Raw genomic sequence first — 85,168 nt, forward strand, 5'->3', positions numbered from 1 at the left:
CGCGACGATCCCTCGACAGTCTACCTGGGCGGCAAGGACGCCGCTCTGGTTTCAGAGATAGCCGGGCGTCTGCAGGAGGCCGGCTTCCAGACAAAAAGGGACAACCATCCCTTTCCCGGTATCCAGGATTCGAACATCGTCAACCGCGGACTGACGGGGAAGGGAGCGCAGCTGGAAGTGCCCTTCTCGCTGCGCCGCCGACTGGGAACCGAGCCGGAGCTTCTGGAAAAATTCTGCACGGCGGTTCGCAACGCCATCGAGACATTCGACGCCATAAACGGCGCCCGGTCTCCAATCATGTTTTGAATGCTGCGAGGATGCCCGTGACAGGTGCTCCCCACGCGCTTTTCCGCTAAGTTCGTGTAAACGCCTGGCGTTCGGGGGCTTCGATGACTGGTTACGCGCGATCGGTGACGTCCTACGCGATGCCGTTGGCCGCGCTGGCGATGGCTGTCGCGGTCAGGGCCAGCGGCCTTTCGGTCGACGAAGGGTCGCTGAATACCAGGATCCTCGTCGGAGCGCTGTCGAGCGCCATCATGTTCACCACCATTTTCGTCGTGCTCGACCACGCCGAGGCAGTCGCCTTGCGCGTCGGCGAGCCTTACGGAACATTGGTGCTGACTTTCGCGGTGACGGCAATCGAAGTGTCGATCATCGTCTCCATGATGCTGCATGGAGAAAACAATCCGACGCTGGCGCGCGAGTCCGTTTTCTCGACAGTGATGATCACGTCTACCGGCGTCGTCGGCATCTGTCTCACGCTTGGCGGCTGGCGCTACCGCAAGCAGGCGATCCTCCGGCAAGGCACCAACGCATACCTGTCGGTTCTGATCGCGCTGACCGTGATGACGCTTATTCTTCCGACCTACACCCAAACCACGGATCCCGGCACGTTTTCGGCGGCTCAGCTTGGTTTTGTCAGCGTCCTTTCGGTGCTGCTTTATGCGAGCTTCGTGTTCGCCCAGACCGTCCGGCACCGGGAGGACTTCGTCCAGGGACAGGCACACGACGCTCCGACGCGAACTGCCTCCCACGGAAGCATCTCCGTCAGCGCGCTCCTGCTGCTGAGCGGGCTCATCGGAATTGTCCTGCTCGCCGAGCAGGTCGCCGCGAGCGTGGAGGATGCGCTCGCCGCCTATCAGGTGACCCGGGCCGACAGCATCGTAGGGGCAATGATCGCCGCACTGGTTTTGATGCCGGAGGCCATCTCGGCGATCCGCGCCTCCTTCAGAAATGAGCTGCAGCGCAGCCTGAACGTCGCGATGGGCTCGGCCTGCGCCACGATCGGCTTGACGATACCGGCGGTCGCCGCCGCCAGCCTGCTGACGGGCAGGGGACTGACCTTGGGGCTTCCGGCGTCCGACGCCGTGCTTCTGGTGCTGGCGCTTTTCATATGCAGCGTCAGCTTCAGCACCGAACGAACGACGTTCCTGACCGGCATGGTGCACGTCGTGGTGTTTTTCACCTATGTGTTTCTGATCTTCGTGCCGTGAAGTGCCGACCAGCGGGCGCAGGGATGGAGAGCATCGAAGCGCGCTTCACAGCCCCAGCACCGCCCGGTCCAGCCCGCGTATGATCCGCGCCAGCTCCACGCATTCGTCCTGGCGCACCTTGTTCTTCCGCCAGGCCATGCAGATCATGCGCTGCGGCATCGGCTCCTGGAACGGCACGATCTTTAGATCCGGCATGACGCCGGCAGCACTTGCCGCCATTTCCGGCACCAGCGTGACTCCCAGCCCATGCGCCACCATCTGCAAGAGCGTCGTCAGGCTGGTCGCGCCGTAGCTTGCCATCGCCACCGGTCGCACATTGCCGCAGACGGCCAGCGCCTGCTCGCGCAGGCAGTGGCCTTCCTCCAGAAGCATCAGCCGCTCCAGCGCCGGGCTCTCGGGCGGCACCGGCGGCGAGGCGAAGGCTGGATCGCCGGCGGGCACGGCGAGGAAGAAGCGGTCGGGGAAAAGCCCTTCGGTGACGATCGCCGGCTGATCGAGCGGCAAGGCCGCGATGAAGGCGTCGAGCCGGCCGGTGGCCGCGTCCTCGACCAGCGACGCGGTCACCGCCTCGCGCAGTTCGAGCTGCAGGGAAGGATAGTGCTTTTTCAGCTCCGGCAGCACATGCGGCAGCAGATAGGGCGCGACCGTCGGGATCATGCCCAGCCTGAAGCGTCCTTCCATGGCCGGACGGCCGCGCCGGGCAGTCGTCTCGACGTCACGTATGTCGGCCAGAATGCGCTCGATACGCGGCTGCAGGGCAAGCGCCTCGTCGGTCATGCGCACCGTCTTGCCGCCGCGCTCGAACAACAGGCAGTTCAGTCGCTCTTCCATCTCTGCGATCTGCGCGGAAAGGGCTGGCTGGCTAACGCCGGCGAGTTTCGCGGCGCGGCCGAAATGCAGCGTCTGCGCCAGCGCGTCGAAATAATGCATTTGCCGGACAGTGAGGCCAATCATAAGAAAATCCTATCAAACGAAACAGGAAAGGCAATTTGTCTTTATCGGCAGGCCGGCCTAGTCTGGAATCATTCCAGGTTGGCGCGGCCAGTGGCTGCCCCCGAAAATTTCGGGAAAAATCAACCTCGGCAAAATTCAACCACGGCAAAACCTCGGCAGAATCGGGAGACTAAGATGGACGCGAAAACCGACGACAACAGCGCTGGCAAATGCCCGGTGGCACATGGATCCGCACGGACCAACCGCGACTGGTGGCCGAACCAGCTCGACCTTGCCGTTCTCCACCAGCAGTCGAACCTCTCGGACCCGATGGACGAAGATTTCGACTACGCCAAGGAGTTCGCGAGCCTCGACCTCGATGCGGTGATCGCAGACCTGCACAAGGTCATGACGGATTCGCAGGACTGGTGGCCGGCCGACTTCGGCCATTACGGGCCGCTCTTCATCCGCATGGCCTGGCACAGCGCCGGTACCTATCGCATCGGCGACGGCCGCGGCGGCGCGGGCGCCGGTCAGCAGCGTTTCGCGCCGCTGAACAGCTGGCCGGACAACGCCAATCTCGACAAGGCTCGCCGGCTGCTGTGGCCGGTCAAGCAGAAATACGGCCGCAAGATCTCCTGGGCCGACCTTCTGATCCTCACCGGCAACGTCGCGCTGGAATCGATGGGCTTCAAGACCTTCGGCTTCGCCGGCGGCCGCGCCGATGTGTGGGAGCCGGAGCAGGACGTGGACTGGGGCTCCGAAACCAAGTGGCTTGGCGACGAGCGCTATTCGGGCGACCGTGAGCTTCGCGGCCATCTCGGCGCCGTGCAGATGGGCCTCATCTACGTCAACCCGGAAGGCCCGAACGGCAAGCCGGATCCGGTCGCGGCCGCGCGCGACATCCGCGAGACCTTCGGCCGCATGGCGATGAACGACGAGGAGACGGTGGCGCTGATCGCCGGCGGCCACAGCTTCGGCAAGACGCATGGCGCCGGCGACGCCTCGCTGGTGGGCGCCGAGCCGGAAGGCGCCGGCATCGAGGCGCAGGGCCTCGGCTGGTCGAGCAAATATGCCTCCGGCATTGCCGGCGATGCCATCACCTCGGGCCTCGAGGTCACCTGGACGACAACGCCGACCAAATGGAGCAACAATTTCTTCGACAATCTGTTCAATTACGAATGGGAGTTGACGAAGAGCCCGGCCGGCGCCCATCAGTGGACGCCGAAAGGCGGCGCCGGTGCCGGCACTGTTCCGGACGCGCACAACGCTTCGAAGCGCCACGCGCCGGCCATGCTCACCACCGACCTCGCGCTGCGTTTCGACCCGGCCTATGAGAAGATCTCGCGCCGCTTCCACCAGCATCCGGGCCAGTTTGCCGACGCCTTCGCCCGCGCCTGGTTCAAGCTCACCCACCGCGACATGGGCCCGGTGGTGCGCTATCTCGGCCCGCTCGTGCCCAAGGAAGAGCTGATCTGGCAAGATCCGATCCCGGCCATCGACCACGAGCTGGTGAGCGAGGCCGACATCGCTGCGCTCAAGGCCAAGATCCTGGCGTCCGGCCTGTCGGTGTCCGAGCTGGTCTCGACCGCCTGGGCTTCGGCCTCGACCTTCCGCGGCTCTGACAAGCGCGGTGGCGCCAATGGCGGCCGCATCCGTCTGGCGCCGCAGAAGGACTGGGAGGTCAACCAGCCGGCCCAGCTCGCCAAGGTGCTGGCCAAGTTGGAAGCCATCCAGAAGGAATTCAACGCAGACCAGACCGGCGGCAAGAAGATCTCGCTCGCCGACCTCATCGTGCTAGGCGGCGTCGCCGCGGTCGAGAAGGCGGCGAAGGACGGCGGCACCGAGGTGAAAGTACCCTTCACGCCGGGCCGCATGGACGCTTCGCAGGAGCAGACGGACGTCGCCTCCTTCGCCGCGCTGGAGCCGAGGGTAGACGGCTTCCGCAACTACGCCCGCGGCAGGTTGCCGATGTCGGTCGAAGCGATGCTGGTCGACCGCGCCCAGTTGCTGACGCTGACGGCGCCGGAAATGACGGTGCTGGTCGGCGGCCTGCGCGTGCTCGGCGCCAATGCCGGCGGTTCCAAGCATGGCGTCTTCACCGACAGGCCTGGCCAGCTCACCAACGACTTCTTCGTCAACCTGCTCTCGATGGCGACCGTCTGGGATCCGGCGGCCGGCTCCGAGCCCGGTTCGGACGAGGTCTACGAAGCGCGCGACCGCAAGACCAAGGAGGTCAAGTGGACCGGCACCCGCGCCGACCTGATCTTCGGCTCGCACGCGCAGCTGCGCGCGCTCTCGGAAATCTACGCCTCGGCCGACGCCAGGGCCAAGTTCGTCAAGGATTTCGTCAAGGCATGGACGAAGGTGATGAACGCCGACCGCTTCGACATCGCGAGATAAGGTCATACCTCCCAAGCAAAAAGGCGCGGGTCATGCCCGCGCCTTTTACTTTTATCGAACTGTGGTCAGTCTTTTTCGAAGATGCCGGCCTTGGCGACGACACCGGCAATCGCTCCGCCGATCAGCGGCGCGACGATGAACAGCCAGAGCTGGCCGAGCGCGGCACCCCCCGAAAACAGCGCCGGGCCGATCGAGCGCGCCGGATTGACCGAGGTGCCGGTCACCGGGATCATGGCGAAGTGGATCCCCGCCAGCGTCAGGCCGATGACCAGGCCGGCAAAGGCGGTCGTGTGCTTGGCGTTGGTGACGCCGAGGATCACCGTGACGAAGGTGAAGGTGCCGATCAGCTCCCACAGGAAGGCCGAGCTCATGCCCCATTTCGTTTCGTCCCAGCCATTGGCGCCGAAGCCGCCGGTGTGGCCGCCGACCTGGCCGGAAACGATAATCCACAGCGCCAGCGAGGCGATGATGGCGCCAATGATCTGCGCGATCCAGTAGGGAACGACGTCCTTGGCCGGCATCCGCCCTGCCAGGAACACGCCGAGCGTCACCGCCGGATTGAGATGCGCGCCCGAGATCGGGCCGATCGCATAGGCCGCGGCGATCAGGCCGATGCCGAACGCCAGGCCGATGCCTTCCTGTCCGAGCGGCAGCGCGCCGCCGAAGCCACCCGTAACCACGGAGGCGGTGCCGATGAACACCAACAAAAACGTGCCGAGAACTTCTGCCAGATAAGTCTTCATTGCCCTCTCCTCATAGGATCCGCCAAACCGCGTTTTCCCGCGTCGCGAATCACCGCCGGAAGAGTATTCCTGCGGACAACACTTGCAAAGCTGGGTGGTTAAGCCGGTGGGCTTTCTTGCAGGCGTCAATCAAAACATTAGAAGTCTTTCATATTCTGATCGATTGTTCTTGTCTCCGGCCGCGCTGCTCAACATGGAAAAACCGCGCGGCCAAATTGCCGGTCTTGAAACGCCATTTCATCGGCAAGCCGAAATGGAACTGTTTCAATCCTGGCCTGAAAGGCTTTAAGAGCGGGCTGGAACCGAATTGTAACAGCTACGGAAAACAGGATGCGACTGGGCGGAAGGCTGGCGGCGGCCATAGAGGTTCTTGAAGACATCGGCCGGCGCCACCGGCCGGTGGCCGACGCGCTGCGCGACTGGGGCCTGTCGCATCGCTTCGCCGGCGGCGGCGACCGCGCGGCGATCGGCAACATCGTTTATGATGCACTGCGCCGCAAACGCTCAGCCGGTTGGCTGTTCGGCGAGGACACGCCGCGCGCCATCGGATTCGGCGCGCTTCTGTTGGAATGGGGCCAGACGGCGCAGTCGCTCAACGACGCGCTCGACGGCGACAAATTCGCGCCGCCGCTGCTCAGCGCGTCCGAGTTGAAAGCGGCTGCCGAGACCAGGCTTGGCGAGGCCCCCGATGCTGTGCGAGCCGATGTCCCGGACTGGTGCGCGCCGTTGCTCGAGCAAGCCTATGGCGACGCCTGGGTCAAGGAAGGCGCCGCCCTGGCGCAGCGCCCGCCGCTGGACCTGAGGGTCAACACGCTCCAGGCCGATCGCGCCAAGGTGCTGGCCGAGCTCCAGGGCACGGGTGCCGCGCCTACGGCGATCGCGCCGCATGGCATCCGCATCCCGCCGATCGACGGCGACGGCCGGCATCCGAACGTGCAGGCCGAGCCTGCCTTCCAAAAAGGCTGGTTCGAAGTGCAGGACGAGGGCTCGCAGCTTGCCGCCGCGCTTGCCGGTGCCGCGCCCGGTATGCAGGTGCTCGATTATTGCGCCGGCGCCGGCGGCAAGACGCTGGCGCTGTCCGCCGAGATGGACAATCGCGGCCAGCTCTTTGCCCATGACGCGGAGAAGGTGCGGCTGGCGCCGATCTTCGAGCGCATCCGCCGCTCGCACAACCGCAACGTCCAGGTCGTCAGCAAGCCCGCGGAGCTTGCGCCGCTCGCCAACCATATGGACATCGTGCTGATCGACGCGCCCTGCACTGGCAGCGGCACCTGGCGGCGGCGGCCCGACGCCAAATGGCGATTGACGGAAAGGCAGCTCGATGCCCGCAAGGGAGAGCAGCAGGCGATCCTCGACACCGCGCAAGCCTTCGTCAAGCCGGGCGGCCTGCTGGTCTACATCACCTGTTCGGTGTTCGATGCCGAGAACGGCGAGCAGGTGGCGGCATTCCGCGAGCGCCATGAAGGCTTCGCGCCGGTCGATCACCGCCAGCTGTGGGACAGCCGCTTCCCGGGCCATGAAGAGGCCGCGCGTATTGCCGATGCCGGCGGTATCTCGCTGTCGCCGGCGCTCAGCGGCACCGACGGGTTCTATCTCCACGCTTTGCGCAGGACTGCCTCTTGAAGACAGCCGGCTTTTGCTGCGCTGCAGCATAAAAGATTGCCTGTCTTGCCTGGCTCTGCAATAAACTTCGCCAGCAATGTGAGGCAAAAGCGCCATGGCGGCAGCCAAGATCGTACCCGCTCCGGATTTCGAGGAACGCGTCAGGGCGTCCTTTGCCCGCCAGGAGGCGATGGCGACGATCGGCGCCGAGCTGACGCTGGTGACGCCCGGCATCATCGAGATCGAGATGCCGTATTCCGCCTCGCTGACCCAGCAGCACGGGTTCCTGCATGCCGGCGTCATCTCCACCGCGTTGGACTCCGCCTGCGGTTACGCGGCCTTTTCGCTGATGCCGGAGAATTCCGGCGTGCTGACCATCGAGTTCAAGGTGAACCTGCTCGCGCCGGGCAGGGGCGAGCGGTTCCTGTTCCGCGGCTCCGTGACCAAACCCGGCCGCACCATCATCGTCGCCGACGGCCAGGCCTACGCCTTCGCCGCCGACGGCGAGGCCAAGCTGATCGCCACCATGACCGGCACGATGATGACGGTGGTCGGCCGCGACGGGATAGAGGGGTGAGGAGCGGTCCGCGCAGCGGACGAAAAGCCCCCAAATGGGCTTTTCGAGCGACGAACGCCCGGAGCCATAGCGAAGGGCCGGCATGCGGTCCGCGCAGCGGACGAAAAGCCCCCGAATGGGCTTTTCGAGCGACGAACGCCCGGAGCCATAGCGAAGGGCCGGCAGGCGGCGAGGGCACGTTGTCCCTTTCTCGTCGTCGTAGCAAATAGGGGTAAAGCTTCATGACTATCGAAGTGTCACGCCTGTCGCAAAAATCCGTTCTCTTTGTCATGGCGGTCGAGGCCGAATACGGCCCGCATCTGAAAAACCTGTTCACGCCGCTGATGACCGGGGTCGGTCCCGTCGAAGCCGGGGTCAGGCTGGGCGCCGAGCTCGCGGCGTTGAAGGCTGAAGGAGCGCTTCCGGACCTGGTCGTCTCGCTGGGCTCGGCCGGCAGCCGCAGGCTGGAACAGACCGAGATCTACCAGGCCGTGTCGGTGAGCTATCGCGACATGGATGCTTCGCCGCTCGGCTTCGAGAGGGGCGCGACGCCTTTCCTCGAACTGCCGGTGTCGGTGCCGCTGCCCCTCGTCATTCCAGGCATCAAGACCGCCACGCTCTCGACCGGCGGCGCGATCGTCTCCGGCGTTGCCTATGACGCCATCGATGCCGACATGGTCGACATGGAGACCTTTGCCTGCCTGCGTGCCTGCCAGCTGTTCGGTTTGCCGCTGATTGGGCTCCGCGGCATTTCGGACGGCGCGGCCGATCTCAGGCACGTCAACGACTGGACGGAATATCTGCACGTCATCGACGAGAAGCTCGCCGCCGCCGTCGCCTTGCTGGAACAGGCGATCGGCGGCGGCCTGCTTGGTGGCTGACTGCCGATTGGATCAGGCCACAAGGCGTTGCGGATCACCGAAATCGATGCGTGAAATACGTCCACGAGAGGCGCCTGTCGCATCGATATAGTCGATTGCCCCCGGTGTATGATCGAGTTTCCACGCGCCGGCGGGGCCGTTTTTCCATTCGACCTTGTAGCCGTCGTCAAGCAGCGTCCAGGTCCCGTGAAAGCGCGTGCCATCCGGCAGGAGCATGTGCGCCCGATCGTCGATTTCATAGTGGATGAAGGCGTTCTTGCCGCCCATGTCGATGACATGCGTGGTTCCGACCATGATAATGGCCAGCGTGTCCCTGTTCAGTATCGTCATTGTTCCTGTCCGCGGGTTTGCGTTTCTCGAATGGCCTCGACGCCAAGAATATCGTCAAGTATCTTGACCATACGGAGTTCGGATTAAATGGTCAAGGAGCTTGACGAAAAAACCGACGGGCTGCCCGATCACGTCGGTTGGCGGCTGTGGCAGGCGAGCCGTGCCTGGCAGGCGGAATTTGCCGCTGCCATGCGGGCCGCCGGCCACGCCTGGTTCAGCGAAGCGCGCGCCGGGCTGCTTGGACACATCCCGCGCAACGGCACGCGCCAGTCGGCATTGATCGAGCGCGCGGCGACCTCCAAGCAAGCGGTTCAGCAATTGCTCGACGGGCTGGAGGCGGAAGGCGTGCTGGAGCGATTGCCCGATCCGCGGGATGGGCGCGGCAAGCTCGTGCGCTATACGCGCAAAGGCCTGGATGCCTTGCGCGACGGCGATCGCATCAAGCTTCAGATCGAACGCGGCTATATCGATCGCATCGGCGAGCAGCGGTTCGCGGTGCTGATGGACGCCTTGCGCTCACTTGACGCCGGGCAGGGCGACGCATCTGAAGAAGCATCAGGATCGAAGTGAACGGTGCGACCGCGCGCAACCCATTGCGCCGACTCGTTTCTTTCTCTAAAGGCTCGCCATGACGACAGCCAATCATCCCGACACCGTTCTGATTGTCGATTTCGGCAGCCAGTTCACGCAGCTCATCGCCCGCCGCATCCGCGAGGCCGGCGTCTTTTCCGAGATCGTGCCGTTCCAGTCGGCCGAAGCGGCCTTCAAGCGCATCAAGCCCAAAGCGGTGATCCTGTCCGGAGGCCCGGCCTCGACAACCGACATCGGCAGCCCGCGCGCGCCGCAGGTCGTCTTCGACGCCGGCGTGCCGGTGCTCGGCATCTGCTACGGCCAGATGGCGCTCTGCGTGCAGATGGGCGGCGTCGCCGAAAGCTCCAATCATCGCGAGTTCGGCCGCGCCTTCGTCGAGATCGAGAAGGAGAGCCCGCTGTTCGAAGGCCTGTGGGCCCCCGGCCAGCGCCACCAGGTGTGGATGAGCCATGGCGACCGCGTCATCGAGTTGCCACCGGGCTTCAAGGTGCTCGGCAAGTCGGAAAGCTCGCCCTTCGCCATTTTCGGCGATATCGAGCGCAAGATGTACGGCATCATGTTCCACCCCGAAGTGGTGCACACGCCGGACGGCGCAAGACTACTCAGGAACTTCGTCCACAACATCGCCGGCATCGAGGGCGACTGGACGATGCGCGCCTATCGCGAGCACGCTGTGGAATTGATCCGCAAGCAGGTCGGCAAGGGCAAGGTCATCTGCGCGCTCTCGGGCGGCGTCGACTCCTCGGTCGCCGCGCTTTTGATCCACGAAGCGATCGGCGACCAGTTGACCTGCATCCTCGTCGACCACGGTCTGATGCGCAAGCACGAGGCCAAGGGCGTCGTGGAGATGTTCCGCCAGCACTACAACCTGCCGCTCATCCTGGTCGACGCCTCCGACCGTTTCATCTCGGCGCTGGAAGGCGAGGCCGATCCTGAAAAGAAGCGCAAGACCATCGGCCGCTTGTTCATCGAGGTGTTCGAGGAAGAGGCGAAGAAACTCGGCGGCGCCGATTTCCTGGCCCAGGGCACGCTTTATCCCGATGTCATCGAAAGCGTCTCCTTCTCCGGCGGTCCGTCGGTGACGATCAAATCGCACCACAATGTCGGCGGCCTGCCCGAGCGCATGAACATGAAGCTGGTCGAGCCGCTGCGCGAACTGTTCAAGGACGAGGTGAGGGCGCTCGGCAAGGAGCTCGGCCTGCCCGAAAGCTTCATCGGCCGACATCCTTTCCCCGGCCCCGGCCTTGCCATCCGTTGCCCGGGCGGCATCACGCGCGAAAAACTGGAGATCCTGCGCGAGGCCGACGCCATCTATCTCGACGAGATCCGCAAGGCCGGCCTCTACGACGCCATCTGGCAGGCCTTCGCCGTGCTGCTGCCGGTGCAGACGGTGGGCGTCATGGGCGACGGCCGGACCTATGAATTCGTCTGCGCGCTGCGCGCCGTGACCTCCGTCGACGGCATGACGGCCGATTTCTACCACTACGACATGAACTTCCTCGCCGCCGCCGCCACCCGCATCATCAACGAGGTCAAGGGCATCAACCGAGTGGTGTATGACGTAACGTCGAAACCGCCCGGGACAATTGAGTGGGAATGACCCGGCGTCCTTCGCGGTGTTTCGCGGTCTATCGAAAAGACGTCCTATCTCGTTGAAAATGAAATAAAAAATCTCTGCTATCTACCGCTCCCCATCGCCCCAAAGCGCGACCATTTGACGGTACGGCTGACGGTATTTGGATTTTTGTCAACGAGTCGCTTTTCAAATATCGTCAGCACCACAAGGCCAAGCAGTGCAACGATTCGATGCGTAAAATACTGATATAAAAGGAATACAGGAAAAGATTGACGGTATTTCGCGTGACGGTAAAAATAGGGCCTTGACGAGGTGATTGGACGTCGAAAAGGCCTTTCCGATGCTGACCGATCTTGCGCTTAAGAGGCTGAAACCAAAAGAGAAATTGTACAAGCTGTCGGATCGTGACGGTATGTACGTCGTCGTTGCGCCCTCGGGGCTGATTACCTTCGGCTACGACTACCGTCTCAACGATCGCCGCGAGACGCTGACCATCGGGCGCTACGGTCCGGACGGCATCGGTCTGTCCGAAGCCAGAGACCGATGTACGGCCGCAAGGAAACGTTCGGTCTATGTCGTATCGAGCCGTGATCGTCCCCGACAATTCCGCGACCTGCGCGCGCAGGAAATATTCGGTTCCGAAAATTCCCTTTCGGCCAAAGCGGCGCAGGTCTTGCAGCCGCCCCTTCAAGCCGAAGTCGGTCACGCGCCACGCTGGAAAGCGAATCGAGCATGCCGATGGTGATCCTCTGATTGCCGGTGCGATCAAGCGTCGCCTGCATCCGTTCGGCATCGGTCTTCGCCTGATGGCGAATCGCCTTTAGGCCCGCCATACGCTCCTTCGTCACCGAATCGCCCTTGTCGACCATGCCGGATGGCGTCAAACATGCTTCTCTGCTCAGGTTTCGATCAACCTCAACGTGATAGCGCCTCCACACGATCGAGGGCGGTGCTGAAGCCTTGCAGCGAGATTGAGAACGGCGCCGCCGCGCCGCCATCAGCCGTCGCCTTGACCTTAAGTGCCGTGCCGGCGCGCAGCCCCACCAGCGTCGGCGCATCGAAGGTGACGGGGACGAGGCACCCGGCGGGCACGCAGGTATGGAAGCGCAGCGGCGGCATCGCCGGTTTGTCGTCGACCTGGAAGGTGACGCCGGAATCGAGCGCGAGCCCGAACGGCAGGATCAGCGTGCCAGAAACGGTGTTGCCGGTTGGCGCTGCCAATTCGATAGCAAGGACACGCTGGCCGTTCTGCTGCTTCTGCTGCTGTGACATGACGCAACGCTTGGCGCTGTTTGCGACCTGACAGGCCACGACCCAGTCCTTGTAGGTCTCGTTCAGCGACGACGCCCCGCCTGGAAGGCCTGATGCGGCAGCCCCGCCGGTCGACTGGCCGCCGGCCTGCGCCTGTGCGATCTGAAAGCGTTGTGGCGCGGGATCGTCGTGACTATCGGCGATCGCTGCGGCATGGCTCGGTGTCGAGATGGCGACCCCGGGCGCCATGTAGACCGCCAGGCTAGCGGCAACTGCTAGAACTGTGCCTGCGGAAATGCCGTAAACGCGAATCTTCCTGCTCATCATGCGAGCGCCTTTCGTTCGTTTGCGCGCTGCGCGTTGAGGTCGAGAAGTCCCTTGAAGCTCTGAAGCGAGGCGAGGTGCAGGGTCACGAGATCGAGCCAGCCCCTCGCATTCCAGTCCGTGACGGTCTCGGCCGGCAGCGCGCGAAACGCCTTCTCGTCCACGGCCAGGAACCCGTTCACCTGATGCCGCGAGCCGTCGGGCAGCCGGAAGTCCACATGGTATGGCGTCAGTGCCTTCGCGGCGACGAGCGCCTGCCCGAAGGCGACAGTGTTCGTGGAATCGTCATAGTATGCCTGGCAGAATGTCATCGCCGATTGCGCGGTCGCGGTCGGTCCACCCGCCTCGTCAAACAGCCGCTCGGCGTCGTGCTGGTCCGCGCTCGACGCGACGAAACGACCCGATGCGCGATCGATGCTGAGCAGTTGCCCCGCCTTGTCCGGCGTCTCGGTCCCGATGAAGGGATAGCGGCGGACATAAGCCGGAATGTAGCTGCCCGCGCGCCATGAGCCGTCGCGCTCGATGAACAGATTATGGTCTCGCTTGATAGCGACGAGCGCGATTGGCGAGGCATTGTCGTCGTTGGCGAAGACGATCGGATAGTGCCGCAACGCGATGGCGAATTCGCCGACGCAGAGCGGAATGGCCACGGCCTCACGCGCGAACCCGAAGCCCGCCAGCGGCGCCAGCCCGGCATCGCGATGGTCCTTGAAACGAAGAATCACGGGGTTCTTGTAGAAAAGCGGGAGGTGCGGTGTTACCGCATTTGCTTGTGTGTTTTCGGTCATGGTCAACTCAGGTTCCAGACTGGCGCAATGCGCCGTGAGTGCTCAGCCCGTGGGATGAGGAAAGGCTTCAATCGTTCACACCGCTTCCCCTCAGAACCTGACGTTGAGGTTTGCGCGGGCCGATTGGTCAGACATTCGCGAACCGAACTGGCCGTCATAGGAGATGCCGAACGTGGCATACGGGGTGATGGCGTAGGAGATGCCGGCCTCGATCACGGCGGCATCTCGCGTGATCGGAACCCCGCCGATGCTGAACGCATCGCCGCCGCTGGCGAAGCGCATGGTGGAGAGCGGTGTCACGTCACCGAATGCATGACGCCAGCCGAGCATTCCGTTCGCTGTCAGCGTGGTTCCCCCGAGATCGAACGTGGTCGAGGCGCGCAGGCCGAGCGTCGTGAAGGTCGCGTCGGTGTTGGCTGCCGCGCTGGTCAGTGCCGCAGCGCCGCCGCGCTCGGTGAAGCCATCGGTGTGCAGATCTACATAGGCGAGATTGGCGAAGGGCTCGAAGGATGCGCCGCCCGCGTTGAAGCCATAGGCGAGTTCGCCGAAGACCTGCGCCGTGGCAGCATTGTACTTGCCCTTCAGGCTGTCTCCAAAGCCAGGGAAGATGACGCTGCGATTGGTCGAGATGTCATGCCAAGTGTAAGCAGCGCCGGTGCGGAAGGCGAGATCGCCCCAGGCCGTGCCGCCATAGAGGCCGAGATGATAGGTGTCGCTCGTGCCCGAGGAATGACCATCCTTCACGTTGAAATCGGTGCGGCTGTAACCGGCGACCGCGCCGAAGCGCCAGGTGTCGAACACCGGCGCATCGGCGCCGACGAAGAAACCGCCGGTCTTGCGGTTGAGCGTCGCGGCGTTGCCGTCGCCGTTGGTATGGCCCCAGGAGCCAAAACCCTGGCCCCAGACCGCGAAACGATCGGTGTTGGCCTTCACCGTCACCGGTTTGCCGTCGACATGGGTCGTGACAGTGCCCGAGGCGCCGACTGCGTCGAAGGCGGCGCGGATGCGGTCGTTGACGGCGCTGCGGACGAAGCGGCTGTCCTCGATCAGCGCGGTCTTGGCCGACGCGTGGATCTCGCCCGAGAGCTGGTCGAAGGCATATTGCGCCTGCAGAGCCGAGAGGTTCAACACCGCATTGTAGAGCGGATTGCCGAAGCCGAGGCTTTCGACGCCGCCGCCGGTGGCGATCTGGTCCGCCGTGATGCCGATGGCGGCGAAGTCGATATTGTTGCGGGTCATCGTCAGAGTGACGTCGCTGGCGCCGTAGCCGAGCGTCTGCGAAAGAAAGGCCAGATTGGAGCTGACGCTGTCGAACATCCCCGTCCTGCCGCCATTGGTCGTCGTGCTGAGGATCGTGTAGGTGGTGCTGGGCGCGTAATTGCCCGAGCCCGCCAGCACATTGACCGAGCCGCCATTGATCGCGATCGATCCCGTGGCGTTGATGCGACTAGCCTGACCGGCGGTGTTGACGGTGACCTGATAGATCGAGCCTGCATCGAAGGTGACGTTGCCGGCCACGCTCATCGTGCCGATGCCGCCTGCCACGCCCGGGGCGACGGTCGCGCCGCTGGCGATCGTCAGGCCGCCAACCGAACCACTACCCGTGAACAGGCCGCCCGAGACCGCGACGGCGCCGGTAATGGTGCCGTTGTTGGCCGTGGTTCCCGCGGTCTGAGTCAGGCTGCCGTTGATCGTCCCGTCATTGTTGACGACGCCCGCCGTGTTGAAGTTCCCGTTCCATATTCCGCCGGCCGTATTGCTGATCGTGCCGGTATTGGAAGCGACATTGGCGTTGTAGATGCCGTTATTGGTGACGAGCCCGGCATTGTCGAGAGCGTCCGCCACGGTGCCGTTGTTCGTGATAACGCCGCCGGCCTTGTTGAGGATGCCGGCGGGCGCCGTCAGCGAGCCGCCGGCGGCGATCGTGACGCCGCCGCTGTTGGTCAGCAGCCCCGCCAGCGTGTAGTCGCCGGTTGCAGCCACCGCAAGGGTCGCGCCGTTGGCATTGGAGAACGTGCTGTCGCCGGTCAGCGTGCCGCCGATAGTGAAGATGCCGCCGGCGTTGTTGGCGATCGCTCCATTGAGCGCGCCATTGGCGTTCACCGTGCCGGAGTTGATCACGCCATTCGAGACGTGGCCCGCCGTCTGGGTGAAGGTCGCGCCGGCATTGTTGGTCACGCCGCCCGTGACCGTGCCGGCGTTCCGGAACGTGGCGTTGTTGGTGACGTCCGAGGTGATGCCGCCGGCCGCCGTGATCGCCAGCGTGCCGCCATTGATCGTCGTCGAGCCGGTATAGGCGTTCATTGCCGAGAGCGTCAGCGTGCCGTCGCCGTTCTTGGTCAGGCTCGTGCCGTCCCAGCCGCTGGCGAAGGGACCGGCTTGGTTCGTCAGCGCCATATCGACATTGAAGGCGTCCGTGCCGTTCGCCAGCGTGAACGCGCCGTTGCCCCGCGCCGCGCCGGCGGTCCAGGTAAGGCCGAGGCCCACATTGTAGGCGAGATTGTCGGCGCTCTTGCGGCCCATCGCCGTCAGATAATCGACCGGGTTCGACGCGCCGCCGATGATGACGTTTGCGAAGTCGCCGGAAATGCCGTTCGTCGTCGCGATGACCGTGAACTGCGTGCCTGCCAGTGCGCTGGCCGTCGATGTGCTCGCCGCGAGGCCGGCGATGTTCAGGGTTCCGCCCAGCGACGCGGAGTCCGCCGTGATGATCGGCTGGTTCGCACCAAGGGTGACGTTCAGGGTCGAGCCGGCATCCTGCGTGAAGGCTCCGGTCACGGCGAGTTGCGCGGCTCCGCCGATGGCGGTGACCGCGCCGCCCTGCGTCGTGTAGGTCGTGGCGCTGAACGTGCCGGTCTGACTGAGCGCCAGCGTGCCATTGCTGACCGTGACCGCGCCCACCGAGTTGTTCGCGCCGGAGAGGGTCAGCGTGCCCGTGCCGATCTTGACCAGCGCGCCGCCGGCGCCCGCGATGACGCCGCTCACCTCGGTCGAAAACCCGTTCGAGCCGACGGTCAGCTCATTGCTGCCGAGAATATAGTCACCGGCCCCCGCGATCGACCCCGCGCTCAGCTTGTAGTCGCCGTTCGGGCCGGTGGTGCCTGAGAAATCGACCGTGCCGCCCTGATCGTTGGTGATGGCGGCGTTGCCCGCCGTGCCGCTGTCGTTGAAAGCCAGGTAGCCATTGTTGGTGATGACGGCGTTGCCCGCCGTGCTGGCGTCCCGGAAATACAGAGCGCTGTTGTTGGTGATGGTGGCGCTGCCCGCCGTGCTGGTGCCGTAGAAATACAGGCCGCCGTTGTTGGTGATCGCGGCGCTGCCCGCCGTGCTGCTGCCGTTGAAAGCTAGAGATCCATTACTGGTGTTGGTGATGGCGGCGCTGCCTGCCGTGCTGGTGCCGTAGAAATACAGGCCGCCGTTGTTGGTGATGGCGGCGCTGCCCGCCGTGCCGGTGTCGTAGAATGCCAGGTAACCATTGCTGGCGTTGGTGATGCCGGCATTGCCCGCCGTGCTGGTGTCGTAGAAAGTCAGGTAGCCGTAGTTGGTGATGTCGGCGCTGCCCGCTGTGCTGCTGTCGTAGAGGGCCATGGCGCCGTTGTTGGTGATGGCGGCGCTGCCAGCCGTGCTGTTGCCCTGGAAATACAGAGCGCCGCTGTTGGCGATGGTGGCGTTGCCCGCCGTGCTGGTGTCGAAGAATGCCAGGTGGCCATTGCTGGCATTGGTGATGCCGGCATTGCCTCCCGTGCTGGTGTTGTAAAAATACAGGCTGCCGTAGTTGGTGACGGTGGCATTGCCCGCCGTGCTGTCGTCGTTGAAAGTCAGGAGGCCGCTGTTGACGATGGCGGCGCTGCCGGCGCTGGTGCCGTTGCGGAAATTCGTCGTGCCGGCATTCGTGATGCCGGTGATGCCGCCGGTGTCGGCGTTGACCACATCGAACGTGCCGCTTGAGCCCACGGTGACGGCGCCCAGAATCGAGCCGGCTGTGGTCGAATCGCCGAGTTGCAGCGTGCCGTCCGCGATCGTGGTGCCGCCGGTGTAGGTGTTGGCCGCGGTCAGGACCAGCGTGCCGAGACCGGCCTTGGTCAGCGCGGCGCCGTTCCAGCCGGTGACGGGGTTGGCGGTCTGATCGGCGAGCACCGCCCCGACCGTGAAGCTGTCGGACGGGTTGGTCAGCGTGAACGTGCCGTGAGCCAGACTGTTGTTCGCCGTCCAGCTCAGGCCGTAGCTGGCGAGATATTGCAGATTGTTGGCCGACTTGCGGGTGGAGACCGTGAGATAATCCACCGTGCCGCTGAAGCCGCCGACGGTGACGGTATCGAAGTCGCCGCTGATGCCGGACGTCGTGTTAATCAGCACCTTGTCGAGCTGGCTCGCGTCGTCGATGCCGCTGATGTTCAACGCGACGTCGTTGCCGATCGTGACACTGTTGGCCGACAGCGCCGGACCGTTCGCGCCGGCGACGATCGACAGCGCGGTGTTGTCGCCGAAGATCACAGCCTGCGCGACGCTTACGGTCGCCGGCGTCTGGATCGCCAGCGTGCCGCCGGCCACGATGAGGTTGCCGCCGAGCGTGTTGCCGCTGCCGCCGAACTGCAACCGGCCATCGGTGACCAGGGTGTCGCCGGAATAGCTGTTGGTGCCCGTCAGGACCGTGGTGCCCAAGCCGATCTGCCGCACCGCGCCGCTGCCCGAGATGTCGCCGGCAAGCGTCAGCGTCCCGGTACGGTTGAAGGTGAGCACGCCGTCGTTGACGACGTTGCCGAGGATCGAGCCGGTGCCGCCGCCGTTGCCGATCTGGAGCGTGCCGCCCGCGATCGTGGTGCCGCCGGTATAGGTGTTGTCGCCGGTGAGGATCGTCGTGCCCCCACCGATCTGCCGGACAGCGCCACTGCCCGAGATGACGCCGGAGAAGATTGCCACATCGGAGCGGTTGAAGGCGAGCACGCCGTTGTTGACGACATCGCCGAGGATCGAGCCAGTGCCGCCGCCATTGCCGAGTTGCAGGATGCCGCCGTTGATCGTGGTGCCGCCATTATAGGTGTTGGCTCCCGACAGGGTCAGCGTGCCCGTTCCGGTCTTGACCAGCGAACCGCCGGTGCCCGAAATGACGCCGTTTACCTCGGTCGAGCGATCGTTCGAGCCGACCGTCAGCTCGTTGGCGCCGAGGATATAGCTGCCGGGCCCCGCGATCGACCCCGCGCTCAGCTTGCCGTCGCCGTTCGGGCCGGTGCTGGTCGAGAAATCGACCTCGCCGCTCGAATTGCCGTTGGTGATGGCGGCGTTTCCCGCCGTGCTGGCGTCCAAGAAATACAGGCCGTAGTTGTTGGCGATGGTGGCATTGCCGGCCGTGCTGCTGTTGTAGAAATACACGCCGGCGTTGTTGGTGATGGCGGCGTCGCCCGCCGTGCCGTTGTCGAAGAAAGACAGGACGGCGTTGGTGGTAATGACGGCGCCGCCCGCCGTGCTGCTGCCGCCGAAAGACAGGCCGTCGTTGTTGATGATGGTGGCGTTGCCGGCTGTGCTGCTGTCGACAAAAATCATGGAGCTGCTGTTGGTGATGGTCGCATTGCCCGCCGTGCTGCTTCCGTGGAAAGACAGGTTGCCGTTGTTGGTGATGGCGGCGCTGCCGCCCGTGCTGGTGTCCGAGAAATACAGGTTGCCGTTGTTGGCGATGGTGACGCTGCCGGCCGTGCTGTCGTCGCTGAAAGACAGGTCGCCGTTGTTGGTGATGGCGGCGCTGCCGGCCGTGCTGGTGTCCCAGAAATACTGGTCGTAGTCGTTGATGATGGTGGCGCTGCCCGCGCTGGTGCCGCCCCGAAAATTCGTCGTGCCGCTGTTGGTGATGCTGGTAATGCCGCTGGTGTCGGCGTTGACGACATCGAACGTGCCGCTGTAGCCCGCCACGTTCACGGCGCCCAGGATCGCGCCAGCCGCGTTCGAATCGCCGAGTTGCAACGTGCCGGCGTTGACCGTGGTGCCGCCGGTGTAGCTGTGTGCGCCCGTGAGAACCGTCGTGCCGGGACCGCCCTTGGCCAAGGACGCCGTGCCGGCCAGCGTCGTGCCGATCGTGCCGGGCCCCCAGAGATAGATGCCGCTCGAGGACTTGATCGTGCCCGCACCGGTGGCGGTGCCGCCATAGAAGTCGAAATACTGCACATCGAGCGTGCGGCCCGCGCCGACGGTCAGTGTCGCCCCGGCGGAATTGGTGAAATCGTTCACCCACGACATGTCACCGCCGATGAGCGAGACGCTGCCGCCGCTCTGATTGTTGAAATAGCTCAACCCCAGCCGGACGTCGCCGCCGATGACATTGATCTGGCCGCTGTTGTAGACGCTGCCTGCGGGCGACAGTTGCGCCGTGCCGCCGGGGCCGTTGAAGTTGATGACGCCGCCGGCGTTGTTGTTGATGTCGCCATTGCTCATGACGATGCCGTCGGTGCCGACATTGATGGTGGCGTCGTTGTTCAGCACACTGCCAGTGTCGTAGAGGGTGGCGCGCGCGCCCAGATTGATTTGGCCCGCGCCGGTGTTGGAAATCGACCCGGCGAGCATGTTGTCATCGCCGATATTGACGATGCCGCCCGCGTTGGTCAGGCTGGCGATGCCGCTGGTGTCGGCGTTGACGACATCGAACCTGCCGCCGGATCCCAGCGTGACTGCGCCGATGATCGCGCCGGTCGCGCCGCCGTTGCCGAGTTGCAGAATGCCGCCGGAAATCGTGGTGCCGCCGCTATAGCTGTTGGTTCCCGACAGGGTCAGCGTGCCCGTGCCGATCTTGACCAGCGATCCACCCGCGCCTGAAATGACGCCGCTCACCTCGGTCGAGAGCCCGTTCGAACCGACCGTCAGTTGGTTGGCGCCGAGGACATAGCTGCCGGGCCCCGCGATCGACCCCGCGCTTAGCTTGTGGTCGCCGTTCGGGCCGGTGCTGTACGAAAAATCGACCGTGCCGCCCGAATTGTTGGTGACGGCGGCGTTGCCCGCCGTACTGGTGTTGTAGAAATACAGATAGCCATTGCTGGCGTTGGTGATGGCGGCGTTGCCCGCCGTGCTGGCGTCCCAGAAAGTCAGGTCGTAGTTGTTGATGATGGCGGCATTGCCGGCCGTGCTGGTGTCGTAGAAATACAGACGGCTATAGCTGGCGTTGGTGATGGCGGCGTTGCCCGCCGTGCTGGCGTTGTTGAAAGACAGGTAATTGTCGTTGGTGACGGCGGCGTTGCCCGCCGTACTGGTGCCGTAGAAGAACAGGTTGCCGTTGTTGGCGATGGCGGCGCTGCCCGCCGCGCTGTTGTCGTAGAAATACAGGTTGCTGTTGTTGGTGATAACGGCGTTGCCCGCCGTGCTGGCGTTGTTGAAATCCAGAATGGAGGTGTTGGTGATGGTGGCGCCGCCGGCCGTGCTGTTGTCGTAGAAAGCTAGGTAGCCGCTGTTAGTGATGGCGGCGCTGCCGGCGCTGCTGTTGCCGTAGAAATACAGGCTGCCGTTGTTGGTGATGGCGACGCGGCCACCGTTGGCAACGATGCCGGCGCCGTTGAAGGCGAGGGCGCTGCCGTTGCTGAAATCATAATCCGGGCCGCCCGCATTGAACGTCCAGCCGCCCATGGTGGTATTTGCGGAAAACGACAGGCTGGTGACGGACGAAGCGCCGAACGTGGCCGTGCCGTCCGGCGCGGTGCCGGAACTCCAGTTGGCGTCGTTATTGTAATTGCCGTCGGCCGGGCTGGCGAGCCAGGTCGCGTCCTGCGCCTGCGCCGGAGCCAAATAGGCGGCGACCGTCAGCGCCGTCGAAGCCAGCAATGCGGCGCGTAACAGGTCGCGTAATGACGCTGTGCGGTGCCAAGTGACGTTGCGCGATGAAGCAACGGCGCGCGCGGAAGTCGAAACTGTTCTTGAATCCATGGTTCCCCGGCCCAGAAAGAGACGCGCGGCCGCCGGATTTCGATTCATCCCCGCCTACGTCATTCCCGTCCCTTTCTGGCACCGCACGTCGGAAACGTCCTGAATCGACCGCTGCTAGGTTCTGAATCTTTCCGTTATTTTCTGAATATGGCGCCTTCCGCCGCGCTTTATAGTACCTAGACATAGTTTTGCGGCGGTTTGCCGTTTCGGAGGGGGTAAAGTGCCGCGTGTTGCGATTTTTAGATTTTGAACTGGACCGGCAACTGGCCGAACTGCGAGGGCCAGACGGCGACGTCATCAAAATTCGGCCGAGAAGCCTCGAAATGTTGACGTTTTTCGCCTCCAATGCGGGGAGGGTCCTCAGCAAGCGGGAGTTGATGGAGGCGGTCTGGCCAGGCGTCCATATCGGCGAGGACAGCCTATTCCAGTCAATCCGCGAGATTCGCACCGCGCTGGGCGATGATCAGCGACAGAGGATCAAGCTGATATCTGGCCGCGGCTACCTGTTCGCTGCCGAGGTGACGGACACGACGGATACGGACGCGCCGGAACAAGCCAGCCCGGCGATCGAGCCCGAAATACAAAGCGAGCCGAGCCCGAATCGGCACGGTTTCAGCATGCGGCGCCGCGCCGCCCTTGTGGCTATGGCGGGGCTCGGCGCGTCGGCTCTGGCGGCAGCGACATGGCTCCCCCGATTCCTCGCGGGCTCGCCCGTGACCGTCGCCGTGATGCCCATGGCGGCGGGCGACGACCCGCAGACCGCCCGGATGGCGGCGGACGTTACCCGCGATCTGACCGACGGACTCGCGAAAATCGACGCGATCCGCGTGGTGGTTCCTTCCGACGCCGCGAAGGGCGTCGATTACGTCGTCAGCAGCGAGCTGGAGAAGGCAGCAACCGCGTGGAATTTGCGCGCGCGCATGACCGAACCGGCAACCGGCGCGGTCAAATGGACAACATCGCTCTCCGTTGATCTGGCCGACGCCGATGCGCAACGTCAGCAGACCCGCTTGACCGCCGGCATGGGCCACGCGCTGGCGGCACGCATCAATGCGCTTCAGAATACTGATGAACGCCGGACCGAAGGCGTGCCGTCCGGCGCCGCCAAGGTCGCCATCGAGCAGGCGACGGCCTCGATCAACCAGACGACGCCGGAACGCTTTCGAGCCGCGCAGGCGATGCTAGAAAAAGCCCTTGCCGACGACGCCGACAATATCGACTTGCAGGTCGCCCTGGCGGCGTTTCAGCTCCGCGGCATTCAGATGGCCTGGTTTCCCGCCGACGAGCGAGAGACGGTCGAGACCAGCATCGGGGCGATCATGGCGCGCGCGTTGCGCGCGCAGCCCGACTACATCCCGGTGCTGGAAGCGCATTGCCGGTATCTGTCGACGACAAACCGATTCGTCGAAAGTCTGGTCGCATGCGGCAAGGTGCTCGCTCGCGATCCATGGGATGGGATTGCGCTGTACCTCATCGGGCTGTCCCAGGTTTTCCTCGGCCGCTTCGACGACGCGCTCGCCACGTTCAAGCAGGCGGACAGCTTCGATACGCCCTCGGTCGCGCGCTGGACCTGGGCGATCGGGGCAGGTTTCACCTATCTGCTCATGGGTCGCGCCGAAGACGCCTTGCCCTGGCTGCAACGGTCGATCGCGATCACGTCGGCCAGCGGGCGCACGCATCTGCTGTTGGCCGCCGCCTATCAGCAATTGGGCCGCGTCGCCGAAGCCCGGGCGACGATAACCAAGGCCCTTGAGCTGAGGCCCGGCTCGACCGCGCTCAATGTGCCGGCGCCGACCAAAAACACCAGCCCGGTGTATCTCAAGGCTTCCGAACGGATCATGAGCCTGATGGTGGCGGCCGGGTTGCCGGAGAAATAGCGCTACGCAGAAGTCGTAAGGACAACAAGTGTGGGCGAGCTGAAGTCGTCGGACATATCCTAGACTAGCGTTGTCGGCCCTCGCACCTCAAACTACGCAGCCTTCGTCACCTGGATAGTATGAAGCATCTCCGGCTTTAGATGCGTGTATCGTCGTAGCATCTTCCAATCTTTGTGGCCTGTGACCAGCGAGACCTGTTGAATTGTGAACCCAGCTTCAAACAGGCGGATCGTTCCTTCATGCCGCAAGTTATGAAAATGAAGGTCCTGGATGCCAAGGTCAGCGCATCCTCGGCGAAAGGCGGTGCTGACTGACCGATGATTGACCGGGAAAATTCGATCATCGTCATTTGGGTTCTTCGCGCAGCCAAAACGCTGTTTGTGTAGCACGAAGATTACTTTTCTCTGGCATAGGACCCTTCCTTTGCCGCTCCACTTATCACCCAATGCCTGCAAATCATGACCGGGCTCCGATGACACAAGTCCTCGAGTTCTCCGGCGCACAATCTAAGGAGTCAGTCCCAGCGTAGTTGATCCAGAACAGTCGCTGCTCAGCGACTGAGATCCAGTTCCGTTCCGGTTCGCAGACATTCCATATAGGCTCGATATGCGAAGCTGCGGTCGCGCTTCTTCCCTGTCGTTTCCACGAGGATATCAATCCCGGCTAGCACTTCGATTGCGCGGGTCGCGGTCGGTTTGCTTGTCTCGAGGAGTTTCATCGCTGATGCGACGGTCACGATCGGATGACGCGGAAGTCGCTCGAATAATCGGAGAGCGGAAACGGATGCTGATTCCACACCGAGCAGCCGCGTGCGATCCGTACTGACGAGGTTGAACAATTCGCGGGCCGAGACGACGGCTTCATCGGCGATCGTTGCCACGCCATCGAGAAAGAAGTCGATCCAGCCCTCCCAGTCGCCTTCCAGCCGCACGACATTGAGGCGCCGGTAGTACTCTTCGCGGTGACGCTTGAAGAAGAGGCTGATATAGAGGAGCGGCGCCTTCAATAATCCCCAGTGCTCCAGTAGGAGGGCGATCATCAGCCGTCCGATTCGTCCATTGCCATCGAGATAGGGGTGAATGGTTTCGAACTGCGCATGCAGGAGGCCCGCGCGCACGAGTTTTGGCAGCCGGTCGTCGGCATGGATGTACTTCTCGAAGGAACTGAGAAGTTGCGAGAGTTTCTCGGAGGGCGGGGGAATATAGACCGCGTTCCCGGGCCGGCTTCCGCCAATCCAGTTCTGGCTGCGGCGTATTTCTCCAGGTTGCTTGCTACCGCCGCGCACGCCACGCATCAATCGCTTATGGGCTTCATTCAAAAGCCGTAGCGAGAGCGGCAGACCACGTTTCGACGCGAGCTGACCACGCGCGTAGGCAAGCGCATCGAGGTAGTTTGTAACCTCCTCGACATCGGCGTTGGGTTGGGGCTGATCCTCGGCTTCAAAGGCGAGAAGGTCGACGAGCGATGCTTGCGTGCCCTCGATCTGCGACGAGATCACCGCCTCCTTGCGTACGAAGGCGTATATGAACCAGTCGAGCGAAGGCACCATCTCGCCCGCCAGATCGAGCCGGACAAGCGCCTGCTCGGCCCGCCCAAGGCGATGTTCAAGCTTTGCGTCGATGGCGAGCGCCGGCCGCGCAGGCAGCAGATCGAAGGGAACGAAGGCATCGATCTTTTCGCCGCCTGCGGTCACGTTTGCGTATCGGCCTGTTGTGCGCTTCGGCATGTCTTGGGAGCTCGCCCCAGGGATGACGTCGTTTCAACGTCCGCATGCAAGGAACGCTCACGTTCCCTACCAGCCCACTAGGAACTCACTCTTTACTAGCGGAAGCCGTTAGTCAAGAGATCGTTCTTAGAGTTTGCGTGGATAGCACGAAAAGAGATTGGGCGATCCCAGAGGCCACTCGATAGAGTTCCATCGCTGCGCTCGGTCGCTCTCCAGCAACGGGAACCGGTGACTCCTAGCGACCGGCGCATTCCCGCCTGCACTCCGGGTCCGAAGTCGCAGTCGAGGAACATTCTTCTTCCCGCGCTATTCGGGAGAAGTTTCCCGGGACAACGACATGTCGATACTGGGCTGGATTCTCGGCCGCCGCCTGGCAAATCAGGAACAGTCGCAACGCAAGATCGGCGTGTTCGAGGGCGTGCCGGCAATGGGCCTCGATGGGCTGGGTTCGTCGGCTTATGGGCCGGAAGCGGCGCTCACGATCCTGATCCCGCTCGGCGCGGCGGGTCTCGGCTATATCGGTCCGATCATGGGCGCCATAGTCGGTTTGCTCGCGGTCCTTTATCTTTCTTACCGCCAGACCATTGCCGCTTACCCCGGCAATGGGGGCGCGTATATCGTCTCGCGCGAAAATCTTGGCCGCAACGCCAGCCTGCTCGCCGCCGCCGCGCTGATGGTCGACTACGTGCTCAATGTCGCCGTAGGCATCTCTGCCGGCGTCGGCGCGCTGGTGTCGGCGCTGCCTTCGCTGCATGCCTACACGCTTTGGATCTGCCTCGGGATTCTGCTTTTGGTGACCGTCGTCAACCTGCGCGGCACGCTCGATGCCGGCCGGTTGTTTGCCTTGCCAACCTATCTGTTCGTTGCGAGTTTCCTGGCGATCCTGGCGATCGGCGTCTCGAAGACGCTTGCCTCCGGCGGTCAGCCGGTGCCGGCAATTCCACCGCCGCCCCTGCAGCAGCCATCCGAAACGGCAAGCCTGCTCCTCTTGATGCACGCCTTTGCCAGCGGCTGCACGGCGATGACCGGCGTAGAGGCGGTCAGCAACGGCATGACCGCATTCAAGGATCCGCCCGTCAGGCACGGCCGGCGCACGCTGGCGGCGATCTGTCTGATCCTTGGACTGCTGCTCGGCGGCATCGCTTTCCTGTCGGCACGCTACCGTATCGGTGCGATGGATCAGGAGAAGGACGGCTATCAGAGCGTGCTGTCGCAACTTGCGCATGCCGTGGTTGGCGACGGGGTTTTCTACTATGTCGCCATCGGTAGCCTGCTTTGCGTGCTGGCGCTTTCGGCCAATACAAGCTTCGTCGATTTCCCCCGCCTTTGCCGCATGGTGGCGGAAGACGGGTATCTTCCCAAGCCCTTCGCCATGGTTGGCCGCCGGCTCGTTTTCTCGATCGGCATTCTTTACCTCGCCTCGTCGGCGGGACTGCTGCTGGCCGTGTTCGGCGGCATCACCGACCATCTGATCCCGCTTTTCGCCATCGGCGCCTTTCTGACGTTCACGCTGTCGCAGACCGGGATGGTGATGCACTGGGTAAGGGCGCTTCGCACAACCAAGGACACGAACCGGACAGGCAACCGGATGCATCTGGCGATCAACGCGTTCGGCGGCATAGTCACCGCGCTGGCGCTCATCGTGATTGTCGTCGCCAAATTCGGGGAGGGCGCCTGGATCACGGTGATCGTCATCCCGGTTGTGATCCTCCTGCTGCGGTTGGTGAGGCGCTATTACGACCAGCTCGAGGCAAGTCTGCGCGAGCCCGGGAAAGTCGATTTGAGCAGCACCGAGCCCCCTGTCGTTCTTGTCGTGACCCAGCAATGGAACAGGATGGCGGACAAGGCGCTCAGCTTTGCCTTTCACCTGTCCGGAGATGTCATCGCCGTCCATGTGGCGCGGCTGTCGGGTGAAGAGAGCGACGAAGAGCGCGCAATTCGAGGGAGGTGGTCGCAGGATGTGGAAGCGCCGGCGAGGGCGGCTGGCCTGCGCCCGCCACGCCTGCTTCTCCTCAATGCCGACTACCGGCTGATGTACGAGCCGTTATTGAAGGAGATCAAGGCGCTGCGCGGCGAGTTCGATGGCCGCGCCATTGCAGTGCTGCTCCCAGAGGTCGTGCCGCCCAATTGGTGGCAATATATGCTGCATACGCAGCGCGCTCGCCGACTGCACGCCAAACTGCTCGAGTTCGGCGGATCGGACATCGTGATCATTTCCATGCCTTGGTATATCGAGGAACCGAAGATCGAGGCGGCCCGTTGAATGTTGCCGCTCCGTTCGATCACGCCACCTCGCCAAAAGTTTGGCCGAGCGATGGAAAACAGGAACGTTCCTATTTCTCAAACATTCTCCCTAGTCTGCACCGCGTAATTTCTACTTGCTGGGGCCGGAACATTGTCATCCAGAGAGCATAATTTGCCGAACCCCAGCGCCGAGGAGATCTCCATCGTCGATCTCATTCCTGCGTTGCGGGCTTTTGCGCGAACCTTCTGTCGCGTGCCTGACGATGCCGACGATCTTGTGCAGGAAACATTGTCCAAGGGGCTCGCCAACCTGGACAAATTCGAGCCCGGCACGCGCCTGAAGTCCTGGCTCTTCACCATCATGCGAAACACGCACTACACGCGTGTCAAAGCGGCGGCCAGGGAGGCGCCCGGACTGCTTGACTGCGCCTCCAGCCGGCCGATTTCGGAACCGTCCCAGGATTGGTCCGTGCAAAGCAGGGAAGTGCATCAAGCCATCCAGAAGCTGCCGTCCCATCAGCGTGAGGTCTTGATGCTGATCGGCGTACTGGGCGTAAGCTACGAAGAAACCGCGCAAATATGCGGTTGCGCTGTCGGCACCGTCAAAAGCCGCCTCAACCGCGCCCGCGCCGGCGTTCTGGAATTCCTCGGAGAAAGCTCGCCGCAAGCACTGATCGAGCCACGCCGTCAACTTTCGGACAATCATTGGGATACGGAGGGCGCAAGGCGCTAAGCCCGGCCAAATCCTACCGGCGCTGGGCTGCTGTCATGACTTTGGCCTCTCTCATCAACGAAGCCCAATTCAGGCCGAGCAGAGAAACAAGTTCGAGCGCTTGCGCTTCGGTGATGCCCGTCTGTGCGACCAGCCGCCGAATGAGTTCGTCCACTTCCGGAGTTCTGCCAGCCATCGGGATGATCCCCAATCGGCTACAACGATTAACTTATGTTAAGGTTCCACCGATCACGCGACAGCGGGCGATATCGATGACTTCCCGTCTCCAAGGAATGCCGCATCCTTGCTGGTGACATCTTCAGCCGCGCTCACCGGTCATGTCGCCTTTGCGCTTTTCGATCAAAGCGCTCTGCAGTTCGAGTGCTAGCCTTGTCAGCCGGTCAGGGACCTCCTCCTGCTCGATAGCGTTCAGCAGCGATGCGATCTCCTGGTCCAAGCTCTGGATTACCTGGGCGCAAAGGTCGCGCTGACTCCTGTGAGACATGGCATTCTCTTAACAAATAGAGGCCCCTTCAAATCTCACAGAGGCATAGCCGACCGGCCTATGCAAGGCGCTTGCCGCAGGCTGTAGGGTTTCCGGTCCGTTGTCCCCGGATTTTGCGGCAAGAGGTGACTGGAAACATCAGCTCAATCCTTGGGAAGGCGGTTCGCAGCGTGATCCTGATACTGATCGGATTTGATCCGGTTGCCGTCCAGACCGCGTTGCTCGGTGTGCTGCTTCTTGTCCCGGTTGGACAGCACCTCGTTCTCGCCGACCACGTCCTTTGCAAGCGTCGTCTTGGCTCCGGTTCCGGAACCCTTGCCCTGGCTGCCGCGGCCCATCTGCTTCTTACCGCCGGATGCCATCTGCTTCTCCCTGTTCTGCTGGCGTGGAACTGTTCGGTGACCGAACTGCCGCCGGTGCGTTATGTTCCGCCGTCACGACGGACAAGGAAGGCCATGCCGTCCCAACTGCCGAACGGCATTTCGCCGTCGACCACGAGGTCCATGCCGCATGCATGAGAAAGACGGCTGATGTCGCCGGAATCGATGCCCGGCGATGTGCGATAGGAATAGTTGAGGATAGCTGCCATTCCTCCCCGCCGCAGCACGCGCGCGGTCTCGATGAAATGCCGCTCGGCAACCCCGGCGAGCACCAGGTAAGGAAAACTGTCCAGGGCCAGCACGCCGTCAAAGCTTGCATCGGCGAAGTCACCGAGATCAAGGCCTGAGGTCAGGCGAAATTCCACATTGGCAAGGCCGGCGCATCGCCGGCGCGCGATTTCGATCATCCGCGACGAGATATCGATGCCGACGACATATCCTGCGTGGGTGCCGAGCGCATGTCCGAGACGCCCGATGCCGCAGCCGATGTCGAGTATGTGCTTATGGGCACCAAGGAAATCCTGCTGTTCCAGCCATGAGACAATCTCGGCGGTCGTGGTCGACAGCCTGTGCTCGTCGCCAAGCGAGGACAACTGGACGCTGGCCGCGGGAGATATGGCGGCCGCCCGATCGAAGCTGCCGGCCAGCCGTTTGACGGTCATGGCGGTCGGTTCGCTATCCGGCCGGTCATGCGACACGCAGGCAGCCGCTCTGCGGACCTTGTCGAAGGCGTCCGCCTTGCCACGAAGCATCGTGGCGATCTCTTCCAGCCAGCATCGCCGGGGAGCATGGCTTGGACGCATGTCCAGCGCGATATCCGCCAATTGCGCCGCGCTGGTCGTCTTGTCGGTATAAACGGCCAATCTGGCCAGCGCGTTGTCGACGGAAAGGCCGTCCGTCATGCAATCCTCGAGCAGGCGCCTGGCAATCGCGCCGGGTTGGCTCGCGACGTTCACGGCGACGCGCTCCTGGTCCACACCTTCTGCGCCGTCCAGCGGTCCTTCGCGCCCCAGCCATATTTGTAGCCTTCCCTGCCGCGCAGGAAATCGAACTCCAGCGCGCCCTCGCTGGCGGCTCCGGTGATGGCATGCCCGATCAGAATCGCGCCGGGGCTTTCGTCGGCATAGGCCGGATCGAAACCGCCAAGATAGGCATAGGCCCGGTCGCGGTGATGAAAACCGTAATAGGCGCCGACGACGGCACCGTCGATCTGGATCGTCAAGCATCGCGCCATGCCGTTATAGGCAAGCCGCGGCAGGGCCCGGCGATGAAATTCCACAGCCGTGTCGGACAGGACGCCACCGCCATGGCCGGTCCAGCGCGCGCCATGCAGTCGGATGAGCCTGTCGAGAAATGTCTGCGGATCGGAATCGCCGCGGCTGACAATGACGGCTCCTCTTCGCCGGGCAGCTCTCTCGGCGCGGCGCAACTGACGCCTTCGTCTCGCCGGAACCGAGCGGGCCAGAGTCCGATCGCCGTCGAGCAACAGCACGGGACAGGCCGCGTGCGCCATCGATCGGCGCTCTTCGGCATTCGGCAGCTCAAGGCTCAGCGATATGGCATCGGCCGAGAGATCGGGCAGGATCCACTGCGACCATTCCAGCGACAGTGCCGCTTCGGCTATGGCGGCCTCAGTCTCCGCCTCCAGTTCCGGCGCGCACAGAATGTCGAGATAGTCGCTAAGCGAAATCCCGATGGGGAGCAGGCGCTGACCGCAATCATGCCTTTCGATATAGAGCGGCGCCAGTCCGGCGAGTTCGTCTCCGCTCCACACGGCAATTGCCGTGAGATCGCCCGGCGCGAATGTACGCCACCAGGGGATGAGCCAGGCAGGAGACTGGAACGGCGTGGCCGAGATGCTCCGCCCCCAGAGCTGCCACCAGCACGGCTCGAGGTCCTCGAACGTCCCCGGATCGCGAATGATCTCGGTGCGCAGGCCGCGCATCAGGCGGTTCCCAGCAAGGCGCGGCGGGTGCCAAGCTTCGCTAGCGCTTCGTAAGCATCCATGTAGGATGTGACCATGCGCTCAAGCGAGAAGCGGCGGCGCGCCTCGGCCCGGCAGGTCTCATGGTCCAGCGCCCCAGAATGGACGATGGCCTTGACCATCTCCTCGACGTCATTGACCAGAAATCCGGTTCTGCCATGCTGGACGACGTCGGGAAGGGTGCCATTCGGGAAAGCGACGACCGGCGTGCCGCAGGCAAGCGCCTCCATCGCGACAAGCGAGCTGGTTTCGGCGGCAAGGCTGGGAATGACCAGGCAGCGGGCGGCGTTGAGCAGCCGCCGTTTGGCGCGAAACCCCAGCGGCCCGAGAAAACGCCGCTGCCGATCGAGGCGAGGACGGACCTCGTCGGCGAAATAGCGCAAATGGGTCTCGTAGGGATAGACTTGGCCGGCGATCGCCAGGGGAACGCCGGCGCGCCTGGCTGCCTGGATTGCGAGATGGATGCCCTTTTCGGGACAGATGCGGCTGAGCACCAAAGCGAAATTGCGTCGCAACCGGGGCTCGTTCAGCGCATCGATATCGACGCCGTTCGGAATAGGCGTCGCAAGTCTCGACCCTGCCGCCGCCGTCCTGTGCTGCGCCTCTGAGACCGCGTGCAGCCACAGGTCCTCGCGCGACGGCGCAAGCACTTCGGAGGGATACCAGCCCAGCGGCAGGTGCAACGTCACCAGGGTTGGGCCGTCGGTGGGCAGATAGGCGTCGAAGTCGATGCCGTGGAGGTGAACGACGTCGATAGGCCAGCGCGCCCGGGCGGCCGCGATCGCGTCGCGATGCGCCTGCTGGGCCCGGTCCTTCGCCGCCTTGTCGAGCACGCCTGCTTCGGCCGGTGTTTCCACTAGGACGCCGGCCGTCTTTGACCCATGGCAGGCAACGACAACCGACCGGTAGCCTTTCTCAACCAGCGCCCGGTCCAGCGCCGACAGCACCTGCTCGGCGCCGCCGACCGCATCCGGTCCGACAGGCGCGAGGGGGTAGGCGACGTTGAGGACAGTCAGTGTCATCGCCGATCGAGCCGGAATTCACCATGCCGCCGACACGCGCCGCGTTCGTGTCATGTCGTCGCTGATCGCAGGAGCGTAGCGGCGGATCATCGCCGCGCAGAATTCGGCGAATTCCTCGGGCACCTGCGGCGGACTTGTGTGGTGGGGCTGGAGACCGCGATGCTCAGGCGTGAAGCAGAAGGTCACCGTGACGTTGAAGTCGGCGAGCGCTTCCATCTGGCGATCGAACCAGTCCAGCGCATTCGGCCGGAAGCTGTCCGCCCAGGACAGGCCAGTGCGCAGGTGCGTCACGCCCAGTCGGTGCATCCAGGCAACGGCATCATCCAGCCGATGGTCTTCGTAATGGAACCACTGTACTAGGCCCATTTGCGGGGTGTGACGCACGAACTCCTCAAGCGCCGGCTTGGGCGTGCCGTCCTCGCGCAGCAGGCCCATGTAGAAGTGCCTGTAATAGGACGAGCCTTCCGCCTCGCGATGGCGCGTCGTCGCCTCCCATGAACGCGGCAGGTCATAGAGGCTGTACCACTGCACCCGCGGCGCGATGCCGAGCAGCAGCTCGGCCGTGCGGCGCAGGCCCCAGAGCTGGATCTCCTCGGCGCCGAAGGTCGAGACGCCGACTTCGCTGACCCAGATCGGCAGATCGGTGATGGCGGCGATCTCGCCGAGCTTCTGCGGCCATTCGTTGATTTGCCAGAGGTTCCAGTCGAGCGGGAAGCCATGCACCGCGACGGCGTCGACATGGTCGAGCACGCCGAAATCCTTCATGCGCGTCATGAAGCCGGCATCGATCGGCGAAATACCGCCCAGCACCTTCGTGACGGCCGGGTTCTCCCGGTCGATCGCATCGGCCGCCAGGATTGCCATCGAGGCAAAACGGCTCCAGCCCGGATCGAGCTCGGGATCCCAATGCGATTTGTTGTTGGGCTCGTTCCAGATCATCGCGGCTTCAATCATCGGCCTCTCCTTTCGCGGGATAGACGGCGGCGCCGTCGGACGGATTGCCCGCCGCACGGCAGAAATAGACCTCGTCCTCAGGGTGCCGCACGATTTCGAAGCCGGCGCTGCGCAGCATCGCTTCGGTGCAGGCGCGGTTTGGAATCCACCAGTTGGTCGGGTCGTCCGCATAGCGATGCTCGATGAAGTGCAGTTTCGGAAATTCAGGTTGATCGAAGAGGTCGCGTGTCCAGAAATGGTAGTTCTGTTCGAGCGGCAGGACTTCCCCGCTGCCCCTCTGCATCGACTGGAAGATCATCAGGTCGCCTGCGACATGCGCGCGGATCAGGTCGAGCGCCAGCAGCGGATGGCGCAGGTGGTAGAGCACACCCATGAACAGCACGATGTCGAAGCGCTCGCCAAGCGCCCCGACGTCGTAGACGGACATTTCCCGGAATTCGATATCGCAGCCGGCGATCTCGGCGGCGAAGCGCGCCTGGGCGAGGTAGGCCTGGTCGAAATCGATGCCGAGCACGCGATCGGCGCCGCGCTTCTTCATCTCGATCGAATAGAAGCCGGCGTTGCAGCCGATATCGAGCACGGACATGCCCGAAAGGTCGGTCGGAATGGCATCCGCGAATTTGCGCCATTTGATCAGCGGATAATTGCCGAGGAAATGATCCGGCGCGGTTTCCACGCCCGCAAGCTCCATATTGTGGAACCACGGTCCCAGTGCGTCGATGCGGCGGCGTATTTCCGTGCTGGAGTGCAGCATGGCTAAGCTCCTTCGCCTGGAAGGGTTGGCACCGTTGAGAGATCTTGCGATGCGAACATCGGCGGGGTCTCATCTTCAACGATATCGTTGCTTTCGAGCAGCCTGAGCGCCGTGCGATATCCATCGAAAGTGCCGACGTCGACATAGGCCGTTCCGGCCTTGACGCCGTAAGCCTCGCCTCCGGCTGCGAGATAGGCGTTGACCAGCGTGCCGAAATACTCGTCGAAGCCGTCGCGCTGGCGCCACAGTGCCGCGAGCTGGTGGAAGATACGGCCAGGCATCTTGAAGGCGCCCCAGACCCAGTTTGTTGCGGCATCAGCTTGCTTGACCTGGATTTGCTCGACACGTCCGCTCTGATCCAGGACGACGGCATCGAAGAGTTCCGGGCGATCGACCGGAAACATCAGAAAGGAAAGCCGGTCGTCGGCCAGGCGGCAGAAACCGTCCTCGGGGAACCAGATTGTGTCCGGCAGGCCGATCAGGACCGTTTCTTCCGGCGTGACCAGCGGCTCGGCACGGAAGATCGCATCGCACAGTCCGATCGGGGAGGGCTGCGCGACGAAGATTGCTGCGGCGGTGTCATAGCCCGCGGCATAATATTCGAGAATGTCCGACTTGCCGGAACCGATGATGAAGCAGATGCGGTCGACGCCGTTTCGGACCATCCGCCGCACCAGATATTCGCTCACCGCGCAGGGGCGCTCGGTCTGCCCGTCCAGCCGGCTGCCGACCGGCAGCAGCTCCTTGGAAAAACCCAGCGGCTGAATGCGGCTGCCGCGGCCCGCGGCAGGCACGATCCCCAACATCAGATGGCTTCCTCCATTGCTCCATTTGCCATGGACGCGGCGGCGTTCAAGATGCGATCGAGTTCGGCGGCGCGGTGCGCGGACGTGTGCTCGTCGAGGACGCGTTCACGGGCGCGGCGGCCAAGCGCCTCGATTTCGTTGTCCGACAGGCCAAGCGCGGCGACGACGTCGCCGGTGGTGTGTGCCAACAGAATCTCGCTGCCGGGCGTGAAGAAGCTGTCGAGGCCTGCCCAATTGTCGGAGATGATCGCGGCGCCGCAGGCGGCTGCCTCGAACAGCCGGCCTGACGGGCACCAGCCCTTGCGCGCCATCGCCTCGCGGGTGACGTTCAGCGTCAGGCGCGAGGAGGAAAAGAAGGCGGGGTGATCCGCGGGCGGCAGGTGCCTGACGAAGAAGATATTGCCGCTCCATGGAAAGTCCGCTGGATACTGTGCGCCGCCGATGATGAAGCGGCGGTTCGGCAGTTTGGCCGCTGGAGCCACGAGCAGTCTTTCCACGGCCGCCTGCCGGTCCTCGGCATAGGTTCCGAGATAGGAGAGATCGCCGGCGAACTCGGACCGTGGCCGGGCCGGCTGGTGCCGGTTGGGGTCGACATGGCCGTAGAGCGGCAGGACATGGCGCACGCCGAGAATACACTTCAGCGCATCGATCGCCGGTCCTCCGGTATAGCTCAGGATCAAGTCGAAATCGCGCAGGCCATCCGGCTCGAAATAGGCCGGGTAGTCACCTTGCTCGATTCTCGCCAGCGTTACCGGTGTATCGAGATCGTAGAACACCTTCAGCCCGCGGCAGCTCTCGTTGGCGAGCCGCGAGGCCCTCACGGCGTCCGGACAATAAGAGGTGACTATGACCACGTCGGCCTGCCGTATCGCGGCCTCGGCCTCATGGCCGATACTCTCCCAGTCCGGGTAGAGAATGATGTTGCAAGCATCGAGCCGGTCGAGGTCCCTGGCACCGGCGTAATAGGGCGTGTCGCGCTCGAAGAAGCTGATCGACCAGCCAATTGGGGCCAGAGCGCCTATCAGCCCACGCCAGAGCGTGGCATGGCCGTTGCCCCATGAAGACGTGACGGTGAGACCGAATATGACCATGCGCATAGCCAGCCGCTCCGTCAGGGGAGTTCGTTGAGGCGGATGAGCTTGGACCCCCAGTCGCCATGAACGACTGTGGTGACCGAGGCCGGCGCGATATCGAAGCGGAAGCAGTCGCCGAGCTGCAGGCCGAGGATCGCGCAGACGGCTGCCTTGATGACGTCGGCATGGCTGATAAGGGCGATGCACTGACCCTGCCCATTCTCGCGCAACGCGTCCATCAGGCCGACGATCCTGTGTTGGACATCCAGCATCGTCTCGCCGCTCGGCGTGCGGGCGCTCTGGCGCTGGTCATTCCAAAGGCGCCAGCTTGCGTCGCCGTTCAATTCCTCGAAGGTCTTGCCGGACCATTCGCCGAAGTCGATCTCGTCGAGTTCCTTGCAGATCGCGATCTTCTCGACCTCGCAGGCGATCGCAATCGGCTTTGCGGTCTCCAGCGCGCGCTCGCGCGGGCTGCTGAAAATTGCCGCGAGCGGCTCACGTGCCATGCGGCGCGCGAGCTGCAGCGCCTGGGCCTGGCCGGCTTCGTCGAGGCGAACGCCTTCGAGCCGCCCGGCCAAATAGCAGCCGACATGATCATGTGCCGCGTGGCGGATGAGAAAGAAAGTCGTGGTCATTCGGCGGCATCGAGCAACGGCTCGTCCCCGCCGGCGATGAAGGCCAATGTGCGCAGGCGCGCCTCGGCGTCGGTGAACTGCTGGGGCGGCGACTTCATGAAGTAGCTGCTGGGGCCCGTGAGCGCGCCGGCAATGCCACGGTCGAGGGCCAGCTTTGCGCAGCGGACGGCGTCTATGACCACGCCCGCGGAATTGGGCGAATCCCAGACCTCCAGCTTGAGCTCGGCATTGAGCGGAACGCCGCCGAAAGTGGTACCTTCGACCCGTATATAGGCCCATTTGCGGTCAGTCAGCCACGGGACATGATCACTGGGGCCGACATGGATGTTGCCGGCCTCGAGCGGGACGTCGATCTGGCTGGTGACGGATTGCGTCTTGGAAATCTTTTTCGATACCAACCGCTCGCGCTCAAGCATGTTGAGGAAGTCGGTGTTGCCGCCGAAGTTGAGCTGATAGGTGCGATCGATGCGCACGCCGCGCTCCCGGAAGAGATTGGCGAGCAGCCGGTGCACAATGGTTGCGCCGACCTGGCTCTTGATATCGTCGCCGACGAGGGGAAGACCGCGCTCCTTGAAGCGCTGGCGCCATTCCGGCCGCGAGGCGATGAAGACAGGAATACAATTGACGAAGGCGCAGCCGGCCTCAAGCGCGCATTCGGCATAGAAGTGCGTCGCCTGTTCGGAGCCGACCGGAAGATAGGATATCAGCACCTCGACCCCGCTTCGCCGGAGCCGGGCGGTTACGTCTGCGACTGGTTCATCCGACTCTTCGATCTCGTCTCGCAGATATTTGCCGATGCCGTCGAGTGTTGGGCCGCGCTCCACACGAACGCCGGTCGGCGCGACATCAGCAAAACGGAAGGTGTTGTTGGGCGCGGTGTAGATCGCTTCCGCCACATCGCGCCCAACCTTGTTTTTCGCGACATCGAAGGCGCAGACGACCTCAATGTCGTCGACATGATAGCCGCCGAGGTCGGCATGCATCAGCCCGGGGATCGGCTCGTTGCCGTTGGCGTGGCGGTAGTAGGAGAGACCTTGCACAAGAGATGACGCGCAATTGCCCACGCCAACGATGCCGATACGAACTTTCTTCGATGTCACGAAACCGCTGCCTCTTTGCTGGAGGTAAGTTCCTCGCGCCGAACCGGGAGCGACGTCGAATGTTCCTTCGCGCCGCGAAAAATTGCTGAGCCGGATCTCGGATCAAAGAGGCGCCGCTTCGCGTTGGCGGCCAGACAGGGGGATAGGAGCCGCATGATCGTCTTCGGCGACCACAAGCGAACGCGCAGCGCACAACAGCTCAGGGAAGCTGCCTTGGTCGCAGCGGCAGCAATCGGCGATCTGCCCGCCGGTATCGAACGTCACGCCGCCGTGGTCGATCTTTTCGTCGGCGCCTCCGAACTTATGCAAGGCCTTGCCGATGCGGAATTCGAGACCAGGGGTGCCGATTGCAATTCGTCGACCCAGAAGCTGGGGTCGGAAATTCTCGTCGAGTTGTCGGAGGAAGTGCTGCGATCCTGGCAACGAGGATTTGTCCGGAGCGGAGCGCTCGACCCGTTGCTGTTTGCGAAGCTTGCCACCATCGATTGTAGCGGCGAAATAGTTACCGGCCCGGCCGAAGGCTACGCGCTTTATGCTCTATATCCGGAAACCTATCTGCTTGCGGCGCTGCGGTCGGGCCTCGACGCAAACACCTGCGTCATCGGGATCCGCGGCATCGGTCTCGGCCTCGCGGCGATGGTCGCCACCGCGCTGCATGCGCCGCCGCCCGTCAGTGTGAGGCCGATCGGGCACCCGTTTAGCCGCCACATATGCGCCGCGCCCGAACTCCTCGGCGGCTGGCGCGACAGACCTAATGCCAAATTTGCCGTCGTTGATGAAGGTCCGGGGCTCTCCGGCAGTTCCTTTCATGCTGTCGTTGCCTGGCTGCGCCGGCAGGGCATCGACCAGAAGCGCATTCATCTGTTCCCAAGCCACCGCGGCGGGCCGGGAGTGCAAGCTTCGGCAGACATGCAGGCTATTTGGGGCCACTGCTCGCGCCATGTCGCGGATTTCGAAGCGGCCTTCGATGGGAGCGTCGCGCCGAACCTTCGCCAATGGGTGGCGGACCTGCTCGGCAAGGCCGATGTCGAGCTCAGCGAGATTTCCGGCGGCGAATGGCGCAAGCATAATTCCACGCCGCCGGAGCATTGGCCTCCGGTGTTTGCAGGATTTGAGCGGCGAAAATTCATGGCGCTGGCGGGCACCGAGCGTTGGTTGGTCAAGTTCGCCGGTCTCGGCGGGACCGGGCAGCACAAGCTGCACACGGCGAGGTCGGTGCACAGGGCCGGTTTTGGAACGCAGCCCGCCGGGCTCTGCCACGGCTTCCTGATCGAGCGTTGGACAGAGGCGGACAGGCTGGATCGGACAGGGCTGGCCAGGGACCTGCTGGTCGAATGGCTTGGACGCTATCTCGGCTGGCGCGCCGCCGAGTTGTCGACCGAAGAGGCCGGCGCGTCGCTGGATGGGCTTGCGGACATGGCCGTGCAAAACTGCAGGGAAGCCTTGGGGGAAGGGCCGGCCGAAACATTAAAGGGTTGGTTCGCCCGCCACTCCTCACATCCCTTCCTGCGCAGGATCGAGATCGACGGACGCCTGCACCCGTGGGAAGTTCTGGTTCGGCCGGACGGAACCCTGCTCAAGACGGACGCCGTCGACCATTGCCGCTCGCATGACATGGTCGGCTGTCAGGACATAGCGTGGGACATTGCAGGCGCGACGGCGGAATATCAGCTTTCCGACGCCGAGCTTTCGCGGCTCATCCAAGGCATCGAGGCAAAAATGTCGCGTGCTGTCGATCATTCCTTGGTGGACTACATGGAGCCCTGCTATCTCGCCTTCCAGCTTGGGCTATGGACGATGGCCGGACAGTCGACACACGGCGATGAGCGGGTAAGGGCAATGCGCGCCGCCGACCGCTACGAAACCGGGCTTTCGCATTTTATCGAGCGCGCGAGGACCTGATCAGTCCAGCCTGCGCAGCATGTCCGCTTCCTGCTCCAGAATTGTGGCCACTTCCTCGCGCTGCAGATGTGTCATCATGAGGCTGACGCAACATTCGAGATAGGTGATGGAGGCTCGCCGCAGGAACGCGGCGGTTTCGGCGGCCGCCATCTGGTCGATGTCCTTGATTGGTCGCTTCGGCTGCACAGGTCTTCTCCATGACGGTTGTCATGTCCAACCGCAATCCCGGTCGGTTGTTCCGCTGCGGTGAAGGAAGCCACCGCCTCAGAGCTGAAGGTTCCGAACTTTTCCGGCCTCAGTCCTGTTGACTGGAGCGATCGGCTCCATCGTGAGGTCGTCGAGGCTCGAGAAAAAGGCGATGGTTTGCAGCAGCCCTTGCCTCAGAGGCACCTTGGGCGACCAGCCGAGAAGCGCCCTTGCGCGGCCTATGTCGGGCCGCCGGCGGCGCGGGTCGTCCTGCGGCAAGGGCAGGAATTTCACGGGCGATTTGGTGCCGGTCAGTTCCCGAACCAGCCTTGCCAGTTCGAGGATCGAAAACTCGCCGGGATTGCCCAGATTGACCGGCTGTCGCGGATTGGGATTGACATCCATAAGGCGTCGCAATCCTCCGATCATGTCGCTGACATAGCAGAATGACCGGGTTTGCCGGCCGTCGCCGAATATCGTCAGCGGCCGTTTCTCGATCGCTTGCATGACCAGGTTGGACACGATGCGGCCGTCGGCCGGGTCCATTCTGGGACCATAGGTGTTGAAGATGCGGGCGATGCGAATATCGGCCATCTCGGCCCGCAGATAATCGAAGCAGAGCGTCTCCGCGGTGCGCTTGCCTTCATCATAACAGGCGCGCGGTCCTGTGCAGTTGACGTGACCGACATAGTCCTCGCGCTGTGGGTGCTGTTCCGGATCGCCATAGACTTCGCTGGTCGACGCCTGCAGGAAGCGGGCGCCGTTGCTTGCGGCAAGCTCGAGCAGATTGAGCGTTCCGATCACACAGGTGCGGGTTGTGTGGACCGGATCGGCCTGGTAGCGGGGCGGCGATGCCGCGCAGGCCAGGTTGAAAACGCGGTCGACAGTCTCGCCGAGTTCCAGCGGGACGCAAACGTCCTGCTCGATCAGCCGGAACCGGGCTTGGCCGATCAGCGAACTGACATTCTCCATTCGGCCGGTAAGAAAGTTGTCGACGCATATGACGCGATACCCGTCGTGAAGCAGGGCCTCGCATAAATGCGAACCGAGGAAACCGGCACCGCCGGCGACAAGCGCCGTCTGTGTCTGCTGAACCCTTCTTGATCGCCGCATCTGCAAAGTCTCCTGTCTGCTATTCATGCTGCACTTTCCACGTTCAGATCGATCGCCGCGCGGGCATGGACAGACTGGGTCAAAGCCAGAACGAATTCACGCGCCCGAGCGCCGCCGGTGTGGCTTGCAAGCACCGCCTCGCGTGCCGAACGGGCCATATCGAGTCTGGCTCGCTCCGATTTGGCTGTGAGGATTTCCTGCACGTCGCCGGCACTGGCCGCGGTCTCGATCGTCGATTCCGGGAAGAAGCCATCGAGACCGGGCCAGCGGTCGCTGATGATCGGTGTGCCGCAGGCAGCGGCCTCGAAGAGCCGCACGCTGGGCGACCATCCTGCCGCGATCATCGACGCGCGCGTGAGGTTCAGCGTGTAACGCTGGCGGCTGTAGAAGGCGGCATGTTCGGTGGGCGGCAGGTGCTCGATCCGCTCGACATTGTCCGGCCAGGCGATATCGGACGGATATTGCGAGCCGGCGACGACGAAGCGGCGCTCCGGCAGGCGCCGCGCCGGCTCCAGCAGCAGCGTTTCGAGGGCGAGCTGCCGGTCGGCGCTGTATGTTCCAAGATAGCCGAGATCCCATTCGATCGCGTCTCTGGTGCGATGGTGTCGCTTTGGATCGACCGAGCAGTAGAGCGGCTCTGTTCGGCGGGCGCCGAACTCCGATTTGAGGCGCTGCAACGTCGGCCCGCCGGTGAAGGAGAAGTAGACGTCGAAATAGGGTATCTGCCTGCGGGCAAGGTAATCGCAATCGTCCTGGGCAACCCGCGCCAGCGTCACTGGCGTGTCGATGTCGTAAAAGCAGAACTGTCCAGTGCACAGCGAAGCGAGGTCGTCGATGATGGCCCTGCCTTCCGGCACGAAGGAGCCTATCACCACCGCGTCGGCCCGCTGCAACTCCTGCCGGTGATTGCGGGGCAGCTCGGAGACTGTCTGGTAGTAGCGCAAGTCGCAGAAATCGGGGTCGCGCAGGTCCCGGTGATGCGCGTACCAGGGCACGTCGCGTTCGAGGAAGGTGACGCGATGGCCGAGCTCGTTGAGCGCGCGCAGCAGCCCCCGGAAAGTCGTCGCGTGGCCGTTGCCCCAGGATGAGGATAACGAAAGTCCGAGGAAAACGATGTCGAGCGGTTTCGTCATTCCGCGGCCTCCACTGCCCGGCGCTCGAAATGCGCCTTGAAGATGTCGTCCACCAGCCGGGCTCTCAGCGTGTAGGTATGCTCGGCCAGAACGCGCCGCAGCGCTGCGGCGCCGATCGCGTTCGCTCGTTTCGGCGTCAGCGTGCGCACGATCTCGGCGACGTCGGCACCGTCGCGCGCGACCAGGATCTCTTCGCCTGGGGTCAGGAACAACTCGACGCCGAGCCAGGCATCTGTGATCAGGCATGCGCCCGCGCCCGCCGCTTCGAAGACGCGTGTCGCGGGCGAGAACCCGTTGGCCGCCATGCTGTCGCGGCTGATGTTGAGCACCGCCTTCGGCGTCACGTTGAAGGCGCTGTGATCGCGCGTACCGACATGGCCGAGCCACGAAACGTTCGCCGGCAAGGGCTTGTCGCCCCAGCCGGATCCACCGAGCAGGAAGCGTTGGCTGCCAAGCACACGGGCCGGATCGAGGAAGAAGGCGTCGACGCGCGCCTCGCGGTCGGGCAGCCGATTGCCGAGGAAAGCCAGGTCGCAGGCAAAGCGCGGATTTGCGGCGACCGGATGATGTGTCTCAGGATCGAGCGCGTTGTAGATCGGCACGCATTCCGCGGCGCCGAGCGCGCGATAGTCCCAAACCACAGGATCGCCGCCGCCATAGGTCAGCACAAGGCCGATCCTCTTCAACGCCTCATGCAGCGGATGTTCGGCATGATTGCGCAGCTCGCTTAGGGTCGCCGGCGCGTCGACGTCCCAGAACACGGTCAGCGCATCTGGGCGAGCGTTGTCGAGAACCGCATGCAGCAGCGCCTCGTCCTCGAAGCCGACGCCGCCTGCCTTGACCACGACGTCTGCCTGCGCGGCGCGCGAGGCGACCTGCATCAGCGCATGCGCTGTCGGCTCGTAGACGACGACGCTGCACCAGTCCGGCGCCTCGATATCGCGATGCTTCTGGCGATCGTAGACATCGGGCTCATAGAAGACGATGTCATAGCCGCGCTTCGACAACGCCTTAAGCAAGCCCCGATAATAGGTGGCCGCGCCGTTCCAGTAGGACGACAGAAGGCTCGATCCGTAAAAGGCGATCTTCATGCGACGGCCTCCCTTGCAGGTTTGATTTCAGCGACCTCGCGATTGCCGCATGCGGCGAGGATGTCGAACAACTCGTCGACGCGGTGCCGGCATGTGTGGCGCGCAAGGATGGTTTCCCGGCCGGACGCGGCCAGCGCCTCCGCACGCTGGCTGTCGTTCAGCACGTCGCGAAGGTGACCCCGCATCTCGGCGCCGTTCCGGGCGAACAGGAAATCCGTGCCGGCACGGAAAAGTCCTTCGACATCCGACCATGGCGCCGAGACCAGCGGAATGCCGCAGGCCATCGCCTCGAACATGCGTATGGTCGGAATGCCGGGCAGGCTCTCCCGATAAGGCCGGCGGGGGATGTGCATGGTGACGCGATGCCGGGCGAAGCTCTTCGGCACGTCGGCGTTGGCAATCCAGCCATCACAGCGCAGCCCAGCCTCGGCCAGCGCGGCTCGGGCGTCGGTCGGATAGCGCACGCCGTGCACGGTTCCCGACAGCGCGAGAGCGCTCGCCGGCTCGATCAGGAACTCGGCGATCTCGGCGCTGCGTTCGTCGTCGCCCCAATTGCCGATCCAGACGAGGTCGGAGACGGGGTCGACATCCGGGCACGGCTTGAACAGCCGGTCGTCCGCCGCCTCATGCCAGGTGAAGACCCGTTTGCCCCAGCCGGCGCGAAGATAGCTCTCGCGCAGCACCTCGCCGAAGACCAGCACCCCGTCATAGTGCTCCAGCTGAAGTGCCGCTATCGCCTGCGTCGCCGATACGGCGCGATGATGGGTGTCGTGGAACAGGAGCGTGAAATTGCCATAGGCTCGCGCCTGTCCGATGCGCGCGACAAGGTCCTTGTCCGTCCATTCGTGCACGATCACGACATCCGCGCCGGCGAGCCAGGCTTCGTGCGCGAAGCCGGGGCCATAGGTCAGCGCCATCAGCTCCGGGAAATCCTTGCGGAAGCGCTCGACAGCGAAAGGGCCTTGCTCGGCAAGCAGATTCGATCGGCTCCAGCCGTCGGCGGGTTCCAGCGCGACCGCCTCATGTCCGCGCGCGACGAGCTCGCGCATGATGCCGCGCTGGAAATGCGCGTTGCCGTGATTCCAGTCGGAAACGGCGGAGTGGGTGTAGAACAGGAAGCGCATGGTCAAAGCCCTGCCATGGCCGTCGCCGCCCGATCGTAGACCTCTCGCATCCGCGCCGTCTGGGCGCTGAGCGAGAATTTGCGCGCCCTTCGGGCGGCGCGCTGACCGAAATGGCGCCGCAAGCTTTCGTCACGCGAGAGCCTGGCGATGCAGCCGGCAAGCGCGTGGGGATCGCGCGCGTCGAAGAACGTCGCTGCTCCGTCCCAGATCTCGCGGTAGGTCGCGATGTCCGCCAACACCAGGGGGGTGCCCGCAGAGGCTGCCTCCAGGGCGGCCAGTCCGAAAGGCTCGTAGATGGACGGCGAGACAAACATGCTGGCTCGCGCCATCAATTGCCGAACCTCGCAATGGCTGATCGAGCCGAGCGAGATGCAATTGTCTAAGAACAGGCGCTGCCCGTCCGGGCCTTCCGTTTCGCCTGCGGCGAATACGGGAGGGCCACACAAGGCAGCCGCGGCATCGAGCGCCAACCCGTTTTTACCCTCATCCCACCAGCGGGCGGCAGCGAGAACGAAGGACTCACGATGCGCGCCTGTCGGGCCGGGGAGCGCGCCATTGTGAACGACGCTCAGGCCCGCGATCGGGCCGTAGCAGGCTCCGAGCATGGCGGCATGGCTTCGGCTCGGCGCGACAATGGCTTCGGCGCGGTCGAATCCGGCCCGGTTGCGCTCTCGTTGCCAAGCCCAATCGCCCTCGGGCACTTGCGCCCGCACTGCATGCAGCCATGTGCCCACGCAGGAATGCGATACCGCGACGATCGGACAAGTCAGTTCGAGACCGGCTGCCTGCGCCGGCGCATTGAGATGTACGAGATTGATTGCATGGTTCGACGCAAGCTCCTGCAATTCGCTGGGTAACCGGTCGAGATCTTTCGCGTCGCGCGTCATCCAGTCCGGCGGGCATCTCAGCCAAACCAGCGTGGCGAAGGACCGCGCCTCCCGGGCCTGTTCGGGGGAAGGTTCGGGTCCCAGCCCGGCAAGCACGATGCTGTCGCCGCTGGCCGCCAGCTCTCGCGCCAGATCGAGCGAATAGCGCCAGACTCCGCCGACGGCGTCGGTCGTCATCAGAATGCGCCGCGGACAATGGGTCAGTGATTGCAGCATGAGGACTCCAACTCAGCCAGCGCATGCGGACGCTGGTCCTGGATGTCGCTGAAGGATCGGAAGGAGGCGAGGTAGTGCTCATGCGCTCGCTCCCAGGCAGTATCGTCGGGTTCGCCCCAGAGTTCGCGGTAGCTGGGCGAACTCGGATAGGGATAGAGCGGCACGGGCTCGTTCGCCCAAACGCCGCGGTCGATGAGGTGCTTGCGCCAATAGTCCACCAGCGCCGGGTCGTCCTCGACCACGCCGATCAGATTGGCCTGAACGAAAGGCACATGGCGACGGGCATCGATCAAAAGCGCGGCCAGGTCCTCCGTGCCGAGCCGGCAGCGCTTGGCGAGCATCGCACGGCCCTCGACGGTCAGGCTTTCAAGGCCGGCTTCGATCGAGACGCAGCCGGCCTCGCCGAGCAGCTTGAGCAGGTCCGGCTTCCACAGGTCGATGCGGGTCTGGACACCGAACTGGACATCGCGGTCGACCAGCGCTTCCAGCAACGCCTTTTGCGGCAGGAAGATTTCGTCGATGAAATAGATGTAGCCGACCCCTTGAGCGATCAAACCGTCGATCTCGGCCATGACGGCATCGTGCTTCCTGCGCCGATACGCATCGCGGAAATCGATCTTGGCGCAGAAGCTGCAATTATAGGGGCAGCCGCGCGACGCTTCCACCTCGGCGCCGGCGCCCTTCTGGTGGGCATCGAACCTGTGGTGGTGGTGGCCATGCGCGGCGATCCAGTCGGACGGCCAGGCGAGCGCAGGATGATTGACGAACGGGCTGGCATGCACCCCGTCATTGCAAACCGGAAAGTCGTCCTGGAGCCGGGCCGTATGCGCAACCTTGCTCCAGTCGCTTCGCCGTGCAAGCTCCGTCACGACCTCCTCGCATTCACCGCGCACGACGACATCGACGCCGAGCTTGCGCAGGGTCGGCGCCGGCGTCGCCGAGCCATGCGGTCCGACCGCCACCGTGCGTCCGCCGCGCCCGGCGAGATGATTGAGGAATTCCGCCGGCACGCGCAGCTCGGGCGGCGCGCAGCGCCAGAACAGATAGGTCGGCGCGGTTGTCACGACGGTCATGTCCGGTGCGAAAGCCGCAACGCTTTCCGCAAGGGCGGCGTTGTCCAGCCCTTGCAGCAAGCCGTCCAGCATCAGCACGTCGTGCCCTTCGGCTTCCAGCATCGCCTTCGAGTAGCCGAGCTCCAGCGGCAGATGCGGCTGGCGGCAGCCGAAATAGATGCTGTGCTCGTATGTCCAATGAGGATTGACCAGGGCTACCTTCATGCGACGTACCTCGTGGCTTCGGAGTGCGATTGGAGCCGATGCCGCAGCAGCCAGCTGGCGAGATCGCAGACGCCTTCGCGCCATGGGACACGCGCCTCCCAGCCGATCGCTGCTTGCAGCTTGCGCGTGTCGGCGACGAAAAAGGGTTGGTCGCCAACGCGCTCGCGGTCGTGGCGAAGCGCGACGTCGCTGCCCGTCATGTCGGCGATCTCCGCCAGCAGCACGCGCAGGCTGACCGCATTGCTCGGGCCGCCGCCCAGGTTGAATGCCTGGCCCTTGAGGTCCTGAATCCTGGCCAACACGCCGCGATAGGCGGCTACGGCATCGGACACATGCAGGATGTCGCGCACCTGCCTGCCGTCGCCGTAGATGGTAATCGGCCGGCCGGACAAGACGCTGAGAAGAAAATGCGCGACCCAGCCCTGGTCCTCGGTGCCGAACTGGCGCGGCCCGTAGATGCAGCTCATGCGCAGCACCGCTGTCGGCAGTCCGTAGGATTTGGAATAGTCGAGCACATACTGATCGGCCGCGCCCTTCGAGCAGCCATAGGGCGTGCAGAAATCAAGGCCTACCTTCTCATCGACCCCGCTCGCACGCACCTTCTCGTCGAGCGGCTCGTAGTGATCGTCGGCTTGCCGCACCGCGATCTGGGGCAGGCTGCCATAGACCTTGTTGGTGCTGGCGAAGACTACCGGGGCGCCGGTGCTGCGAGCGGTCTCCAGCACGTTGAACGTGCCTTTGAGGTTGATGTCGAAATCCTGCGCGGGATCGGTCAGGCTGGTCGTCACGGCGGTCTGGGCGGCGAGGTGAAAAATCGCCTTTGCCGGCGCCAGCGCCGCTGCCAGTGCGCCGGCGTCGCGTATGTCGACGATTTTGGCGCTCAGCCGGTCGCCATGCTTTTGCGCCAGCCAGTCGAGATTCTGCTCGACGCCTGGGCGACCGAGATTGTCGACGACCAGCACGGCCTCGCCGTCGGATAGCAGGCTGTCGGCCAGGTTGGAGCCGATGAAGCCGCTGCCGCCAATGACGGCTATCGGTGCCTTGCGCGGATGCCGGTAGCCCTGGGTCATGAGACCAATCCCCGCTCTTCCAGCTCGCGCCGCATGTCGGCGCCACGGTCGATAACGACGCTGTTGCGGACCCATGCCGCGAATTCGCCGAGCGAATCTTCAAGGCGATGCTTCGGCTCAAAGCCGAGCAATTCGCGCGCCTTGGCAATGTCGGCGAAGCAGTTGCGTATATCGCCGGAGCGCGCCTTGCCGAGAATTTCGGCGGGGCGCTTCGGAACGCCCATGGCCTTGGCAAGCAGCCGGGCCACCTCGCTGATCGAATAGGCGCGGCCGCTGCCGATGTTGATGGCATGGCCGGCTGCCTGGCGTTGCTCCAGCGCCAGGCGGAACGCGGTGGCGACATCGCGCACATGGACGAAATCGCGCTTCTGCTCGCCGTCCTCGAAGATCGTCGGCTGTTTGCCATTGGCGAGGCGCGAAGCGAAATTGGCGAGGACCCCGGTATAGGGATTGGAAAGTGCCTGCCCGACGCCGAACACGTTGAACAGGCGCAGTGCAACGGCATCGACGCCGTAGGCCTGTCCGAAGATCAGCACCGCGCGTTCCTGCGCATATTTGGTCAGCGCGTAGATCGAGGCGAGATCGGGCCGCTTCTCTTCGTCCGTCGCAAGAGGCGACAGTGTTTGGCCGGTCGCCGATACCAAATCCCAGCGGCCCTCCCTTATATCGGCAGGCTTTCGGCGCGCATTGTCGATCCGCTCGCCGTCCGGAGTCTGATAGAGGCCTTCGCCATAGATGCTCATGGAGGACGCCACGACGATCCGCTCGACCGGACGCTTGATCAATGCCTCTAGCAGCACCGCGGTGCCGAGATCGTTCGCGCCGACATAGCGGGCGATCTCGTACATGGACTGGCCGACGCCAACCTCGGCCGCCAGATGGATGACGGCACCGACGTCGGAAACCGCCTCAGTGACAGTGTCGCGGTCGCGCACGTCGCCCTTGATCAGCTCGGCCCCCGCAGGGAGGTTGATGGCTTCGGCGCCGTGCACCTGATCGACAAGCGCATCGAGCAGGCGCACCTGATAACCATGGTCGGTGAGTTCCTGGGCGACGTGGCGGCCGATGAAGCCGCAACCTCCCGTAACCAATACACGTTTCACGATGACTCCCTTGCGGACTTGGCTTCGGCGCCCCGAACTGCGCGGCAAAAGGTTTGTTCCCTGCTTCAACAAAGTTCCCGTCGCAGGAGGTGCGGCAGCTTCGACAGGGAGCCGTTCCACCATCTGGAACATTGCCTGTTGGCTGCCGTTAGGACCGCTCATCGGTCCCCGCTGCAGAAAGGAAAGTCCATGTCCGAGGCCAAGACGACCACCAACCACGACGAAATCCGCAAGTGGGTAGAAGAACGGAATGGCCAGCCGGCTGTCGTTCGCACGAAAGGCAAGGGCGGCATTCTGCGCATCGATTTCGGCGAGCCCGAAGACACGCTCGAGCCGATCGGATGGGACGAATTCTTCCGCATCTTCGACGAGAACGATCTCGCCTTCCTGCATCAAGATGAAGCCGGCAGCGGTGGAACGAGCCGCTTCAACAAATTCGTCGAGCGCAGCCAGAAAGGTTGAGAGGCCGAAAACCTGGCGTCACGGCGCCGTGGTGGAGGCGGCCCTGCAAGGGCGCGCGGCAGAGGTCAGGCTGTAGCCATCCCCGGCGCAGGGTTTTCGCGAATGGCGTCGGCAGAGGGAACCGCGTAGGCGCTCCGGCTGTTGGATCAGCAAGGAGCAATGGCTATGGGACTCTTTTCCGACCTGAACAAGAAGCTGACCGAAAACCTGTACGCCCATGGCAGTTATCTGAGCGATCCGAGCGCCGACCTGCCGCGGCGGGTGGAGGAGACGGTCGACCTTCTGATGCCCTTCGTGCGGCCGGAGGCCCGCGAAACGGTGAAGCTGCAGATCCTCGGCATCATCCACGAGCATATCTATGACGAGGACTGACTGCGGCGACCGCTCGATCCGCCGGAGACGCTAGCCGAGGGATGCTTTCAGCCGTTATCCCGAACGCCGGGACCTGCCTTGCTTTTCGGCGTCGCGGAGCAGCCGCACGATGGCGTCCACCGGAGACGGGTCCGTGGTCGGCTGTGCTTTCCAGCGCCATAGATGACGAAACAAACTTCTCAAGCGCGGCATCGCAATTACCTCCTTGCGCTATCAAACCCGGGACGGGAAACGATGTTCCTTTCATACCTGGCGGAAGATCGCGGCGAGCAGAAACACAACCGCGGCCAGGACGACCAGCGCCACGATCACCAGCACCGGGCCGTTCCTGCGCGGCTGCAGGCCGGGCGCGTTCTCTGGCGGCCGCATCGCGTTGGCAAAGCTTGCCTGATTGGTGAAGCTCGGTTCGCGCGGCCCTGCCGGCTTGGCGGAAGTCGGGACATCGCCGGCCTCGGCATCCGTCTCCTGCGGCGCCGCCGCAGGGTCGAACCCAGGGGTCTTGTCCTGCGTCCTGCCGGCCTGGATTTCGCCGCGGGCTTCGGCGGGCGTGCGTTGGTTGGGTGACATTCGGCGCCTCCTTTGTTTCCAAACCTGCTTCCGGCCCCGCTGTTCCAACCGCACCATTAAGACGGATATCGATCGGGGCGCTGCCTTCGAGTTCATCGCGAGCATTGCGGGATGTCAGGCGCGGCTATCCAAGTCGATTGTTGAACACGGGCGGAACTTTCGGGAGCAGGGGAGCTTTGTATCCTCGATACCGGGACGAAGCTCGCGGGAGGGCTGGGCGGTTCGGGTTCGCGGCGGCGACGGCGATGTAATCTTGTCGGTCGCTTTCGATGAGGCAAGGCGGGAAAAGTCCGTCGCCGCATTGTGATGGAGGCAAGTCTGTGAAGGATCGGACGATAGAGACCTTTATGCCCCTGCACGCGATTGCCGTCGCACGACGCGATGGGCTGAGGCCGGAATTTCTTCGCCTGTTCGAGGCCCGCGCGGCCTTGTCAGACCTCGACGTGATCCAACTCAGCCGCGGCGAGGACGCAGGCTTGGACCAAGCCGGCCCGAATCCCATCGGCAGCCGCGCAGCCGTTTGCGGGCGAAATGTCGTGCGCTTCCCTGGCCGGCGGAGTACAACAAGCCGTTTGCCAGGAGGACGTAAGCGTGCCAGAGGAGATCGTCATGCAAGCGCCCCTGGCACTGATCATTGAAGACGAATATCTGATCGCTTGCGATGTGGCGGATGGCTTAAAAGCGCTCGGCTTCGAGGTGGCCTGCGTGGCCTCGGAACGGGCAGCCGCGACCTGGCTGGACAACAACCAGCCCGATCTGGCCATCATCGACATCCAATTGCTCGACGGCCAACGGGGGGCCGCCGCCGCTCGCCTCAAGGAGGCGGGTGTGCCTTTCGTCGTCCATTCGGGCTACGATCCGGCCTTCCAGTCGCCTGTCTTCCACGGCGCGCCTTTTCTGCCGAAGCCTGCGCCGATCCGGCATCTGGTCGAACTTGCGAGCCGGTTGGTAGGCGATCGCACCATCTCGTAGATGAGGCTTTCTCAGCCCGGCGCATCGCTCTTGCGGAACCGCGACACCGCTTCGATCAACAGGTTGTAATCGACCGGCTTCGACAGCTTGGGCTTGTCGCGAAACCGGTCGGGAAAGACGGTGACGCTGTCGTAGCCGGTGAGGAAAATGAAAGGGACACCGCCGAGCGTGAGATGCTCGGCCAGGGGAAAGCTTTGCTCGCCTCGAAGGTTCACATCCAGCACGGCTCCGTCCAGAGCAACGCCCTCGATTTGTGCAAGCGCCTGTCTGACCGTGGGTGCCGGGCCGATCACTGTGCATCCTGCTTGGGTCAACTGGTCGGTGAGGTCCTCCGCAAGCATAAATACGTCCTCGACCACCAGGACATTCAGGCCGGACAAGAGCATGTTGTGTCCACTCCTCATCGCTCAGCGGCAAATGTCAGCGACCTGTGCCTGACGCCAGCGGAATTTCTATGTCGCATTCAAGTCCGGAGCGTTCGAACCTCAGGTCGACCTTCCCTCCCAGCTCGTACTCCAAACTTTGCTGGATGAAGCTCGTTCCGAAATTCCGCCTTGGCGGTTCTTCGACCACAGGTCCGTCGATTTCCCTCCAGCGGATTGACAGATTGCCCGGTTTGTCGGTGTTCCAGGCTACTTCGACGCGACCGTCCTCTGTCGATAGGGCCCCGTATTTCGCGGCATTGCTGGCAAGCTCGAAGAACACCATGCCGAGTGTCGCGGCCGCGCTCGCGCCTAGCTGCAAAGGGCTTCCGAGGATGATGATATTCTGGCGCTCCTTGCTGCTGTAAGGCGACAGCACTGCCCGCAGCAACTGCTCGAGATCGGCATCTGTCCAGTTGTAGGAAGACAGCACGTCGTGCGTTCGACCCATTGCCTGCAGCCGCTGCTGGAAGGACGTGGAAAAATCGCTCATCGAACTGGATGTGCGAACCATGCGGGACGTCAGCGCGGTGACCGTGGCCAGGATATTCTTCACGCGGTGCTGCAATTCGTGCAGCAGCCTTTCCTGGCTGCGCTCGGCCTCCTTGTGGCTGGATATGTCGACCAGCGCCGCGATGGCGCCGCGGACCTTGCCCTTTTCGTCGAACAGCGGGTTGGCCGACATCATGACGTCGATAGCGGTACCGTCTTCATGCTGGATACTCGCTTCATAGCCGGGAATTGCCCTGCCGGTGCGCATTGTCTTGAGCAGTGGCTGGTCATCGGTGCCCACCTTGGTTCCATTGAGCGTCAGCGGCAGGATTGCGGGCACGGATATCGGCTTGGTGCCGGTAGCGGGCCGACCCAACAGCTCCGCTGCGCGCCGGTTGGCGCGGATTTCCACGCCGGCGCCATCCTCTGCGATGAAGATGCCGATCGGCACGAGGTCGAGCAGGGCTCCCAGGCTTTCGACGCGGTTGCGCAGGTCATGCGAGAGCGCGCCGATCCTTTTCTCGGCCTGCGTGATCTGGGTGACGTCGACGAAGGTGACGACGATGCCCGCTATGATATTGTCGACTGTCCGGTAGGGCAGCACCCTCATGATATAGCTCTGGCCGTTGTCCATGCCCTCGACCTGCCGCTCGATCGTGCCAAGCCTTTGCAGCACCTGTTCCATGTCGGCCTGCAAGCCGTCGGCCGTGAAGCGCGGACGGACATGCGCCAGCGGCCGTCCGACATCGCTTTCCACCAGCCGGAACAGGTCGCGCGCAGTCGGTGTGAAGTTCTTGATGCAGAGGTCGCGGTCGAGGAAAATGGTGGCGATCTGCGTGCTTTCGAGCAGGTTCGCCATGTCGTTGTTGGCGCGGGTGAGCTCGTCGACGCGCAGACTGAGCTCGGCATTGACGGTGTGCAACTCCTCGTTGATCGACTGGAGTTCCTCTTTCGAGGTTTCCAGTTCCTCGTTGGACGACTGCAGCTCCTCGTTGATCGAGGAAAGCTCCTCGTTCGAGGATTTCAGCTCTTCATTGGAGGATTCGAGCTCCTCCGTCGTAATCTGCAGGCGCTCCTTGGTTTCCCTCAGCTCCCTTTCGAGCTGACTGACATTGGCGCTTTCGACATCGTCGGTTGTGTGGACGGCCTCGTCCTCGGCTTCCGGCTTGATCCCGCCGACATCCCGGAAGACCAGCATAAAGAGCGGGTCGGAAGAACCATCGCCCGGCAGCGGCTGCACAGCCAGGCTGATCGTCTGACGCCCGCCATTGGTACCGATGCTGATCTTATTCTGGACCGCCACCTGTCCGGTGCTTACGGCCTTGTGGAGCGCGGCCCTCAGATCCATGCGCAACCCGCGACGCGCCATGGAAAAGACGTTGTGGGTGGGGGCGCCGGCAGCGAGCTCCAGATATTTTCCCGTGCCGCCTGAGCTGTGCATCATCTCGCCGGCGGCATTGACGATCACATAGGCCGGCGAATAGCGCTCGACGAGCAAACGCTCCGCGATTTCCTGCAGGGTTCCGGCCGTTGCCCGCCGGCGCGCACTTGGATCCGTCGATCTCGCCGCGGTAACGAGCGGGAATTCCGGCAACCGATGTGCGGTGGCCCCGTTGCGCCTCTGGAAGATGCGGCTTGTCTTGTCCACCGTCGAGAACAGCTGTGGATGGCGCGTGACGTTCTCCGAGGAACCGAGAAGGAGATAGCCGTTGTTGCGCAATGCGTAGTGAAAGATCGGGACGATCTTTTCCTGCAGTTCCGGGCCCATGTAGATCAAAAGGTTGCGGCAAGCGATCAGGTCGAGCTTCGAAAAGGGCGGATCGCGCAAGAGATTGTGCACCGAAAACAGGCAGATCTCCCGCAGGTCGGCGGAAATTCGGTACGTACCGTCCTCGCGCGAGAAGAACTCCTTCAGCCGCTTCGGCGTTATGTCCGGCGCGATCGTCGCCGAGTAGCGGCCGGCGCGCGCTACTTCCAGCGCGCGCTCGTCGATGTCGGTGGCGAAGATCTGTAAGTTGGGCGAGGCGGCGCCGCGCGGCGCGTTTTCTTTCAAGAGCATGGCGATCGAATAGGCCTCCTCGCCGGTGGCGCAGCCCGGCACCCATACCCTGATCGTCTCGCTGGGTTTGCGGTTCTCGAACAGCCGGGGAATGACCACACGCTCGAGAGCGTCGAAAGCCTGCGGGTCGCGGAAGAAGCTGGTGACGCCGATCAGCAGGTCCTGGAACAAAAGATCGACCTGCTGCGGGTCCTCGCGTAGTCGCTCGTAGAAGACGGTGGGATCGTCGATCTGCAGCACCAGCATGCGGCGCTGGATGCGCCGCAAAATGGTGTTGTCCTTATAGCCGCTGAAATCATGGCCTGTGCGCGAGCGAAGCAGGGCGGCGATGCGGGAAAGCTGTTCGGTCACTTCGCGCTTGCGCCGGTCCCGCTCGGTCTCGGTGCGGCTCGCGTGGGTGAAATAGCTGACCAGCTTGCCGGCCATCTCATCCGTGGGCAGCACCATGTCGACCAGGCCGCTCTGGACGGCGCTGCGCATCATGCCGTCATATTCGGCGCTCTCTTGCGCAAGCGTCAGTCCGCCGCGCTCCTTGATGGCCCTCAAGCCGACAGTGCCGTCGCTGCCGGTTCCGGAAAGAATGATCCCGGCGGCGTTCTCGGCCTGCTCCTGCGCAAGCGAGATGAAGAAATCGTCGATCGGCGCCCGTCTGTCGCGCGCGGCCGCGATTTTGACCAAGTGAAAGTGCCGCTTTTCAATCCTCACCGAAACACCTGGCGGGATCACATAGATGTTGTCGGGTTTGACCTCGACGCTCTCGGCGACTGTTTGCGTTTCGATCGCGGTTGAGCGCTGGATGATGCTGGCAAGCGCGCTTTCATGCTCGGCGTCGAGATGCTGGATGACGACATAGGCGAAGCCGCTGTCGGCGGGCACCTCGGGAAAAAAGCTCCGCAATGCCGCGATGCCACCCGCCGATGCGCCGATGCCGACAATGGGGAAGGACGCCGGCTGTTTTTCGTCGTCGCGCGAACTAACCCTTGCCTTGTGAGTACTTGCCTTCCGCGCTGACTTCGCCATTATCCCTTGCCTGAACCCGCCTGCTTTCGAGGATGCGTTCGATCACAGCGGCATCCGCCTCATATTCCTTCGCCCGCCTGCCCATTTCGGCGGCGAGTCCGGAGCGGAGCTTCACCCGCTCCCGCTCTGCCATCCGCTTGGCAAACGCTGCCCGCTGCTGATGCGAGCGAAGCAGGCTCCACAGGATCTCGTCGGCCTCCTGCGCCTGCACCTCCATCACCGCGTCGGCGGTGAAGGCATGCCCGGTATGGCACCGATAGCGCAGCATGTCACCGTCTTCGATCTCCCACAACGGCCCGTGACATTCCGGGCATGTAAACACCGACAATTCGCCAAGTCGATCCGCTTCCTGCATCGTCGAATGCTCCTGCGCGGCAATAGCCGCTTCCAATCTAACTGCCGGCGGGGGAGGAAAGGATTCTCCGGCCGGCTCGACCGCAAGTTTTGCCAGCAAAGGGCCGAGCTCGGCAGCGGGCAGGCAGTGGTCGACCTCGACATAGCGCAGCGCGCTTTCAATCATCGCCGGCACCAGCGCGTCCTTGGGGTGCTGGACGACTGCCAGCCCGCCGACGGACTTGACGGCCCTCAACCCGGCGGTGCCGTCGGAAAGCGCGCCCGACAGCAGAACCCCGATGACACTCGCGCCGTAGCTCAGCGCCGCCGAGCGGAACAAGGGGTCGATGGCCGGCCGGGCAAGATTCTCGCGCGGGCCGCGTCGCAGCATCATGTGATCATCGTGAAGGAGAAGATGGAAGCCGGGCGGCGCGACATAGATGCAGCCGGTCCTGAACTCTTCGCCGTTCGTTGCCGACTGCGTTTCGAGCGTGCCCGCGCGGTCCAGGATCTCCGGCAGGCAGCTGACCTGGCCGATATGCAACACGACGAAGATGGTCGCCGGCAGATCGGCCGGAAGGTTGGCGACGATCTGCTTCAACGGCTCGATTCCGCCGGCCGACGCGCCGATGACGATGATGTTATGGCGGTTGGATAGACCTTTGGAACGGGCCATTCCGCTACGAGCCTCCAAACTGGGCTGTAATGGGCTGTAAGAAGTGTTCCGTTGGGTGACGGCATCATCGCGGTTCAGCGACAGGTCAGATGTTTAACCCTGCAACCTGCACGAAGTTCCGTTTGCTGCCGGCCAGGCTCGTCGCGAAGGATGGCGGGAACATAGGGGATGACTGGCAGTTCGGGTTCGCTTCAGACGCCACGCCAGGCGTTTGTCGAAGATCGGTGGGCAACAGCTGATCGGTCTGCGCCTGTCCCTCGCAAGCGCGGGCTTCAGGCCCGGCAGGTCTGCCGCGCCGCTGTACAGATGTCGCCGCCAAAACCACAGGAGACAGCAATGAAGCATCAGACCTCATATGAACTTCAATCGGTGGCAGTCGTCGACCGGCTTGGATTGATCCCCCTTGCCACGAGAACGCAGCGGATCGAGCGGTGGGCGGAACTGCTGGACCGCAATCCGCTTCGGTGTCTCTCCGCGCTGACGGGCACTGAATATGTCGATCCCGAGGTTCGCGAACAGGTGCGGGCGGACGGATCGCCGCTCGCGGTTGCTTTCGATGATCCGTTGCTGCGCGCGGCCGGTTTGCAGTCCGACACCTACGGCGAGGCGAAGCGCTTTTTCGAATTGTCCGATTGGCAATTGCATGATGTCGTGTGCAGCTGCCATGCCGGCGCGACGATGCAGGCCAGCTGGGCTGCCGCGCGGGTCCGTCGGATCATAAAAGGCAACCGGATCATTGCCTGGCTCAGAAGCCGCCTGACGCATTGAGAATGCTGGTCGCCAGGCGAGCGCAGGTCGCCGGCGGCTCGGCTGCCTGCGATTAGTGCAGCAGGCAAGCTCCGCGCAGCCGCGCTATCTTGCGCATGATGGCGTTCAGCCATTCGGCGATCGATGACCCCTCGGGCCTTTTGTCGATATCTTCAAGCGCCTGCTCCAAAGTGTGCTCGACAAGGCGGTCGGAAGCGCCGGCATCGTCCAGCAGCAGACGCGCGGTGAGCCGGAGCTTGGGGAGCAGCGCAACGACGTCCTCCACCGCGGGCGCCGGCTGCGCGACGGTCACTGGCTCCGCAAAGGGTTCCGGCGGGAACAGCGCATCGACCACGACCGCGCCGTTCGAGGACTTGCTCAGGCTGCTCGCGAAACGCAAACGCTCGGGGATGGCGATCTCGTCATAACCGCTGAAAAAGACGAAGGGCACGTTGCGCCGCATCAATTCGTCCGCGACCGGGAAGACGAGGCGGCCATGCAGGTTCACATCCAGAATCGCTGCGTCCGCCGCCTTTGCATGTCGCCCGGCCTGCTCCACTGTCGCCGCCGGCCCGAGGATGATAGCGCCCATCCCAGCGAAGAAGGTCGCCAGATCGCTGGCCAGCAGCCACTCGTCCTCCGCGATCAAGAGGTGAAGTCCCCTGAGGTTTCGCACACGAAGCTCCTTAATTCATATTCTGACGTTGGTGAGACCTCAGTCACGGGGCATGCCGCGTCGATACCGGCGCGTGTATTCATGAGGTCGCAGGGAAGCCAACTGGTAGAACGCGGCGACGGGTGAACCGTTCCGGCGGTTCGACACCAGGCGGGAGTCGGCCGGGTACCACGACCCATGACGCCGCACCGCGAAGCTTCCAGGGAAGACAGCGAGCGCCAGAATGCCGACTGTGTCCGCGACCTTGCGGAAAGGATGAGAATTCCAAGCGGGTTGGCGCTGGCGCTGATCCTGAAATACGGCAACGAGCCGAACGTGCTCGATCGCGAGGCTGCAAAGTTCAGGCGCGACGCGACGGCGGCAGATAGGGAGCTGCGGCGTGCTGGCCGATCCCATGGTCCTCATCCTGATGTACTTCGTCCTGCCGGTCTGGCTGGTTGCGGGCTTTGCCGACTGGCTCTGCCATCGCGCCAGCCACATCGAATCGACAACCGGTGCGAAGGAATCGCTCATTCACTTGCTGATGTTCGCCGAGGTTGGAATCCCGCTGCTTGCGGCAATGTTCCTGGAGGTGAACGCCCTGGTCATCGCCGTGATGATCGTCACCTTCTTCGTTCACGAAGCGACGGCGATATGGGACGTGCGCTATGCGACCACGGCTCGCACGGTGAGCCCCGTCGAGCAGCACGTGCACAGCTTTCTGGAAATGATTCCGCTGATGGGGCTGGTCATCGTGGTGGCGCTGCATTGGGGCCAATTCCTGGCGCTGTTCGGCGCCGGAACGGAAAGGGCTCGCTTCGATTTAACCTGGAAAGAACAGCAACTGCCGGTGATATACATTGCCGCCGTGATGATCGTGATCGTGCTGTTCGAGCTGCTGCCCTATGTGGAGGAGTTCTTCAGAGGCCTGCGCGCCAACTCGGGCCGGCTGGTGCCTGACAAGGCGAGGCGGCATGAGCCCGGCAACACGGCGACGCGCTGAGGCTGGCTGTCCTCTCAGCCATTCTGGTCGATAGCGTGCGGCGAGGGCTGCTGGGCGCCACCACTCGGGCGCCGGCCGTTTTGGTCAGCCCAGACCCAGACGGCGACCAGGACGATCGCCAGAATGCCGAGCGCAATTAGGATACGACGCATCCGCGGGCCGACGTGCTTCAGCCGCCTGGCCTGTTGGAGGCGGGGTCAGAGCCGGCGCCAACCGCGGGATCGGGCGCCACCGGACCGCGCTCGACTTCCGAACCTTCCGACTCGATCTCCTGGACGGCTTGATCCCAGTGTTCCTGCTGACGGCCCTCCGGTCGGCCTTCACGCTCCCAGATCTCATGGGCGCGTTGCCTGATGCGTTCTTCCCTGTCCATGCCTGGCTCCTCTCGCACGGCTGAACTGCACTGTCTGCGCCTAATCGGATGCCTGGAGGTTTGTTCCACCGGAGTTGAAACGGACTGCCCGGCAGTTGGGAACGCCGCTCTCGCGCCGGTGTTATCTTTCATCCAACCGGAGACAGAGTCATGAAGAACAGCCAGAACCGTCGCGAGACCGGCGCCACGAAATATCCCGCCAATACCGATCCGGATCCGAGCGACGAATTTTCCCAGGACGCCGCCGGCAATGAAAGACCCCATGTCGATCCGGGCCTCAGCCGAAAGCAGGGCGAGGTCGAGGACAAGACCCGTCAATCTGAGGGCCGCAATCCGCCGCGACAGCCGACGCCAAGCACGGCGACGGAAAAGAGCTCAGGGGCCGGTCCCACTGTCGCAGAGCATTCCAAGGACGCCAAGGCGCCCAGGAGCGGCCGTCAGCCCGGCGCCTATGTAAAGGAATGAACGCGGGCCGTCCCATAGGCCAATTCCTCGTAACCTGGGTCCACGAAGATGTCGCGCGGAACCTCTGATATCGCCGCCAGGATTTTCCCGATCCGGGATGCCGCGGCCGCCGAGATGAACATCGACCATCCGACGGCGCCACGGTTGGTTCCCTCGTCGGATCGGGTGCCGGGCCGGCGGCCACAAGGAACAAACCCGATTGCACAGGGTTGGACGGTCACTGCAATGTGCTGCTCTGAGGAGGATCTGTGGAAGAGCCTGTCTTCTGCGACACGCCGCTGCTGCGGGTCGCCTATGTGAGCGGCGGATCCGAGGACGGAGCGCCTGTGCTGCTCCTTCATGGTTGGCCAGACGATGCGACCACTTTTGCGGACGTGTCGCCACTTCTTCACGCCGCGGGCTTCCGCACCTTCGCGCCATGGCTGCGCGGGTTTGGAGGGACTGTGTTCCACTCCGCCGAAACGATACGCTCCGGCGAGATCGCCGCCATGGCGCAGGACGCGCTCGACTTTGCCGATGCCATCGGCCTCGAACGGTTCGCGGTTGTCGGCCACGACTGGGGAGCACGCATCGCCTACCTGCTCGCCTCCGTCTTTCCGCAGAGGATAAGATGCTGCGCGGCGCTTTCGCTGGGATGGCAACCCGGCTCGCTTCCGACGCCGTCTTTGGAGCAGACGAGGGCCTTCTGGTACCAGTGGTTCATGGCGACCGAGCGCGGCGAGGAGTTCGTGCGACAGCACGGCCACTCCTTCGCTCGATTCCAGTGGGGCAGCTGGAGCCCGCCAGGCTGGTTTGACGACGCGCTGTTTGAACGTGTGGCGAGGTCCTTCGAAAATCCGGACTGGCCGGACGTGACGCTGCATTCCTATCGCGTGCGCTGGGGGGAGGCGGATCCCGATCCGCGCTACGCTGAACTCGCGCGCAAGCAGGTTGAGGCGCAGGTCATCTCGGTGCCGACACTGGTCCTTCATGGCGATGACGACCGCGTCGTTCTGCCGGGTTCGTCCGAAGGCAAGGAGGAGTATTTCTCGGCAGGCTACGAACGTGAGCTTCTGCCGGGCGTCGGCCATTTTCCGACCCGCGAGGCGCCTGAGCAGATCCGAGAGGCGCTGGAGAGCTTCCTGACAAGCTTCGGCAGGCAATAGGCTGCGCCGACTTCGACATTCGGGACAGCTGCGCCCGACCGGAAGTTCGTCGGCCCAGCAGACGGACGAGACAGGAACCTTTTTCCCGTCAGTGGGTTAATGGGGCAGGCATTAACCCATGTTAGGGGAACGGCCGTGACACGCAAGGTTCGTCAAGTGCTCAGATCGGAGGAGGAACCCTCCAAGATCACGACGCCGGAGCGCGAGACGTGCGTCGCGTTGGAGGCGCTGAGATACGAGAATGCACCGTCTCGAATGTTGGCACTGGCGCGTAAGCTCGACGCCGCGATAGCGTTGCGGACGCGCAAAGCCCGCCCGAATTGATTGTCGACTGGGACGTTCTGATCGCGACCATGCGGAACCATCATGGCCGGCAGTTGTTCGTCTCCAAACCTTCTATGAGGCGATCGGATGAGCGGCATAATTCAAAGCTTGATTGCCGAGTTCCTGCCGCGATGGTGGCACCGAAAATCTCGCGGCCCGGCACCGAGGCAAGCGCCGGCTCGTGCGTTCTCGCGGGTAAAATCGGACAGTTCCCAAGCGACCGGAGCAGGGCAAGGATCGGATGAAGTTCCAAGATAGCGCAAGCTAGGGCATGCCCGCTCCGCCGGCTGAAATCTCGTCTCGATTGCTCGTCCGGCAACATCATTTCAGCTAGTGCCACTGCACAGGGATTTTGACCGGTCGGCTCTGTTTGCGTTGTCAGGTGGCATGCGTTGGAGATTGGCCGAAACGCCCATCGCGATCGTCATTCCAGGGCGGAGCAGGAGCGAAGCTCCGTCGCGAAGACCCTGGAATCCATGCCGTTACCTTCGCCAAGGAATGCAACGGAGCAAAATTCTGCACCGAGGCGGCGCTTCCAAGTCACGGAATGGTCTGCGCGCGTCGCTTCGCTCCTTGCTCCGCCATAGAATGACGAAGTTGGGGCGGCTTCAACCAATCTCCGGCGTTTGCGCTGATTTCACGGACATCTTGCGCCAAGACAAACGGCAACCTTTCAAAATCCCTGTGTCGGGGAACTAGGCGAGGACTGGTTAAGCTTACGACCGGCAATTCAGCGCGCACTTTCATGGAGGCTTGCCGCAAGCTCCGGCCGAGGGCGAGAAGATTGCCGTTAAATTCTGAATGTTCACCCGACGCACTGGAACGTGAAACTTTCTCCGGAACATTTCTGCCGCCTGCCGGTTCGAAAGCCGATCGCCCTCCCTCTAGCGATCCAGGGTCCCATCAGGCCCATGGCCCGTTGCCGCATGCAGGCAGCGGGCCTTCTTCGTCTGGATCGTCGCGTGGATCTTCGATTGCCGCGAGGCTCCCGAACCGGGCCAAGGGGAACAAGCGGGATATCTCCGGGTTCCTCTGAGATAGCGGGAACTGTCAACCAGGAGGCCGCAATGAGCGAGGCTATGACGACCTCAAATCACGAAGTGATCCGAGCTTGGATCGAGGCGCGCGAGGGCAGGCCTGCCGTCGTCGCCGGGCCGGGGAAGGGCGCGATCCTGCGGGTCGATTTCGGCGCAGGCGACGAAGATCTGAGGCCGATCGAATGGGAAGACTTCTTCAAAGTGCTGGACGACGACAATTTGGCGTTCGTCCACCAGGACATGACCGCGGAGGGTACCATCAGCCGCTTCAACAAATTCATCGCGCGTGAGTAGGCCTCCAGGAAAGAGCGGATATCGCGCTCGAACTGTCACTGAACCCCCGGCATCTTGCTGGCATCCTGTGGATTCTTCGTGATGCCGGCGGCCGGCGAGGTGTCCTGCGGCGCGTTGCCGCCCTGGTTTTGTTCGGGTGCCCGTTTGACGGGCGCTGCTTGCCAGCCTGTGCCGACATAGACGAAGGCCCAATAACAGAGCACCAGGACCACCGCAGCCAATATCAGTGGCAGAAGCACCCGTCTCATGTCGAACTCCTGGCTGGCTTTGCGTCTGTTGTGGCCGCCGACGGCGAGGTTAGGCCGTCCTTCGGCGCGCCGCTTCCCGCTCGACATCCTCAGCCGAATAACCGCCGGCAGCCGGATCGAAGGCTGCCCACCCGCCGGCTTCATATTCGCTGCGGCGGTCGGCGATGTTGACTGACGCGGAGCTGTGAAGGACTTCCCGGGCTTCCGAAGCGAGGTCGTCCTCGACGCGAGCCGTCACCAGCGTGCCGCCGCGGCGAACGCCTTCGGCATAGACATGCGCGTCTTCCTCCGGCACGCCGGCATCGGTCAGGCTGCCGATAATGCCGCCGGCCGCGCCGCCCACAATCGCTCCGGCGACGGCGCCCGCGGCTGTCGACGCCAGCCAGCCGGCCGCGACGACCGGGCCGACGCCCGGTATCGCCATGGCGCCCAGGCCTGTTGCCAAGCCTCCGGCGCCGCCCACGACCGCGCCGATACCGGCGCCGCTGGCGGCATCCTCGGCGGCCGGCGATTGCGTGTTTCGATACCAGCCGCGGGCATTGTTGGCCATGATGCTGATGTCGGATGACGGGACGCCGGTGGATTCCAGCTCGCCTACCGCGTCAGCGGCGTCGTCATAATCGTCGAACAGCGCGGTGATCGTTTGCATGTCGGTTCTCCTGTCTATTGTTGGCCGGCGAAGACGTTGCCCTGATAGTCGAGTGCAACGGAGGTGCCCTTGCCGTCCTTCGTCGCCTGGCCGCGCCAGATGCCCTGCTCGTCTTTGGCGAGCGCTGACACGTCCGCATAGCCGGCATCCTGGATGCGCTTCTTCGCCTGTGCCTCGGTGAAGCTGTTTGCGCCGGGAACCGGAGCGGGTGGTTTGGGTGTCGACGCCGATTTGACCGCCGGCATGCTCGCGCTGGCGCGGGCGATCTTCTCGATCATGTCCTGGTGCATTTTCAGTGTCGGCAAGGTTTCCGCCGCGAAAGATTTGAGCGCGGGATTGTCTCCGTCCTTGGCGTAGGCCTCGAACAGGCCGACTGCGTCCGCGTGTGCCTTGCGCTGCATCTCCACGTAAGGCTGATCCAGCGAGGCCGTCGTGCTCTGCAACCGTTCCAGATCGCTCTTATGCTGCGCATCGGATCGCGTCGGTACCTGCAATTTCTGCTCGGCGGCGATCTTCTGCAGTTTGGCGTTCGCCGCGCCGTGGTCGGTGATCATCCGCTTGGCGAAATCCTTGATCTGCTGATCCTTCGCATTGTCTTGCGCGATCTTGCTGGTATCCACCTCAAACATCCCGCCGATGGCAGCCTTGTCGACGAAGGTCTGCGCGTCGTCGGCGGCGAAGGCCGGAAGGGCAAGCATCAACGCGACGGCCGTCGATGGAACGAGCAACATACGCATGCTCATGGCTGAAGGCTCCCTTGCTGTTTGATGGGACCGAACCGCTATTCCCGGCCTTTGTTCCGCGACAGACTTGTGATGGAACCCGCCTGCTCCGACCGGGCGGGTTTCTGATCGATCGACCATGGCGAAGCCCGGTCAGTGGGCAAGAGAGGAGCCGGTGAATTCGTCGATGAGCATCGGCCCTTTTTCACAACTGGGCCTTTGCCACAATCAGGCGCTCAGCACCGATGCAAACCGGCCTTTGTCTCAGAGCTCTGCTCGCGGGTGGAACGAAAGCCGAATCCGGGAGTCTGGAGAGGGCGGCAACAGCGTCGCCGATAGCCGTGGTCGTGCTACTGGCCGCCTATGGCGCCAAGCGGGATGGCAGCCGTGAAATTGAGCCCGCTCGGAGCGAGCCGCAAGTCCACCGTCGCTCCGAGTTCGTACGGCAAAGTGCCCTCCAGAACCTCCAAGCCGAAGCCGCGCCGCTCGACGGGTTTGAAATCGTGGGATCCGCTCTCCATCCATTTGAAATGGAGCAGGTCCTCTTCCAGCTGCCATTGGATGTCGATGCGGCCCGCGCGGCTGGACAGTGCTCCGTATTTCAGGGCGTTGGTCGCTAACTCGTGAATGGCCAGCCCCATTGTCTCGGCGGCCTTGGGCGCAAGCGTCAAGGGCGGACCTTCGATCGTCAGGTTCTCGCCTTCCCGGCCGCCCGCAGCACGCAATTCTTCCGCCACGATCAATGCCAGACTGATACCGATCGACGGGCGGCGCGTGATCGCCGCCTGGACCCGGGCGAAGGCGTTGATGCGGCCTTCCAGATGGGCCGCGGCTTCGTCCAGGGATTCGCTCTTCTCCATCGTGCGCCGCACGATCGAGCGGATGACGGCCAGCGTGTTGCGCACGTGATGCTGCAATTCGGCGAAGCGGGCCTGCTGTTGTTCCTCGCATTCCTTCTGGCGCGTGATGTCCTGACCGATGCCCCCGATCTGGGCGACCTTTCCCGCTTCATCGCGCATCGGAAAATCGGCGTTGCGCAGCCAGCGTATCTCATTGTCGGCCGGCCGGCATATCCGGTATTCGAAGGTGACGCTTTCGCCGTCGCGAATGCGCTCGATCTGGGCCAGCACATGCTCGCGGTCTTCAGGCAGGACAAGCTCGATCCAGCTGGCGAAGTTGTCGCCGGCCAGGGCCCTTTCACGGCTCATGCCGTAAATGGCGTCGAAGGCCGGGGTCAGATATTCCCACTGCAGCGTCTCGGCGTTGCGGATCCAAAGCACGTCCGAGGCGGCCTCTCCGAAATCCTGCAGGTTCTCCTCGCTTGCGCGCAGCCCGGCTTCGGCACTCGCATGCTCGTGCAGGGCCGCCTTGACCTCGGCCAGCCTGCGTTCAAGCGGCTTTTTGGGCGGACCCTTTGACATCACTCTTCATTGGCATCGAGATGCCTGCCTTCGCGATCGAGATGCAGATAATTGGGATTGAACAGCGCGACGTCCCGCAATGCCTGGAGATTGGGAATGGTCAGCGTCCTGTCCCTTAGCACAATGAGGTTCGAGGCGCGCAGCTCCTGCAGGGTGCGATTCACATGAACCGTTGACATGCCCAGCGTCTCGCCCAGTTCCGTCTGCGTCAATGGGAACTCGCAACTGCTATTGCTCGTGCAGCCGGCGGCTTCAAGCCGGATGAACAGCTCGCATAATAAATGCGCCATGCGCTCCAGTGCATCGCGCTGCCCGAGGTTGACGGTCCACTCGCGCTGTATCGCCGCTGCGACGAGCGATTCCCACCACAGCGCCTGGGTGATGCGCGGATGCCCAATCATCATCTCGTCGAAGGCCGTGCGCGAGATTTCCGACACCACGACCGGCGTGATGGCGCCGATAGAGTGGTCCATTTCCTTCAGGACGAAGACATTCAGATCGCACAGGTCCCCAGGCAGGAAAAATGCGATGATCTGCCTGCGGCCGTCTTCGAGGGTCTTGTAGCGGCAGGCCCAGCCCTCGCTGATCAGATTGATGAATTCGGGCTTCTCGCCCTCGTGGATGATATCCTCGCGCGCGGCGAAACGCCGGACCCGTTGCGCCGCTATTCTGAGCAGCATGTCCTTGTCGGCGTGCGAGAGCCGCGTGAACTTCTCGAGCTTCCGGATCAGAGGCCGCCTCATCCTTGTCCTTCTTGTCTGTGATACACAGAACGACCGGGCAATGACCTTACCTATGTTAACGTCCATTTGCCGCGCACGACTGCGCGCAGGAAGCGCATATGGACGAGAAAGTCGCCGATGCTCGCGCACCGTCCTGGAGACGCGTATTTTCCGGAGCAGGATATCACAGCGGCGATTTTCGCGCTCGGTTTCACGGCTACCGATCCCGTTGCGACGTGCGAAGAGGCTTGGAAGCGCCTGGTCAAGATCGCGTCCAGATGGGCATGACCGATCTCGACCGGCCGGAGCCGCCGATTGATCATGCGTCGTGAGCCAAGCGCTGAGAAGCGGCTGCCGCGGGTGTCCGCCACCGGCTACGACGCAGCCGCGTCCCTCTCGTGTTGCCGAAATCGCGGGCTTGACAAGCCACTGCCGACCGATCCGGCGCGCCACCCGCTGGACATGACGCTCCGGCCTGCGACCCTTGAGAGATCCTCGCCGGATTAGACTGTCATCAAGTCGAAGCTGACGGCGTGTCCGTGCTTGACGGCCGACCGCGCGATCATGTTGCTCAATTGAGGAGACTCTATCGAGCAATCCGGCATGACAGTCAGGATGGCCCGCGTGGCCGCGGCCACCGACACCGGCGAGCGGTGCGAGGAACGCGTTTCCATATAGTGCTCGATGAGTTCGTTCAGACGGACAGGATGATATTTGATCACGCTGCACCTCCCTAAGCCGCGCTTTATTTCTCTTGCAGCCAACGAATGCTCCCGGTCTCGCGGTCGCGCATTAACCCATGAGAGGGAGGTGGAAATTCTTTCAAGCTTCGGCGCTGCAACGACACGTCTGGAGCAGCCGGCATCTGAAGATGCGCCGCCATTGAGATTTCGGGCCGCGGACCCTTTCCGTTCCGAGATGCATCGGCCGCGAGATGTCGTCGCGGCGGTCGCTGGTGCGCAGGGTGGATGCGAAAGGATCAAAAAAGCGGTCATTCAACTCGACTCCGGAGAATAACTGCCGCACCATTCGGTGGCAGACCGCCCGGCACCGGCAAGAGGCGCGTCGAGCAGCGCTATGGTGTGTCGAGGAGCCCTGGCCATGATAGAGAAATCTGAGCTCGGCGGCCGCACCGTCCTGATCGTGGAGGACGAGTATTATATCGCCCTCGAGGTGGCGCGCGCGCTCAGCTGCGCCGGCGCCGAAGTCATCGGGCCTTGTCCATCCGATCGGGCTGCGCGGGCCGAACTCGAAGAGCGGCGCCCTCATGCGGTTCTGCTGGACATCAATCTTGGACCCGGGCCGTCATTCACCTTGGCCGACTCCCTCAAGGACATCGGTGTCCCGTTCGTTTTCATCACCGGCTACGACCAGGATGTGATTCCCGGCCGGTTCGACGACATCGAGCGGCTGCAGAAACCGGTGCAACTCAGGCAAGTCGTCGGAGCCATCTCCAAGGCGCTGGACGGACTCCAGCGGCAGTGACGAGGGCGAGGTCCTGCGAGGCCGCAAGCAAGTGGTCGAGGCGTTGGCGCTTCGGTTAATCACACTGGCTTTGCGCGCATTCCCTTCGCCGGCGGCTTCAGCCAAACGCATCCGCGCCAGGTCATTCCGGGCTAGAGCAATTCCAGGAAAAGTGTGAGCGGTTTTCCGTCTGGAATTGCGTCAAAACAAAGAGATAGAGCGGTTCGCCGTTTCCGTGAAACGGTGAATCGCTCTAGCGAGAACCGAGCGCCTTGGCTTCGCGCTCCAGCGTTGCGCGGTCATTGCCGTGTTTGCGAATAAGCTCCCGGGCTTCGGGCATCGTCAGCTGGAATTTCCGCGCGAAATACGCGACCTCATATTCTTCGTCGCCCGATACGCGGTCGCGGTCGCGGAAATCGCGCTTGTTCTTGTCGTCGACCATCACCGTTCCTCCTGGTGAAGAACAACGTCCGCCGGTAAACGTTCCGCCGGCCGCTGCACCGAACATGCGGCTCGGTGCGGTTCGGAAGTCCTCCGTCGCACCCGCCGGCGTACCGAGCGCCTGATCGAAGAAACGGGGTGGCCGTCGCGAGGGGCCGCCTTTTTGCCGGAACGATCCCGCTGGCAGCTGGATCAGATCGGGGCGGACAAAATCTCGGCTCGCCGATGGATGCCGGCCAGCACACCGGGGCGGCAGAGCCGCCGGCATCCTGATCTCAGCTCTGGTCGCCAAGCAATATTCTGGCGTCCTCGGCAGCGGCGATGAAAGCCTGGCGTGCGACCCTTGGCGGCTCCTGATTGCGCAACACCGCAAGACAGGCCTGGATCGCGCGGTGCCGTGTCCTCAAATCGGGCTTGGGCCAATCGTGCAAAAGCACGTCAGCCGCGTCCAGCACCGACACGACGACGCGGTCGCGGTCGATGCGACCTGGCTGCACCACGACCGGTTTGCGAAAACGTTTGATGCGATAGCGCATGGCCGCTTTGCCGCTGAAACGGTGATCGGACACGGCATCATCCTTCAATCGGCGTTTGCGACAACAACCTATGTTAAGGCGGCGCGACCGATCGTGGCGCAAAGTGCGGCCGCCTTAGTTCCCTCACCGAGGCAGGCCCGGTCTGCGCTCCTGTGTCACCAACGAGGATAAGCAGACCGGGCTTTCAATTGGCTTCGCAATGCGTGCGGGTAAAGGCCTTCAGCGATCTCATCCTCCCTCGAAAGCGCGCTTCTTCAATAGACATAGACGCGACCGCTGCGATTTCCGTCTTGTCGAGCATGGGCGCCGCCGTGTGGCGAGATTGGCCTAACTGTCGCCTCGCATGGACGGCCGGCGGAACCTTTGGCCGCCAACTCGGTTAGCCGGACGACCGCCTCCAACCGGGAAGGAAAAGCCATGCTCGGTATCGATCTGTGGGCCTTCGTCGTGATCGGCGGGCCGATTATTCTCCTGCTCGTGCTCGTTTATACTCTTTTGACTCGCCGGCACCGAGGACCGGCCGAACGCCGCGAGAGCGATCGTGCAACCGAGCGCCTATACCGCAAGCAAGGGGACTGAGGTGAGGCTCACCCACAGTCGCCGGCGACGGAACCAGCCGGTCAGGTTGCTGTTTACATCCCGGATGAAGATTTGAGCTCGGAGCAACGGTCGATGGCCGATGACGAGTTGCCGGGCGTGCTGGCGACGCTGCCCGTGATCGACGCCAAGGCGGAGCCGACGCTGAAGAGCGCGGAGGCGGAAGCTTTCTATACGCACGCGATCCGCGAGCTCGCCGCCACCGACATTCCTTTTCTAGTTGCCGGGACATATGCGGTGAGCGCCTATACCGGCGTCGTGCGCCAGACCAAGGACCTCGATATCTTCTGCAAGGCAGGCGATTGCCCGCGCATCCTCGCCCATTTCAAGGATATCGGCTACGCCGTCGTGATCGAGGACGATCGCTGGCTGGGGAAGGTCTTCGAAGGTCCGCATTTCTTCGACGTGATCTTTGCTTCCGCCAACGGCACCATGCAGGTCGAGGACCAGTGGCTGGAGCATGCCCGGCAGGTCGAGCTGCTGGGCAGCCGGGTCAGGATCATCGGACCTACGGAACTTATCTGGTCGAAATGCTTCATCCAGGACAGGGGACGGCACGACGGCGCCGATATCGCCCATACCATCCTCAAGGCACATGAGCAGATCGACTGGCAAAGGCTGCTGTCTTATCTCGACATCCACTGGGAGGTGCTGCTGATGCAGTTGCTGAATTTCCGCTGGATCTATCCCAGCGAACGCGACCGCATTCCCGACTGGTTGCTTGACGATCTGCTCGACCGGCTCGCCAGGCAGCGGCAATTGCCTTCACCGAGGATGAAGATCTGCCGCGGCCGACTGCTGTCGCAGGTCGACTACGAGATCGATGTCAAGGAATGGGGCTTTGCCGGTGTCGGCGGCGTTGGAGAATTTCACGATGGCTGAACAAAGCAGGGCAAGCGGCAAAACGAGCGGAAACGGCAAAGTCAAAGTCGCCGCGGTGGGCGATCTGCATGTTCAGGAAGATGCGCAGACCTCCCATCGCGACCTGTTCGGCGAGGTTTCGCGCGAAGCCGACATCCTGGTGCTTGCGGGGGACCTCACCAATCTCGGCAAGCCGAAGGAGGCCGAGCTTTTGGCGGAGGATCTCCGGGCCTGCTCGATTCCCGTGGTCGCGGTGCTCGGCAACCACGACTACGAATCCGGTTGCGCCGAGCAGATAGCGGCGACACTTCGCCAGGCCGGCGTTTACCTCCTCGACGGACAGGCGACGGAGCTGATGGAAGTCGGCTTTGTCGGCGTCAAAGGTTTTGTTGGTGGGTTCGGCTCGAGGATGCTCGGGTCCTTCGGTGAGCCGGCAATCAAGGCCATGGTGGCCGAGAGCGTCAGCGAGGCGATGCGGCTGGAAAATGCCATGCGGCAAGTCCGCGCCAAGCGGACGCTCGTGGTGCTTCACTACGCCCCGATCGCGGAAACGGTCGCCGGCGAGCCGCCCGAGATCTTCCCGTTCCTCGGCTCTTCCCGGCTGGCCGAAACGATCGACCGGTTCAAGGTGAGCGCCGTCGTGCATGGTCACGCGCATCGAGGCACCTTCGAAGGTCAAACTCCCGGCGGCGCGAAAGTCTACAATGTCGCCATGCACGTCGCGAAGCCGACGGGCCGGCCCTATGCGCTGCTCGAGATCTGAGCCGGCCAGGGGCATCCTTCTCGAGATCGATGAATTCATTGGCGCCGAATGCGAGCCCTTCTGAGTCCTCCTGAATGGGCGCCAGGTCAGCTATCGGTGGCCGCGCCCCGCAAGAAGGAACAACGGCAGCGACGCAAGCTGCGCGATCACGACGAAAGCTATAACCGCGGGCAGGGAGCGTTCGTATAGCAGACCAGTCGCGATGCTTCCAACGAGCCAGCCGACGCCATAGGCGGCGTAGAAGAGCCCAAACGCCAGACCGCGCCGGCCTTCCGGCAGGATTCCCGCGATGACTGCCTTCAGCAGGGTGTCCTGCGTTGCGTAGCCGACGCCCCACAACGGCATGGCAAGGACGATCGGCAGCAGAGTGTTCTGGAACGCCAAGGGTGCGAACAGCGCCGAGAGGACCACGCCCGCCAGAATCACCGGGAGGCCGATGCGGTCATAGAGCCTGCCCAGCACGAGGTTGGCGATCACGCCACAGCCGGTCGAGAGCGCCAGCAGCACAGGTATCCATGGTCCTGCAACCAACTGCATCCGTGCCAGGTGGAAAGCGACGAGCTCGTAGCTCATCAGCCCTGCAGCGAAGACCGCGGCCGCAGCCATGTAGAGCCAATAGGGTGCGCCGAATCCCTTTGCTTCCGCTGTGGGTCGGTCCTCGAGGCGTGCGGGGACCGGAAAGCCGACGCGCGCGGCCACCAGGGCGGCGCCCGCAAGGACCGCCGAGACGAACAACCACGCGAAACCAGTCCGGTAGTCGCCACCCAGCAACAGCACCAGCGCGATGACCAGCGGGCCGACCGTTGCGCCCGTCTCGTCGAGGGCAGTGTTCAGGCCGTAGGCCCAGCCGCGTCCGAGCTTGCCGGTGGTATAAGAAATCATCGCCTCCACGGTCGGCTTGCGGATAGCCCGTCCGATGCGTTCGGCGATGATCAGGACGCCCGCGATCTGCCAGCTGCCCGCCAGCGCCATGGCGGGGACGGCAAAGAGATTGATGGCGTAGCCCACGAATGTCACCAACCAGTAGCGGCCGGTCCGATCGGCGACGTAGCCGGAGACCGAACGCAAGGCATAGCCGAGAAACTCGCCACACCCGGCGATGATGCTGACAGCGGCCGCGCTGGCGCCTAACGCACCCAGGAACTGGCCGTTGATCGCGGCGCCTCCCTCATAGGTGACGTCACCGAACAAATTGACGACACCCATCATGAGGACGAAGCGAAGTGCAGGCGAATCTGTGAAATCGGACGTGCGCTTCATCATGACCACCACGAGCGACCGAGCCAAAAGATGATGCGCGAGCGGGCCAGAAACCTCCCGGTCTAAATGATTTCGCTCGTTGGTGGTTCCAGGCTGCAACGCTCACCCGCATTCAACTGCGCAGGCTTGACCAACGAAAACGGCGCCTCCTTAGAACCCGCCGTCGGAACCGTATCGTCGTTATTTCATTGGGAAGCCCAGAGCGCCTGAGAAGACGTGGTTTCAGAAGCTGAAAGGATTTGCAGCAGATGTCCGCCGTCAAGTCTAAACCCCGTCTTCGAGGATTCAGCGTGCTGGCGGGGAAGGGGCGCGCGCAACGACATGAAAGCTGTGGCTGTTGATCGATTTGGTCCGCCATCAGCTCTGACGCTGCAGCGGCTTCCGGTGCCGAGGCCCGCCCGCACGATCAGGCAACGAAGCGGACTACGCCGCCGTCGACGCGCAGAGCCGCACCGGTGGTCGCCGAAGCCTGCTCCGAGCAAGCGTAGACGATCATGTTGGCCACCTCATCGGTGGTCGCAAAACGCTGAATGAGGGTGGTCGGGCGCATCGCCTTCAGGAAGCCTTGCTCGGCTTCCTCCTGCGTGATCCCGTTCGCCTCCGCCTGCTTTGCCATGAAGTCACCCAGGATCTCAGATCGAGTAGGGCCCGGCAGGACGGCATTGACGGTGACGCCCGTGCCCGCGGCCGCCTCGGCAAGCCCGCGCGAGACCGCGAGTTGCGCGGTCTTTGTCATGCCGTAGTCGAGCATCTCCTTCGGGATATTGACAGCGGACTCGCTGCTGACGAACACGACCCGGCCCCAGCCCTTTTTCACCATGCGCGGCAGGTAGTGGCGCGTCATGCGCACGCCGCTCATGACATTCAGCTGGAACAGGCCAAGCCAGTCCTCGTCGGGGATATTCGCAATGTCTTCGATGCCGTTGTAGTCCCGGATATATGCCGTACCCACGTTGTTCACGAGGATATCGGCGTCCGGTACCTGCGCGATGAAAGCCTCGACACCTTCGACGGTGGCCAAGTTTGCTGCAACGCCAGTGATATTGCTCCCAGGAATGGTCTGCCGAATTTGTTGCACCGCCTCGTCTACCCGGGCATTCCCACGGCCGCTGATAACGACTGACGCCCCTGTACGGGCTAAACCTTCCGCAGTGGCACGGCCGATGCCCGCCGTTGACCCGGTGACAATCGCCTTCTTACCTTTGAGGTCTATATTCATTTCAACTATCTCCAATCTTGGCCGGCGCGGCCTTTACCCCGCTCAATGTGCTGAGGCGCTGGGCAGCCCAAGTCCAAGGACCCGCAGGTTAACCTGCCTTGACTTCTACTTTCGCCTCCGCCGCGCCCGCGAGGCGTTCGACCCATTCCTGGTGATAGCGATAGAGCCCACCGGGACGCTTGCGCCCGAGTTCGTCGAGGAACCACGAGCCCTGTTGCGTTTCCTCGGTCAGCACGTGGCAGCCATCATCTGTGGGAGTGATGACCCAGCCATGGTACGCGCTCGAGCCGGTGTCGTCACCATCGACAGTCGTCGCCCACGCAAGTCGGCGGAAGGGCTCGCACTCCGTAACAACCAGGCTCATCGGGAATCCGACGGTCACTCGGCTGTATTTGGTCCCGCGCGCCAATTGCCTTTCGCCGCCCAGGATTTTGACCTGGTCTTCAGCAGGAAAGTAGCTCGACCAGTTCTCAGCATCGACCAGCAGCTTCCATACCACTTCTGGGGGTGCTTTCACGTCGATGTCGTTGAGCGCATAGATCGCCGACGTTTTGGGGTCGTACTTCTCGGGCCAAATCACACGGTCGTACACCGACTACTGCTCCTTCTTGAACAAATCCTGGAAGATGAGCCGGCCCCAGATGCGGCCGCGTGCGTGCACCAGCGCGCCGCCCTCGTTGAGCTTTCCCAGCTTGACGGGTGCGAACCCGAGCTGTTTGGCCAAGGCCGCCACGGGAGCGGTCGCGTCCTCGTCGTCGCTCGACAGGAAGACCACCCGGTGGCCGCCCTCGACGACCGGATCGGCAGCCAGGGTGGCTGCAATGAGGTGATTGAAGCCTTTCACGAACTTGGCGCCGGTGAACGACTTCGCAACGAAGGCGGAGGACGGGAGGCCGTCCAGCTCTTCGGGTTCAGGAAACGCGTTCATCGCGTCGATGACCGTCTTGCCGTTCCAACTCGGCAGGGCTTTCGCAACCTCGCGATGCTCCCCGAAAGGGACCGCCAAGATGATTGTGTCGGCCTCGAGTGCTTCCCGCAGCGACTTGGCGACCACCGTGGGTCCAATCGCTCGAGCCTGCGGCGCCAATGCCTCGGGGGGCCGGCGGCTCGCGACGGCCACGTCGATGTTCTTGCGGGCGAAGGCGCGGGCGAGGGCCTGGCCGATCTTGCCGAAGCCGATAATTGCGTAGCTCATTATATTCTCCTTTGCTTCTTTCGTTGCGGTCAGAGCTTGTAGCCGCCGCTTGCCTCAATCGTCTGGCCGGTCACCCAGTGGCCTTCATCGGAAGCCAAGAACGCCACGACGGCGGCGATTTCCGAAGGCTCGCCAAAGCGTCCCAGCGCGATCTGTGCCTCGACCGCCTTTACGAGTTCGGAATTCTCTCGGAAGGCGGCGTTCGCGTCGGTTCGCGTGTAGCCCGGCGCTACGGCGTTCGCGGTAATTCCGCGTGGCCCCAGCTCTGACGCGAGTGCTTGGGTAAGATTGTTGATGGCCGCTTTGGCCATCGAGTAAATGGGCGCGGCTGTCACGGGCTTCGTCGCGGCAGCGGAAGAGATGTTGATGATGCGCGCGCCATCGGCGAGACGACCCATGGCGGCCTGAACGATGAAGAAGGGCGCGCGGGCATAGACGGCGATCAGGGTGTCCCAACTGTCCGGCGTCGCGTCTTTGAAGCCAATCCAGCCGATATTGCCAGCGTTGTTGACCAGAATGTCGAGGGCTTTGCTTCCCTTCCGCTTGGTGAACTCGGCGTCGAGTTTCTCGAACAAGGTCGGGACGGTCGCCGGGTCAACGAGGTCCGCGTGGATTGCGAACGCAGTACCTCCAGCTTTCTCGATGGCCGCGACCGCCTCGTCTGCACCAGATTTGCTGGCGTTGTAGGTCAGCGCGACAGTCGCACCATCTTTTGCGAGACGTTCGGCGATGGCGCGGCCAATGCCCCGCGATGCCCCGGTAACGAGAGCAGTTTTGCCTTTAAGGGATTGTTCCATTTTTATTTTCTTCCGTGGGTGTGCGAATAATGGGATCAGTGGAGTGATCGGCCGCACGAGGCGGGTCAGAGTTGCGCCAGGCCGCCGTCGACGGCGACCTCGCTGGCGGTCATGAAGCTGCTGTCCGACGACGCGAGAAACGCAGCCACCGCCCCGATCTCCGCCGGATCGGCCATGCGCTGGAGCGGAGTCATCGCGCCGTAGGCCTTCTGGCCTTCCTCGCCTAGCGCCTCCTTCGCGAGTTCGGTCGCAGTCGCCCCGGGCGACAACACATTTACGCGGATGCCTGTGCCCTTCAGGTCCTCCGCCCAGGTCCGCGCAAGGTTGCGCACGGCCGCCTTGCTCGCGCTGTAGGCAGTGAATCCCGGGGCGCCCGTGGTGCCGGCGCTCGATCCGGTCAGGATGATCGAGCCGCCCTGGCCCATCAGCGGCAGCGCCTTCTGAACCGTGAAGATCGTACCCTTCACATTGGTGTCGAAGGTTTCGTCAATGTGCGCGGCGGTGATCTGGCCGAGCGGAAGCGGGCCGCCGGCCCCGGCATTGGCGAAGACGATGTCGAGGCTTCCGCGCTCGGCCTTCACCGCCGCGTAGAGCCGGTCGAGGTCGGCCCCATTTGAGACCGAGCCCTTCACCGCGCGGGCACTGGGCCCGAGGTCGGCCACGGCAGCGTCGAGCGCTTCCTGCCGGCGGCCAAAGATGAAGACGAAGGCGCCCTCCTCGATGAAGCGCTTTGCCGCGGCGCGGCCGATGCCGGTGGCGCCGCCGGTGATGACGGCGGTCTTTCCATTCAGTCTGTTCATGTCATGCATCCTTCGTTTCGCCGTCTTGTGTCCTTGGCTGTACGGGGGAAGTCCCGCGAGAGCCTTGAGATGGGTTCGCCGAAGTCGGGCGGTGAGTGCGCAATCGCGCACATCGGTGGTGCGAAAACGATCCAGTCAGATGATCGAACGCCGCGACAACCGCGCGAACCACGGCTGAGCGTGTTAGAACGGGCTTTGCAAACCGCACTCCGCGGCAGGAATGCACCATGATCGACTGGGACGATGTTCGCTACTTTCTTGCCGCCGCGCGCGGAGGCTCCGTGCGGGCTGCCGCTGAGCGCCTCGGTGTGAACCACTCGACCGTGCTGCGACGCATCGCCCAGCTCGAGGAGCGCCTCGGGGTGCACATGTTCGAAAAGCTGCCTTCGGGCTACCGCCTGACGGCTGCGGGCGAGGAGGTCCTCGAGTTCGCGGACCAGATGGAAGCGTCGTCGCACCTGCTGGAGACGCGCATCCTTGGGCGCGACCAGAGCGTGCGCGGGCTTCTGCGGGTGACGCTGGCGCCGCCCCTCGCGACACACCTGCTCATGCCGGACTTCGCCGATTTCGCGCGTCTGCATCCGGACATCGAGATGGACATCTTGTCATCCGGCGAGCTGGCGAATCTGACCAACCGGGAGGCCGACGTCGCGATTCGCGTTGTCTACGACCGCAAAACCCTGCCGCTCAATCTTCACGGCCTGAAGGGGCCGGAGGTGTTTGGCGGCGTCTACATGTCTCGCGATCGACTGGCCGCGTGGCGTGCGGGCGCGCCTGATCCCATCCGGTGGATCGTCATAAGCATTCATGGAATTCCGGATTGGGCGAGCGACGGCGAGGTTCGCACCACCGGGGTTCCATTCAGGACCACGGACGGCGAGGCGCAGATCGTTGCCGTACGGCAAGGGCTCGGGATGACCACGCTGCCGTGCTTCGTTGGAGATGCCGACCCTCTACTGGTGAGGGTGCCGGGAACCGACCTGCACATGTACGGGACGCTCTGGCTTCTCACGCAGGGGGAGTCCCGCAAGACGAAGCGCGTGCGGCTCTTCACCGAGTTCATATCCCGCAGGCTTGCCGCGCACGCGCCGCTTCTCGCGGGGCTGTCCATATCGCGCGACTGACCCGCGGCAGGTCGCCGGGCACGCTTGCGCATCTGACGGTTCGGGCGACGGGAGGCTTCAGGGCGGAAAACTTTTTGAGCGGCTACGGTCTCTTAGGGTTTGACGCTTTTGTCGCCATAGCCGCCCCATGCAGCCGGCGCGCTTGCGGCCTGCGACGCTTGAGCGGGATTGAGCGCAGTATTCCACTTCGCGGCGATGAAGCGTCGGCCGGTTGCGTTATTCGAATCATCCGACGCCAGCCACACAACGGGCGCCGCCATGATTTCGGGCTGAAGTAGGGCCTTTGGGTCCGCAACACCTGCCGCCATTCTCGTTGCAACTGCGCCGCCGGGCGAAAGTACGTTGGCCGTGACGCCCGTCGACTGAAGCGACGTTGCGAGAGCCGCGATGAAGGCTTCTCCAGCCGCCTTGGTCATTCCATACGCGACATGACCCGGTTCGAGCATGGTATCGAGGCTGGTGGAGATGAAGATGATCCGACCCCATCTGCGCGCGACCATGTCGGGGGTGACCAGCCGGATCAAATTGATCGAGGCAAGCGTGTTGATCTCGAACAACTGCCGGAACTGATCCGGTGTGACGTCAAGAGGCCGTTGTACCGGCGGGTTTGGGACGCCCGCATTGCTGACAAGGACATCGACGCGCCCGAATGCGCGCATGGCGGCATCGACCAGGTCAGCCAGCTCTTGTTCATTGCCGAGATCGGCAGTCTTCACGGCGGCGCGCTCGCCCGCTCCGCTGGCGCATCGTGTCTCGTCGAGCGACTCGATGTCTGTCGACGTCAAAAATACACGATGGCCTGCGCCTAGCAGAGCCATCGTCATGGCGCGCCCAAGGCCGCGTCCTGCACCAGTCACGATAGCTACGCGCTCGCTCATGCGTCGGGTCATGATTAAGAACGCCTCATCCAACCGAGGGTTTCCGCGGCTCTGTCGCGCCTGGGACTCGCGCTCTTAATCGCGCGGGCGCTGAACACCGAAACAGATGGAGGCTGGTAGTCCTTTTTTCGTCAGCCTGAGACCGCCATCGTCGTCCCGAATCGGCGATATTCTCTTTTGAAATCAAGAGTGCAATTTTCTGATGAATCGGCGAGACGGTTCTCTGTTATGCAAAAATAAATTGCGGTGCCAAATCAGCGCACTACGATGGCTCAGGACAATCGAGTAGGAATAGGGGGCGGCCGTCGCCTACAAGATTCCATTTATTCAACGGCTTATTGAGGCTGAGGATAATCGGCAATACATCGTTAGTTCTAGAAAATGCGTTCAGATGGGTAATTTATAGCCTATACGGCGCGTTTTTCGCAACCGGAAAGGAGGGCCATCGGGGCCGTCCATGCGTGGGTTTGTTGACAGATATGCGTCGTAACGGCAATTAATTACCCATTATGGAGCAGAATCGAAGACTCGCTACGCAACCTCGCCAGCGCAAAACGGCCAGCTTCCTGTCGGCTCATCCGGTATTCACCCGCGCAGAGTTCGCAGTGGCCCTCGGCCACCCGGCGGGCGGGGCCAATGTGACGAGCCTGCTCCGGTACCATCTGCGGGCCGGTAACATCAAGCGCGTCAGCCGCGAGGTGTTCGCGGCCGTACCGGCTCACCTGACAGCGGACCGGATGGTGATCGACCGCTTCGCTGCGGCGAGCAGGCTGCGCCCCGATGGCGTTTTGGGATTTCACTCCGGCCTTGAGCTGCATGGCATAGCCTATTCCGAGTTCAACGAAGTCCAGCTCATCAGCGCCGGCCGAACCGAACGCGTGGAACTGTCGTTTGGCGCTTGCCGCTTCGTCACGCCGCCAAAGACGTTGGCGGCGACCGGCAAGGCCGACTACCTGACCACGACCATGGATCGGCAGGGGGTGACGGTCCGCGTGACGGCGGTCGAACGCACGATCGTCGATGTCCTGCACCGACCGGAACTCGCCGGCGGCGCCGAGGAAGTTCTGAAGTCACTGGACCTGGTCCGCTATCTCGATCCGGCGAAAGTCGCCGACTATGTCGAACTGCTGGACAACAGCTCGCTCGCTTCGGTTTGCGGCTGGTGGCTCGAAAAGCGGCAACGCGCGCTAGGCGTCACCGATGACGTTCTGTTACGCCTGCGAGCACGTCTTCCACGCTCGAAGCACTACGCGCTGGGCGCCGAGCCCGGTCACGCTGTGCTCGTCCAGCCGTGGCGCGTGCTTCTCCCGACGCAGGCGGTCGACGCCTCCTTCGAAGGCGTCTGATGGTCGCATCGCGAGAAACGCTTCAGGACCTTGCGGCCGAGCGGCAGCTCCAGCCGGCGACGTTGGAGAGGGTGATCCGGCTGATCGACATTCTCGACGCGTTGAGCGCCGACGCGCTGATCGGACCGCGCATCGCCTTGAAGGGCGGAACGGCGCTCAATGTCTTCCATGCCAATCTGGATCGCCTCTCGGTCGACATCGATATCAACTATGTCGGTGCAATCGAGAAGAAGAGGATGGATGCGGACCGGCCGGGGCTGGAGGACCGGATCGAGCGGCTGATGGAATCGAAAGGCTACGCCGCGCGGCGCGGGCCATCCGAGCACGCCGGCGGCAAATGGATCTACCGCTATGCTTCCGCGCTGGGCGGGGCGGGGACGGTCGAGATCGATATCAACTATCTCTTCCGTGCTCCCCTTTACGGCGTGGGCCGCATGCCGTCGGCAGCCATCGGATCGTATCGAGCGATGGACGTGCCGGTCCTTGACATCCACGAGATCATCGCCGGCAAGATGGTCGCGCTGGTTACGCGGCGCACCGCACGCGATCTGTTCGACGCACACCGGATCATCGCCATGCCGTCTCTCGACTGGGCAAAGATCAAGGCCGCCACTTTGATGATCGGCGCAAGCGCCAAGAGCTTCGATTGGCGCACCGCCTCACCCGCAACGATCGGATGTGAGGTCGGCGACATCACCGGCAAGCTGACCATGTGCCTACATGACCGATATTTCGATGCCTTCGGCGGCCCAGCGGCATGGATCGACAAGGTCACGGCCGAGTGTCGAGAGAAACTCGCGCTGCTGTTTCAGTTCACGGTAGGCGAGAGAGCGTTCTTGGACAGTATACTTGATCGAGGCGAGATAGACGCGTCTCCTATGGACGTTCCGGAATCCGTGAGCGCCGCGATAGAAGCCTGTCCGGCGTTGCGATGGAAGGCGCAGAACGTCAAAGCTTGGAAATCCGGTGACAAGTCGCTGGCGCCACGTGCGAGACGAGGACGACGACCTGCGGAGCCTACTCCATGAAGACTTGGCTGAGCGGAGCTGTGTCGAAACGACTGGTGCTGGGCAGTGGCGCCGAGACTGCGCACGAACTCGAGGTCGAGATTGAGCGGCTTCGCGACCGCCTAGCCGCAAATGAGGCCGAGCGGAAAGAGCTTGAGGCCGCGCTGAGGAATCTGGTGAGCCGGCGCTCGGCCGCGGCCGCAAATTATTCACCACCCGTCATTGCAGATGCGCCGGGGGTCACTGCCGCGTCACCCACCGCGGAAAAGATCGCGCTGTTTCGGGCCTATTCGCAGGCCGTGCTGACGTATTCCCTGTCAGATGGGAAAATCGGAAGGCCGCAAAGTCCGGTTATGCGCCCGCGTGCGCCAACGAGTGGGTGAAAGGGGTATGCGGCAAGCCTCAGGTCAAATGCGGCGAGTGCCCTCATCAAGCCTTCATCCCGGTCGCCGACGACATCATCGAAAAGCATCTGCGCGGCGAGGCCGCACGCGGCTCTGGCGGCGATTTCGTGGTGGGTGTTTATCCGCTGCTTCCTGACGAGACCTGCTGGTTTCTGGCCGCCGATTTTGACGAGGAGAACTGGGTGGCTGACGCCTTGGCCATGTTGGAGACTTGCCAGGCCAAGGGCGTTCCTGCGGCCCTTGAGCGGTCTCGATCCGGCAATGGTGGTCATGTGTGGATTTTCTTCTCTGAGCCGGTTTCGGCGCGCACCGCTCGGCAACTTGGCGCGACCATACTGACGGAAACGATGGAGCGTCGCCCGGAAATAGGTTTCGCCTCATACGATCGCCTTTTTCCGAGCCAGGATATCATGCCGGTCGGCGGCTTCGGCAATCTGATCGCTTTACCTTTGCAGCGCCGCGCGCGCGAGCTTGGAAACAGTGTCTTCATCGACCAAGATCTTCGTCCATACGACGACCAATGGGCGTTTCTGGCGGCGATGCCACGGCTATCGGCCAAGGCCGCCGCAGAAATCGTCGACGATGCGGAGACGCGTGGCCGTATTCTGGGCGTCCGCATGCCCGTCGAAGATGAAGAAGCGGACGAGCCCTGGCGCATGACACCGTCTCGGCGCCCCAAAGCGGGGCCGGTCGGCAGTCCCCTGTCGGGCAAGATCACGATAGTGGTCGCCGACCAACTCTATATAGACCGGACCGATTTGCCGCCGACAATGACGACGCGGCTCATACGCCTGGCGGCCTTCCAAAACCCTGAGTTCTATCGTGCGCAGTCCATGCGTTTCTCGACCTTCGGCAAGCCTCGGATTATCTCCTGCGCTGAACTTCACGCGCGTCATGTGGGGCTGCCCCGCGGATGCCTTGACGAAGCTGTTGAGCTGATCCAAGGCGAGGGCGCCGAGGTTGAGTTGAATGATCTGAGGGTGATCGGCGATCCGCTTGCGAGCCGAATACGGTTTCAGGGGGAGTTGCAGGAGACGCAGGTTAAGGCATTCGAGGCCCTTCTTCCGCATGAGCACGGCGTGCTCGCGGCGACGACCGCTTTCGGCAAGACGGTGGTGGCCGCAGCCCTGATTGCACAACGCCGACGCAATGCGCTCGTTCTTGTTCATCGCCGCGAATTGCTCACCCAGTGGGTGGAGCGGCTAAGGACATTCCTCGATATCGATCCGAAAGATATCGGCGTAATCGGCGGCGGACGCCGCAAGCCAACCGGTATCATTGATGTCGCATTGATCCAGAGCCTCGTGCGCCGAGGTGAAGTATCCGACATGGTAGCGAACTACGGTCATCTGGTTGTCGATGAGTGCCATCATCTTTCGGCGGCGAGCTTTGAGCTTGTGGCCCGCCGGGCGAAAGCGCGCTATGTCCTCGGACTGTCCGCGACGGTGGCCCGCAAAGACGGTCACCATCCAATCATCTTCATGCAATGTGGCCCAGTTCGGCATCGCGTTGATGCGCGTGCCCAAGCAGCGGGGCGGGGAATTGTTCACCGCGCGAAGACTCGATCGACGCAGTTTCAACTGCCACCGCCTTTGGCGGACTCGGATCGTCCTGCCATGCCAGCGATTTACGCGGCCATCGCGCAGGACGAGACACGTAATAACCTGATCTTCGACGACGTGTTGAAGGCGCTGGAGGCAAAGCGCTCACCGATCGTGCTCACCGAGCGCCGGGATCATCTCGAATATTTGCAAGGCCGCTTTTCGCGCTTCGTGCGCAATCTTGTCGTCCTTCGAGGAGGAATGTCAGCGGCCGAACGCAAGGCGTCAGATGCTGCCCTGCGAGTGGCAGACCATCAGGAGCGGCTCATCCTCGCGACAGGGCGTTACATCGGCGAGGGCTTTGATGATCCAAGGTTGGACGCGCTGTTCTTGACGATGCCCATTTCGTGGAAAGGCACGTTGGCCCAATATATCGGTCGGCTTCACCGGCAACATGCTGGTAAAACAGAGGTTCTCGTTGTCGACTATGTCGATGACCTTGTGCCCATTCTCGCGCGAATGGCGGCTAAGCGGCGATCTGGATACCGGGCGCTCGGCTATACAGTCGAGCCGTCTGCCGCCACGGCAGTACCGGTTGGACACTCGTGAGAGCTGTGATGTGCCGATCTTGATTTCGTGGACGATGGTCACCGGCGCCGCTGGGAATAGGAGTAGAGCCCACATGGGGCATCGGATACGGATGAATGTCACGCGGGAAACATTTGCTGAACGGAGTCTATTCGATGAGATCCAAGCGCGGAAACACGAAGTCGGCGATCAAGCCGAACAGGGAACCCAAGCTCTCGCGTAGCCATGCGCCCGCCGATCTGTCGCCTGTGGACTGGCAGCGCGGCTTGCGCCGCCAGTTCGGCCGCGAGCAAGCCTTCGGGCTCGAGAATCTGACTGGCGAACCGTTTTTCTCTGAGTTTCGGGTCAGCAATCCCGCCTCGAAATCGAGCTACCGCGTGGCGATCCGGGGCATGGGACCTGGCGGCAATTTCTGCTCATGCCCCGACTATGCGACGAGCGAGCTCGGCACCTGCAAGCACATCGAATTTACCCTCGCCAAGCTGGAGAAGAAGCGCGGCGCCAAGGCCGCGTTTGCTCGCGGCTACCAGCCGGCGTTTTCCGAGCTGTATCTTCGCAACGACGGCAGGCGCCGTCTCCATTTCCGCGCCGGAACAGACAGCCCACCAGCGTTGCGCGAGGCGGCCGCGGCATTGTTCGAGGCCGATCATGACGGAATGCTGCCGGACGACCGCCTGGGCAAGCTCGAGTCTTTCATGGCCGTGGCATCCAAGTCGGGCCACGAGTTCCGCGCTTATGACGATGCGCTCGATTTCATCGCGGGAAGGCGCGATGCGGAGCGCCGCGCCGCTAAGCTCAACGAACTGTTTCCGCTTGGGGCCGCCGACCCCGAAGTCGGAAAGCATCTGACGGTGCCGCTTTATCCCTATCAGGCCGAAGGCGCCCTGTTCGCCGTGCGGGCGGGCCGGTCGCTGATCGGCGACGACATGGGACTGGGCAAGACCATCCAGGCGATTGCAGCGGCGGAAATATTGGCCCGGCATTTCGGCGTCACAAAAGTGCTCGTGATCTGTCCGACCTCGCTCAAATACCAATGGCAGAGCGAGATTCTGCGTTTCTCCGGCAGGAAAGGCGAGAACGCGGCGCGGGTCATCAATGGCGGGCGGGCGCAGCGCCAGAACGACTATCGTTTGGACGATTTCTGCAAGATCACGAATTACGAGAAGCTCAAGCCCGACCTTGATCTGATCGCCGACTGGGCGCCCGATCTCGTAATCGTCGACGAGGCGCAACGGGTGAAGAACTGGAACACCATTGCGGCGCGGGCCTTGAAGCGAATCGACAGTCCCTATGCGATCGTGCTGAGCGGGACGCCCTTGGAGAACAAGCTCGAGGAGCTGATCTCGATCGTTCAGTTCGTCGATCAGCACCGGCTGGGGCCGACCTGGAAGCTGCTGCACGAGCACCAGGTCAAGGACGAAGGCGGTCGCGTGACCGGCTACACCGGGCTCGAGAAGATTGGCCAGACACTGGCGCCGATCATGATCCGCCGCCGTAAATCCGAGGTGCTAAAGCAATTGCCGCATCGTCTCGACCAGAACCTTCTGGTGCCGATGACGGAGATGCAGATGCTCCATCACCAGGAAAACGCCGACGTGGTGGCGAAAATCGTGCAGCGCTGGCGGCGGACCCGATTCTTGTCGGACAAGGATCAGCGGCGGCTGACCTGCGCGCTGCAGAATATGCGCATGTCGTGCAACAGCACCTATCTCCTGGACCAGGAGACAGACCATGGCGTCAAGGCCGATGAGCTGGCGGCCCTGTTCGACGATCTGTTCGCCGAGCCGAAAGCCAAGGCGGTGGTGTTCTCGCAATGGACACGGACCCACGACATCGTCATCCGGCGTCTCGAAGCGCGCGGCTTGGGCTATGTCAGCTTCCACGGCGGCGTGCCGTCGGACAAGCGGCCAGCGCTGGTCGAGCGCTTTCGTCACGACCCCGCCTGTCGCGTGTTCCTGTCCACCGATGCCGGCAGCACGGGCCTCAATCTGCAGCATGCCTCGACTCTCGTGAACATGGACCTGCCGTGGAACCCGGCCGTGCTCGAGCAGCGCATCGCACGCATCCATCGCATGGGTCAGACACGGCCCGTGCGGGTCATCAATTTCGTCGCTAAAGGCACCATCGAGGAGGGGATGCTGTCGGTGCTGGCGTTCAAGCGCTCGCTGTCGGCTGGAATTCTCGACGGTGGCAGCGGCGAGATTTCGCTGGGCGGCTCGCGTCTCAATCGCTTCATGAAGGAGGTGGAGAACGTCACCGGGAGCATGGGTGAAAGCGAGGCCGTGACGCCGACGGAAGAGGTCGGAAACAGCATTGCCGCTGCCGACGACGCAGGACCTGCGGTAGGCTCGAAGGCGGATTCGGATATCGATGCCGGCGATGTCGCTTACACGAACGGGCCTATGGTGCCGCGGAGCGATCCCGGTTCCGATCCTTGGCTAGCCTTGGCGCAGGTGGGTGCGCAATTCGTTGCCGCTCTGGCGGCCGCCAACGATCCCAAGGCTCCGGCGCATCCGTGGATCGAACGCGATCAGGCAACCGGCGTGCGGAGCCTGAAAATGCCGCTGCCGCCGCCGGAGACCGCGCGGCAACTCGCCGATGCGCTGTCCTCCCTCGCCGACAGCCTGCGGGGCAGGACTGCGTAGCCGGCCGGCCGAGATCGGACAATGATCGCTCGGCTGGCGGATGGGTAACTGCGCGGTCCATCGACATTCAGAGCCCGGAGTGGTTGCCCGCGATGTCACCCTGTTCGCTAGTTCCCCGACACAGGGATTTTGAAAGGTTGCGGTTTGTCTGGTGCAAGAGTTTCCGTTCATGTCCGTGAAATAAGCGCAAACGCCGGAGATTGGTTGAAGCCGCCCCAACGTCGTCATTCTATGGCGGAGCAAGGAGCGAAGCGACGCGCGCAGACCATAGAATCCAT

Annotated in this window: 81 protein-coding genes and 1 pseudogene (1 of these 82 only partly in view); 32 read left to right on the forward strand and 50 right to left on the reverse strand. The window is 63.2% G+C overall.

The window, feature by feature from the left end:
- A protein-coding gene (locus FJW05_RS19850) for a poly-gamma-glutamate hydrolase family protein (RefSeq protein ID WP_140635044.1) crosses the window boundary here: on the forward strand, positions 1-306 show its 3' end. The gene continues 318 nt to the left of window position 1, outside the view; only the last 306 of its 624 coding nucleotides appear in the window; its start codon lies beyond the left edge, outside the window; its stop codon occupies positions 304-306.
- Positions 307-425: 119 nt separating this feature from the next.
- On the forward strand, positions 426-1,493 hold the full coding sequence (locus FJW05_RS19855; protein WP_246673553.1) for a calcium:proton antiporter: 1,068 nt from the start codon (positions 426-428) through the stop codon (positions 1,491-1,493).
- Positions 1,494-1,538: 45 nt separating this feature from the next.
- Here FJW05_RS19855 and FJW05_RS19860 read toward each other — a convergent pair whose 3' ends face one another.
- Positions 1,539-2,447: a hydrogen peroxide-inducible genes activator gene (locus FJW05_RS19860; RefSeq protein ID WP_140635048.1), complete on the reverse strand. Its 909-nt coding sequence runs from the start codon at positions 2,445-2,447 to the stop codon at positions 1,539-1,541.
- A 174-nt stretch (positions 2,448-2,621) separates the two neighbouring features.
- Here FJW05_RS19860 and katG point away from each other — a divergent pair, with 174 nt between their 5' ends.
- On the forward strand, positions 2,622-4,829 hold the full coding sequence (gene katG / locus FJW05_RS19865) for a catalase/peroxidase HPI (RefSeq protein WP_140635050.1): 2,208 nt from the start codon (positions 2,622-2,624) through the stop codon (positions 4,827-4,829).
- 65 nt (positions 4,830-4,894) lie between these two features.
- Here the strand turns inward: katG and FJW05_RS19870 are convergent, their stop codons facing one another.
- Complete coding sequence (locus tag FJW05_RS19870) at positions 4,895-5,572, reverse strand: MIP family channel protein (RefSeq protein ID WP_140635052.1); 678 nt, start codon at positions 5,570-5,572, stop codon at positions 4,895-4,897.
- An 82-nt stretch (positions 5,573-5,654) separates the two neighbouring features.
- Between FJW05_RS19870 and FJW05_RS19875 the strand changes: the two genes are divergently transcribed.
- The 4 genes from FJW05_RS19875 (at position 5,655) to FJW05_RS19890 (ending at position 8,611) form a co-directional block, all read left to right on the forward strand.
- A complete protein-coding gene (locus FJW05_RS19875) occupies positions 5,655-5,861 on the forward strand; it encodes a hypothetical protein (RefSeq protein WP_140635054.1) in 207 nt (68 codons plus the stop codon).
- Between the two features lie 41 nt (positions 5,862-5,902).
- Positions 5,903-7,195: an RsmB/NOP family class I SAM-dependent RNA methyltransferase gene (locus FJW05_RS19880; RefSeq protein ID WP_140635056.1), complete on the forward strand. Its 1,293-nt coding sequence runs from the start codon at positions 5,903-5,905 to the stop codon at positions 7,193-7,195.
- A 94-nt stretch (positions 7,196-7,289) separates the two neighbouring features.
- Entirely contained in the window at positions 7,290-7,751 is a 462-nt protein-coding gene (locus tag FJW05_RS19885) for a PaaI family thioesterase (RefSeq protein WP_140635058.1), read from the forward strand.
- A gap of 221 nt (positions 7,752-7,972) precedes the next feature.
- The gene (locus FJW05_RS19890) at positions 7,973-8,611 is read left to right on the forward strand and encodes a 5'-methylthioadenosine/S-adenosylhomocysteine nucleosidase (protein ID WP_140635060.1); all 639 of its coding nucleotides are present in this window, start codon (positions 7,973-7,975) and stop codon (positions 8,609-8,611) included.
- 12 nt (positions 8,612-8,623) lie between these two features.
- Here the strand turns inward: FJW05_RS19890 and FJW05_RS19895 are convergent, their stop codons facing one another.
- Complete coding sequence (locus FJW05_RS19895; protein ID WP_140635061.1) at positions 8,624-8,941, reverse strand: hypothetical protein; 318 nt, start codon at positions 8,939-8,941, stop codon at positions 8,624-8,626.
- A gap of 189 nt (positions 8,942-9,130) precedes the next feature.
- Here FJW05_RS19895 and FJW05_RS19900 point away from each other — a divergent pair, with 189 nt between their 5' ends.
- From FJW05_RS19900 to FJW05_RS19910, 3 genes and pseudogenes are all read left to right on the forward strand, one after another.
- Positions 9,131-9,511 carry a MarR family winged helix-turn-helix transcriptional regulator gene (locus FJW05_RS19900; RefSeq protein WP_246673540.1) on the forward strand — a complete coding sequence of 127 codons (381 nt, stop codon included), beginning with the start codon at positions 9,131-9,133 and terminating at the stop codon, positions 9,509-9,511.
- A 58-nt stretch (positions 9,512-9,569) separates the two neighbouring features.
- Positions 9,570-11,132, forward strand: coding sequence for a glutamine-hydrolyzing GMP synthase (gene guaA / locus FJW05_RS19905; protein ID WP_140542301.1), 1,563 nt, complete (start codon positions 9,570-9,572; stop codon positions 11,130-11,132).
- Between the two features lie 316 nt (positions 11,133-11,448).
- Positions 11,449-11,670 (forward strand): annotated as a pseudogene (locus tag FJW05_RS19910) (Arm DNA-binding domain-containing protein); the annotation flags it as partial.
- Between the two features lie 353 nt (positions 11,671-12,023).
- Here the strand turns inward: FJW05_RS19910 and FJW05_RS19915 are convergent.
- The 3 genes from FJW05_RS19915 to FJW05_RS19925 all read right to left on the reverse strand — a co-directional run bounded on the left by FJW05_RS19915 (position 12,024) and on the right by FJW05_RS19925 (position 21,370).
- Entirely contained in the window at positions 12,024-12,683 is a 660-nt protein-coding gene (locus tag FJW05_RS19915) for an invasion associated locus B family protein (RefSeq protein WP_246673542.1), read from the reverse strand.
- Positions 12,683-13,471, reverse strand: a complete 789-nt coding sequence (locus FJW05_RS19920; protein WP_246673555.1) for a SapC family protein — start codon at positions 13,469-13,471, stop codon at positions 12,683-12,685. Before FJW05_RS19920 ends, FJW05_RS19915 begins: the two co-directional genes overlap by 1 nt.
- A gap of 90 nt (positions 13,472-13,561) precedes the next feature.
- A complete protein-coding gene (locus FJW05_RS19925) occupies positions 13,562-21,370 on the reverse strand; it encodes an autotransporter-associated beta strand repeat-containing protein (protein WP_181165010.1) in 7,809 nt (2,602 codons plus the stop codon).
- Positions 21,371-21,597: 227 nt separating this feature from the next.
- On the opposite strand from FJW05_RS19925, the gene FJW05_RS19930 reads away from it, so the two are divergent.
- On the forward strand, positions 21,598-23,247 hold the full coding sequence (locus FJW05_RS19930) for a tetratricopeptide repeat protein (protein WP_140635069.1): 1,650 nt from the start codon (positions 21,598-21,600) through the stop codon (positions 23,245-23,247).
- A gap of 92 nt (positions 23,248-23,339) precedes the next feature.
- Here FJW05_RS19930 and FJW05_RS19935 read toward each other — a convergent pair whose 3' ends face one another.
- Together FJW05_RS19935 and FJW05_RS19940 are read right to left on the reverse strand one after the other, a co-directional pair.
- Entirely contained in the window at positions 23,340-23,750 is a 411-nt protein-coding gene (locus tag FJW05_RS19935; protein ID WP_348639830.1) for a tyrosine-type recombinase/integrase, read from the reverse strand.
- A 47-nt stretch (positions 23,751-23,797) separates the two neighbouring features.
- Positions 23,798-24,973, reverse strand: coding sequence for a Fic family protein (locus FJW05_RS19940; RefSeq protein ID WP_140635070.1), 1,176 nt, complete (start codon positions 24,971-24,973; stop codon positions 23,798-23,800).
- 337 nt (positions 24,974-25,310) lie between these two features.
- Here FJW05_RS19940 and FJW05_RS19945 point away from each other — a divergent pair, with 337 nt between their 5' ends.
- Positions 25,311-27,236, forward strand: a complete 1,926-nt coding sequence (locus FJW05_RS19945; RefSeq protein ID WP_140635072.1) for an APC family permease — start codon at positions 25,311-25,313, stop codon at positions 27,234-27,236.
- Between the two features lie 153 nt (positions 27,237-27,389).
- Positions 27,390-27,950 (forward strand): sigma-70 family RNA polymerase sigma factor, encoded by a 561-nt coding sequence (locus FJW05_RS19950; RefSeq protein ID WP_140542295.1) that lies wholly within the window; start codon positions 27,390-27,392, stop codon positions 27,948-27,950.
- Between the two features lie 13 nt (positions 27,951-27,963).
- Here FJW05_RS19950 and FJW05_RS27485 read toward each other — a convergent pair whose 3' ends face one another.
- The 12 genes from FJW05_RS27485 to FJW05_RS20005 form a co-directional block, all read right to left on the reverse strand.
- A complete protein-coding gene (locus FJW05_RS27485) occupies positions 27,964-28,125 on the reverse strand; it encodes a hypothetical protein (protein WP_181165011.1) in 162 nt (53 codons plus the stop codon).
- A gap of 123 nt (positions 28,126-28,248) precedes the next feature.
- Positions 28,249-28,434 (reverse strand): hypothetical protein, encoded by a 186-nt coding sequence (locus FJW05_RS19955; protein WP_140635074.1) that lies wholly within the window; start codon positions 28,432-28,434, stop codon positions 28,249-28,251.
- Positions 28,435-28,577: 143 nt separating this feature from the next.
- A complete protein-coding gene (locus FJW05_RS19960; RefSeq protein WP_140635076.1) occupies positions 28,578-28,796 on the reverse strand; it encodes a hypothetical protein in 219 nt (72 codons plus the stop codon).
- A gap of 59 nt (positions 28,797-28,855) precedes the next feature.
- Positions 28,856-29,770, reverse strand: coding sequence for a class I SAM-dependent methyltransferase (locus FJW05_RS19965; RefSeq protein WP_246673544.1), 915 nt, complete (start codon positions 29,768-29,770; stop codon positions 28,856-28,858).
- The gene (locus FJW05_RS19970; protein ID WP_140635077.1) at positions 29,767-30,759 is read right to left on the reverse strand and encodes a GNAT family N-acetyltransferase; all 993 of its coding nucleotides are present in this window, start codon (positions 30,757-30,759) and stop codon (positions 29,767-29,769) included. Before FJW05_RS19970 ends, FJW05_RS19965 begins: the two co-directional genes overlap by 4 nt.
- The gene (locus tag FJW05_RS19975) at positions 30,759-31,820 is read right to left on the reverse strand and encodes a glycosyltransferase (RefSeq protein WP_140635079.1); all 1,062 of its coding nucleotides are present in this window, start codon (positions 31,818-31,820) and stop codon (positions 30,759-30,761) included. Before FJW05_RS19975 ends, FJW05_RS19970 begins: the two co-directional genes overlap by 1 nt.
- An 18-nt stretch (positions 31,821-31,838) precedes the next feature.
- A complete protein-coding gene (locus FJW05_RS19980; protein WP_140635081.1) occupies positions 31,839-32,774 on the reverse strand; it encodes a beta-xylosidase in 936 nt (311 codons plus the stop codon).
- Positions 32,767-33,528, reverse strand: coding sequence for a TIGR04290 family methyltransferase (locus tag FJW05_RS19985; RefSeq protein WP_140635083.1), 762 nt, complete (start codon positions 33,526-33,528; stop codon positions 32,767-32,769). Before FJW05_RS19985 ends, FJW05_RS19980 begins: the two co-directional genes overlap by 8 nt.
- A 2-nt stretch (positions 33,529-33,530) precedes the next feature.
- On the reverse strand, positions 33,531-34,334 hold the full coding sequence (locus FJW05_RS19990; protein WP_140635085.1) for a nucleotidyltransferase family protein: 804 nt from the start codon (positions 34,332-34,334) through the stop codon (positions 33,531-33,533).
- Positions 34,334-35,431 carry a glycosyltransferase gene (locus FJW05_RS19995; protein ID WP_140635087.1) on the reverse strand — a complete coding sequence of 366 codons (1,098 nt, stop codon included), beginning with the start codon at positions 35,429-35,431 and terminating at the stop codon, positions 34,334-34,336. The genes FJW05_RS19990 and FJW05_RS19995 overlap by 1 nt, the downstream gene beginning before the upstream one ends.
- A 14-nt stretch (positions 35,432-35,445) precedes the next feature.
- Positions 35,446-36,042, reverse strand: a complete 597-nt coding sequence (locus tag FJW05_RS20000) for a histidine phosphatase family protein (protein WP_140635089.1) — start codon at positions 36,040-36,042, stop codon at positions 35,446-35,448.
- Complete coding sequence (locus FJW05_RS20005; protein WP_140635091.1) at positions 36,039-37,142, reverse strand: inositol-3-phosphate synthase; 1,104 nt, start codon at positions 37,140-37,142, stop codon at positions 36,039-36,041. Before FJW05_RS20005 ends, FJW05_RS20000 begins: the two co-directional genes overlap by 4 nt.
- Before the next feature lie 153 nt (positions 37,143-37,295).
- On the opposite strand from FJW05_RS20005, the gene FJW05_RS20010 reads away from it, so the two are divergent.
- Complete coding sequence (locus FJW05_RS20010) at positions 37,296-39,044, forward strand: hypothetical protein (protein WP_140635093.1); 1,749 nt, start codon at positions 37,296-37,298, stop codon at positions 39,042-39,044.
- Here the strand turns inward: FJW05_RS20010 and FJW05_RS20015 are convergent, their stop codons facing one another.
- The 9 genes from FJW05_RS20015 to FJW05_RS20055 all read right to left on the reverse strand — a co-directional run bounded on the left by FJW05_RS20015 (position 39,045) and on the right by FJW05_RS20055 (position 48,244).
- The gene (locus tag FJW05_RS20015; protein ID WP_095768871.1) at positions 39,045-39,230 is read right to left on the reverse strand and encodes a hypothetical protein; all 186 of its coding nucleotides are present in this window, start codon (positions 39,228-39,230) and stop codon (positions 39,045-39,047) included.
- Positions 39,231-39,308: 78 nt separating this feature from the next.
- Positions 39,309-40,343: a UDP-glucuronic acid decarboxylase family protein gene (locus FJW05_RS20020; RefSeq protein ID WP_140635146.1), complete on the reverse strand. Its 1,035-nt coding sequence runs from the start codon at positions 40,341-40,343 to the stop codon at positions 39,309-39,311.
- Between the two features lie 23 nt (positions 40,344-40,366).
- On the reverse strand, positions 40,367-41,476 hold the full coding sequence (locus FJW05_RS20025) for a glycosyltransferase (RefSeq protein ID WP_140635095.1): 1,110 nt from the start codon (positions 41,474-41,476) through the stop codon (positions 40,367-40,369).
- Complete coding sequence (locus FJW05_RS20030; protein ID WP_140635097.1) at positions 41,473-42,567, reverse strand: glycosyltransferase; 1,095 nt, start codon at positions 42,565-42,567, stop codon at positions 41,473-41,475. Before FJW05_RS20030 ends, FJW05_RS20025 begins: the two co-directional genes overlap by 4 nt.
- Positions 42,564-43,691 carry a glycosyltransferase gene (locus FJW05_RS20035; protein WP_140635099.1) on the reverse strand — a complete coding sequence of 376 codons (1,128 nt, stop codon included), beginning with the start codon at positions 43,689-43,691 and terminating at the stop codon, positions 42,564-42,566. The genes FJW05_RS20030 and FJW05_RS20035 overlap by 4 nt, the downstream gene beginning before the upstream one ends.
- 2 nt (positions 43,692-43,693) lie before the next feature.
- Positions 43,694-44,794 carry a glycosyltransferase family 4 protein gene (locus FJW05_RS20040; protein WP_140635101.1) on the reverse strand — a complete coding sequence of 367 codons (1,101 nt, stop codon included), beginning with the start codon at positions 44,792-44,794 and terminating at the stop codon, positions 43,694-43,696.
- On the reverse strand, positions 44,779-46,071 hold the full coding sequence (locus tag FJW05_RS20045) for a TIGR04295 family B12-binding domain-containing radical SAM protein (protein WP_140635103.1): 1,293 nt from the start codon (positions 46,069-46,071) through the stop codon (positions 44,779-44,781). The genes FJW05_RS20040 and FJW05_RS20045 overlap by 16 nt, the downstream gene beginning before the upstream one ends.
- Entirely contained in the window at positions 46,068-47,141 is a 1,074-nt protein-coding gene (locus FJW05_RS20050) for an NAD-dependent epimerase/dehydratase family protein (protein WP_140635104.1), read from the reverse strand. Before FJW05_RS20050 ends, FJW05_RS20045 begins: the two co-directional genes overlap by 4 nt.
- On the reverse strand, positions 47,138-48,244 hold the full coding sequence (locus tag FJW05_RS20055) for an SDR family NAD(P)-dependent oxidoreductase (RefSeq protein WP_140635106.1): 1,107 nt from the start codon (positions 48,242-48,244) through the stop codon (positions 47,138-47,140). The genes FJW05_RS20050 and FJW05_RS20055 overlap by 4 nt, the downstream gene beginning before the upstream one ends.
- A 189-nt stretch (positions 48,245-48,433) precedes the next feature.
- Between FJW05_RS20055 and FJW05_RS20060 the strand changes: the two genes are divergently transcribed.
- The gene (locus FJW05_RS20060) at positions 48,434-48,706 is read left to right on the forward strand and encodes a hypothetical protein (RefSeq protein WP_140542276.1); all 273 of its coding nucleotides are present in this window, start codon (positions 48,434-48,436) and stop codon (positions 48,704-48,706) included.
- A gap of 159 nt (positions 48,707-48,865) precedes the next feature.
- Complete coding sequence (locus FJW05_RS20065; protein ID WP_246673546.1) at positions 48,866-49,078, forward strand: hypothetical protein; 213 nt, start codon at positions 48,866-48,868, stop codon at positions 49,076-49,078.
- Between the two features lie 243 nt (positions 49,079-49,321).
- On the opposite strand, the gene FJW05_RS20070 is transcribed toward FJW05_RS20065, so the two are convergent.
- Positions 49,322-49,645 (reverse strand): hypothetical protein, encoded by a 324-nt coding sequence (locus tag FJW05_RS20070; RefSeq protein WP_140542275.1) that lies wholly within the window; start codon positions 49,643-49,645, stop codon positions 49,322-49,324.
- Positions 49,646-50,236: 591 nt separating this feature from the next.
- Here FJW05_RS20070 and FJW05_RS20075 point away from each other — a divergent pair.
- Positions 50,237-50,617 (forward strand): response regulator, encoded by a 381-nt coding sequence (locus FJW05_RS20075; protein WP_181165012.1) that lies wholly within the window; start codon positions 50,237-50,239, stop codon positions 50,615-50,617.
- A gap of 11 nt (positions 50,618-50,628) precedes the next feature.
- On the opposite strand, the gene FJW05_RS20080 is transcribed toward FJW05_RS20075, so the two are convergent.
- From FJW05_RS20080 to FJW05_RS20090, 3 genes are read right to left on the reverse strand one after another with little or no spacing between them, the layout of a single operon-like run.
- Positions 50,629-51,003 carry a response regulator gene (locus tag FJW05_RS20080; RefSeq protein WP_140542273.1) on the reverse strand — a complete coding sequence of 125 codons (375 nt, stop codon included), beginning with the start codon at positions 51,001-51,003 and terminating at the stop codon, positions 50,629-50,631.
- 34 nt (positions 51,004-51,037) lie between these two features.
- Positions 51,038-54,610, reverse strand: coding sequence for a CheR family methyltransferase (locus FJW05_RS20085; RefSeq protein WP_140635108.1), 3,573 nt, complete (start codon positions 54,608-54,610; stop codon positions 51,038-51,040).
- Complete coding sequence (locus FJW05_RS20090; protein ID WP_140542271.1) at positions 54,564-55,619, reverse strand: chemotaxis protein CheB; 1,056 nt, start codon at positions 55,617-55,619, stop codon at positions 54,564-54,566. The genes FJW05_RS20085 and FJW05_RS20090 overlap by 47 nt, the downstream gene beginning before the upstream one ends.
- Positions 55,620-55,955: 336 nt before the next feature.
- On the opposite strand from FJW05_RS20090, the gene FJW05_RS20095 reads away from it, so the two are divergent.
- Positions 55,956-56,387 (forward strand): hypothetical protein, encoded by a 432-nt coding sequence (locus FJW05_RS20095; protein ID WP_140635110.1) that lies wholly within the window; start codon positions 55,956-55,958, stop codon positions 56,385-56,387.
- Positions 56,388-56,439: 52 nt separating this feature from the next.
- Here FJW05_RS20095 and FJW05_RS20100 read toward each other — a convergent pair whose 3' ends face one another.
- The gene (locus FJW05_RS20100) at positions 56,440-57,015 is read right to left on the reverse strand and encodes a response regulator (RefSeq protein ID WP_246673548.1); all 576 of its coding nucleotides are present in this window, start codon (positions 57,013-57,015) and stop codon (positions 56,440-56,442) included.
- Between the two features lie 406 nt (positions 57,016-57,421).
- Here FJW05_RS20100 and FJW05_RS20105 point away from each other — a divergent pair, with 406 nt between their 5' ends.
- Entirely contained in the window at positions 57,422-58,024 is a 603-nt protein-coding gene (locus FJW05_RS20105; RefSeq protein ID WP_140635112.1) for a diguanylate cyclase, read from the forward strand.
- Between the two features lie 169 nt (positions 58,025-58,193).
- On the opposite strand, the gene FJW05_RS20110 is transcribed toward FJW05_RS20105, so the two are convergent.
- Positions 58,194-58,397, reverse strand: a complete 204-nt coding sequence (locus FJW05_RS20110) for a DUF2934 domain-containing protein (protein WP_140635113.1) — start codon at positions 58,395-58,397, stop codon at positions 58,194-58,196.
- A 150-nt stretch (positions 58,398-58,547) separates the two neighbouring features.
- Between FJW05_RS20110 and FJW05_RS20115 the strand changes: the two genes are divergently transcribed.
- From FJW05_RS20115 to FJW05_RS20125, 3 genes are all read left to right on the forward strand, one after another.
- Positions 58,548-58,862 carry a hypothetical protein gene (locus FJW05_RS20115; protein WP_140542266.1) on the forward strand — a complete coding sequence of 105 codons (315 nt, stop codon included), beginning with the start codon at positions 58,548-58,550 and terminating at the stop codon, positions 58,860-58,862.
- Positions 58,863-59,110: 248 nt separating this feature from the next.
- Positions 59,111-60,007 carry an alpha/beta hydrolase gene (locus FJW05_RS20120; RefSeq protein ID WP_140635115.1) on the forward strand — a complete coding sequence of 299 codons (897 nt, stop codon included), beginning with the start codon at positions 59,111-59,113 and terminating at the stop codon, positions 60,005-60,007.
- Positions 60,008-61,398: 1,391 nt separating this feature from the next.
- Positions 61,399-61,662, forward strand: a complete 264-nt coding sequence (locus tag FJW05_RS20125; RefSeq protein ID WP_140542264.1) for a hypothetical protein — start codon at positions 61,399-61,401, stop codon at positions 61,660-61,662.
- Positions 61,663-61,697: 35 nt separating this feature from the next.
- Here the strand turns inward: FJW05_RS20125 and FJW05_RS20130 are convergent, their stop codons facing one another.
- From FJW05_RS20130 to FJW05_RS20155, 6 genes are all read right to left on the reverse strand, one after another.
- A complete protein-coding gene (locus FJW05_RS20130; protein WP_140542263.1) occupies positions 61,698-61,910 on the reverse strand; it encodes a hypothetical protein in 213 nt (70 codons plus the stop codon).
- 49 nt (positions 61,911-61,959) lie between these two features.
- A complete protein-coding gene (locus tag FJW05_RS20135; protein ID WP_140635117.1) occupies positions 61,960-62,559 on the reverse strand; it encodes a hypothetical protein in 600 nt (199 codons plus the stop codon).
- A 14-nt stretch (positions 62,560-62,573) separates the two neighbouring features.
- Entirely contained in the window at positions 62,574-63,302 is a 729-nt protein-coding gene (locus tag FJW05_RS20140; protein WP_140635118.1) for a DUF4142 domain-containing protein, read from the reverse strand.
- A gap of 329 nt (positions 63,303-63,631) precedes the next feature.
- Positions 63,632-64,702, reverse strand: a complete 1,071-nt coding sequence (locus FJW05_RS20145; protein ID WP_140635119.1) for an HWE histidine kinase domain-containing protein — start codon at positions 64,700-64,702, stop codon at positions 63,632-63,634.
- Positions 64,702-65,445 carry a Crp/Fnr family transcriptional regulator gene (locus FJW05_RS20150; protein ID WP_181165017.1) on the reverse strand — a complete coding sequence of 248 codons (744 nt, stop codon included), beginning with the start codon at positions 65,443-65,445 and terminating at the stop codon, positions 64,702-64,704. Before FJW05_RS20150 ends, FJW05_RS20145 begins: the two co-directional genes overlap by 1 nt.
- A 482-nt stretch (positions 65,446-65,927) precedes the next feature.
- On the reverse strand, positions 65,928-66,146 hold the full coding sequence (locus FJW05_RS20155) for a hypothetical protein (RefSeq protein ID WP_140542259.1): 219 nt from the start codon (positions 66,144-66,146) through the stop codon (positions 65,928-65,930).
- 379 nt (positions 66,147-66,525) lie between these two features.
- Between FJW05_RS20155 and FJW05_RS20160 the strand changes: the two genes are divergently transcribed.
- Positions 66,526-66,909 (forward strand): response regulator, encoded by a 384-nt coding sequence (locus tag FJW05_RS20160; protein WP_210239103.1) that lies wholly within the window; start codon positions 66,526-66,528, stop codon positions 66,907-66,909.
- Between the two features lie 232 nt (positions 66,910-67,141).
- Here the strand turns inward: FJW05_RS20160 and FJW05_RS20165 are convergent, their stop codons facing one another.
- Positions 67,142-67,330, reverse strand: coding sequence for a DUF3606 domain-containing protein (locus FJW05_RS20165; RefSeq protein WP_140542258.1), 189 nt, complete (start codon positions 67,328-67,330; stop codon positions 67,142-67,144).
- Between the two features lie 274 nt (positions 67,331-67,604).
- Complete coding sequence (locus FJW05_RS20170; protein WP_246673550.1) at positions 67,605-67,898, reverse strand: DUF982 domain-containing protein; 294 nt, start codon at positions 67,896-67,898, stop codon at positions 67,605-67,607.
- A 384-nt stretch (positions 67,899-68,282) separates the two neighbouring features.
- Here FJW05_RS20170 and FJW05_RS27490 point away from each other — a divergent pair, with 384 nt between their 5' ends.
- The 3 genes from FJW05_RS27490 to FJW05_RS20180 all read left to right on the forward strand — a co-directional run bounded on the left by FJW05_RS27490 (position 68,283) and on the right by FJW05_RS20180 (position 70,086).
- Positions 68,283-68,444 (forward strand): hypothetical protein, encoded by a 162-nt coding sequence (locus FJW05_RS27490; RefSeq protein ID WP_181165014.1) that lies wholly within the window; start codon positions 68,283-68,285, stop codon positions 68,442-68,444.
- Between the two features lie 93 nt (positions 68,445-68,537).
- Positions 68,538-69,344 carry a hypothetical protein gene (locus FJW05_RS20175; RefSeq protein WP_095768838.1) on the forward strand — a complete coding sequence of 269 codons (807 nt, stop codon included), beginning with the start codon at positions 68,538-68,540 and terminating at the stop codon, positions 69,342-69,344.
- Entirely contained in the window at positions 69,337-70,086 is a 750-nt protein-coding gene (locus FJW05_RS20180) for a metallophosphoesterase (RefSeq protein WP_140542257.1), read from the forward strand. The genes FJW05_RS20175 and FJW05_RS20180 overlap by 8 nt, the downstream gene beginning before the upstream one ends.
- 90 nt (positions 70,087-70,176) lie before the next feature.
- On the opposite strand, the gene FJW05_RS20185 is transcribed toward FJW05_RS20180, so the two are convergent.
- From FJW05_RS20185 to FJW05_RS20210, 6 genes are all read right to left on the reverse strand, one after another.
- The gene (locus FJW05_RS20185) at positions 70,177-71,349 is read right to left on the reverse strand and encodes an MFS transporter (RefSeq protein WP_246673552.1); all 1,173 of its coding nucleotides are present in this window, start codon (positions 71,347-71,349) and stop codon (positions 70,177-70,179) included.
- Between the two features lie 403 nt (positions 71,350-71,752).
- On the reverse strand, positions 71,753-72,565 hold the full coding sequence (locus tag FJW05_RS20190; protein WP_140635121.1) for an SDR family oxidoreductase: 813 nt from the start codon (positions 72,563-72,565) through the stop codon (positions 71,753-71,755).
- 88 nt (positions 72,566-72,653) lie between these two features.
- A complete protein-coding gene (locus tag FJW05_RS20195) occupies positions 72,654-73,157 on the reverse strand; it encodes an SRPBCC domain-containing protein (protein ID WP_140635123.1) in 504 nt (167 codons plus the stop codon).
- 3 nt (positions 73,158-73,160) lie between these two features.
- Positions 73,161-73,760 carry an NADPH-dependent F420 reductase gene (locus FJW05_RS20200; protein ID WP_140635125.1) on the reverse strand — a complete coding sequence of 200 codons (600 nt, stop codon included), beginning with the start codon at positions 73,758-73,760 and terminating at the stop codon, positions 73,161-73,163.
- A 29-nt stretch (positions 73,761-73,789) separates the two neighbouring features.
- Positions 73,790-74,557 (reverse strand): SDR family oxidoreductase, encoded by a 768-nt coding sequence (locus tag FJW05_RS20205; protein WP_140635127.1) that lies wholly within the window; start codon positions 74,555-74,557, stop codon positions 73,790-73,792.
- A gap of 65 nt (positions 74,558-74,622) precedes the next feature.
- Positions 74,623-75,357, reverse strand: coding sequence for an SDR family oxidoreductase (locus FJW05_RS20210; protein WP_140635128.1), 735 nt, complete (start codon positions 75,355-75,357; stop codon positions 74,623-74,625).
- Positions 75,358-75,584: 227 nt separating this feature from the next.
- On the opposite strand from FJW05_RS20210, the gene FJW05_RS20215 reads away from it, so the two are divergent.
- Entirely contained in the window at positions 75,585-76,481 is an 897-nt protein-coding gene (locus FJW05_RS20215; protein ID WP_140635129.1) for a LysR family transcriptional regulator, read from the forward strand.
- 92 nt (positions 76,482-76,573) lie between these two features.
- On the opposite strand, the gene FJW05_RS20220 is transcribed toward FJW05_RS20215, so the two are convergent.
- Entirely contained in the window at positions 76,574-77,371 is a 798-nt protein-coding gene (locus FJW05_RS20220) for an SDR family oxidoreductase (RefSeq protein WP_140635131.1), read from the reverse strand.
- 593 nt (positions 77,372-77,964) lie between these two features.
- Between FJW05_RS20220 and FJW05_RS20225 the strand changes: the two genes are divergently transcribed.
- From FJW05_RS20225 to FJW05_RS20240, 5 genes are all read left to right on the forward strand, one after another.
- On the forward strand, positions 77,965-78,705 hold the full coding sequence (locus tag FJW05_RS20225) for a type IV toxin-antitoxin system AbiEi family antitoxin (protein WP_140635133.1): 741 nt from the start codon (positions 77,965-77,967) through the stop codon (positions 78,703-78,705).
- Complete coding sequence (locus FJW05_RS20230; RefSeq protein ID WP_140635135.1) at positions 78,705-79,733, forward strand: nucleotidyl transferase AbiEii/AbiGii toxin family protein; 1,029 nt, start codon at positions 78,705-78,707, stop codon at positions 79,731-79,733. Before FJW05_RS20225 ends, FJW05_RS20230 begins: the two co-directional genes overlap by 1 nt.
- A complete protein-coding gene (locus tag FJW05_RS27610) occupies positions 79,730-80,095 on the forward strand; it encodes a hypothetical protein (protein WP_210239104.1) in 366 nt (121 codons plus the stop codon). The genes FJW05_RS20230 and FJW05_RS27610 overlap by 4 nt, the downstream gene beginning before the upstream one ends.
- Positions 80,092-82,266 (forward strand): DEAD/DEAH box helicase, encoded by a 2,175-nt coding sequence (locus FJW05_RS20235; RefSeq protein ID WP_210239105.1) that lies wholly within the window; start codon positions 80,092-80,094, stop codon positions 82,264-82,266. Before FJW05_RS27610 ends, FJW05_RS20235 begins: the two co-directional genes overlap by 4 nt.
- A gap of 134 nt (positions 82,267-82,400) precedes the next feature.
- Positions 82,401-84,890, forward strand: a complete 2,490-nt coding sequence (locus FJW05_RS20240) for a DEAD/DEAH box helicase (protein WP_140635137.1) — start codon at positions 82,401-82,403, stop codon at positions 84,888-84,890.
- Positions 84,891-85,168 lie beyond the last annotated feature (278 nt).

It is taken from the genome of Mesorhizobium sp. B2-9-1 (assembly GCF_006439455.1).
In the GTDB taxonomy this organism is placed as follows: Bacteria; Pseudomonadota; Alphaproteobacteria; order Rhizobiales; family Rhizobiaceae; genus Mesorhizobium.

Coding starts and splice junctions, on each gene's coding strand:
- FJW05_RS20045 (WP_140635103.1), bottom strand. CDS start 46,071: ATGAAGGTAGCCCTGGTCAATCCTCATTGGACATACGAGCACAGCATC.
- FJW05_RS20130 (WP_140542263.1), bottom strand. CDS start 61,910: ATGAGACGGGTGCTTCTGCCACTGATATTGGCTGCGGTGGTCCTGGTG.
- FJW05_RS19895 (WP_140635061.1), bottom strand. CDS start 8,941: ATGACGATACTGAACAGGGACACGCTGGCCATTATCATGGTCGGAACC.
- FJW05_RS20200 (WP_140635125.1), bottom strand. CDS start 73,760: ATGAGCTACGCAATTATCGGCTTCGGCAAGATCGGCCAGGCCCTCGCC.
- FJW05_RS20095 (WP_140635110.1), top strand. CDS start 55,956: ATGAAGCATCAGACCTCATATGAACTTCAATCGGTGGCAGTCGTCGAC.
- FJW05_RS20135 (WP_140635117.1), bottom strand. CDS start 62,559: ATGCAAACGATCACCGCGCTGTTCGACGATTATGACGACGCCGCTGAC.
- FJW05_RS20020 (WP_140635146.1), bottom strand. CDS start 40,343: ATGCGGCGATCAAGAAGGGTTCAGCAGACACAGACGGCGCTTGTCGCC.
- FJW05_RS20180 (WP_140542257.1), top strand. CDS start 69,337: ATGGCTGAACAAAGCAGGGCAAGCGGCAAAACGAGCGGAAACGGCAAA.
- FJW05_RS19990 (WP_140635085.1), bottom strand. CDS start 34,334: ATGTTGGGGATCGTGCCTGCCGCGGGCCGCGGCAGCCGCATTCAGCCG.
- FJW05_RS20175 (WP_095768838.1), top strand. CDS start 68,538: ATGGCCGATGACGAGTTGCCGGGCGTGCTGGCGACGCTGCCCGTGATC.
- FJW05_RS20145 (WP_140635119.1), bottom strand. CDS start 64,702: ATGTCAAAGGGTCCGCCCAAAAAGCCGCTTGAACGCAGGCTGGCCGAG.
- FJW05_RS20110 (WP_140635113.1), bottom strand. CDS start 58,397: ATGGACAGGGAAGAACGCATCAGGCAACGCGCCCATGAGATCTGGGAG.
- FJW05_RS20040 (WP_140635101.1), bottom strand. CDS start 44,794: ATGCTGCAATCACTGACCCATTGTCCGCGGCGCATTCTGATGACGACC.
- FJW05_RS20000 (WP_140635089.1), bottom strand. CDS start 36,042: ATGACCACGACTTTCTTTCTCATCCGCCACGCGGCACATGATCATGTC.
- FJW05_RS27485 (WP_181165011.1), bottom strand. CDS start 28,125: ATGGCTGGCAGAACTCCGGAAGTGGACGAACTCATTCGGCGGCTGGTC.
- FJW05_RS20085 (WP_140635108.1), bottom strand. CDS start 54,610: ATGGCGAAGTCAGCGCGGAAGGCAAGTACTCACAAGGCAAGGGTTAGT.
- FJW05_RS20160 (WP_210239103.1), top strand. CDS start 66,526: ATGATAGAGAAATCTGAGCTCGGCGGCCGCACCGTCCTGATCGTGGAG.
- FJW05_RS20220 (WP_140635131.1), bottom strand. CDS start 77,371: ATGACCCGACGCATGAGCGAGCGCGTAGCTATCGTGACTGGTGCAGGA.
- FJW05_RS20050 (WP_140635104.1), bottom strand. CDS start 47,141: ATGACCCAGGGCTACCGGCATCCGCGCAAGGCACCGATAGCCGTCATT.
- FJW05_RS20215 (WP_140635129.1), top strand. CDS start 75,585: ATGATCGACTGGGACGATGTTCGCTACTTTCTTGCCGCCGCGCGCGGA.
- FJW05_RS20185 (WP_246673552.1), bottom strand. CDS start 71,349: ATGATGAAGCGCACGTCCGATTTCACAGATTCGCCTGCACTTCGCTTC.
- FJW05_RS19860 (WP_140635048.1), bottom strand. CDS start 2,447: ATGATTGGCCTCACTGTCCGGCAAATGCATTATTTCGACGCGCTGGCG.
- FJW05_RS20190 (WP_140635121.1), bottom strand. CDS start 72,565: ATGAATATAGACCTCAAAGGTAAGAAGGCGATTGTCACCGGGTCAACG.
- FJW05_RS19915 (WP_246673542.1), bottom strand. CDS start 12,683: ATGAGCAGGAAGATTCGCGTTTACGGCATTTCCGCAGGCACAGTTCTA.
- FJW05_RS27610 (WP_210239104.1), top strand. CDS start 79,730: ATGAAGACTTGGCTGAGCGGAGCTGTGTCGAAACGACTGGTGCTGGGC.
- FJW05_RS20010 (WP_140635093.1), top strand. CDS start 37,296: ATGATCGTCTTCGGCGACCACAAGCGAACGCGCAGCGCACAACAGCTC.
- FJW05_RS27490 (WP_181165014.1), top strand. CDS start 68,283: ATGCTCGGTATCGATCTGTGGGCCTTCGTCGTGATCGGCGGGCCGATT.
- FJW05_RS19995 (WP_140635087.1), bottom strand. CDS start 35,431: ATGCGCATGGTCATATTCGGTCTCACCGTCACGTCTTCATGGGGCAAC.
- FJW05_RS19870 (WP_140635052.1), bottom strand. CDS start 5,572: ATGAAGACTTATCTGGCAGAAGTTCTCGGCACGTTTTTGTTGGTGTTC.
- guaA (WP_140542301.1), top strand. CDS start 9,570: ATGACGACAGCCAATCATCCCGACACCGTTCTGATTGTCGATTTCGGC.
- FJW05_RS19925 (WP_181165010.1), bottom strand. CDS start 21,370: ATGGATTCAAGAACAGTTTCGACTTCCGCGCGCGCCGTTGCTTCATCG.
- FJW05_RS19890 (WP_140635060.1), top strand. CDS start 7,973: ATGACTATCGAAGTGTCACGCCTGTCGCAAAAATCCGTTCTCTTTGTC.
- FJW05_RS20035 (WP_140635099.1), bottom strand. CDS start 43,691: ATGCGCTTCCTGTTCTACACCCACTCCGCCGTTTCCGACTGGAATCAC.
- FJW05_RS19880 (WP_140635056.1), top strand. CDS start 5,903: ATGCGACTGGGCGGAAGGCTGGCGGCGGCCATAGAGGTTCTTGAAGAC.
- FJW05_RS19955 (WP_140635074.1), bottom strand. CDS start 28,434: ATGTCTCACAGGAGTCAGCGCGACCTTTGCGCCCAGGTAATCCAGAGC.
- FJW05_RS19920 (WP_246673555.1), bottom strand. CDS start 13,471: ATGACCGAAAACACACAAGCAAATGCGGTAACACCGCACCTCCCGCTT.
- FJW05_RS19985 (WP_140635083.1), bottom strand. CDS start 33,528: ATGCTGCACTCCAGCACGGAAATACGCCGCCGCATCGACGCACTGGGA.
- FJW05_RS20240 (WP_140635137.1), top strand. CDS start 82,401: ATGAGATCCAAGCGCGGAAACACGAAGTCGGCGATCAAGCCGAACAGG.
- FJW05_RS20080 (WP_140542273.1), bottom strand. CDS start 51,003: ATGCTCTTGTCCGGCCTGAATGTCCTGGTGGTCGAGGACGTATTTATG.
- FJW05_RS19980 (WP_140635081.1), bottom strand. CDS start 32,774: ATGATTGAAGCCGCGATGATCTGGAACGAGCCCAACAACAAATCGCAT.
- FJW05_RS20065 (WP_246673546.1), top strand. CDS start 48,866: ATGGCTATGGGACTCTTTTCCGACCTGAACAAGAAGCTGACCGAAAAC.
- FJW05_RS20230 (WP_140635135.1), top strand. CDS start 78,705: ATGGTCGCATCGCGAGAAACGCTTCAGGACCTTGCGGCCGAGCGGCAG.
- FJW05_RS19960 (WP_140635076.1), bottom strand. CDS start 28,796: ATGGCATCCGGCGGTAAGAAGCAGATGGGCCGCGGCAGCCAGGGCAAG.
- FJW05_RS20070 (WP_140542275.1), bottom strand. CDS start 49,645: ATGTCACCCAACCAACGCACGCCCGCCGAAGCCCGCGGCGAAATCCAG.
- FJW05_RS19940 (WP_140635070.1), bottom strand. CDS start 24,973: ATGCCGAAGCGCACAACAGGCCGATACGCAAACGTGACCGCAGGCGGC.
- FJW05_RS20125 (WP_140542264.1), top strand. CDS start 61,399: ATGAGCGAGGCTATGACGACCTCAAATCACGAAGTGATCCGAGCTTGG.
- FJW05_RS19855 (WP_246673553.1), top strand. CDS start 426: ATGCCGTTGGCCGCGCTGGCGATGGCTGTCGCGGTCAGGGCCAGCGGC.
- FJW05_RS20115 (WP_140542266.1), top strand. CDS start 58,548: ATGAAGAACAGCCAGAACCGTCGCGAGACCGGCGCCACGAAATATCCC.
- FJW05_RS20060 (WP_140542276.1), top strand. CDS start 48,434: ATGTCCGAGGCCAAGACGACCACCAACCACGACGAAATCCGCAAGTGG.
- FJW05_RS20090 (WP_140542271.1), bottom strand. CDS start 55,619: ATGGCCCGTTCCAAAGGTCTATCCAACCGCCATAACATCATCGTCATC.
- FJW05_RS20205 (WP_140635127.1), bottom strand. CDS start 74,557: ATGGAACAATCCCTTAAAGGCAAAACTGCTCTCGTTACCGGGGCATCG.
- FJW05_RS20150 (WP_181165017.1), bottom strand. CDS start 65,445: ATGAGGCGGCCTCTGATCCGGAAGCTCGAGAAGTTCACGCGGCTCTCG.
- FJW05_RS20030 (WP_140635097.1), bottom strand. CDS start 42,567: ATGAAGATCGCCTTTTACGGATCGAGCCTTCTGTCGTCCTACTGGAAC.
- katG (WP_140635050.1), top strand. CDS start 2,622: ATGGACGCGAAAACCGACGACAACAGCGCTGGCAAATGCCCGGTGGCA.
- FJW05_RS19900 (WP_246673540.1), top strand. CDS start 9,131: ATGCGGGCCGCCGGCCACGCCTGGTTCAGCGAAGCGCGCGCCGGGCTG.
- FJW05_RS20140 (WP_140635118.1), bottom strand. CDS start 63,302: ATGAGCATGCGTATGTTGCTCGTTCCATCGACGGCCGTCGCGTTGATG.
- FJW05_RS19975 (WP_140635079.1), bottom strand. CDS start 31,820: ATGACACTGACTGTCCTCAACGTCGCCTACCCCCTCGCGCCTGTCGGA.
- FJW05_RS20025 (WP_140635095.1), bottom strand. CDS start 41,476: ATGACGAAACCGCTCGACATCGTTTTCCTCGGACTTTCGTTATCCTCA.
- FJW05_RS19885 (WP_140635058.1), top strand. CDS start 7,290: ATGGCGGCAGCCAAGATCGTACCCGCTCCGGATTTCGAGGAACGCGTC.
- FJW05_RS19970 (WP_140635077.1), bottom strand. CDS start 30,759: ATGCGCGGCCTGCGCACCGAGATCATTCGCGATCCGGGGACGTTCGAG.
- FJW05_RS20210 (WP_140635128.1), bottom strand. CDS start 75,357: ATGAACAGACTGAATGGAAAGACCGCCGTCATCACCGGCGGCGCCACC.
- FJW05_RS19945 (WP_140635072.1), top strand. CDS start 25,311: ATGTCGATACTGGGCTGGATTCTCGGCCGCCGCCTGGCAAATCAGGAA.
- FJW05_RS20165 (WP_140542258.1), bottom strand. CDS start 67,330: ATGGTCGACGACAAGAACAAGCGCGATTTCCGCGACCGCGACCGCGTA.